At 69.6% G+C, this 112,043-nt stretch carries 99 protein-coding genes, 1 tRNA gene and 1 pseudogene (1 of these 101 running past the window's edge); 33 read left to right on the top strand and 68 right to left on the bottom strand.

Going from position 1 to position 112,043, the window contains the following annotated elements; all coding sequences use genetic code 11:
* A protein-coding gene (locus ACVBD7_RS00505) for a solute carrier family 23 protein (protein WP_458095565.1) crosses the window boundary here: on the bottom strand, positions 1–495 show its 5' end (the start). It extends 825 nt beyond the left edge of the window; only the first 495 of its 1,320 coding nucleotides appear in the window; its start codon is at positions 493–495; its stop codon lies beyond the left edge, outside the window.
* A gap of 136 nt (positions 496–631) precedes the next feature.
* The gene (locus ACVBD7_RS00500) at positions 632–1,543 is read right to left on the bottom strand and encodes a LysR family transcriptional regulator (protein ID WP_458095564.1); all 912 of its coding nucleotides are present in this window, start codon (positions 1,541–1,543) and stop codon (positions 632–634) included.
* Between the two features lie 138 nt (positions 1,544–1,681).
* Between ACVBD7_RS00500 and ACVBD7_RS00495 the strand changes: the two genes are divergently transcribed.
* The 3 genes from ACVBD7_RS00495 to ACVBD7_RS00485 all read left to right on the top strand — a co-directional run bounded on the left by ACVBD7_RS00495 (position 1,682) and on the right by ACVBD7_RS00485 (position 3,349).
* Positions 1,682–2,410, top strand: coding sequence for an SDR family oxidoreductase (locus ACVBD7_RS00495; protein ID WP_458095563.1), 729 nt, complete (start codon positions 1,682–1,684; stop codon positions 2,408–2,410).
* The gene (locus ACVBD7_RS00490; protein ID WP_458095562.1) at positions 2,410–2,751 is read left to right on the top strand and encodes an Atu4866 domain-containing protein; all 342 of its coding nucleotides are present in this window, start codon (positions 2,410–2,412) and stop codon (positions 2,749–2,751) included. Before ACVBD7_RS00495 ends, ACVBD7_RS00490 begins: the two co-directional genes overlap by 1 nt.
* 67 nt (positions 2,752–2,818) lie before the next feature.
* Positions 2,819–3,349 carry a nuclear transport factor 2 family protein gene (locus tag ACVBD7_RS00485; protein WP_458095561.1) on the top strand — a complete coding sequence of 177 codons (531 nt, stop codon included), beginning with the start codon at positions 2,819–2,821 and terminating at the stop codon, positions 3,347–3,349.
* A gap of 39 nt (positions 3,350–3,388) precedes the next feature.
* On the opposite strand, the gene ACVBD7_RS00480 is transcribed toward ACVBD7_RS00485, so the two are convergent.
* The 4 genes from ACVBD7_RS00480 to ACVBD7_RS00465 form a co-directional block, all read right to left on the bottom strand.
* Positions 3,389–4,303, bottom strand: coding sequence for a hydroxymethylglutaryl-CoA lyase (locus tag ACVBD7_RS00480; protein ID WP_458095560.1), 915 nt, complete (start codon positions 4,301–4,303; stop codon positions 3,389–3,391).
* A complete protein-coding gene (locus ACVBD7_RS00475; protein WP_458095559.1) occupies positions 4,300–5,517 on the bottom strand; it encodes a CaiB/BaiF CoA transferase family protein in 1,218 nt (405 codons plus the stop codon). Before ACVBD7_RS00475 ends, ACVBD7_RS00480 begins: the two co-directional genes overlap by 4 nt.
* Before the next feature lie 85 nt (positions 5,518–5,602).
* Positions 5,603–6,373 (bottom strand): class I SAM-dependent DNA methyltransferase, encoded by a 771-nt coding sequence (locus ACVBD7_RS00470; RefSeq protein WP_458095558.1) that lies wholly within the window; start codon positions 6,371–6,373, stop codon positions 5,603–5,605.
* 142 nt (positions 6,374–6,515) lie between these two features.
* Positions 6,516–7,316 (bottom strand): substrate-binding domain-containing protein, encoded by an 801-nt coding sequence (locus ACVBD7_RS00465; protein WP_458095557.1) that lies wholly within the window; start codon positions 7,314–7,316, stop codon positions 6,516–6,518.
* Positions 7,317–7,595: 279 nt separating this feature from the next.
* On the opposite strand from ACVBD7_RS00465, the gene dapA reads away from it, so the two are divergent.
* A complete protein-coding gene (gene dapA / locus ACVBD7_RS00460) occupies positions 7,596–8,537 on the top strand; it encodes a 4-hydroxy-tetrahydrodipicolinate synthase (protein WP_458095556.1) in 942 nt (313 codons plus the stop codon).
* A 36-nt stretch (positions 8,538–8,573) separates the two neighbouring features.
* Here dapA and ACVBD7_RS00455 read toward each other — a convergent pair whose 3' ends face one another.
* The 7 genes from ACVBD7_RS00455 to ACVBD7_RS00425 form a co-directional block, all read right to left on the bottom strand.
* On the bottom strand, positions 8,574–9,752 hold the full coding sequence (locus tag ACVBD7_RS00455) for a YbfB/YjiJ family MFS transporter (RefSeq protein WP_458095555.1): 1,179 nt from the start codon (positions 9,750–9,752) through the stop codon (positions 8,574–8,576).
* Between the two features lie 38 nt (positions 9,753–9,790).
* On the bottom strand, positions 9,791–11,320 hold the full coding sequence (locus ACVBD7_RS00450) for a sensor histidine kinase (RefSeq protein ID WP_458095554.1): 1,530 nt from the start codon (positions 11,318–11,320) through the stop codon (positions 9,791–9,793).
* Between the two features lie 39 nt (positions 11,321–11,359).
* Entirely contained in the window at positions 11,360–12,046 is a 687-nt protein-coding gene (locus tag ACVBD7_RS00445; protein WP_458095553.1) for a winged helix-turn-helix domain-containing protein, read from the bottom strand.
* An 89-nt stretch (positions 12,047–12,135) separates the two neighbouring features.
* Positions 12,136–12,453, bottom strand: a complete 318-nt coding sequence (locus ACVBD7_RS00440; protein ID WP_458095552.1) for a lysozyme inhibitor LprI family protein — start codon at positions 12,451–12,453, stop codon at positions 12,136–12,138.
* Entirely contained in the window at positions 12,450–13,562 is a 1,113-nt protein-coding gene (locus ACVBD7_RS00435) for a S1C family serine protease (RefSeq protein ID WP_458095551.1), read from the bottom strand. Before ACVBD7_RS00435 ends, ACVBD7_RS00440 begins: the two co-directional genes overlap by 4 nt.
* 82 nt (positions 13,563–13,644) lie before the next feature.
* Positions 13,645–16,089 (bottom strand): ATP-dependent helicase HrpB, encoded by a 2,445-nt coding sequence (gene hrpB, locus ACVBD7_RS00430; RefSeq protein ID WP_458095550.1) that lies wholly within the window; start codon positions 16,087–16,089, stop codon positions 13,645–13,647.
* Between the two features lie 78 nt (positions 16,090–16,167).
* Positions 16,168–17,406 carry an MFS transporter gene (locus tag ACVBD7_RS00425; RefSeq protein WP_458095549.1) on the bottom strand — a complete coding sequence of 413 codons (1,239 nt, stop codon included), beginning with the start codon at positions 17,404–17,406 and terminating at the stop codon, positions 16,168–16,170.
* A 171-nt stretch (positions 17,407–17,577) separates the two neighbouring features.
* Here ACVBD7_RS00425 and ACVBD7_RS00420 point away from each other — a divergent pair, with 171 nt between their 5' ends.
* From ACVBD7_RS00420 to ACVBD7_RS00405, 4 genes are all read left to right on the top strand, one after another.
* Positions 17,578–18,528, top strand: a complete 951-nt coding sequence (locus ACVBD7_RS00420; protein WP_458095548.1) for an aldo/keto reductase — start codon at positions 17,578–17,580, stop codon at positions 18,526–18,528.
* A 90-nt stretch (positions 18,529–18,618) separates the two neighbouring features.
* Entirely contained in the window at positions 18,619–20,694 is a 2,076-nt protein-coding gene (locus tag ACVBD7_RS00415; RefSeq protein ID WP_458095547.1) for a protein-disulfide reductase DsbD family protein, read from the top strand.
* A 53-nt stretch (positions 20,695–20,747) separates the two neighbouring features.
* A tRNA-Leu gene (locus ACVBD7_RS00410) sits at positions 20,748–20,832 on the top strand.
* Between the two features lie 106 nt (positions 20,833–20,938).
* Entirely contained in the window at positions 20,939–21,115 is a 177-nt protein-coding gene (locus ACVBD7_RS00405; RefSeq protein ID WP_458095546.1) for a hypothetical protein, read from the top strand.
* 488 nt (positions 21,116–21,603) lie between these two features.
* Here the strand turns inward: ACVBD7_RS00405 and ACVBD7_RS00400 are convergent, their stop codons facing one another.
* A complete protein-coding gene (locus ACVBD7_RS00400) occupies positions 21,604–22,398 on the bottom strand; it encodes an SH3 domain-containing protein (RefSeq protein ID WP_458095545.1) in 795 nt (264 codons plus the stop codon).
* A gap of 137 nt (positions 22,399–22,535) precedes the next feature.
* Here ACVBD7_RS00400 and ACVBD7_RS00395 point away from each other — a divergent pair, with 137 nt between their 5' ends.
* A complete protein-coding gene (locus ACVBD7_RS00395) occupies positions 22,536–23,180 on the top strand; it encodes a DsbA family oxidoreductase (protein ID WP_458095544.1) in 645 nt (214 codons plus the stop codon).
* Between the two features lie 248 nt (positions 23,181–23,428).
* On the opposite strand, the gene ACVBD7_RS00390 is transcribed toward ACVBD7_RS00395, so the two are convergent.
* The 16 genes from ACVBD7_RS00390 to ACVBD7_RS00315 form a co-directional block, all read right to left on the bottom strand.
* The gene (locus tag ACVBD7_RS00390) at positions 23,429–24,631 is read right to left on the bottom strand and encodes a hydroxysqualene dehydroxylase (RefSeq protein WP_458095543.1); all 1,203 of its coding nucleotides are present in this window, start codon (positions 24,629–24,631) and stop codon (positions 23,429–23,431) included.
* Positions 24,632–24,668: 37 nt separating this feature from the next.
* Complete coding sequence (locus tag ACVBD7_RS00385; RefSeq protein ID WP_458095542.1) at positions 24,669–25,808, bottom strand: THUMP domain-containing class I SAM-dependent RNA methyltransferase; 1,140 nt, start codon at positions 25,806–25,808, stop codon at positions 24,669–24,671.
* Positions 25,805–27,412 (bottom strand): squalene/phytoene synthase family protein, encoded by a 1,608-nt coding sequence (locus ACVBD7_RS00380; RefSeq protein ID WP_458095541.1) that lies wholly within the window; start codon positions 27,410–27,412, stop codon positions 25,805–25,807. The genes ACVBD7_RS00385 and ACVBD7_RS00380 overlap by 4 nt, the downstream gene beginning before the upstream one ends.
* A gap of 10 nt (positions 27,413–27,422) precedes the next feature.
* On the bottom strand, positions 27,423–28,538 hold the full coding sequence (locus tag ACVBD7_RS00375; RefSeq protein WP_458095540.1) for a glycosyltransferase: 1,116 nt from the start codon (positions 28,536–28,538) through the stop codon (positions 27,423–27,425).
* Between the two features lie 23 nt (positions 28,539–28,561).
* A complete protein-coding gene (locus ACVBD7_RS00370) occupies positions 28,562–29,353 on the bottom strand; it encodes a lysophospholipid acyltransferase family protein (RefSeq protein ID WP_458095539.1) in 792 nt (263 codons plus the stop codon).
* 6 nt (positions 29,354–29,359) lie between these two features.
* Complete coding sequence (locus ACVBD7_RS00365) at positions 29,360–30,958, bottom strand: phytoene desaturase family protein (RefSeq protein WP_458095538.1); 1,599 nt, start codon at positions 30,956–30,958, stop codon at positions 29,360–29,362.
* Between the two features lie 2 nt (positions 30,959–30,960).
* Positions 30,961–32,508, bottom strand: coding sequence for a phytoene desaturase family protein (gene crtI / locus ACVBD7_RS00360; protein WP_458095537.1), 1,548 nt, complete (start codon positions 32,506–32,508; stop codon positions 30,961–30,963).
* 113 nt (positions 32,509–32,621) lie between these two features.
* Complete coding sequence (locus ACVBD7_RS00355) at positions 32,622–34,217, bottom strand: acyl-CoA dehydrogenase family protein (RefSeq protein WP_458095536.1); 1,596 nt, start codon at positions 34,215–34,217, stop codon at positions 32,622–32,624.
* Positions 34,214–35,362, bottom strand: coding sequence for an FAD-dependent oxidoreductase (locus ACVBD7_RS00350; RefSeq protein ID WP_458095535.1), 1,149 nt, complete (start codon positions 35,360–35,362; stop codon positions 34,214–34,216). Before ACVBD7_RS00350 ends, ACVBD7_RS00355 begins: the two co-directional genes overlap by 4 nt.
* A gap of 47 nt (positions 35,363–35,409) precedes the next feature.
* Entirely contained in the window at positions 35,410–35,772 is a 363-nt protein-coding gene (locus tag ACVBD7_RS00345) for a DUF3140 domain-containing protein (RefSeq protein ID WP_458095534.1), read from the bottom strand.
* Positions 35,769–36,608, bottom strand: a complete 840-nt coding sequence (locus tag ACVBD7_RS00340) for a hypothetical protein (protein ID WP_458095533.1) — start codon at positions 36,606–36,608, stop codon at positions 35,769–35,771. Before ACVBD7_RS00340 ends, ACVBD7_RS00345 begins: the two co-directional genes overlap by 4 nt.
* Before the next feature lie 58 nt (positions 36,609–36,666).
* Positions 36,667–37,503: an aldose epimerase family protein gene (locus ACVBD7_RS00335; protein WP_458095532.1), complete on the bottom strand. Its 837-nt coding sequence runs from the start codon at positions 37,501–37,503 to the stop codon at positions 36,667–36,669.
* An 8-nt stretch (positions 37,504–37,511) separates the two neighbouring features.
* Entirely contained in the window at positions 37,512–38,354 is an 843-nt protein-coding gene (locus ACVBD7_RS00330; RefSeq protein WP_458095531.1) for an NAD-dependent epimerase/dehydratase family protein, read from the bottom strand.
* A 52-nt stretch (positions 38,355–38,406) separates the two neighbouring features.
* A complete protein-coding gene (locus ACVBD7_RS00325) occupies positions 38,407–39,687 on the bottom strand; it encodes a TRAP transporter large permease (RefSeq protein ID WP_458095530.1) in 1,281 nt (426 codons plus the stop codon).
* A 22-nt stretch (positions 39,688–39,709) separates the two neighbouring features.
* Positions 39,710–40,267 (bottom strand): TRAP transporter small permease, encoded by a 558-nt coding sequence (locus tag ACVBD7_RS00320; protein WP_458095529.1) that lies wholly within the window; start codon positions 40,265–40,267, stop codon positions 39,710–39,712.
* Positions 40,268–40,269: 2 nt separating this feature from the next.
* A complete protein-coding gene (locus tag ACVBD7_RS00315; protein WP_458095528.1) occupies positions 40,270–41,256 on the bottom strand; it encodes a TRAP transporter substrate-binding protein in 987 nt (328 codons plus the stop codon).
* Between the two features lie 145 nt (positions 41,257–41,401).
* Here ACVBD7_RS00315 and ACVBD7_RS00310 point away from each other — a divergent pair, with 145 nt between their 5' ends.
* Positions 41,402–42,751 (top strand): amidase, encoded by a 1,350-nt coding sequence (locus tag ACVBD7_RS00310; protein WP_458095527.1) that lies wholly within the window; start codon positions 41,402–41,404, stop codon positions 42,749–42,751.
* A 226-nt stretch (positions 42,752–42,977) separates the two neighbouring features.
* On the opposite strand, the gene ACVBD7_RS00305 is transcribed toward ACVBD7_RS00310, so the two are convergent.
* The 5 genes from ACVBD7_RS00305 to pnp form a co-directional block, all read right to left on the bottom strand.
* Complete coding sequence (locus ACVBD7_RS00305) at positions 42,978–43,349, bottom strand: c-type cytochrome (protein WP_458095526.1); 372 nt, start codon at positions 43,347–43,349, stop codon at positions 42,978–42,980.
* Positions 43,350–43,360: 11 nt separating this feature from the next.
* The gene (locus ACVBD7_RS00300) at positions 43,361–45,601 is read right to left on the bottom strand and encodes a molybdopterin cofactor-binding domain-containing protein (protein WP_458095525.1); all 2,241 of its coding nucleotides are present in this window, start codon (positions 45,599–45,601) and stop codon (positions 43,361–43,363) included.
* Between the two features lie 14 nt (positions 45,602–45,615).
* The gene (locus ACVBD7_RS00295) at positions 45,616–46,065 is read right to left on the bottom strand and encodes a (2Fe-2S)-binding protein (RefSeq protein ID WP_458095524.1); all 450 of its coding nucleotides are present in this window, start codon (positions 46,063–46,065) and stop codon (positions 45,616–45,618) included.
* A gap of 175 nt (positions 46,066–46,240) precedes the next feature.
* Positions 46,241–47,641, bottom strand: a complete 1,401-nt coding sequence (locus ACVBD7_RS00290; protein WP_458095523.1) for an NAD(P)H-dependent flavin oxidoreductase — start codon at positions 47,639–47,641, stop codon at positions 46,241–46,243.
* 172 nt (positions 47,642–47,813) lie between these two features.
* The gene (gene pnp / locus ACVBD7_RS00285) at positions 47,814–50,051 is read right to left on the bottom strand and encodes a polyribonucleotide nucleotidyltransferase (protein WP_458095522.1); all 2,238 of its coding nucleotides are present in this window, start codon (positions 50,049–50,051) and stop codon (positions 47,814–47,816) included.
* A gap of 525 nt (positions 50,052–50,576) precedes the next feature.
* Between pnp and ACVBD7_RS00280 the strand changes: the two genes are divergently transcribed.
* From ACVBD7_RS00280 to ACVBD7_RS00270, 3 genes are all read left to right on the top strand, one after another.
* The gene (locus tag ACVBD7_RS00280; RefSeq protein WP_458095521.1) at positions 50,577–50,783 is read left to right on the top strand and encodes a cold-shock protein; all 207 of its coding nucleotides are present in this window, start codon (positions 50,577–50,579) and stop codon (positions 50,781–50,783) included.
* Positions 50,784–51,525: 742 nt separating this feature from the next.
* Positions 51,526–51,657, top strand: a complete 132-nt coding sequence (locus ACVBD7_RS00275; RefSeq protein WP_458095520.1) for a hypothetical protein — start codon at positions 51,526–51,528, stop codon at positions 51,655–51,657.
* 121 nt (positions 51,658–51,778) lie between these two features.
* Entirely contained in the window at positions 51,779–52,648 is an 870-nt protein-coding gene (locus tag ACVBD7_RS00270; protein WP_458095519.1) for an aldose 1-epimerase family protein, read from the top strand.
* Positions 52,649–52,817: 169 nt separating this feature from the next.
* Here ACVBD7_RS00270 and ACVBD7_RS00265 read toward each other — a convergent pair whose 3' ends face one another.
* The 11 genes from ACVBD7_RS00265 to ACVBD7_RS00215 all read right to left on the bottom strand — a co-directional run bounded on the left by ACVBD7_RS00265 (position 52,818) and on the right by ACVBD7_RS00215 (position 63,259).
* Positions 52,818–53,198, bottom strand: a complete 381-nt coding sequence (locus ACVBD7_RS00265) for an H-NS histone family protein (protein ID WP_458095518.1) — start codon at positions 53,196–53,198, stop codon at positions 52,818–52,820.
* A gap of 183 nt (positions 53,199–53,381) precedes the next feature.
* Complete coding sequence (locus ACVBD7_RS00260) at positions 53,382–54,218, bottom strand: DUF2272 domain-containing protein (RefSeq protein WP_458095517.1); 837 nt, start codon at positions 54,216–54,218, stop codon at positions 53,382–53,384.
* Complete coding sequence (locus ACVBD7_RS00255) at positions 54,215–56,083, bottom strand: hypothetical protein (protein WP_458095516.1); 1,869 nt, start codon at positions 56,081–56,083, stop codon at positions 54,215–54,217. Before ACVBD7_RS00255 ends, ACVBD7_RS00260 begins: the two co-directional genes overlap by 4 nt.
* Positions 56,084–56,192: 109 nt before the next feature.
* Entirely contained in the window at positions 56,193–57,098 is a 906-nt protein-coding gene (locus ACVBD7_RS00250; RefSeq protein WP_458095515.1) for an SH3 domain-containing protein, read from the bottom strand.
* Positions 57,099–57,164: 66 nt separating this feature from the next.
* The gene (locus ACVBD7_RS00245; RefSeq protein ID WP_458095514.1) at positions 57,165–57,542 is read right to left on the bottom strand and encodes a DsrE/DsrF/DrsH-like family protein; all 378 of its coding nucleotides are present in this window, start codon (positions 57,540–57,542) and stop codon (positions 57,165–57,167) included.
* Positions 57,539–58,339: a HesA/MoeB/ThiF family protein gene (locus ACVBD7_RS00240; RefSeq protein ID WP_458095513.1), complete on the bottom strand. Its 801-nt coding sequence runs from the start codon at positions 58,337–58,339 to the stop codon at positions 57,539–57,541. The genes ACVBD7_RS00245 and ACVBD7_RS00240 overlap by 4 nt, the downstream gene beginning before the upstream one ends.
* An 80-nt stretch (positions 58,340–58,419) precedes the next feature.
* The gene (locus ACVBD7_RS00235; protein ID WP_458095512.1) at positions 58,420–58,995 is read right to left on the bottom strand and encodes a hypothetical protein; all 576 of its coding nucleotides are present in this window, start codon (positions 58,993–58,995) and stop codon (positions 58,420–58,422) included.
* Positions 58,996–59,058: 63 nt separating this feature from the next.
* Complete coding sequence (gene dut / locus ACVBD7_RS00230; RefSeq protein ID WP_458095511.1) at positions 59,059–59,520, bottom strand: dUTP diphosphatase; 462 nt, start codon at positions 59,518–59,520, stop codon at positions 59,059–59,061.
* A complete protein-coding gene (locus ACVBD7_RS00225) occupies positions 59,517–60,950 on the bottom strand; it encodes a bifunctional phosphopantothenoylcysteine decarboxylase/phosphopantothenate synthase (protein ID WP_458095510.1) in 1,434 nt (477 codons plus the stop codon). Before ACVBD7_RS00225 ends, dut begins: the two co-directional genes overlap by 4 nt.
* The gene (locus ACVBD7_RS00220; RefSeq protein ID WP_458095509.1) at positions 60,950–61,717 is read right to left on the bottom strand and encodes a class I SAM-dependent methyltransferase; all 768 of its coding nucleotides are present in this window, start codon (positions 61,715–61,717) and stop codon (positions 60,950–60,952) included. Before ACVBD7_RS00220 ends, ACVBD7_RS00225 begins: the two co-directional genes overlap by 1 nt.
* A gap of 60 nt (positions 61,718–61,777) precedes the next feature.
* Entirely contained in the window at positions 61,778–63,259 is a 1,482-nt protein-coding gene (locus ACVBD7_RS00215; RefSeq protein WP_458095508.1) for a hypothetical protein, read from the bottom strand.
* Between the two features lie 66 nt (positions 63,260–63,325).
* Between ACVBD7_RS00215 and mutM the strand changes: the two genes are divergently transcribed.
* The 5 genes from mutM to ACVBD7_RS00190 all read left to right on the top strand — a co-directional run bounded on the left by mutM (position 63,326) and on the right by ACVBD7_RS00190 (position 69,048).
* A complete protein-coding gene (gene mutM, locus ACVBD7_RS00210; protein WP_458095507.1) occupies positions 63,326–64,219 on the top strand; it encodes a bifunctional DNA-formamidopyrimidine glycosylase/DNA-(apurinic or apyrimidinic site) lyase in 894 nt (297 codons plus the stop codon).
* Between the two features lie 245 nt (positions 64,220–64,464).
* Complete coding sequence (locus tag ACVBD7_RS00205) at positions 64,465–64,905, top strand: MarR family winged helix-turn-helix transcriptional regulator (RefSeq protein ID WP_458095506.1); 441 nt, start codon at positions 64,465–64,467, stop codon at positions 64,903–64,905.
* The gene (mdlC, locus tag ACVBD7_RS00200; RefSeq protein WP_458095505.1) at positions 64,902–66,512 is read left to right on the top strand and encodes a benzoylformate decarboxylase; all 1,611 of its coding nucleotides are present in this window, start codon (positions 64,902–64,904) and stop codon (positions 66,510–66,512) included. Before ACVBD7_RS00205 ends, mdlC begins: the two co-directional genes overlap by 4 nt.
* A gap of 20 nt (positions 66,513–66,532) precedes the next feature.
* Complete coding sequence (locus ACVBD7_RS00195) at positions 66,533–68,029, top strand: aldehyde dehydrogenase (RefSeq protein WP_458095504.1); 1,497 nt, start codon at positions 66,533–66,535, stop codon at positions 68,027–68,029.
* Between the two features lie 35 nt (positions 68,030–68,064).
* Positions 68,065–69,048 carry a Bug family tripartite tricarboxylate transporter substrate binding protein gene (locus tag ACVBD7_RS00190; protein ID WP_458095503.1) on the top strand — a complete coding sequence of 328 codons (984 nt, stop codon included), beginning with the start codon at positions 68,065–68,067 and terminating at the stop codon, positions 69,046–69,048.
* A 6-nt stretch (positions 69,049–69,054) separates the two neighbouring features.
* Here the strand turns inward: ACVBD7_RS00190 and ACVBD7_RS00185 are convergent, their stop codons facing one another.
* From ACVBD7_RS00185 to ACVBD7_RS00165, 5 genes are all read right to left on the bottom strand, one after another.
* The gene (locus ACVBD7_RS00185; RefSeq protein ID WP_458095502.1) at positions 69,055–69,624 is read right to left on the bottom strand and encodes a histidine phosphatase family protein; all 570 of its coding nucleotides are present in this window, start codon (positions 69,622–69,624) and stop codon (positions 69,055–69,057) included.
* A 92-nt stretch (positions 69,625–69,716) separates the two neighbouring features.
* Entirely contained in the window at positions 69,717–70,343 is a 627-nt protein-coding gene (locus tag ACVBD7_RS00180) for a glutathione S-transferase family protein (protein ID WP_458095501.1), read from the bottom strand.
* Positions 70,344–70,473: 130 nt separating this feature from the next.
* Positions 70,474–71,151 carry a protein-L-isoaspartate(D-aspartate) O-methyltransferase gene (locus tag ACVBD7_RS00175; RefSeq protein ID WP_458095500.1) on the bottom strand — a complete coding sequence of 226 codons (678 nt, stop codon included), beginning with the start codon at positions 71,149–71,151 and terminating at the stop codon, positions 70,474–70,476.
* A 62-nt stretch (positions 71,152–71,213) separates the two neighbouring features.
* Positions 71,214–72,635, bottom strand: a complete 1,422-nt coding sequence (gene fumC, locus ACVBD7_RS00170) for a class II fumarate hydratase (RefSeq protein WP_458095499.1) — start codon at positions 72,633–72,635, stop codon at positions 71,214–71,216.
* Between the two features lie 146 nt (positions 72,636–72,781).
* Entirely contained in the window at positions 72,782–74,137 is a 1,356-nt protein-coding gene (locus tag ACVBD7_RS00165; protein WP_458095498.1) for a hypothetical protein, read from the bottom strand.
* Between the two features lie 304 nt (positions 74,138–74,441).
* Here ACVBD7_RS00165 and ACVBD7_RS00160 point away from each other — a divergent pair, with 304 nt between their 5' ends.
* Positions 74,442–75,212 (top strand): ion transporter, encoded by a 771-nt coding sequence (locus ACVBD7_RS00160; protein WP_458095497.1) that lies wholly within the window; start codon positions 74,442–74,444, stop codon positions 75,210–75,212.
* A gap of 42 nt (positions 75,213–75,254) precedes the next feature.
* On the opposite strand, the gene ACVBD7_RS00155 is transcribed toward ACVBD7_RS00160, so the two are convergent.
* Positions 75,255–77,330, bottom strand: a complete 2,076-nt coding sequence (locus ACVBD7_RS00155; RefSeq protein WP_458095496.1) for a molybdopterin oxidoreductase family protein — start codon at positions 77,328–77,330, stop codon at positions 75,255–75,257.
* A 239-nt stretch (positions 77,331–77,569) separates the two neighbouring features.
* On the opposite strand from ACVBD7_RS00155, the gene ACVBD7_RS00150 reads away from it, so the two are divergent.
* The 5 genes from ACVBD7_RS00150 to ACVBD7_RS00130 all read left to right on the top strand — a co-directional run bounded on the left by ACVBD7_RS00150 (position 77,570) and on the right by ACVBD7_RS00130 (position 83,224).
* Positions 77,570–79,159 carry an ABC transporter substrate-binding protein gene (locus ACVBD7_RS00150; RefSeq protein WP_458095495.1) on the top strand — a complete coding sequence of 530 codons (1,590 nt, stop codon included), beginning with the start codon at positions 77,570–77,572 and terminating at the stop codon, positions 79,157–79,159.
* A 9-nt stretch (positions 79,160–79,168) separates the two neighbouring features.
* Complete coding sequence (locus ACVBD7_RS00145) at positions 79,169–80,152, top strand: ABC transporter permease (protein ID WP_458095494.1); 984 nt, start codon at positions 79,169–79,171, stop codon at positions 80,150–80,152.
* A complete protein-coding gene (locus ACVBD7_RS00140; protein WP_458095493.1) occupies positions 80,152–80,988 on the top strand; it encodes an ABC transporter permease in 837 nt (278 codons plus the stop codon). The genes ACVBD7_RS00145 and ACVBD7_RS00140 overlap by 1 nt, the downstream gene beginning before the upstream one ends.
* A complete protein-coding gene (locus ACVBD7_RS00135) occupies positions 80,985–82,610 on the top strand; it encodes an ABC transporter ATP-binding protein (RefSeq protein WP_458095492.1) in 1,626 nt (541 codons plus the stop codon). The genes ACVBD7_RS00140 and ACVBD7_RS00135 overlap by 4 nt, the downstream gene beginning before the upstream one ends.
* A 74-nt stretch (positions 82,611–82,684) precedes the next feature.
* Positions 82,685–83,224 (top strand): MaoC family dehydratase, encoded by a 540-nt coding sequence (locus tag ACVBD7_RS00130; RefSeq protein ID WP_458095491.1) that lies wholly within the window; start codon positions 82,685–82,687, stop codon positions 83,222–83,224.
* A 61-nt stretch (positions 83,225–83,285) separates the two neighbouring features.
* On the opposite strand, the gene ACVBD7_RS00125 is transcribed toward ACVBD7_RS00130, so the two are convergent.
* Positions 83,286–83,705 carry a hypothetical protein gene (locus ACVBD7_RS00125; protein ID WP_458095490.1) on the bottom strand — a complete coding sequence of 140 codons (420 nt, stop codon included), beginning with the start codon at positions 83,703–83,705 and terminating at the stop codon, positions 83,286–83,288.
* Positions 83,706–83,839: 134 nt separating this feature from the next.
* Here ACVBD7_RS00125 and ACVBD7_RS00120 point away from each other — a divergent pair, with 134 nt between their 5' ends.
* Positions 83,840–84,208: a hypothetical protein gene (locus ACVBD7_RS00120; RefSeq protein ID WP_458095489.1), complete on the top strand. Its 369-nt coding sequence runs from the start codon at positions 83,840–83,842 to the stop codon at positions 84,206–84,208.
* Positions 84,209–84,266: 58 nt separating this feature from the next.
* Here ACVBD7_RS00120 and ACVBD7_RS00115 read toward each other — a convergent pair whose 3' ends face one another.
* A complete protein-coding gene (locus ACVBD7_RS00115) occupies positions 84,267–85,088 on the bottom strand; it encodes an SDR family NAD(P)-dependent oxidoreductase (RefSeq protein WP_458095488.1) in 822 nt (273 codons plus the stop codon).
* 324 nt (positions 85,089–85,412) lie between these two features.
* Here ACVBD7_RS00115 and ACVBD7_RS00110 point away from each other — a divergent pair, with 324 nt between their 5' ends.
* A complete protein-coding gene (locus ACVBD7_RS00110) occupies positions 85,413–85,805 on the top strand; it encodes an Rrf2 family transcriptional regulator (protein ID WP_458095487.1) in 393 nt (130 codons plus the stop codon).
* Positions 85,795–86,682: an NAD(P)/FAD-dependent oxidoreductase gene (locus tag ACVBD7_RS00105; protein ID WP_458095486.1), complete on the top strand. Its 888-nt coding sequence runs from the start codon at positions 85,795–85,797 to the stop codon at positions 86,680–86,682. The genes ACVBD7_RS00110 and ACVBD7_RS00105 overlap by 11 nt, the downstream gene beginning before the upstream one ends.
* 290 nt (positions 86,683–86,972) lie before the next feature.
* Here ACVBD7_RS00105 and ACVBD7_RS00100 read toward each other — a convergent pair whose 3' ends face one another.
* Genes ACVBD7_RS00100 through ACVBD7_RS00085 form a run of 4 tightly spaced genes read right to left on the bottom strand, consistent with a single transcriptional unit; the run spans position 86,973 to position 91,145 of the window.
* Positions 86,973–87,941, bottom strand: coding sequence for a Bug family tripartite tricarboxylate transporter substrate binding protein (locus ACVBD7_RS00100; RefSeq protein WP_458095485.1), 969 nt, complete (start codon positions 87,939–87,941; stop codon positions 86,973–86,975).
* Between the two features lie 12 nt (positions 87,942–87,953).
* A complete protein-coding gene (locus tag ACVBD7_RS00095; protein ID WP_458095484.1) occupies positions 87,954–89,150 on the bottom strand; it encodes a CaiB/BaiF CoA transferase family protein in 1,197 nt (398 codons plus the stop codon).
* Positions 89,147–90,124, bottom strand: a complete 978-nt coding sequence (locus tag ACVBD7_RS00090; protein WP_458095483.1) for a hydroxymethylglutaryl-CoA lyase — start codon at positions 90,122–90,124, stop codon at positions 89,147–89,149. Before ACVBD7_RS00090 ends, ACVBD7_RS00095 begins: the two co-directional genes overlap by 4 nt.
* 31 nt (positions 90,125–90,155) lie before the next feature.
* Positions 90,156–91,145 (bottom strand): Bug family tripartite tricarboxylate transporter substrate binding protein, encoded by a 990-nt coding sequence (locus ACVBD7_RS00085; protein ID WP_458095482.1) that lies wholly within the window; start codon positions 91,143–91,145, stop codon positions 90,156–90,158.
* A 161-nt stretch (positions 91,146–91,306) separates the two neighbouring features.
* Between ACVBD7_RS00085 and ACVBD7_RS00080 the strand changes: the two genes are divergently transcribed.
* From ACVBD7_RS00080 to ACVBD7_RS00070, 3 genes and pseudogenes are all read left to right on the top strand, one after another.
* Positions 91,307–92,071, top strand: a complete 765-nt coding sequence (locus tag ACVBD7_RS00080) for an IclR family transcriptional regulator (protein ID WP_458095481.1) — start codon at positions 91,307–91,309, stop codon at positions 92,069–92,071.
* Between the two features lie 35 nt (positions 92,072–92,106).
* The gene (locus ACVBD7_RS00075; RefSeq protein ID WP_458095480.1) at positions 92,107–93,006 is read left to right on the top strand and encodes an SMP-30/gluconolactonase/LRE family protein; all 900 of its coding nucleotides are present in this window, start codon (positions 92,107–92,109) and stop codon (positions 93,004–93,006) included.
* Between the two features lie 120 nt (positions 93,007–93,126).
* A pseudogene (locus ACVBD7_RS00070) lies at positions 93,127–93,201 on the top strand (hypothetical protein); the annotation flags it as partial.
* Positions 93,202–93,340: 139 nt separating this feature from the next.
* Here the strand turns inward: ACVBD7_RS00070 and ACVBD7_RS00065 are convergent.
* From ACVBD7_RS00065 to ACVBD7_RS00055, 3 genes are all read right to left on the bottom strand, one after another.
* Positions 93,341–94,489 (bottom strand): DUF2252 family protein, encoded by a 1,149-nt coding sequence (locus ACVBD7_RS00065; protein ID WP_458095479.1) that lies wholly within the window; start codon positions 94,487–94,489, stop codon positions 93,341–93,343.
* 686 nt (positions 94,490–95,175) lie between these two features.
* Positions 95,176–95,505 (bottom strand): hypothetical protein, encoded by a 330-nt coding sequence (locus ACVBD7_RS00060; RefSeq protein WP_458095478.1) that lies wholly within the window; start codon positions 95,503–95,505, stop codon positions 95,176–95,178.
* 223 nt (positions 95,506–95,728) lie between these two features.
* Positions 95,729–98,029, bottom strand: a complete 2,301-nt coding sequence (locus tag ACVBD7_RS00055) for a helix-turn-helix domain-containing protein (RefSeq protein WP_458095477.1) — start codon at positions 98,027–98,029, stop codon at positions 95,729–95,731.
* 259 nt (positions 98,030–98,288) lie between these two features.
* Here ACVBD7_RS00055 and ACVBD7_RS00050 point away from each other — a divergent pair, with 259 nt between their 5' ends.
* Together ACVBD7_RS00050 and ACVBD7_RS00045 are read left to right on the top strand one after the other, a co-directional pair.
* Positions 98,289–98,966: a response regulator gene (locus ACVBD7_RS00050; RefSeq protein ID WP_458095476.1), complete on the top strand. Its 678-nt coding sequence runs from the start codon at positions 98,289–98,291 to the stop codon at positions 98,964–98,966.
* Positions 98,963–100,324 (top strand): ATP-binding protein, encoded by a 1,362-nt coding sequence (locus ACVBD7_RS00045; RefSeq protein ID WP_458095475.1) that lies wholly within the window; start codon positions 98,963–98,965, stop codon positions 100,322–100,324. Before ACVBD7_RS00050 ends, ACVBD7_RS00045 begins: the two co-directional genes overlap by 4 nt.
* Before the next feature lie 136 nt (positions 100,325–100,460).
* Here ACVBD7_RS00045 and ACVBD7_RS00040 read toward each other — a convergent pair whose 3' ends face one another.
* Complete coding sequence (locus tag ACVBD7_RS00040) at positions 100,461–101,960, bottom strand: tripartite tricarboxylate transporter permease (protein ID WP_458095474.1); 1,500 nt, start codon at positions 101,958–101,960, stop codon at positions 100,461–100,463.
* Positions 101,961–101,992: 32 nt separating this feature from the next.
* On the bottom strand, positions 101,993–102,460 hold the full coding sequence (locus tag ACVBD7_RS00035; RefSeq protein WP_458095473.1) for a tripartite tricarboxylate transporter TctB family protein: 468 nt from the start codon (positions 102,458–102,460) through the stop codon (positions 101,993–101,995).
* Positions 102,461–103,029: 569 nt separating this feature from the next.
* Between ACVBD7_RS00035 and ACVBD7_RS00030 the strand changes: the two genes are divergently transcribed.
* Positions 103,030–104,442, top strand: coding sequence for a hemolysin family protein (locus ACVBD7_RS00030; protein WP_458095472.1), 1,413 nt, complete (start codon positions 103,030–103,032; stop codon positions 104,440–104,442).
* Between the two features lie 228 nt (positions 104,443–104,670).
* On the opposite strand, the gene gyrB is transcribed toward ACVBD7_RS00030, so the two are convergent.
* The 5 genes from gyrB to dnaA form a co-directional block, all read right to left on the bottom strand.
* Positions 104,671–107,127, bottom strand: a complete 2,457-nt coding sequence (gene gyrB, locus ACVBD7_RS00025; RefSeq protein ID WP_458095471.1) for a DNA topoisomerase (ATP-hydrolyzing) subunit B — start codon at positions 107,125–107,127, stop codon at positions 104,671–104,673.
* Positions 107,128–107,332: 205 nt separating this feature from the next.
* The gene (recF, locus tag ACVBD7_RS00020; protein ID WP_458095470.1) at positions 107,333–108,478 is read right to left on the bottom strand and encodes a DNA replication/repair protein RecF; all 1,146 of its coding nucleotides are present in this window, start codon (positions 108,476–108,478) and stop codon (positions 107,333–107,335) included.
* Between the two features lie 148 nt (positions 108,479–108,626).
* Positions 108,627–109,754, bottom strand: a complete 1,128-nt coding sequence (gene dnaN, locus ACVBD7_RS00015; RefSeq protein ID WP_458095469.1) for a DNA polymerase III subunit beta — start codon at positions 109,752–109,754, stop codon at positions 108,627–108,629.
* Between the two features lie 101 nt (positions 109,755–109,855).
* Positions 109,856–110,527 carry an SDR family NAD(P)-dependent oxidoreductase gene (locus tag ACVBD7_RS00010; RefSeq protein ID WP_458095468.1) on the bottom strand — a complete coding sequence of 224 codons (672 nt, stop codon included), beginning with the start codon at positions 110,525–110,527 and terminating at the stop codon, positions 109,856–109,858.
* A 16-nt stretch (positions 110,528–110,543) separates the two neighbouring features.
* The gene (gene dnaA, locus ACVBD7_RS00005) at positions 110,544–112,043 is read right to left on the bottom strand and encodes a chromosomal replication initiator protein DnaA (RefSeq protein ID WP_458095467.1); all 1,500 of its coding nucleotides are present in this window, start codon (positions 112,041–112,043) and stop codon (positions 110,544–110,546) included.

The following is a 112,043-nucleotide window of genomic DNA, read 5'->3' as shown; positions in this document are numbered from 1 at the left end:
CGGGCCGGTGCCCTCGATGCCCTTCACCGCCACGGGGGCCAGGTTGAGGCCGATGGCGGCGCCGACCGCGCCGGTGACGGCGGGGGGCATCAGCCGCTCGACCCAGTTGGAGCCGGTGAACATCACCAGCACGCCGATCGCGGCATAGAGGGCGCCGGCCGCGATGATGCCGCCGAGCGCGGGGCCGATATTCGGGTTGGGGCCCGATCCCGCATAGCCGGTCACGGCAATGACGACGGCGATGAAGGAGAAGGAGGAGCCCAGGTAGCTCGGCACTCGCCCGCCGACGAGCAGGAAGAAGATGAGCGTGCCGATGCCGGAGAAGAGGATGGCGAGGTTCGGGTCGAAGCCCATCAGCAGCGGGCCCAGGATGGTGGAACCGGACATGGCCACCAGGTGCTGGATACCGAGCAGGCCGGTGGTGCCCCAGGGCAGGCGCTCGTCGGGGGCGACGACCGGGCTGCGGGCGAGCGGCCAGCTGGGGAAGAGGGACATGGACTCGGGGCCTCGTGACGGATTGGTGACCCATGCTGTCGCATGCGGCGGCGCGGCCCAAGCGGTGCCGCGGATGTTCGGGAGTTCCGTCGCGGGGTGATGCGCCGGGGTGACGCTGGCCAAGGCCTCAAACGGGTTAGGACTGCGCCTTGCCCTTCCGGCGGTGTCGCTCGGCATGGTCGATCAGCGCGCGCAGCTTGGGGTCCACGCTCCGGCGGCTGGGATAGTAGAGGTAGAAGCCCGCGAAAGGGGCGCTGAAGTCCTGCAGCACGGGCACGAGCTCGCCGGTCTCGAGGAAGCGGCGGAAGGTGTCGGCCATGCCGAAGGTGATCCCGGCGCCGCTGAGGGCCATGCGGATCATCAAGCCCATGTCGTTGGTCGTCACCTCGGGCGCGACGTCGACGCTGAATTCCCGCCCGGCTTCCGCGAACTCCCAGCGATAGGGCGGGCGATGCGGCGCCGGGCGCCAGCCGATGCAGCGATGTGTGGCCAGGTCGCGCGGGTGCTCGGGCCGGCCGCGCTCGGCGAGATAGGCCGGCGAGCAGACGGCGAGCTGGTGCTGATCGTCCGAGACGGCGACGGCGATCATGTCCCGCTCGATCACCTCGCCCAGCCGCACGCCCGCGTCGAAGCCCATCGCGACGATGTCGCCCTCCTCATCGGTGACGAGAATGTCGAGCTGCACCTCCGGGAAGGTCCGGCAGAAACCGGCGAGGAGGGGGCCGGACAGGAAGCTCTCCGCGATGGAGGAGACTGCGATGCGGAGCTGGCCGCGCGGCGGGCCGGCCAGGCCGCGCACGCCTTCCATGGCGGCGTGCATCTCGGCGATGGCGGGGGCGATGGTGGCGCGCAGGTGTTCGCCGGCTTCGGTCAGCGCGACGCTCCGCGTGGTCCGGCGCAGCACGGCGGCGCCGAGGGATTCCTCCAGCCGGCGGATCGACTGGCTGACGGCCGAACGCGTGACGCCCAGCCGGTCCGCGGCGGCGCGGAAGCTGCGTGTCTCGGCAACGGTCGCGAAGACGGCGAGGGCGTTCAGATCCGGGCGCATTGTCCAGTTATACTAACCAAGGCGTTGCCGGGAAGGCGGATTATCCGGCCAGTCCCGGACCCCTAACTTCTCCCCACCGGCCGATGCCGTGTCCCTGCCGGGGCGCGGAGCGGGGCCGGGAGGATGGGAGAAGCCGCCATGGCTCTTGAGAAGGTTGTTCTTGTTACCGGCGCCTCCAGCGGCATCGGGCTCGGCATCAGTAGGGAACTCGCGGCGGCCGGGGCGACGCTGATGCTCGGCGCCCGCCGCACGGAGCGGCTGGAGGCGCTGGCCGAGGAACTTCGCAGCACCGGTGCCCACGTTGCGACGCGCCATCTCGACGTGACCGATCGCGCCAGCGTGGAAGCTTTCGCGCAGGCGGGGCGGGATGAGTTCGGCCGCGTGGACGCGATCGTCAACAACGCGGGGATCATGCCGCTCTCGCTCATGGCCTCGATGAAGGTCGAGGAGTGGGAGCGGATGGTCGATGTGAATATCAAGGGCGTCCTCTACGGCATCGCTGCCGTGCTGCCCGAGATGACGGCGCGCGGTTCGGGCCATGTCATCAACATCGCCTCTGTGGGCGCGCTCAGCGTGGTGCCCACGGCGGCGGTGTACTGCGCGACCAAGTTCGCGGTGCGTGCCATCTCGGACGGCCTGCGGCAGGAACGGCAGGACATTCGCGTCACGTGCATCCATCCCGGCGTGGTGGAGAGCGAGCTCGCCGGCACGATCACCGATCCCGCAGCGGCGGAGGCCATGAAGGGCTATCGCGCGATTGCGCTGCGGCCGGATGCCATCGGGCGCGCCGTGCGTTTCGCGCTGGAGCAGCCGGAGGATGTGGACGTCAACGAGATCGTGGTGCGCCCCACGCGGACGGTGCAGTGATGCGCCGGTTCAGCCTGGCCGCAACGGGGCTCGCCATGGCGCTCGCCAGCCCTGCCGCGGCAGAACAGGGCGCGGCGCGCCCGGCGCATCCCTATGTCGGCATGTGGGTCACCGATGACGGGCGTGTTCGGCACGAGTTGCTGCCGGACGGCCGCTACGACGAGGCGCGGGGCAGGCGCGAGAGCGCGTATCGCGGGCGCTACGAGGTGACCGGCAACCACATCGAGTACTGGGACGACACCGGCTTCACCGCCGATGGCGACTTCGTCGATGCCGATACCCTGCATCACGGCGGGATGGTGTTGCGCCGGCGGCCGGCCGGTGCATCGCCGCAGCCGTGACCCTGCGCCGCGCGAGGCGGATCGTGCCGCCACGCCTGCAAGTTCCAACAGCAAGAGGAATGATACCGTGTCCCTGACACCCTGGATGTCCTGGCGCATGATGGCGCGCCGCCGCCTGCCCGCGGCCTTGGCGCTCGCGCTCGCCGCGGCGCCCCTGGCGGCCAGCGCCGCGCCGGCCGAAGCGCCCATGCTGATGCGCAACGAGGAGATCGTCCGCCGCGCCTTCGACGGATGGGCAGCGGGGCGGAGCGCCTTTACTGAGTTGCTCTCGCCCGACGTGGTCTGGACGATCCACGGTTCCGGCCCTGTCGCGGGAACCTACCGGAGCCGTGCGGACTTCATCGAGCGCGCCTCGCGTCCCCTCATCAACCGTCTGGCGACACCGCTCGTCCCGAAGGTCCACCACATCTGGGCCACGGGCGACACGGTGATCATCCGCTTCGAGGCGTCGGCCACGACCAACTCTGGCGCCGCCTACACCAACCAGTTCGTGTGGATCTTCCGCATGAGGGACGGCTCGGTTGTCGAGGCCGAGGCGTTCCTCGACCTCGTCGCCTACCAGCGGGCCGTCGAGGGCAGCGAGCCGCGACGGCCGTAGGCAGGGCGGGGCCTCGATCCCCTCCCTGCCTTTCAGGGCCTAGGCCGCCTGCCGCACCGCGGGCACGCCACGCAGGCGTCCACCCGGCGTGCCGCCCGGCACCCTGGCGGCCAGATCTGCCGCCGCGAGCAGGCGGTCGAAGTCGATGCCGGTCTTCACGCCCATGCGGCGGAACAGCCAGGCCACGTCCTCGGTCGCGACATTGCCCGTCGCGCCCGGTGCGAAGGGGCAGCCACCGAGGCCGCCCGCGGCGGAATCGAAGACGCGCACGCCCGCTTCCCATGCCGCGGAGACATTGGCGACGCCCATGCCGTAGGTGTCGTGGCCGTGGAAGGCGAAGCGCTCGCCCCAGGAGGCATGGGCGCTCTCGAACAGGCGGCGAACCTGGTCGGGGGCGGCGTTGCCGGTGGTGTCGGCCAGCGCGATCTCGATGGAGGGGTCCACCGCGGTGACGCGCTCGATCCAGTCCAGCGCCTCGGTGGCCGGCACCACGCCCTCGAAGGGGCAGTGGAAGACGGTGGAGAGGTTCCAGCGCACCAGAAGGCCGGCGTCGCGGGCCTCTCGCGCAATCGCCGCGAGGTCGGTGAAGGACTGCTCGCGCGAGCGGTTGAGGTTCGCCTGGTTGTGGCTCTCGGTCACCGACATGAACAGGCCGAGGCGCTGGGCGCCCGAGGTGGCGGCAAGCTCGTAGCCGCGGCGGTTGGGCACGAGGACGGTGCATTCCAGCCCGGGCATCTGCAGGGCAGCGCGCAGCACCTCGGCCGTGTCCGCCATCTGCGGGATGGCCTTGGGCGAGACGAAGGAACCGATCTCCATGCGGCGGATGCCGGCATCGTAGATCGCGCGGGTGATGGCGATCTTGGTCTCGGTCGGCACAAAGGGGCCGATGGATTGCAGGCCGTCGCGCGGGGCGACGTCGCTGATGATCGCCGTGTCGGGCGGAATGTCGTTCATGGGGTGTCCTCCTTCAGCAGCGTGCCGAAGACGTGGTCGTTGTGCTGGCCGATAGCGGGGCCTGGCCAGCGGATCATGTCACGAGGGGGAACGCCCTCGAAGCGGAAGGGCGCGGCGGGGTGGGGCACCACGGTGCCGACCAGCGGGTCCGGCACCTCCAGCATCATGTCGCGGGCCTGGAAATGCGGGTCCTCCGCGCAGTCGCGCATGTCGTAGAGGCGCGAGCACGGGACCTGCACGGCTTCCAGGGCTTCCTGCGCATCCTTGGCGGAGAGGGTGCGGGTCCAGGCGGCAATGGCCTCGTCCAGCTCGCCCGCGTTGGCGCAGCGGCCGGAGTTGCTGGCCATGCGCGGGTCCGCTGCCAGGTCCTCGCGGCCGATGCGGGTCATCAGGCGGCGGTAGATGAGATCGGAGTTGCCGGCGACCGCCAGCCATTTGCCGTCGGCGCAGGGATAGGTGTTGGTCGGCGCGGCACTGGGGAGGGCGGCGCCCATCGGCTGGCGGATGCGGTCGAGCAACCCGTATTCCGGCAGCATCCCCTCCATTAGGGAGAAGACGGAGGAGACGAGGTCGAGGTCGATCGTCGTTCCCTTGCCGTCCGGGTTGCGGTCGCGGCCCCAGCAGGCGGAGACGAGCGCCAGCGCAGCATACATGCCGGCGAGGTCGTCGCTGATGGAAACGCCGCAGCGCGGGGGCGGCAGGTCGGCCTGGCCGGGATTGGCTGTGAGGTGACGGAGGCCGCCCATCGCCTCGCCGATGGCGCCGAAGGCGGGCTTGTCGCGATACGGGCCATCCTGGCCGTAGCCGGAGACGCGGGCAATCACGAGGCGAGGGTTCTCGGCGCGCAGGATATCCGGGCCGAGGCCGATGCGCTCGAGATAGCCAGGGCGGAAATTCTCCACCAGCGCGTCGGCGCGGGCGCAGAGGGCGCGCAGGCGCCGCTGACCCTCCTCCGACTTCAGGTCGAGCGTGACGGAGAGCTTGTTGCGGCCATGGACGGAGAACCACACGGCATGGTCGTTCACGCGGGCGCCCCAGTCGCGATGCGGGTCGCCCTCGGGCGGCTCCACCTTGATCACCTCGGCCCCGAGATCGGCCAGCAGGCGGGTGGCAAAGGGAGCAGCGATGTAGTGGCCGAGCTCCACGACGCGGAGCCCGGTGAGGGGAAGGCGGGGGTCCTCGGGCGGTGGATTGGGGCCCGTCGGGTCCGGCATGGGCGGTTCACTCCTGCGTTGGGGCGATGTTCCCCGGCCGGGCGGCGGTGGCAAGGGGGGATCGCCGCGCCCGGCCCCGCGCAGGCTATCCGGCGGCGCGAGCGAGGCAGATCTGGTTAAGGCTGCCCGGGCCGAGGGGATTGCGCGCGAAGTCCCCGTGGCGCGCCACCAGTTCCAGCCCCGCGGCGCGGAGTAGCAGGGGCAGCTCCCTCGGGAAGAACTGGCGCAGCACCAGCGGGGCCATGGCCTGCTCGGGCTGGCCGGCGCGGCGGATGCGCCAGCGGGAGGTGCGGAGCTGGGTGACGGGGTCATAGCTCGACACCTCCTCAGCCTCGATCGCGGAGGAGGGGTTCGGGCCGAGGTCGAGCCGCCGCGGCCCCTGCTCCGGCCGGGAGAGGGCGCCGAGATCGGGCTGCATCACGTCGAAGGCCAGGGTGCCGCCCGGGGCAAGGTGGCGGCATGTGGCGGAGAGACAGGCGAGGATGTCCTCCGGCTCGCTCAAATGGGCGAGCGAGTTGCAGGAGATGACGATGAGGGCAAAGCGGCGGCCGAGCTCGAAATTCCGCATGTCGCCCTGGAGGAAGCTGGCCCCGATCCCGCCTTCCCGGGCCTTGCGCCGGGCCGCTTCCAGCATGGGGCGGGAGGAATCCAGCCCGACCACCGCATGGCCGTCGCGCGCGAGCGGAAGGGTGAGGCGGCCCGTGCCGCAGGCGAGTTCCAGCACCGGCCCATCCGCGCCGCGGGCCTCCTCGCGGTAGAAGTTCTCGCAGGGTCCGGGCTGGACGATCGCGTCGTAAAGATCCGCAGCGGCGTAGAGCGAGGGCGCCTCGACGCCCGTGTACGTGAAAGCGTTCAACCGAAACCTCCGACCATGTGACCGGAGGCGCAGGAAACACCGATCCCGAGCTCACTGAACCGACATATCCGGGAGTAGCTCGGGATTCGGGGGCGCGTGCCCCCTGCCCCGCTCAGCCGGCCGCATCTCAGCCAGTCGTGTTTCAGCCAGGCGTGCGCGCGGTGGCCATCGGTTCCAGCCCCGTGCGGGCGAGGACCGGGGCGGCTTCGGCAGAGGCGAGGAACCGGATGAGCGCGCGCGCCGCCTCCGGGTCCCGCGCATTCGTCGCGATGCCCGCGCAGAAGATTGTGGGCTGCTGCACGGCCTCGGGGATGGTGCCGACGTAGTCGATACCCTCGATCGGCAGCAGCTCGCTCACCTGCTGGAAGCCGATCTCGGCATCGCCGCGCGCCACCACCGTGCCCACGCGCTCGCTGAGGATGCGGCGGCTCTTGGGCATGACCTGATCGTGGATGCCGAGGCGGCGGTACATCTCGGTCTCGATATAGACCCCGCTGGCGCTGGCCGAATAGGCGATAGACCCCGCGTTCAGAAGCACCTGGCGGAAGGCTTCCACCGAGGAGATGTCCGGCTTCGGCGCACCCTTGCGAACGGCCATGCCGATGAGGGAGCGCGCGATGTCCACGCGGCTGCCGGGCTGCGCTAGGCCGCGGGCGATCAGCGCCTCCAGCCCGTCGGCCGCGAGAAGGAGGACGTCGGCGGGCTCGTTGCGGGCGAGGCGCTGGGGGATGGCGTCAGGCGCCTGGCCCATGGAGGCGCCCTGGACGGTTTGCAGCGTGTGGCCGGTGGCGGACTGGAAGGCTGGGATGAGCAGCCGGTAGCCGGCGGTGAGGCCGCCGGAGGCCATCACCTGGATCTCCGCCGCGGCCGCGCGGCGCGCGAGCAGTGGCAGGGCGGCGGCGGCCAGGAGCAGGGCGCGGCGGCTGGTTCCGTGATGGGGCATGGCGTTGTTCCTCCGGTTGCTGGGGAGGGTAGCGGGCATTCCGGGGAATGGCCTAGGGGCGCGAGGGGATGGCCGCTTGACGTCCTCGATACCGGCAGGAAATGATGCCGGCGTGATCCATCGCTGCGCCAAGCCCGTTCCGTCGAAGAAGTGCCCCTCGCGGGGCGCCCTGGATCGTCGCGCGCGGTAAGCCACAGCGCCACAGGATCAGGTTGGACCCCGCCGGTTGGACGGGGTCACCTTCAGGTCCCGTCTCCGGCACAGGAGGAGACGGACAGCATGGAAACGAACCACCCGACACCCGGCGGCTTATGGCTGCCGCTCGTCACGCCGTTCCGCGATGGCGTGCTCGACGAGGCGTCGTCGCGGCGGCTCGTGCGGCATTATGCCGGCGAACCGATCGACGGGCTGATTCTTGCGGCCACGACGGGTGAGGGCCTGACCCTCGACGAGGAGGAGGTCGGGCGCCTTGTCCGGCTCACGGGCGAGGAGCTTGCGGTGGCCGGGCGGCGGATGCCGGTGTTCCTGGGGCTTTCCGGGAGCGACACGCGGAAGCTGGTTGCTGCATTGGGGCGCAGCGCGGCGTGGCCGATCGATGGCTACCTCATCACCTGCCCCTACTACACGCGGCCTTCGCAGGAGGGGATGGCCCGGCACTTCACCGTGCTCGCCGGGAGCACCGCGCGGCCGATCATGATCTACAACATCCCGTATCGGACGGGCGTGAATCTCGGCAACGCGGCGATGCTGGAGCTGGCCGCCTTGCCGAACGTCGTGGGCGTGAAGGACTGCTCGGCGGACGTGGCGCAGTCCTTCGAGCTGCTGCGCCGCAAGCCGGGCGACTTCGCGGTGCTGACGGGGGAGGATGCGCTGTTCCACCCGATGCTCAGCCAGGGCGCCGAGGGTGGCATCATTGCCTCCGCGCATGTAGAGACGCGCGCCTTCGCTTCCGTGCGCTCCTTACTGCGCGATGGCGACGCGGCGGGGGCGCTGGCGGCCTGGCGAGCGATCTGCGAGCTGCCGCGGCTGCTGTTCGCGGAGCCCAGCCCCGCGCCAATCAAGCACTGGCTCTGGCGCGCAGGGCTGATCGACAGCCCGGAGGTGCGGCTGCCAATGATCGCGGTAAGCGACGGGCTCGCTGCGCGGATCGGAATAGAGATGGAGCGGCGTTCGGTGACGGCCACCGCGCCCGAGGCGGTGAAGCGCGTCGTCGTGGTGTAGGGCCGGACCCGGTGTTGGGCGTCAGCCGCGCCGGTCTCAGCCGCGCCGGATCGCCACCGCGAGACCCAGCGCGCTGAGGACGAGGCCCGCCAGGAAGACCGGCGGATGCTGCTCCCCAACCGTCGCGAAGAGCCAGGCGAGAGCGTAGCCGGTCCCTGCCTGGGCCGCGGCATAGACGGCGGTGGCGCGGGCCCAAGCGCGGCCGGTGCCGGCGCCCGTGATGGCGCGCAACCGGCCGAGGGCAACAGCGGATATACCGACCCCGGAGAAGCCGGAGAGCAGGGCCGCGAGCGGGATGGCAGCGGGATGGGGCAGGAGCGCGACGGTGAGGGCCGCGACCTGGACGCCCATCCAGAGCGGCATGGCCCAGCGCCCCAGGCGGTCCACGGCGCGGCCGCCGCCGATAGTGCCGGCGACAGCCCCAACGCCGAACAGCGCCCAGACCAGGCCGCCGCCGGCCAGTCCCATACCGTGGCCGCGCACGGCGAGGTCCGCGAGATAGACCATGGGCGGCGTCATGCCGGCTGCGGAAAGGCCGTAGGCGAGAGTGACGGCGCGGACGGGGGTGGGCGCGGCAGTTCCGGCGACGGCCGGGGTGGCGGAGACGACCGGGCGGAGCGGGTTGGGCCAGCGAGGATAGGCGAAGGCCCAGAGGGCAGCGGAGGCGAGGCCGAGCCCGGCCCAGGCAAGGGCGGGGCCGCCGTGCAGCAGCGCGGGCAGGAGGAGGGCGGCGGCGATAACGCCGGCGCCGACGCCCGCAATGACGATTCCGCCCGCCTGGCCGCGCCGCCCCTCGGGCGTGACAGCCTGGACGGCGGGGCCGGCCAGCGAGATCGCGATGCCGCCGGCAACGCCCGCCACCCCGCGCCAGGGGGCCAGCCAAGCAAATCCGCTCCAGGGAAGCAGTTCCGTCACCGCGCAGGCGAGGAAGGCTAGTGTGGCCAGCGCCATGGCGAGGTCCAGCGCGCGGCGTATGCCAAGGCGGGCGCCGAGGATCGGGGCTGTGAGCGCGCCGACGAGGTGTCCAGCGAAGGTGGTGGCGCCGAGAGCCCCCGCCTCCCCTCCCCCTACCCAGCCGGCAGCAACGAGGGCGGGGAAGAGGGGAACGTAGCCGAAGCGGGCAAGGCCAATGGTTGTGCAGAGGGCAGCGGAGCCGGCGAGGGCAGCGGCGACCGGCGATGCCACCTTCGGGAGAGGCGGCGGGCCAGTACTCATGGCTGAGAGCGGGCCCTCCCCGGCGGTGCTGCGAGAGATCACGGGGTGGTCGGCCCGGGGCCGGGCAGGGCATCGGCGGCGGGAGCGGTGCGGGCAGGAATTGGGCCGGGCGGGGCCGGATGGGCGGGGGATGCGGCGCCCGGCACGGCATCGGGGAAGCCGGGGTCGAGGGTGATGGTAGCGGCGAGGCCGGGCGGAATTCGGCCGGGTCTGGCATCGGCAAGAACCAGTTCGCCACCATGCAGCCCGGCCACCGCGCGGACGAGGGACAGGCCGAGGCCGTAGCCGGGGGTATGGCGGGCGGCCTCCGCGCGGAAGAAGCGCTCGCCGGCGCGGGCGCGGTCGGCATCGGGCAGGCCGGGACCCTCATCCTCCACCGTGATGCGGACGGTACCGGATGCGGCCTCGGCAAGGAGGCGGATGCGGCCACCGGCGGGGGAGAACTTCACCGCATTGTCCAGCAGGTTCGCCACAGCCTGCAGGAGGAGGTCGCGGTCGCCTGTCAGCGGCATGGCGGGCGGCAGGGTGGTTTCCAGCGTGACGGCGCGGGATTCGGCGATGGCCTCGTAGAGCTCGGCGGCATCGGCGAGGAGCGCGGTGAGGTCCAGCGGCGCGAAGGCGGCGCGGCGGGCGCCCGCTTCCGCTTCGGTGATGCGGAGCACGGCGTGAAAGATGCGGATCATGCCGTCGAGGTCGGCGATGCCTTGCTCGACGGCGCGGTGCATGGCCTCGGGCTCCGCGTCCAGCGCCTCCTCCAGCCTTCCGCGGGCGCGGGCGACGGGGGTGCGGAGGTCGTGGGCGATGGCGTCCGACACGCCGCGGATGCCGGCCATGAGGGTGCCGATGCGGTCCAGCATGGCGTTCAGCGTGCGGCCCAGCCGATCGAACTCGTCCTCGCGGCCCGAGAGGGGGACGCGCTGGGTGAGGTCGCCGGCGGCAATGGCCGTGACGGTGTCCGATGCCGGGCGGAGCATGTTCTGCAGGGCGCGGCGCAGCAGCAGGGCACCGATAAGGGCGATGAGGCCGGAGGCGCTGGCGGCCCAGCCGATGCCGCGGGCCAGGAGCTCGCGCAGGTGCAGGCGCTCCTCCACGTCGCGGCCGACGAGCAGGCGGTCCCCGTTCGGCAGGTCAGCGCGGTAGAGGCGGGCCTCGGTGACGATGCCGTCGCGCACCAGGGGGGCGCGGAGCCAGCGGAGGGATTCACCCTCGGGCGGCGGGCCGTCCAACTCGTCCGGCGTGGTGTCGAGGTTGCCGGCGAGGAAGCGGCCGTCGCGGTCGGTGAAGCGGTAGAGGTCCTGGTCGTCGCCGTCCCGCGCCAGGCGGAATGCGATGGCTTCCAGCACCCCCGTGCGGCCGGTCTCGCGGTAGCGGGCGGTAAGGGCGGCGATATCGGCGCGGATAGCGTTGTCGGTCTGCCGGTCCAGCCCGCCCGCGGTGTTCCACCAGACGATGCCGGCGAAGGCGATGCCGCCGAGCAGGAACATGGTGGCGAAGAAGACGGCGAAGCGGAAGCCGGCGCTCTCCACCAGGCGCGGCACGGGGGCGCGGCGGAGTTCCTCGGTGGGCATCGCGGCTAAGGCGCGTTCTTTGTCAGCATGACCGGCGCCCTAGGCCGCCTCCTCCGCGCGGATCATGTAGCCGGCGTTGCGGACGGTATGGATCAGCGGTTTGTCGAAGCCGCGGTCCAGCTTTTGGCGAAGCCGGGAGACATGGACGTCGATGACGTTGGTCTGGGGGTCGAAATGGTAGTCCCACACCTTCTCCAGCAGCATCGTCCGCGTGACCACCTGGCCGGCATGGCGCATCAGATGCTCGAGCAGGCGGAACTCGCGGGGCTGGACGTCGATCTTCTTGCCCGCGCGGGTGACGGTGCGGGAGAGGAGGTCCAGCTCCAGATCCGCAACGCGGAGCTTCGTGGCGGGCACCTCGGCGGCGGGGCGGCGGCCGAGCGCTTCGACGCGGGCCAGGAGCTCGGCGAAGGCGAAGGGCTTGGTGAGGTAGTCGTCACCGCCCGCCTTCAGGCCGCGCACGCGCTCATCCACCGCGGTCAGCGCCGTGAGGAAGAGGACGGGGGTGCGATTCTCCTGGGCGCGGAGGGTCTCAACAAGGCGAAGGCCATCCACGCCGCCGGGCAGCATCCGGTCCAGCACGAGGAGGTCGAAGGGTTCGCCGGCGGCGGCAAAAAGGCCGTCCCGGCCATTGTCGCGGTGCTCGACGCTATGGCCGGCCTCGGTGAGGCCGCGGCGGACGAATCGGGCGACCTCGGGGTCGTCCTCGACGAGGAGGATTCGCACAATACTTCCCTGGTTCTCATCTGCGCGGCGCCCGCGGCGCCGCACCACTGCCCCATAGCGTCACGCAAGGGAGCAGGGCGCAAGATGCGCTATTTCTGGCCCATCGCCCGCAGATCCGCCAGACGCGCCGCGTAGCTGCGGGCAAGGCACCCCTCCTGCCCGGGGCCGGCCCGGCCGCAGCTGCGGTTCCGTTCGGCGAGCCAGGCGCGCTGGCCGGCGGCGACACCGGGGAGGCCACCGACGCGCAGATAGGCCGCGCCCAGGTCCCGATCGAGGGTGGAGAGCGCGTCCGACCCGCAGATCGTCTGCTCGACCGAGGTGGTGGCCGCCGCGCAGTCGAAGGAGGGCTGTGCGGCGGCGATGCCGGGCAGGAGCAGGGCGGCAATCAGGGGAAGGATGCGCCTCATTGCTGCGGCGTCGTCGAGGTTCCCGTCCCCGGCGGGCGGCGTCCGACCTGGACGTTGATGTCCTGGCTGCGGCCGTCCCGCGTCAGGGAGAGGCGCACGCTCTGCCCGGGAGTGACGCCTGCAATGGTGCGGATGAGGGCGCGAGACGTCTCGACGCGCTCTCCGTTCAGGGCAGTGACGAGGTCGCCCTGCCGCAGGCCCGCGCGGGCGGCGGGGGAGTTCCGCTCCACGCCCTGGATCTGCACGCCGCGGCGGCCGCGCGGCGCGTCGGCACCCGCATCCTGCACGGCGACGCCGAGCCAGCCACGCTCCACCCTTCCATCGCGCCGGAGCTGGTCGATCACGCTGCGGGCCAGATCGGAGGGCGTGGCGAAGCCGATGCCGGCGGAGGCGCCGGAGGGGGAGTAGATGGCGGTGTTGATGCCGATCACCTCGCCGGCCGTGTTGAACAGCGGGCCGCCGGAGTTGCCGGGGTTGATGGCGGCGTCGGTCTGGATGAAGTCGTCGAAGGGGCCGGCGCCGATCTCGCGGCCGCGGGCGGAGACGATGCCTGTCGTAACGGTGCCGCCGAGGCCGAAGGGGTTGCCGGCCGCCATCACCCATTGCCCGACACGGACGGGGTTGCTGCCCCAGGGCACGGCGGTGAGCGGCACGCGGGATTCGATGCGCAGCAGGGCGAGGTCCGTCAGCTCATCCGTGCCGACGACGCGGGCCGGGTGCTCGCTGCCGTCCTGGAGGGAGACGACGACGCGGGCGGCGGAGCCGACAACGTGGTTGTTGGTGACCACGAAGCCAGCGGAATCGATGATGAAGCCCGAACCCGCGCCCTGCACCTGCTGGCGGCCGCCATTGCCGCCGCGGGGGCCGCGAAAGTAGCGCTCGAAGGGGGTGCCGCGCAGCTCGGGGGGAATCTGCTGCTCGCCGGTCACCGCGATGTTCACGACGGCTGGCAGGACCGCTGCGGCGAGGTCCGCGAAGTCCGGCACCACGGTGAAGCGGGTGCCGGGGGCGGCGGTCTGGGCCTGGGCGTCGAGCGGGGTGCAGCCGGGCGCGGCGGCGAGGGCCGCGATGCCGAGCAGGGCGGCACGGCGTGGCATGGGCTGGCGCATGGGGGCGGGAGGTTCTCCGGCGATCGGGCGGGGCAGGCTTCTCCTCTCATAGAGAGGGAATGATGCGGGCCCGTTCAAGGCGTCATGCCGTCCGGGAAGGGTCTTCCGGCCAGTCGTGGCGCGGATACCGCCCCCGCATCTCCCGCCGGACCTCGGCCCAGCTGCCGCGCCAGAAGCCGGCAAGGTCCGAGGTGACGGCGATCGGCCGGCCGGCGGGGGAGAGGAGCGAGACCTGCAGGGGGATGCGGCCACCCATGAGGCTGGGCGGATTGGCCAGGCCGAACAGGTGCTGGGCGCGGGCTTCCAGCGCTGGAACCTCGCGATCGTAGTCGATGGCGGCGGAGCGACCGGCGGGCAGGTCCAGTCGCGCGGGCAGCTCGGCATCCAGGCGGCGTTGCAGGGCCCAGGGGGCGAGGCCGCGCAGGATGGCGGCGGCGTCCAGGGTCCGCAGCTCGGACAGCTTGGTCAGGCCGTGGAGATGGGGGGCGAGCCATTCCGCGGCGGTGGCGGCCAGGGCGGCGTCGGAGACGTCGGGCCAGGGGTCGCCCTCCGTCGCGTGGGCCCAGCGAAGGCGGGCGCGGGTCGCGGTCGCGCCCTTCGTCCAGTCGAGGTCGCGGAAGGCGCGGCTGGCGGCGGCACGGGCCAGGGCCTCCGCCACCTGGGCGGGGTCGGCATGGGGAAGGGTCGATTCCTCCAGCACCAGAGGGCCGAAGCGGAGGCGGCGGCGGGAGACGACGGCGTTGGTGCGGGTGTCGAACTCCGTCACCTCCTCGCGCACCAGGCGCTCGGGGAAGCGGGCCTCGAGGGTAGCGCGGTCCAGCGGAGCGGCCATGCGGATGCGGGCCTCGGTGCCGGCGAGCTCCATGGCGGCGACGGCCAGGAGGGGGGATTTGCGGAGGGGGTCGGTGGCAGAGAGCCGGGCGCCCTGGCCGGAGGCGAGGCGGTAGGCGCCCTCCATCGTGCCGCGGCGGGCGGCGATGCGGTCGGGGAAGCCGGCGGCAAGGAGGGCGCCGGGGTCGCCGTCCGGCTGAGTCCGCTCGGGGACGGAGAGGCGGCGGCGGTGGAGCTGGGCGGTGCGGCGGATGCGCTGAACGGCGGCGCGGTCGGCCTCCGGGTGGTCGCCGCCCTGGAGGAGATCGAGGCGCATCGTGAGGTCGCAGGGGGCCTCGCGGTTGCGGATGGGGTCGCGTTCCTCGAGCAGGGCGGCGAGATCGGCGGCGAGCGCCCCCTCCCCCGGCGTGCGGGTTTCGACCATCACGCGGGCCAGGCGGGGATGGGCGCCGAGGCGGGCCATGTGGCGTCCGGTGGCGGTGATGCGGCCTTCCCCATCCAGCGCGTCGAGGTCGTGGAGAAGGGTGCGGGCCGCGGCGAGGGCGCCTTCGGGCGGCGCATCCAGGAACGGAAGTGCGCGCGGGTCGGCGCCCCAAGCAGCGCAGTCGAGGGCGAGGCCGGAGAGCTCCGCCTCCAAGATTTCCGGGCGGTCGGCGAGCGGCAGGCCGCGATGCAGGGCCTCGGTCCAGAGGCGGATGGCAACGCCGGGCTCGGTGCGGCCGGCGCGGCCGGCGCGCTGCTCGGCAGCGGCGCGGGAGATGCGGACGGTGGCGAGGCGGGTGAGGCCGGTGGCGGCATCGAGCCGCGGGGCGCGGCGGTAGCCGCCGTCCACCACAATGCGGACGCCGGGGACGGTGAGGCTCGTCTCGGCGATAGAGGTGGCCAGCACCACTTTACGGCGGCCGGTGGGGTGGGGGTTGAGGGCGCGGTCCTGCTCGGCGGGCGGCATCTCGCCGTGGAGCGGCAGGATCTCGGCGTTGATGCCGGAGAGGCGGTCGGCGGTGCGGCGGATCTCGCCCCAGCCCGGCAGGAAGGCGAGCACGTCGCCGGGGTGTTCGCGCAGCGCGTCGCGGATCGCGGCTGCCATGGCCTCCGGGAGGTCGCGGGGTTCCTTGATGTCACGCGGGCGGTGGTGGACCGCGACGGGGTAGGCACGGCCGGCACTCTCGATCACCGGAGCGTCCAGCAGGGTGCCGAAGCCGGCGGCGTCGAGCGTCGCGGACATGGCCAGCAGGCGCAGCTCGGGGCGGAGGGCGCGCTGCATGTCCAGGCAGAGGGCGAGGCCGAGATCGGTGTCGAGATGGCGCTCATGCGCCTCGTCGAACAGCACGGCGGAGACGCCCTGCAGGTCCGGGTCGGATTGCAGGCGGCGGACGAGCAGGCCCTCGGTGATCACCTCGACGCGGGTGCGGTCGGAAACCGCGCGGTCGAGGCGGGTGGAGAGGCCGACGAGGCCGCCCGGGGCCCCCTCCCCCGCCAGATCGGCCATGCGGCGGGCGGCGGCGCGGGCGGCGACGCGGCGGGGTTCCAGCACCAGAATCTTGCCGGTGGCCCAGGGCTCGTCGAGCAGGGTGAGCGGGGCGATGGTGGTCTTGCCGGCGCCGGGAGGGGCGACGAGGACAGCGTTGGGGCCGTCCCGCAGGGACGCCAGGAGCGCGGGAAGGGCCTCGGAGACCGGAAGTACGGGGAGCTGCATCGCGGTGCCGGTCTCGGGGGCGGGGGGCGGCTTGTCAAACGGCGGTGTCCAGCCACCGCTGCCGCCGCGAGGCCCGGCTCAGGTCACGGCGGTCGGGACGATGCGGGCCGGCGCGGCCGTGCCGCGGGTTTCGGGCATGGCAGCCCAGAACAGCAGCCCGCCCAGGGCGGCGATGGAGGCCAGGGCGAAGAAGGCGGTGTCGTAGCCGTACCTCACGACGAGAAGGCCGGAGAGCACCATGCTGAGCACGCCGCCGATGCCGTGCACCGTGCCCACCACGCCCTGCGCGGCCGCAAAATGCCCGCTGCCGCGCGTGAGGTCCGCGACGATGACGGGGAACAGCGCGCCGATCAGCCCCGCGCCGACGCCATCGAGCAGCTGCACGGTGATGAGCCAGGGCGTGCTGTCGGACAGGGTGTAGAGCATGCCACGCAGCGCGAGGGCGACGAAGGCGGCGAGCAGCAGCGGCTTGCGCCCCCAGGCATCCGCCCGCGCGCCGGCAAGGGCGGCTACCGGCACCATCACCGATTGCGCCGCGATGGCCGAGGCCGCGGTGAGGGTGATGCCCTGGCCGAGATTCGCCAGCGCCAGCTTCTGCGAGACCAGGCCGAGCATGGAGGCGTTGGCCAGGTGGAACAGGGCGCCGCAGCCCGCGAAGATCATCAGGGGCCGAGATTCCAGCAGCACGCGCCAGGCGGAGGGGCGGACGCCATGCGCCGTGTCGCCGGGCAGCAGGCCGCGGGCGACGTCATGGTTGATCGAGCCGGCGGGGACGGCTGCGGCGGCGGCCAGGCTGGCCAGCAGGGTGAAACCCATGCTCCAGAACAGCACCTGGCTGCCGAAAAGCGGGGCGGTGAGCAGGATGACGAGGCTGATGGTGCCGTCCCCGAGATGGAACAGGGATTCGTTGCGCCCGGCCCGGCGCGCGAAGCGCTCGGGCCCGACCATGCCGAGGGCGATAGCGGAGAGGGTGGGGCCGATGGTGACCCCGGCCAGCGCGCCGATCAGCCCCGCCGCCGCGACCGGCCAGAACTGCGGAAAAAGGGGAATGGCAAGGCAGGTGGCTGTGACGATCGTGACCGCGATGGCGATCAGCGCGCGCTTGGCTCGCACCGCATCCACCAGCGCCCCCATCGGTGCCTGGGACACGAGGCCGGTGAGGCCGCCGAGGGAGAGAGCGGCGCCGATGCTCGCCGCGTCCCAGCCATGCTCGGTCATCAAGTAGACGCCGAGGAAGGCGCCCAGCCCGTAGCGGGCATCGGAGATGAAGAAGCTGAGCGCATCGAGGGCGCGCTCGGCGCGGGGCGCCTGCTGCATGGAAACGCTTCCATCCTGGGGCCCCGCCCTTGGATGTGGGGCCCGCGTTTGTAACAGGGCCTGCGGAATCGCGGTTCAGGAAATCGGGATGGCCACCCCCCGTCCGGCGCGCCCCCTGGGCAGGCCGTGTCCGGCTGCCCAATTGCGGCTCACACCTTTCAGGACCATCCCATGCAGAAGCGCGCACTCGGCCGATCCGGCCTGGAGATCGCTCCCCTTGTCTTCGGGGGCAATGTCTTTGGTTGGACGGTGGATGAGCGGACCAGCTTTTCGCTGCTGGATGGCTTCGTGGATGCCGGGCTGGGCGCGATCGACACGGCGGATGTCTATTCCCGCTGGGCGCCCGGGCATGTGGGCGGGGAATCCGAGACCATCATCGGCAACTGGCTGCGCACCAATCCTGGCAAGCGGGAGAAGGTGCTGATCCTCACCAAGGTGGGATCCGATATGGGCCAGGGGCATAAGGACCTGTCGGCCAAGTGGATCGAGCGCGCGGTGGAGGATTCCCTGCGCCGTCTGAACACCGATGTGATCGACCTGTACCAGTCGCATTGGCCGGACCCGAACACCCCCCATGAGGAGACGCTGCGGGCCTATGAGGCGTTGATCCGCGCGGGCAAGGTCCGGGCGATCGGGACCTCCAACTACGACGCCGCGCTGCTCTCGGATTCGCTTTCGGTGGCGAAGGAGAAGGGGCTGCCGCGCTACGAGAGCCTGCAGCCGAAATACAACCTGTATGACCGCGCGGAATTCGATGGCGCGCTGCAGGAGCTGGTGGTGCGCGAGGATATCGGAGTCATCAGCTATTACGGGCTGGCCTCGGGCTTCCTCTCCGGCAAGTACCGGTCAAAGGAGGATCTCTCGAAGAGCAAGCGTGGCGCGGGGATCGAGAAGTATCTCGATGCGCGCGGCATGCGGATCCTGGGCGCGCTGGACGAGGTTTCCGGCCGGCTCGGGGCGAAGCCGGCCGAGGTGGCGCTGGCCTGGGTGATGGCGCGTAAGGGCGTAACGGCGCCGATCGCCAGTGCGACGAGCCTGGAGCAGCTCGCCAGCCTCGTGCGGGCCGTGCATCTGACGCTGGGTGCGGAGGATGTGGCGGCGCTGGATGCCGCGAGCGCGTAAAGCCGGCCTGGGGGACGGGCGGGCGCCGCGCTTCCGCCTGCCCCTGGCCCTTCCTTGCCTTGCCCGAGGCCCCGGCCCTATGCCCCCCTCATGCGCGCCCTGATCCTCCTCCTCCTGGCGATCCTCCTCGCCCCTGCCCTGGCGCAGGCCGTGGAGAGCGATGCGGTGGAGACGCCGCGCGCGCGGGTGACCCTGGTGGCGGAGATGGCTGCGGTGGCACCGGGGCAGCCCTTCCGCCTAGCGTTGCGGCAGGTGCTGGCGCCGGGCTGGCACAGCTACTGGACCAATCCGGGCGATGCCGGAGAGCCACCGGCGCTGGATCTTTCCCTGCCGGATGGTGGCGAGGCGGGGACGATGACGTTTCCGGCGCCGCAGCGCATCCCTTTTGGGCCGCTGGTGAATTTCGGCTATCTCGGCGAGGCAGTGTTCCCGCTGGTTGTGACGCCGCCGAAGGATCCCGCGCCCGGGCGGCTATTCACCATCGAGGGCACCGGGCGCTGGCTGGTCTGCGCGGATGTCTGCATCCCCGAGGAGGGGAGCTTCCGGCTGGACCTGCCGGTGGAGGCGGCGCCGCGCCCTGACCCTGCCGCAGCCGGCCTGTTCCGCGCTGCCGAAGCCGCCCTGCCCCGCCCTTCTGCCTTCGCCGTCCGCGCGGGGTTCGAAGGGGCGAAAGGGGCGATCGAGCTGTCCGGGACAGGTATCGGGCCCGGGGCGGTGCGGGAAGCCTACTTCTTTCCCGAAAGCGCCGGGGTGGTCGAGAGCGCGGCGCCGCAGATGCTGTCCCTGCGGGACGGGGCGCTGGTGCTGACGCTGACGCGCGGGACGTCGCCGGTGCCGGAGGCACTCTCGGGGGTGGTGGCCATCACCGATGCGGCGGGGGTGCGAAGCGCCTATGCGGTTTCGGCCGTACCCGGGGCGGTGCCGGCGACGGCCGGCACGGGGGCGGGCTTTCTTGTTGTCGTGGGCTGGGCGCTGCTGGGCGGATTGGTGCTGAACCTGATGCCCTGCGTTTTCCCTGTGCTGGCGATGAAGGCCATGGGGCTGGCGCGCCTATCCGGCGCTTCGCGCGGGGCGGTGCGGGGGGAGGCGCTGGCCTATGTGGCCGGGGTGGTCGTCGCGTTCCTGGCGCTGGGCGGGGCGCTGGTGGCGGCGCGAGCGGCGGGGATGGCGGCGGGCTGGGGGGTGCAGTTCACCTCGCCCGTGCTGGTGGCCTGCATGGCCTGGCTGATGCTGGGAGTGGGGCTGAACCTGTCCGGCGTGTTCGCGGTGCATGGGCCGGCGCTGGGCGGCGGAACTCTCGGACGCGGGGCGCGCGGGGGCAGTTTCGGGACGGGGGTGCTGGCCGTCGCGGTGGCGACCCCCTGCACGGCGCCCTTCATGGCGGCGGCTCTCGGGGCAGCGATGGCCATGCCGGCGGGGCCAGCCCTGGCGGTGTTCGGCGCGATGGGGTTGGGCATGGCGCTGCCACATCTGGTGCTGGCAGTTGTTCCGTCCCTTGCCGGGCTGCTGCCGCGGCCGGGGGCCTGGATGGAGCGGCTGCGGCAGGCCTTGGCCTTCCCGATGTATGCGGCGGCGGCTTGGCTGGCCTGGGTGGTCTCTGTGCAAGCGGGGCCGGATGGGCTGGTGCCGGTGCTGGGCGGTGCAGTGCTGGTCGGGTTTGGGGCCTGGGCGCTGGGGGTGTCGCAAGCGACGCCGCGCCGGGGGTGGATCGGGCGCGGGCTCGCGGTCGTGTCGGTGCTGGGGGCGCTGGCGCTGCTGCCGCGGCTGTCGGACGCGGCGGGGCCAGGTGTGGTGGCGGAGACTTCCGGGGAGGCCTGGTCCTCGGCCCGGGTGGCGGCGCTGCGGGCGGAAGGGCGGCCCGTTTTCGTGAACCTGACCGCGGCGTGGTGCATCACCTGCCGGGTGAACGAGCGGATGGCGCTGGAGACTGAGGCGACGCGGGCCGCCTTCGCGAAAGCGGGGGTGGCGGTGCTGACGGGGGATTGGACGCGGGGCGACGCGGCAATCTCCGCCCTCCTCCGGGAGCAGGGGCGGGAGGGCGTGCCGCTCTACCTGCTGTACCCGGCCGGGGGCGGGGCGCCAGTGGTGCTGCCACAGATCCTGACGGAGCGGATGGTGATCGAGGCGGTGACGGCTGCGCGGGAGGCGATGCGCCCAGCAGCGTGAGGCCGGCGTGACGGGCGGCGGCGGGGCGCTATGCTACCACTGCCGGTTCGGAGCCCCCCTTGGCGGAACGGTAGACGCAGGCGACTTAAAATCGCTCACCCGTTGGGTGTGCCGGTTCGAATCCGGCAGGGGGGACCACCATCTGCATGCAGCCCTGTCTACGGGGCAGCCCGACCGGCAGCCCGACCGGCAACCCGCGTGCCGCGCCGGTGGTTAACGCCCCTCCCGAGCAAGGAATGCCAGCATGCCGGCCGCACGGATCGCGAAGGCCTTGATGCAAGGCGCACTGCGCCGCCTGCAGTACCGCGCGCTCGGTTCCATTGGGCTGCGGGGATGGAAGATGGACCTGTTCCGGGTGGTCCGGGACATGGTCGCGGCGCGAGGGCGGACCACGCGGCCGGGCCGGCGTGATCCGCTTTGAGGGGACGGATGGTATCTGCGGCCGTGGGGCGGGGCTTTGCGGTCCTGTTGCTCGGGGCGGGCCTGTACGCCTGCACTGCACCACAGGGCGAGGCTGTGGATGGTCTTCGCGCTGACGAGGGTCTCTATGAGGCCCAGGTCCGCGATCATGTGGAGGCTATGCAGGAGGGGATGGCACGCGCCCGCCTGGAGCTCGCGCGACGGGCTATCCGCAGGATGATGCAGGGGCCCGGCTAGGGCGCCTACGCTCCCTTGCGCAGGTTCTCCGGCCACGTCTCGACACTTCGCACCCTTTGCTACGGCCCGGTCCGGCTGCGGGGAGGCTCCGTCCGACGCGCATGGAAGAGATGTCGGGAGCAGATGAACCAAGACGCGGCGGAAAGCGAATACCCGCCTTCACACCCGTGGATGCGAGACCGCTGCCGGACTGTGCCTCGGCGGGCTTGCTGAGGCCCCGGCGTTGTCAGGCGCCGGGGCAGCTCTGCGAGGCTATTGCGCGGCCGAGGCGAGCGTGCCGGAGACCGGGGTTGTCGCAGCCGGTGTGCTGGACGCCATCGTGCCGGACTGGGGGCCGGCGACGCTCCGATGCACCCAACCCTCGGGCGCGGATTCGCCCACCTGGTACCAGCCGCCCGGGGCTGTGCCGTAGATATTCAGCACCGCGCCGCTGCGCGCGACGCGCAGCACCGAGCCGCCGCCATTTGGCGAGGAGCGAATGTTGCCGCTCTGGCGCATCGTCACTGTGCCGCTCGGGGTACCGGGTGCGGAGGCAGCAACGGCGGAGAGAAGGTCGGGCGTCTTCGGAGGCTCCGGCGTGGCCTGATCGAGGATGGGCAGGCCGTTGGGGAGCGGCGGCGTCTGCTGTGCCACCGGGGTGCCGCCGGCGCGGGAGACCGGCCCGCCACCATCGAAGCAACGACCGACGAGTTCGACATAGACCCGCGTCGCCTCAATGTTCGTGCGGGCAAGGTGCTGTTCCACCTCCATCGTGGAGGCGTTCACGACGGAGACGAAGGGCAAGAACACCGTGTCGTTGGTCAGCGTCGCTTGGCCGCAAACGGCATAGGTGTTGGCCATCGCCTGCCGGTGCGTCTCCACGGCGCGGAAGCGCAGCGCGCTGCCGTCCCGCGCGACGGTGCGCAGGCGTTCCTCCGCCGCGGCGCGCACACGGCTCGCCGTCTCTTCCGTGCGGCCGGCGCTGTTGTTAGCGGCTTGGCCCTTCGGGGCATCCTCGAAGCAGCCGCCCAGTGCCAGCAGCCCGGCGAGCAGAAATCCCTTGCGCATCATCCTGTTCCACCGGGTTGTTATGACCTCCCTCAAACGCAACCGGGGCCCAAGGTGCCGGTTCACGATGCCGTGGACTCGGCGGATACCTTCACCTGTGTTGATGTTCCTACCGCGATGGTGGGGTGGAGGGTTGCGTGACGGAGTTGCTGGTGGCGGTGGATACGGTCTGCCCGTGGTGCTGGGTCGGCAAGCGGCGGCTGGATGCGGCATTGGCGATGCTGGCGGAGGAGGACATCAATCTCTCGGTCCGGTGGCATCCGTTCCAGTTGAACCCTGACATGCCCGCCGGCGGGATGCCCCGCGCCGAGTATCGGGCGCGGAAGTTCGGCAGTGTGGAGCGCGGGCGGGAGCTGGATGCGCGGCTGGCGGCGGAAGGCGCGAAGGACGGGCTGCTTTTCGATTTCGATCGTATCGCGCGCACCCCCAACTCGCTCGACAGCCATCGGCTGATCCGGCTGGCGATGTTGGAGGGCGGGTCGGCGCTGGCGGATCGCGTGGCCGAGGGGGTGTTCTCCGCTTACTTCGCCGAGGGACGCGACATCGGGGACGCCGCGGTTCTTGCGGCGATCGGCGACGCGACCGGGCTACCACCAGGGCGAAGCGCGGCGATGCTTGCAGGCGAGGAAGGGCGGGCCGAGGTCGCGGAGGATGCCGCACAGGCCCAGGGGCTGGGCGGCGTGCCGGCGGTGATCCTGGGACGGCAGCTGGTCATCTCCGGGGCGCAGCCGGCGGCGGCGATGGTGGAGGCAATTCGGGCTGGGCTGCGGGCGCCGGCTTGAAGGGGTGTGCTGCTGGCCCGCAGGGGCTTGCCTCCTATCCCCACCGGGGACCTAGCGGCGGGCTGCCGCGGATCCGATGATTGCGGGTAGCGCCTCCTCGATGGGCTCCATTGGCGCTTGATGCTCTGTTGAGCGTCGAGATTCGTGGAGCCTCGACGACTCGTCTGCCGGGCATTCCGCGGCAGCCCCTCAGAAAGAAATGAGGGAGGTCCAGGAGGGAGAATTGCTTCTCCCTCCTGGGGCGGCCATCACCCCAGTGCCTTAGCGGCGCGGCGGCCGGAGCGGATCGCGGCGTCGATAGTGGCGGGCAGAGTAGGCTCCATCCAGTCGCCGGCCAGGGACAGGTTGGGCAGGATGAGGACGGGGGGCGGCTTCGGGTCGCCCGGGCGGTGGCGCGGGGTGGCGCGGCGTTCCTTCACGGCGCGGCAGGCGGGCGGGGTCTCGGGCCAGTTGCCGGGCAGGGAGAAAGCGCGGGCCAGGGCGCGGATCTCGGACCAGGCGCGGGGGGCGAGGTCGGTGGTGGCTTCGCGTGCCTCGGCGTCAGCGGCACTGACGGTGACGGCCACGGCGCCGGGGCGGACCAGAACCCATTGGCAGAGGCCGCCGAGCAGGCCGAGGAAGCGTACCGGGCCGGGCGTTTCATGGGCGAAGTGCAGGTTGAGGATCGGCGCGTGCTCCGCTGGCACGGGGATGCCGGGGAGTAGGCGGGCGGCTTCCCAGGGCGGAAGGGCGAGGATCACCTTGTCGAAGGGGCTCAGGACGAGGGTCTCGTCACCGAATTCGAGGGCGTCGACGCGTTCCTCCCCGTTGAGGCGGAGGGATTTCAGCCGGGCGTTGTGACGAATGGTGGCGCCACGGGCGCGGAGGGCGGCCAGAGCGGGTTCGACCAGGTCCGGGCCGAGGCCGCGGCGGGCGACGAGCAGGCGGGCGGCGCCCGGGGCGCCGACGCGGCGGAGCACGGCGGCGAGGCGGCGGGAGGAGGCCTCGGCGACTGGGGTGTTGAGGGCGGCGATCACCAGGGGTTCGACGAAGCCGCGCAGGAATTGCGGGTGGGCGGCGAGCGCGGGGCCGACGGCGCGGTCGCCGGGGCCCGCGAGGCGCGCGAGGGCCATGAGGGCGCGCGGCGTGAGGCCGTCCGGCCGGTTGGCGGCGCGGAGCCAGCCGAGAGGGGAGAGGGCGACGCGGCGGGCGGTGCCGTCGGCCATGTCCAGCACGGGGAGGCCTTCGGGCTCGGGTTCCACCCAGTGCTCGAGGGCGCCGAGGTCGCGAAGGAAGGCCAGGGCGGTGCGGTTGGCGCCGAGCAGGGCGTGGGTACCGTTGTCCGTGCCATCAGGCAGGGCGCGGGCGCGGCCGCCAGCGCCGGGCGCGGATTCATGCACCACCACGGGGCCGCGGGTCGCGAGCGCGGCGGCGAGGCCGGCGAGGCCGGCGCCGATGACGTGGGTGGTCATGGGGCCAAGCGTGTGGCCGGGTGCGCGCTGCGCCGCATCAGGGCAGCGGCCCCGTGCGGAACAGGGTGACGCGCAGGCCGCCATGGGGGACGGGCGGGCCGGGCGGCAGGAAGGGCAGCCGCGTCTCCTGCGCCAGGCGGGATTCGTTGGCGATGAGGCCGACGCGCCAGCCGCTGAAGCGCGTCGTCAGCACCTGGCCGAGGGCGCGGTAGAGGGGCGCCAGTTCCTTCTTGTCGCTGATGCGGGTGCCGTAGGGCGGGTTGATGATGACGAGGCCGGGCGGACCCGGGGGCGGCATCAGTTCGCTGATCGTGGCCTGACGGAATTCCGTGAGCTCGGCGAGGCCGGCGCGCTCGGCATTGGCACGGCTTATGCTGATGGCGCCGGCGTCGCGGTCGCTGCCGTGGTGGCGCAGCGTGGTCCCGCCCTGGCGCTTGACGGCGCGCATGCGCTGCCAGGCCTCCTCGTCGAAGCTGGCGAGCTGTTCGAAGGCGAAGTGGCGGTTGCGGCCGGGGTTGAGGCGGGCGGCGATCTCGGCCGCCTCGATGACGAAGGTGCCGGAGCCGCACATCGGGTCCACCACCGGCTCGGTGCCGGTGTAGCCGCATTCCTGCAGAAACAGGGACGCCATGGTTTCGCGCATCGGAGCCGCGTTCACGGCTTCCTTGTAGCCGCGCTTGTGCAGCGGCTCGCCCGAGGTATCGATGCTGATGGTGCAGAGGTCGTTCTCGATGCGGGCCATCACGACGATTTCGGCGTCCGGCGAATGCGGCGCGCGGAGGCTTTCGCGGATGGCGGTCTCGATCCGCTGGGCGGCAGCGCCGCTGTGGTAGATCTTCGACTTGGCGCAGCTCGCCTCGACGCGGAAGGGCACGTCCTTGCGGAGGATCTCGGCCCAGGGCACGCGGCGGGCGCGGTCGTCCAGCTGGGCAAGATGGGTGACGCGGAAGCTGTCGATGCGGGCCAGCACGCGCCCGGCGCCGCGGATCCAGAGATTGGCGCGCCAGACATCGGGCCAGCCGCCCGAGGTGACGACGCCGCCGGGAACGGTCTTCGGGTGCTTGAAGCCCTTGCCGCGCATCTCCGCCAGCAGGGCGGGTTCCAGGCCGGGCGGGGCAGCGAGGAAGATCTCGAAGGTGTCCGGCGCCGTCTCGCCGGTGGTGCGAGGAGAGGTCACCAGCCCAGCGCCATGGCGGCGAGGCGGGCCTTCTCCGCCGGGCTCAGCCGCGGGCGGATGCGCGGGGGCTGGAAGCCGCGGGCGGCGAGGCGGTTCAGGATGCGGTGATAGGCCCACATCATGACGCGGGCGGGGCGCAGGGCACGGGCATTGGCGCCTTTGGCGAGTTCGGCCTCGGCGGCGGCGAAGCCCTCCTCGGCGCGGGTGAGGAGGCGGTGGCAGGCCTCGTGCAGGTCGCGGCGCGAGAGGAGCTCCTCCGGGTCGGCATCGGGGCCGAGCCAGGAGAGGGGGATGTAGACGCGGTTGCGCACCGCATCCTCGTCGATGTCGCGGAGGATGTTGACGAGCTGCAGGGTGCGGCCGAGGGCGAGGCCGAAGGCCTCGGCTTCCGGCGCGCCGAAGATGCGGACCGACATGGCGCCGACGCTGCCGGCGACGCGGCGGCAGTAGAGGTCGAGCGCGGCTTCGTCTGGGATGCGGAGGCTTGCGGTGGAGTCCGTCTCCATCCCGGCGATCATGGCCTCGCATTCGGACTTGGGCAGGTCGAAGGCCTGACGGGCGCGGGCGAGTTCGCGGGAGACGGCGCAGTCGGGCGCGTCCAGCTTCATGCGCCACTCGGCGAGGAAGGCGCGCTTCTCGGTCTCCGGCGCAGCGCCGTCGGCGATGTCGTCCACGGCGCGGCAGAAGGCGTAGACGGCATAGAGGGCGCGGCGGCGCTCGCCGCGGAGGGACGCCATGCCCTTGGAGAAGGAGGAGCCGGCGCGGCTGACGCGGGCGCGGACGAGGGCGGCGTCATCCGGGCCGTTGGTGGGGGCCTCGAGCAGGGCGGCGATCACATCCGCCTTGGTCAGCGCCACGCGGCCGGCCATGGGATCGGCGTTGCGGAGGCGGGCGAGGAGGCGGCGGGCGCAGCCGATGGTGGTGGCGGACTGGAAGGCCAGGCGCCGGCTTTTCAACAGGCGCGGCAAGGCGGCGGCTTCGTCCAGCAGCGTGTCGGTGCGGTCCAGAAGCGCGTCGAGCACGGCGCGGCGGGGGGCGGGCTGGGTGAAGACGGCGTCCTCTCCGCCGACCTCGGCCGTCCAGGAGCGGGGGAGGTAGACGCGGCCGATGGTGTCGCGGTCCACGCCGATGTCCTGGAGGTGGTTCAGCACCTGGAGCGAGGTGCAGAGGGCGTCGGCGGCCGCGTAGGCCGCCGGATCGGTCTCGCCGTGGATGCGGAGGAGGTACCGGCCGACCGGGTCCGCGGAATGGGCGCAGTAATCGGCCAGCGCGTTCCAGTCGGCACAGGGCTCGTTGCGGGAGTCTCGGCGGAAGGCGGTGAGCATCAGCCGCGCCTCCTCGATGCCGGCGCCGCTCTCGCGCAGGGCGGTGGCTTCCGGCACGCCGGGGGCGCCTTCGAGCGCGGCCTCGATCAGGTCGAGGCGCCGGAGCTTCTCGGCGGGATCGAGATCGGGGCTGTCGGCGATGTCGTCGGCCATGCGGACGACGCGGTAGAAGGCGAGGACCTTCGCGCGCACGGCGGGCGCCAGCAGGCGGGAGGCGACGGGGAAGTTCTCGGAGTTCGGCCCGCGCGTGGCGGGGCCGGCGGCAATGCTTGCACTCATGACGGGTCGCTTATGCTCCATCCGCGGCCGAGTAGGCGCGTCCTTTCCAGCCGGCGGGGCGGCCGAGGGCGGAGCGGGCAAGAGCGGTCCACTGGATGGCGAGGGCGGTGACGACGGTCGCGGGGTGCAGGGGGATGGTCCAGCTGGGTTCGCCCGCGCGCCAGGTGATGGCGGCACGGGTGAGAAGGGTGAGGATCAGTGCGGCGGCGGCCAGCGGCGAGGGCAGCAGCAGCCAGGGCAGGAGATGGCCACCGGCGAGGAGGAGAGTCCAGATCGGCAGGGCGACGGGGGTGGCCATACCCTCGCGGGCGTTCTTGATGAAGCCGTTCCATGCCTCACGGAAGCCGCCATACATCCGGCACTCGGCGAGGGGGGCGCCGTTCACCACCTCGGTGCGATGGCCGGCGCGCCTGATGTTGCGGGACAGGTGCAGGCCGTCATGCAGCAGGTTGCGGAAGGCAGAGTGGCCACCGACGGCCTCATACGCGCCGCGCTCGACGAGGATGAGCTGGCCGCAGGCGGCGGCCATCTCCGGGCGCTCGGTGAAGGCGCGGCCGGCGGCGGGGAGGTAGGCGAGCATCAGCAGGTTGATGGCGGGGACGGTCAGGCCCTCGCCGATCGTGCCCATGCGCTGCCGGGGGACGCCGGTGACGAGGGCGATGTTCTGCGACTGGGCGTGGGCGGCCATTTTCGCGGCCGCATCGGGGGCGAGGCGGACATCGGCGTCGATGAACAGCAGATGCGTGCCGCGTCCGGCCTCGGCGAGGCGGGCGCAGGCATGGACCTTGCCGGTCCAACCGGGTGGCAGGGGCGGTGCCTGGAGGAGGCGGAGGCGCGGATCCTGCGCGGCGCGGGCGGCGACGATGGCGGGGGTGGCGTCGCGGGAGGCGTCGTCCATGACCAGCACCTCGATGGCGACGCCGGTGCTGGCCAGCGCGGCGTCGAGGCAGGCGGCGATGTTGGCGGCCTCGTCGCGGGCGGGGATGAGGATGGAGACGAGCGTTCCGGGGGCGGGCGCGCCCCCTGCCCTGCCGAGCAGGAACAGGTTGGCGGCCGCCATGCCGGCGGGGAAGGCGGCGAGGGCGAGGGCGAGCGCGTCCAGCATCATGCGCCGGTCCCCTGACATGTCCGGTTTGTCACCTGGGCAGTCTAGCCGGATTTGGTGCCGTGGGCATGGCGGGGGTCAAAGCGGGTGCCGCGGGCCAGGGCGGCGAGGCGGCGCCAGAGGTCGTAGATGCCGCCCATGCCCTCACGGCCCGTGGTGAGGGTGGTGAAACGGGCGGGGTCGCGGGTGATGGCGTCCTCGGCCAGGCGGTCCATGGTGGCGGTCAGCGCCTCGCGGATGCGGGTCTCACGGGCGTCGCGGTCCAGGGCCAGGAGGTCGGCGGCGGGGATGGGCGGGCCGAAGGCGGCGAGCATCTCGGGGCGGCGCTCGGTCCAGAGGACGTAGTCGAGGGCGAGCGGGATCACCACAGCGTCGGGCGCGATCTCGGGCAGGCGGGTGACGCCGGGGGCGATGATGACGGGGCGCTCGCGCACGTCCTGGAATTGGCCGGGGGCATTCATCCAGAGCATGGCGGGGGGCGCGGCGAGCACCTCCTTCGCGGTGCGGAGGAAGGCGACGGCGCCGCGCGGGCCGGGCTCGATCCCGAAGACGCCGAGGCGGCGCATGAAGCGGTACTTGGCCAGCGCCGCGGCTTCCATGGGGATGTAGACGTGGCGCCTGGGGAACAGGCGCGTGGGCAGCAGCATGAAGGCCACGCCGTCCCACCAGGACGGGTGGTTGGCGAGGACGATCAGCGGCCTGCCCTCCGGGTCCTGCGGCAGACCCCAGGGGGGAATACGAAGCGCGCCCATATGGCGGCGGAAGAAGCGCGCGAAGATGAAGTGGTAGAAGCGGAAGAGCGCCGCGTGGCGGAGTTTAAGCGGCGACTCTTCCATCGGTACTTATTCGGCGGCTTGCGGGAGCAGCGCGTCGCGGGTGCCGGCGAGGCGGGCGGCATCGTTCATGCCCTTGCCGCCCATGTCCTGGTCCATCGCGTCGGCAGCGATCCAGCCGGACATCATCACCATGGGCATGCCCGGGCCGGGATGTGCGGCGCCGCCGGCGAGGTAGAGGCCCTTCACCGCCTTGGAGCGGTTGCCGGGCTTGAAGGCGCCGGTCCAGGCGCCGTGGGAGGCGAGGCCGTAGATGGCGCCGTCCAGCACCTTGTAGCGGTCGTGGATGTCCTGGGGCGTGAGGGCCCGCTCGACCACGATGCGGCTCTCGATGTCCTCCATCCCCGCGGTGCGCTTCAGCTTGTCGAGGATGACCTGGCGATAGGCCGGGAACATCTTCGACCAGTCCTGGCCGGGGCGGAGATGCGGGGTGTGGACGAGGACGTAGAGGGCTTCGCCGCCGTCCGGGGCCACGCTCGGGTCGGTGGAGGACGGGGCGGCGAGATAGGCGGTGGGATCGGGGGCGGGGATGCCCTTCTTGTAGATGGCGTCGAACTCCTCCTCCGCATCGCGGGAGAAGACGAAGTCGTGGTGGGCGAGGTGGTCGTAGCGCTTATTCAGGCCGAGATAGAGCACGACGCCGGAGCAGGCGGGCTCGAAGCCCTTCTTCTCGTATTTGCGGCCGGTCTTGCCGCCCACCAGCTCCTTGTAGGTGCGGATGGCGTCCATGTTGGAGATGACGGCGTCGAAGGGGATGGTCTCGCCCTTGGCGACCACGCCGGCGACGCGGGTGCCGTTGTCGCGCAGGTCGAGGCCGGTAACCTCCGTGTTGGGGCGCAGGTCGGCGCCGAGGGATTCCGCGAGTTTCGCGAGGCCTTCAGCCACGGCGCGGGTGCCGCCGACCGGGTACCAGATACCCTCGCTCGCCTGCATGTCGCCGATGGAGCAGAGCACGGCCGGCGCGAGATAGGGCGAGGAGCCGACATACTGGCAGTAGTGGTCCAGCATCTGCGCGAGCCGCGCATCGGGCACATGGCCGCGGATGACCTTGGCGACGCGCTTGCCCATGCCGAGCGCCATCACGTCCTTCAACGTGTTGGCCTGCATGTTGGCGCGGAAGTCCATCGTGTCGGTGATGCCCTCCACGGACTTCCAGAAGAAGAAGCCCTCGGAGATGCGGTGCAGGTTCTCCGACATCTTCTGGAAGTCGCGGTAGCCGGCGCCGTTGCCGGGCGCGAACTCGTCCATGTCGCGCGCCATGGCGTCCACGTTCTCGCGCAGGTCGATCCGCGTGCCGTCGTCGAAGAAGCAGCGCCATTGCGGGTCGAGGCGGATGAGCGGCAGGTCGCGGGCCTGCTCGCGGCCGGCCTCGGCGAAGATGCGGCGCAGCACGCGGGGCACGGTGAGGATCGTCGGGCCCATGTCGAAGCGGAAGCTGCCGCCGTTGCGGCCGCCGGGCTCGTGCGGGGCGTCGAGGTTCAGCACGGCGGCCTTGCCGCCCAGCCACTCGTTCTTGTCGAACAGTGTGACCTCGTGCCCGCGCGCCTGGGCGACGCAGGCGGCGGCAAGGCCGCCGAGGCCGCCGCCGATGATCGCTACCTTCGCCATGCTCAGATCCTCGTGGAGACGGGTGCGCGGCCGAGATCGCGCAGCAGCAGGTTGGCGCTGATCCGCGCGCCCTCGTAGATCACCGGCAGGCCGGAACCGGGATGGGTGCCGCCGCCGACGAGATACAGGCCTTGCGTGTCGCCGAAGCGGTTACCGGGGCGGAACATGAGCATCTGGCGGAGATCATGCGCCAGGTTGAAGGTGGCGCCATAACCCACGGCGTAGTCGTCCCGCCAGTCGCGGGGGGTGACAACCTTCTCGTAGCGGATGCGGGATTCGATGTCGGGCACGCCCAGAGTCCGTAGGCGGTCGAGCGCCAGCTTGCGGTAGCGGGCGGTGTCGGCCTCGGTCCATTCCTGGCCGTGGGTCATGTTGGGCACGGGCACCAGCAGATAGAGGCTGGAATGGCCAGGGGGCGCCATCGTCGGGTCGGTGACGGCGGGATTGTGCAGGTAGAGCGAGGGGACCTCGGGCACGATGCCCTCCTCGATTTCCTGGATGTTCCGCTGGTATTCCTGGGACAGCAGGATCGAGTGATGGGCGAGGTCCGGAAAGGTGCCCTCCACGCCGAGATAGAGCATGAAGGTGGAGCAGGAATAGCGCGCCTTGCCGATGCGCTTGTCCGACCATTTGCGGCGGATGGCATCGGGGACCAGCCGCGGCATGGCATGGGCGAAATCGGCGTTCATCACCACCGCATCGGCCTCGATCCGCGCACCGGCCGCCTCGACCGCGGTCGCGCGGTTGCCGTCGAAATGGATCTTCTCGACCGGGGTATCGAAGCGGAACTCCACGCCGAGATCGGCCGCCACGCGCGCCATCGCGGTCGCGACGGAGCCGCAGCCGCCGCGCGGGTGGAACACGCCGTGCTCGTATTCGAGGAAGGAGAGGATGGTGAAGAGGCTGGGGCAGCGGAACGGGCTCATCCCCAGGTATTTCGACTGGAAGGAGAAGGCCAGGCGGGAGCGCGGGTCGCGGAAGTGGCGGCGCAGGTCGGAATCCACCGAGCGGCCGGGCTTCAGCATCGGCAGTGCGCGCAGCATGTCCGGCGCCATCAGGTCCGCCGCCTTGCTGAAGGCGCGTTCCAGCACGGGGCGGAAAGCGGCGAGCTTGCGCCGGTTCTCCTCCATGAAGGGACGCACGCCGGCGGCGTCGCGCGGGTCGATCTTGGCGACCTGCTCCTCCATCCGGGCAAGGTCCGGGGTGGCGTCGAGCGTAATGTGGCCCGCGGCATCCTCGAAGATCAGGCGGTACTGCGGGTCGAGGCGGATCAGCTCCACCTCCTCCTCCAGCACGGCGCCGCATTCCTTGAAGATTTCAGCGAGGATGCGGGGATAGAGGAAGAAGGTCGGGCCGAGGTCGAAGCGGTAGCCGCCCTCCCCTTCTACCGTGCGGCTTCGGCCGCCGATGACGCGGTCCTTCTCCAGCACAGTCACGCGCAATCCGCGGGCAGCGAGCAGCATGGCGGAGGCAAGACCGCCGGGACCGGCCCCGATCACCACGGCATGGGGCCGTTCGGGAGGTAAGGCGGGGCGGCTTAGGGCGTTCACTCGGGCTCCGGCGATCAAGGTGGGTCAGGATGTTTGGCGGGATGGCAAAGGCGCAAGGTGTTCCCGCGTGCAGACCATGCGGTCTTGCGAAGGCGTGAACCGCGGCCGGCGGGTCAGGTCGGTGCCAGGGCTTCGGCCAGCCTGGCCCCCGCGCGGGGCAGGAGGCGGTTGAGAAAGAAGGCGGCATCCCCGGCCAGGGCGGGCTCCACCACCGCAACGCGGGCGATCCAGGCGCCGCCGAGGACCCAGCCGGCGGCATCGAGGAAGGGAACGGCGGCGGCGCCCGCGGCCTCTGGCGAGGCGGTGGCGAGGTGTTCGGCGGCCTCGGCCAGCGCCTTTGCCGGGGCGTCCAGCGCGGGGTGGGCGGCGGCGGCTTCGCGCGTGAGGGCGAGGAAGGCGGGCAGGTCGCGCGGCAACTTGCGGGCGACAAGGTCCATGGCCTGGATACCGTTGGTGCCCTCGTAGATCGGGGCGATGCGGGCGTCGCGCCAGATCTGGGCGGCCCCGGTCTCCTCCACGAAGCCGGCGCCGCCATGGACCTGGATGCCGAGCGAGGCGATCTCCACCCCGCGATCGGTGCACCAGGCCTTGGCGATGGGGGTAAGGAGGGCGAGGCGGGTTTCTGCCTCCGGCTCCCCTGCCCTGCCCCGGTCGAGGGAGACGGCGCAATCCAGGGCGAGGAGGCGGGCAGCTGTCGTGGTGGCGCGCATCTCGGCCAGCATCCGGGCCACATCCGGATGCTCGGCGATGGGGCGGCCGCCCTGGACGCGATCGGCGGCATAGGCTTCGGCGAGCCGGGTGGCGCGGGCGCATTGGCCGACGCCCTCCACCCCCACCGCGAGGCGGGCGGCGTTCATCATGGCGAACATGGCGGGCAGGCCGCGATGAGGGGTGCCGATCAGCTCGGCCTCGGCCTCCTCGAACAGCATGGTGCAGGTGGGCGAGGCGTGGATGCCCGGCTTGCGCTCGATGCCGCCGCAGCGGACGCCGTTGCGGCGGCCATCCGGCAGGATCTTCGGGCAGGCGAGGAGGGAGATGCCGCGGGACCCCGCGGGGGCGTCCGGCAGGCGGGCGAGGACGAGGTGGAGGGTGTTCTCCGCCAGGTCGTTCTCGCCCCAGGTGATGTAGATTTTCTGGCCGGTGATGCGGTAGCCGCCCCTCTCATCCGGTGTGGCGCGGGTGCGGATGGCGGAAAGATCGCTGCCGGCCTGGGGCTCGGTCAGCGCCATGGTACCGTTCCACGCGGCCGAGATCAGGGGCGGCAGGTACCGCGAGGCCTGGTCCGGGGTGGCGTGATGGGCGAGCAGCTCGATCGCGCCGGCCGTCAGCATCGGCATCAGCGCGAAGGCCATGTCGGCGGAGGAGGCGAGTTCGAACACCGCAGCCCAGAGCGCGTGGGGCAGGTTCTGGCCGCCATGCTCGGCGGGGGCGGCGATGCCCTGCCAGCCGGCTTCCTGCCAATCCTTCAACAGAACGGCATAGGCGGGCGGGGTGCGGACGCGGCCGTTCTCGAGCGTGCAGCCGGCCCGGTCGGCCTCCAGCCGGCCCGGGGCGATGCGGGTTTCTGCGAAGCGGGCGGCTTCCTCAAGGATCGCGGTCACGTCCTGCTCGGCCAGAGGGGTTCCGAGACGGGTGGCAAGGGCAGGCAGGCCGTGCAGGCGGTTGAGGGCGAGGGCGAGGGTTTCGGCCGTGCTCGGGGCGGGGATCATGCGGCGACGTCCGTGCCCGCGGACTCGCCCGCGGCCCAGGCCGGGAGGGCGGCCATGCGGGTGGGATCCTCGAGCGCCTCGGCGACGGCGCGGCCGAGAACGGGGCCGAATTTGAAGCCGTGTCCGGAGAAGCCGCTCATCACCACGCAGCACTCCGACAGGGGTTCGACCACGAAGCGCTCCGCGGGCTCGACATCGTAGTAGCAGGCGCGGGCCTCGGTGACGCGATAGGATTCGGCGCCGGCAAGGCGCGGCAAGGCGAGGGCGAGGATGGCGTCGCGCTCCTCAGCACTGGCAGCACGGGGGTCGTCGGGGTCTCCGGCGAGGGAGAAACGGTGGTCGCCGATTTTCAAGCCGGTGCCGGCGACGGGAGGGACAGCGTAGAAACCGCCGCCTCCGGAGAGGTCCAGCACCATCGGGGCTTGCGCCCAGGCTTCCCGGTGCTCGGGCGGGGGGTCGAGATAGACAACGATCTGGCGGGAAGGAGTGACGCGGGCGGCAAGGCCAGGCAGCAGGCGGGGCGCCCAGGGACCGGCGGCGATGACGAGCTGGTCGCCCTCCATCACCCGGCCATCGGCGAGGGTGAGGCGGGCGCGGGCAGGGTCCACCGAGCTGGCGCGGCCCTGGAGAAAGTGGACGCCGCGGGTTTCGAGATGGCGGGCGAGGCCTGTGACGATCTGCCGGGCCATCAGCACGCCGCCCCGGGGGGCGAGGAAGGCGTCGGACAGGCCGTCGGGGCGGAGCCAGGGAAAGCGGCGCGCCAGATGGTCGGGGGAGAAGTCCTCGAGCGTGTGGGAATGGGCGCGAAGGCCGCGGCGGCTGGCGGCAAACCAGTCGGCGGCGTGGCCCCCCGAGGCGGAAACTGGCCCGCCGGCGAGGGCGAGGACCCCGGTCTCGGCATAGGGGCGCTCGCCGATTTCTTCGAACAGGAGGTCCCAGGAATCGTAGGCCGCGTCGACCATCCGCATGTAGCCGGCGGCGGCACCATAGGCGTGGCGGATCAGGCGGTGGTCGTCCACCGAGGAGCCGCGCGGGTTCGGAATCGGATCCGCCTCGATCACCGTGACCCCGTGGCCGGCGCGATCCAACGCCCAGGCGGTGGAGAGGCCCATGATCCCGGCCCCGAGGACGAGAACGTCTCCCATCCCCCTATTCTGCGCCAGGGCGGGGCCGGGTGGAACCCGGGGTGGGGTCAGTGGGCCTTCGCGGCCGCGTGGTCGGGCTTCAGGGGATCGTGGCCCCAGTTCATCAGGCTGTAGCGCCAGCGGGTGTGCTCGATGTCGCCATCTGGGCGCTGGGCCATGTGGCGGTGCACGTAGCCGACCACCTTGCGCATATGGGCGAGGTCCTCGGCGGAGGGGTGGGACAGGCCACCATCGAGCAGGCGGAGAATGTGGCGGCCGCTCTCATGACCGACGGCCTCCGTCTCGCCCTCATGGGTGATGCCGACCGAACGGCTCTCCTCGGTCTCCAGCCACTTGCGAAGAGCGGCGGGGGTCATGTTCACCGCCTCGCGGAAGTCGCGCAGGGTCTCCTTCGGATCGGGCTGGCTCACCGGGTGCTTCCCTTCTTTGGGGCCGGCTTGGCCGGGGTCCTCTTCGCGGCGGGCTTGGCCGTGCGCTTCGCCGCCGGGGTGGCGGCGGCAGCAGCGCGGGCGGGCGCCTTGCGAGGAGCGGCGGGCTTGCGGGAGGCGGTGGGTCGCTTGGCGGGCGCGGCGCGTTTCGCGGCTGCCGGAGTGCTGCGCTTCGGGGCGGTGCTCGCGGCGCGCTTCGGGGCGGCCTTGCTCTTCGGTGCCGCGGCTGTCGCCCGCTTGCTAGGGGCGCGCTTCGCGGCCGTCGCCGCGGTGCTGCGCTTCGGTGTCGTGCTCGCGCTGCGCTTCGGGCTCGCCGCGGCGGCGCGCTTCGGGGTTGCTGAAGCGGCGCGCTTCGGTGCGGCAGGCTTTTTCGTGGCTGTGACCGCACGCTTCGGGGCAGCCTTCTTCGGCGCGGCATGGCCGGTGTCGCGCGCCTTGGCGGTCTTGCGCGCCACGTCCCCCGGCTGGCGGGAGAACTGCTTGCCCTTCGCAGTGTCGCGGCGCTTGGCGGCGGTGGTGCGGGCGTATTCCCCATCACTCAGGGATTCGCGGGCCTTCTTCGGCAGGTAGCGCTCGCCGGTCTCGCCGCTTTCCTTACCGGACTTCGTGCCCCACTCCTCCTCCGTCCACTGGTGGAGGTGGTTATCCTCGGTCTTCTTGCCCTCGTAGCCACCGCCGGCCTTCTTGTATTCCTGCACGGCCATTTGCGCCTTGCGCGCCGACCATTCGCCGGCGTCCCCGCCCTTGCTGCCTTTGGTGACGCGGTTTTTCACCTTCTGCCAGAGCTTCTCGTCGGTGCGCTTCGCAGTGGCGGCCATGGGGCGCGGTTCCCGTTCTGATCCGTGGGCGAACGCGCGGGGATTCAGCGCGGTTGCGTCAGGACGGGAAGAGGATGACGCGACCGGTGAGCGAAGCGCCGTTCGCGAGAGCGCGCATGGGGCCGAGAGGGGCGAGGTCCGGGCGGTTGGCGGCGTCGGGGATGTGGCTGACAGGTTCGGCGCAGATGATGGTCGCACCGACTGGCGCGAAAACCTGAATGTTGCGGGACCAGGATTCCTCCCCGCGCAGGATGAAGGCCTGCTCGCCGAGGGCGAGGCGCGCGGTGCCGTCCCAGCCGGTGAAGTGGGTGTCGAGCCCGGAGAAGGCGTCCTCGCCGCCGTCGATGCCGGACGAGGCGACGGATTCGACGGGCAGGTTGCGCGCATCGCGCGTCAGCAGGCCGGCCGCGTGGAAGGCCAGGCGCGTGGCGGCGGGGCGGGTGAAGAAGGGGTGCCAGCCCGTGCCGAAGGGCGTGCCATCCGCGCCCGTGTTGGTGACGGTGAGAGTGAGGGCGAAGGAGTCCGTGAGCGCCAGCTCCATGCGCGCGTCGTAGCGGTAGGGGCCTTCCGCGCTGGATTGGGTAAGGACGGCGCGGTCGGCCGCGTGGTGCTCCACGGCCCAGGGATGTTCGCGGGAAAGGCCGTGCAGCGCGGTGCGCTCGGCCACGCGGTTGCAGGGGAAGTGGTGGACGCCGCCGGGATAGGGAAGACGGCCCGCATCCAACCGGTTGGTCCAGGGCAGCATGACGAAGGCGCCGGCCCAGCTGTCGTTGGGGTCGGCGCCGTCGGGCAGCGGATGCAGCACGTCCCGGCCGCCATGGGTGAGGCTGGCCAGGGCGCCACCGCGCGCGGGCAAGAGCGTGGCGCGCCAGGCGCCGCCCGCGATCTCGATCATCGGTGGTGTCAGTCGAGCGAGAACTGATCCTTCGGCGAGGGCTTGGCCCGCGTATAGTCCATCGCGGTGTAGCCGCCGCCCTGGTAGCGCTCGGTGACAGGATCGCCGGAGAGCTTGCCGCCGACCTTATCCTGGAAGACGTCGGCGCTGTCCTGCGGCTCCCAGCCGATGCGGTCGCGGTGGTCCTTGCCCCAGTAGGTCGCCTGGTTCTTGGACGCCCCCCAGACCACGGCATGGCCAATGCGCGGCGCCTGCAAGAACTTTTCCATGAGGCGGGAGAGATCGGCATAGGAGAGCCAGGTGGAGAGCATCCGCGCATCCGCCGGCTCGGGGAAGGAGGAGCCGATGCGAAGGTTGAGGTTCTCCACCCCGTGCTTGTCCCAATACATCCGGCCCATCAGCTCGCCATAGGCCTTGGACAGGCCGTAGAAGCTGTCGGGGCGGAAGGCGCAATCGGCGTCGAGCAGCTCGCCGTTCCCCGCCGGGCGCTCGTGGAAGCCGATGGCGTGGTTGCTGCTGGCAAAGAGGACGCGGATCTTCTCGCGGCGGGCGGCCTCGTAGATATGGTAGAGGCCGCGGATGTTCGGGCCGAGCACGACCTCAAAGGGGTGCTCCGTGCTGATGCCGCCGAAATGCAGGATGGCCTGGCAGCCCTCGGCGAGGCGGAGGATGGTGGGGCCGTCGTTCAGGTCGGCCTTGGTGAAGCTGGAACCCTGCGGAACCTCGTCCGGGAAGGGGGCGATATCGGTCAGGCGCAGGGTGTAGCCGGCCTTCGCCAGGGCGGAGGCCAGGGCGCGGCCGAGATTGCCGGACGCCCCGGTGAGCAGGACGGGGCGGGTCTTGTCGGTCATTCGGGCCTCGGAAGGGGTTCGCGGTGCGGGCCAACATCGCCCGCCCGCAAGGTCAGTGGAAGAGGGAGGGCAGCCAGAGCGAGACCGCGGGGATGTAGGTCACGATCATCAACACGATGAAGCTGGCGAGGTAGAAGGGCCCACTGGTCTTCGTCGCGTCCCACATCGAGACCTTGCCCACGGCGCAGGCCACGAAGAGCAGCGGGCCGACAGGCGGGGTGATGAGGCCGATGCCGAGATTGAGGATCAGCACGATGCCGAACTGCACGGGGTCCATCCCGGCCGCGATCGCAACGGGCAGGAAGACGGGCGTGCCGATCATGATCAGCGGCGCCATGTCCATGAAGGTGCCCAGCACCAGAAGCACGACGTTGATCAGCAGCAGCATCATCAGCGGATCCGACGTGATCTGCTTCATCATCGCGACGGCCGCGACCGGCACCTGCATCAGCGCCATCAGCCAGCCGAAGGCCGAGGCCGTGCCAATGATGAGCAGCACCATGCCGGTGGTGCGGCAGGCACCCAGCACGGCTTCCTTGAAGCCATCCAGGGTGAGGCTGCGGTAGACGAGGCCGATCACCAGCATCGCGTAGATCACGGCGACGACGGCGCTTTCCGTTGCGGTGAAAATGCCCGAGCGGACGCCGGCGAAGATGATGACGATAAGCATGAGGCCGGGAATGGCGCCGAAGGCCAGGCGCAGCAGCGCGCCCCAGCCCGGGAACTTCTCCCTGGGGTAGCCGCGGCGAACCGCGACGATCCAGGCGGCGAACATGATGGCCAGCATAAGCAGCAGGCCGGGGATGAGGCCGGCGGTGAAGAGATCCGCCACCGAGATCGCGCCGCCGGCGGCGATCACATAAAGAATCATGTTGTGGCTGGGCGGGATTAGCAGGTCGATCAGCGCCGCATTGGCGGTGACGTTCACCGCGTAATCCGGCGCGTAGCCGCGGGCGCGCATCTGCGGGATCATCACGCCGCCGACCGCGGAGGCATCGGCCACCGCCGAGCCGGAGACGCCGCCGAAGAGGGTGGCGGCGACGACGTTCACCTGCCCCAGCCCGCCGCGGAGATGCCCGACCATGGCGGAGGCGAGGGCGACGAGGCGGTCAGCGATTTGGCCGCGCATCATCAGGTCGCCGGCGAAGATGAAGAATGGGATCGCCAGCATGGAGAAGATGTTCATGCCGGAGGCGATCTGCTGGAAGACCACGATGGCCGGCAGGTCCATCCAGAGCACGGTGATGAAGGCGGCGATGCCGAGCGCGAACGCAACCGGCGTGCCGATCAGCAGCAGCAGCGTGAAGCTGCCGAGCAGGACCGCAATATCCATCGATAAGGCCTTTGGGGCGCGCTCAGGCGTCAGTGAGGATGGGAGTGGGGTGCAGGTCGGCCGGGGCCTGGCGGCCAGCGGCATGCGCGACCAGCCGTTCGATCCCGAAGAGGGCGATGAGCACGCCGCCCAGCATCAGCGGCATGTACTCGACCGCGCCGTTGAGGCCGAGCGTGGGCAGGGTGGTATCCGCCACCGCGATCGCCAGCTCGCCGGTGAACCAGGCCATGCCGAGGCCGAAGGCAGTGATGCAGAGGTCGGAGAGAAGGTCGAAGAAGCGGCCGACAGGTGCGGGCAGCACGGTTTTCAGCACGTCGAAGCCCATATGGAAGCCCTCGCGCACGCCGACGGCGGCGGCTCCCATGATGGTCCAGGCCATCAGCAGCATGGCCGCCGATTCGGCCCAGGCGGGCGTGTCGTTCAGGACGAAGCGCCCGAAGACCGCGTAGCTCACCACCCCCGTCATCGCGAGCAGGGCGAAGCCCGCGACGAAGAGGGCGACGCGGCAGATGGCGTCCAGCACGTTGGAAAAACCGCGCTGGGCCGTATGCAGACGGCCGCTCTCCGCGCCAGTGATCATGATCAGGTGGTTTCCCGGATGCGCGAGACGATGCCCTTCATGCGGGCATCGCGCACGAACTGGTCGTAAACCGGGCCCATCGCCTGCTCGAAGGGCGCCTTGTTCAGCGTGTTGATCTGCGAGCCGGCGGCGATGACGGCGGCCTTCGCCTCGTCGCTGCGGGCCTGCCACAGGCGGCGCATCTCGGGCACGCTGTCCTTGGCGGCCTGGCGCAGCAGATCCTGCAGTTCCTTGGGCAGGCGGTCATGGCTGCGCTTGGAGATGACGAGGATCTCGGGCGCCATCGAGTGCTCGGAGACGGAGTAGAACTTCGCCACCTCGAAGTGCCGGAAGGACTGGTAGGAGGGGTAGTTATTCTCCGCGCCGTCCACCACGCCGGTCTGCAGGGCCGAGTAGACCTCGCCGGTGGGCAGCGGCGTCGGGTTGGCGCCGAAGCCGCGCATCATCGCCACCCACATGTCGGAGGCCTGCACGCGGATCTTCTGGCCGCGCAGGTCGCCGGGCTCGTTGATGGGCTTGGTACGGGTGTAGAAGCTGCGCGCGCCGCTGTCGTAATAGGCGAGCGGGATGAGGTTGTGGCGCACGGCGCCCGAGACGATGTCGTCGCCGATCTGGCCGTCCAGCACCCGGTGCATGTGATCTTCGCTGCGGAACAGGAAGGGCAGGCCGGGAATCACCGTCTCCGGAATTAGGCTGTTCAGGCTGGCGGAGTTCACGCGGTTCAGATCGATGACGCCGAAGCGGGTCTGCTCGAGCGTGTCCTTCTCCTCGCCGAGCTGGCGGGAGCCGAAGACCTGTACGCGCAGGCGGCCGTTCGTCTTCTCCTCGAGCTGCTTGCCCATGAACCGCACGGCCTCGACCGTCGGGTAGCCGTCCGGATGGACGTCGGCGGAACGCAGCGTAATGGTCTGGGCGGAGGCGCGGCCGGCGAGGAACGGCGTGGCGAGCGCGCCGAGCAGCACGGCCCGGCGCGGGGCGTGAATGGTCATGGACTCTCTCCCGAGATTTGGGTTTTTCCTTGAGAGGCCCGACGCACGGTAACCCCTTGGTTATTCGCAAGTTGCTTTGTCGGCTGGCGGACTGTCAACTGCTATTGCATTGCCGGGTCGTCACCTTGGCCGCATCCTCCGACGCATGAGAACGCTCGACGATGCTGCCCAGGCTCTGGCCAGCGGCGCAACCACCTCCGTGCAGCTCGTGCAGGAGGCGTTATCCCGGATCGGGGATCCTACAGGGGAAGGCGCGCGCGCCTTCGTGGCGGTGCAGGCCGAGGCGGCACTCGCGGCAGCCGGGGCGATGGATGCGCTGCGCCGCGTCGGGCGGGCGCCCAGCCCTTATGCGGGCATCCCGATCAGCATCAAGGACCTGTTCGACCAGGCAGGGGTGGTGACAGCCGCCGGATCCCGCGCGCGGCACGACGCGGCGCCGGCCGCTGCGACGGCGCCGGCCATCGCGCGTCTGGAGCGGGCCGGATTCGTCGTGCTCGGGCGGACGAACATGGTGGAGTTCGCCTTCTCCGGCACAGGGCTGAACCCCCATTATGGCACGCCGCGCGCGCCCTTCGGGCGGGACACGGGGCACGCGCCGGGCGGCTCCTCCTCCGGCGCCGGCGTAGCGGTGGCGGACGGGATGGGGTTCGGCGCGATCGGGTCCGACACCGGCGGGTCCTGCCGCGTGCCGGCGGCGCTGTGCGGCATCACCGGTTACAAGCCGACCGCGCGGCGCGTGCCGCTGGCGGGCGCCTTCCCGCTCTCGACCTCGCTCGACAGCATCGGGCCTCTGGCGCCGAGCGTGGCCTGCTGCGCCGTGCTGGATGCGGTGATGGCCGGCGCGGAGGATGACGCTGCTCCCCCTGCCCTGCCGCTGGAAGGCCTGCGGCTCGGGCTGCCGAGCGCGACCTATCTGTTCGACGGGCTTGCCCCGGCCGTGATCGCGGCCTTCGACTTGGCGCTGCGGCGGCTGGAGGCGGCGGGTGCGCGGCTGATCGACGTGGCCTTGCCGGAGGTGGCGGAGATCCCGGCGGCGAATGCGACGGGCGGCTTCGCGGCGGCGGAAGCCTGGGCGCTGCACCGCGAGCTGATCGGGCGCGCGCGGGAGATGTACGATCCGCTGATCCTCGCCCGCATCGAGCGCGGCGCGACGATGACGGCGGCGGAGCTGATCCAGTTGATGGCGGAGCGGGCGCGGATCATCGCGGCGATCGCGCCGCGCACGGCGCCCTTCGATGCGATCATCGCGCCCACCTGCCCGCTGACGCCGCCGGCGATCTCAGACCTGGAGACGGCGGAGGCCTTCAACCGCATCAACATGCTGCTGCTGCGGAACACGGCGGTGGGGAACTTCCTCGACCGCTGTTCGATCAGCATCCCCTGTCACGGGGAGGGCGAGGCGCCGGTGGGGCTGATGCTGACCGGCGAGCATATGGGCGATGCGCGGTTGTTCGCGGTGGCGCGGGCGGTGGAGGGCGCGCTGCGGGCTGTGTGATCCCGATCTGTGGAACCAGGGAGAGGAAGAAGGAATTCTTCCTCTCCCCGACCCCCTCACCATCATCTTTTTCTATCGGTTGGGATCGATCAGCTGACGGTGCGCCTCGGGTCGCGGACCCAAGGCGACTGGCGGGGCAGGACCGCGGTAGCCAGATGGGGGTCCAGAAGCCTCAGGCTCCTGGCCGGTGAGGTCCGGAGAGGGCGGAGCCCTCTCCGGGGCCGGTTCAGCTACCGGGGTTCGCGAGGTAGCCGACGATGTCGCGCCGGTCGGCCTCGTTCGTCACGCGGATGGGCTGGCGCGTGCCGCGCACCTTGCCCTGCGGGTCGGACAGGAAGGAGTCCAGCTCCTCCACGCTCCAGGTCAGGCCGGAGGCCTTTAGCGCGGGGGAGTAGTTGAAACCTTCCGCGCTGGCGGCCGGGCGGCCAACCACGCCCTGCAGATACGGGCCGGTGCCGTTGCGGGCGGCGGCCACCTGGTGACAGACGCTGCATTGGCGCTGGAACAGCGTCCGGCCCCGGGCGGGGTCGGGCGCGCCCTGGGCCAGGGCGGGCACGGCAAGTGTGGCGAGCGCCAGGGCGGCGAAGACAACCTTCATCGACAAGACCTTCACGAGGAACCCAGCCGGGCCTTGGAGAGGGGCAGGCTGCGGATGCGCTGGCCGGTGAGAGCCGCCACCGCATTCGCCACCGCGGGCGGCACGCCGGGCACGCCCGGTTCGCCAACGCCACCCAGCGCCGCGCCGCTCTCTACGATCTTCACATGAATCCGTGGCATGCGGGACAGCGGCAGGATGGAATAGGCGTCGTAGTTGCGCTGCTGGGGCACGCCGGCCTCATAAGTGATCTCCTCCAGCAGGGAGGAGGAGAGACCGATGGCGGCGGCGGACTGCACCTGCGCCTCGATGATCGCGGGGTTCACGGCATGGCCGGGATCGATCGCGATCCACAGGTCGTGCACGCGGATCTCGCCCTCGGTGATCGAGACCTCGGCGATGGTCGCCACCTCGGAGCCGAAGGGAGAGGCCATGGCGACGCCGCGGGCGCGGCGGGTGCCCTCCACCTCGAACGGCCCGCGCTTCCAGCCGCCGGAGAGCTCGGCGACGGCGCGCAGCAGCGTCGCGTGGCGCGGCTTGTCGGCCAGCATGGCCAGCCGCATCTCGTACGGGTCCTTGTTCCCGGCGGCTGCCAACTCGTCGAGGAAGGACTCGTAGAAGAAGTCGTTCATCGAATGGCCGACGGAGCGCCAGAAGGAGATGATCGGCGGCTGGCGCAGCTTCACGCAGTCCACGCGCTTGGCGGCGATGTTGTAGGGCTTGCCGGCGATGCCCTCGACCATCGAGGAATCGACGGGCTGGTTCGGCGTGAAGTAGCGGCCAATCGGGCCTTCGCCGATGGCGGCGCCGTGCAGCGCGACGGGCATGCCGTCCGCGCCGACCGCACCCTTGAAGCGCACGAAGCCCATGGGGCGGAGGCCGTCGCGCAGGAACTCCTCCTCGCGCGTCCAGAGCACCTTCACGGGCCGGTTCACGGCCTTGGCGAGAGCGATGGCCTGCGGATACGGCGCGGCCGCGTCGTACAGGAAGTGCCGGCCGAAGAAGCCGCCGAGGATTGGAGAGTGGATGCGGATCTTGCCCGGCTCCATCCCCGCGATGCGGGCGGCGGTGGCCTGGAACATCTCGGGCGCCTGGTTCGGCACCCAGAGGTCGAGCGTGCCGTCCTCATTGAAGCGCGCGATGGCGGAGGGCGGCTCGATCTGCGCGTGGGCGAGATAGGGCGCGTCGTACTCCGCCTCGATGGTCTTGGCGGCACCGGCAAAGGCGGCGTCGAGGTTGCCGTTCTCCTCGGCGGGGCTGCCGGCACCGCGCTCGGCGCGCAGCGCCGCGAGCATGCCGGCGGAGGAGAAGTCGGCCGGCATCGCGCGGTCGTTCCTGCCGTCCTTCCAGGTGACGGTCAGCGCCTCGACGGCCTTCCGGGCGCGGTACCAGCTGTCAGCCAGCACGGCGACGGCACCGGGCAGGCGCTGGACGGAGTGGACGCCGGGCATGGCGCGCACCTCGGCCTCGTTGGCGAAGCTGTCGGGCTCCTGGCCAAGGCGCGGCGCATGGGCCACCGCGGCCTGCAGCATGTTCTCGACCTTGAGGTCAATCGCGTATTGCGCGCGGCCCGTGGACTTATCGCGGATGTCGATGCGCGGGACGGGCTTGCCGATGTAACGGAAGCTCGCAGGATCGCGCAGGGCCGCGACCTCGCTCGGCTGCAGCTTCCAGGCGGCCTCGACCAGCTCGGCATAAGTCGCGCGGCGGTTGGAGCCGCGGTGCAGGACGACGCCGTCCTCTGTGGTCAGCTCGGCCTCCGGCACGTCCAGGCGGGCGGCGGCGGCGCGGACCATCAGGTTGCGGGCGGTGGCACCGAGCTGGCGCATGGTGGCGTAGCTGGAGCGCACCGAGTAGCTGCCGCCGGTCAGGCGACGGCCGTTCACCACGAGGTAGTCGGCGCCGGGAGGGGCGCAATCCACGGTGAAGCGGGCCGGATTCACGTCCAGCTCCTCGCCGACGATCTGCGCCATGGCGGTGGCGATGCCCTGGCCGCCCTCAACGAACGGCGAGAGCAGACGAACGGTGCCGTCCGCGCGGATCTCGAGGAAGGCGGGCACCTGGGTGCCGGGGCGCGGGGCTGCGGCGGCCATGCCTTCGCCCTGGGCGCGGGCGGGGCGGCCCTTGATCATCGTGCCCAGCAGCAGCGCGCCGGTGGCGGCGCCGAGGATGCCGCGGCGGGAGAGATTGGCGACGCCCGTCTCAGGAATCACCACTTCGGCCGGGAGGGAGCCGGGGGGAAGCATGCCGTCCATGTGCGTGCTCCCGCTCAGGCCGTCGCGGCCTGCCGCACGGCGGCGGCGATCGCGTTGTAGGTGCCGCAGCGGCAGAGATTGGTCATCGCGGCCGCGATGTCCTCGTCCGTCGGCTTGGGGGTCTGCTGCAGCAGGGCCGTCGCGGCCATCACCTGGCCGGACTGGCAGTAGCCGCATTGCGCGACCTGCCGCTCCACCCAGGCCGCGACCACCTTTGCGCCCACCGGATCCCGCTCGACCGCCTCAATGGTGGTGACCTTGGCACCGACCACGCTCTCAGCGGGCGTGACGCAGGAGCGCGTCGCGTTGCCATCTACCAGCACCGTGCAGGCGCCGCATTGCGCGATGCCGCAGCCATACTTCGTGCCGGTCATGCCGAGCGTGTCGCGCAGCACCCAGAGCAGGGGGGTGTCACCCTCGGCATCCACCTGCCGGGTTTCGCCGTTGATCGAGAGTTCCAGCATTGTCGCCTCCGTCTCTGCCCGGAACGGGCGTTCCCCGGAGGCTAGTCCAAGGGTTGCCGGACTGTCACCCGCGACGGTTGCGGGGGAGCATCACGGAACGAAGACGGCCCGGCCCCTTGCGGAAGCCGGGCCGTTCGGGGCCGCATCGAATTCTAAGGCGCAAGTCAGCCGCTGGTTAGCGGCCGGTCATGATCCGCCCTACCAGCTCCTTTACCGTCGGGATGAACCCGTTGGAGTAGAAGGGATCCTGGCCGAAGCGGAAGGCGTTGTGGCCGGCGAACATGAGGTTGTGCTCGGGATCGCCGCCATGGCCGATTTCCTGCAGAGTCTTCTGGATGCAGAAGCTGCGCGGATCGGCCTTCTTGCCGTTCGAGTGGTCGTCCGTGTGCTGCGCCCAGTTCGAGAACCGGCACTGGGAGAGGCAGCCCATGCAGGCCACCTGGTCGGCCAAGATGTTGCGGCTGGTCTCCGGGGTCACGAAGATCAGCGTGTCGTCCGGCGTGCGCAGCGCCTCGGTGTGGCCCTCGGCCTCCCACTGGCGGACATGCTGCAGGTCGCCCGGCACGAGATAGACAGGGCGCTTGCGCGGCCCGACACCGTACATGGCCGAGTGCTCGCCGATCGGCTCGCTCGTATAAGCCACCTGGCGGTGACTGCGGCCCTCCAGCTCACGCAAGAAGTCATTGCGGACAGCGCTGCTGTAGAAGCCGGTGGGGGAGAAGTTCTGCAGCGACACGTCGCCGGGCTTCAGCGTCAGCAGGCGCTGCTTCCAGGCATCCGGGATCGGGCTCTCGCGCGTCACCAGCGGGCGGGTGCCGAACTGGAAAGCTATGGGGCCGAGCTCAGGATTGTCGATCCAATCCTCCCACTCCTCGAGCCACCAGACACCGCCGGCCATGATGATCGGCACGTCGCCAAGGCCGAACTCGCGCATCTGCTGGCGCAGCTTCAGCACGCGGGGGAACGGGTCCTCCGGCACGCGAGGGTTCTCGGAGTTGGAGAGGCCGTTATGGCCACCGGCCAGCCAGGGGTCCTCGTACACCACGCCGCCCAGCCACTCGGACGCCTTGGAATAGGCTCGCTTCCACAGCGCCGCGAAGGCGCGGGAGGAGGAGACGATGGGGTAGATGTGAACGCGGTATTCCCTGGCGATATCCGCCAGGCGGTAGGGCATGCCGGCGCCGCAGGTGATGCCGTGGATCAGGCCCTTGGCCCCTTCCAGCATCCCGCGCGCGACACGCTCCGCCCCGCCCATCTCCCACAGGATGTTGGCGTGGACGCGGCCCTGGCCGTTGGAGCGCTCATAGGCCTCGCGCGCCTGGGCGATGCCGCCAGCGATGCCGTAGGCGACCAGCTCCTCGTGGCGCTCGCGCCGGGTCTTGCCGAAGTATTCCTGGGGGATGATCCGCCCCTGGGCGTCGTAGCTATCCGCGTTCACGGCGGAGAAGGTGCCGACCGCGCCCTCTGCTGCCCAGTTTCCGCAGGAGGCTCCGTTGGAGGCGGACACGCCTTTGCCACCCTCGACGAGGGGCAGGACGTCGGCACCGCCCATGCGGATGGTGTTGATCGCCTTCAAGGCAGCTCTTCCCTGGAACGGGACGGTCACAGGACCGTCGCTAGGGCCGGATATGGTCCGGGGCGGTGGAATGGAACAGACCCCGCCCCGGCATAACTTTTGTTTCCAGCCATTTGCCTGCAGGCCGGGGGTCGGAAGGGGCCGCGACGGATCGCAGCCCCTTCCGGGTCGCTCAGTCGCGGCGGGGGCGAAAATCGCCGCGCTCGCCGCCACGCTCGCGGCGGGGGCCGCGGTCACGGTCGCCACGATCGCCGCGGGGCTCCTCGGCCTCACCCTCGGCCCGGGGGCGCTTGGCGCCCACCTGGTCGGTGATGTCGGCGCCCGTGGCCTGGTCGACCACGCGCATCGAGAGCTTCACCTTGCCGCGGTCGTCGAAGCCGATGACCTTCACCTTCACCTTGTCACCGACGGAGACGACGTCGGCGGTGCGGTTCACCCGCTCCTGGCCGAGCTCGCTGATATGCACCAGCCCGTCCTTGGCGCCGAGGAAGTTCACGAAGGCGCCGAAATCGGCGACCTTCACGACGGTGCCGTTGTAGATCGCGCCCACCTCGGCCTCGGCGGTGATGCCGCGGATGCGGTCGATGGCGGCCTGGGTCGCCTCAACGCTCGAGGACGCGATCTTGATCGTGCCGTCATCCTCGATGTCGATCTTCGTGCCGGTCTGCTCGACGATCTCGCGGATCACCTTGCCGCCCGTGCCGATGACTTCGCGGATCTTGTCCTTCGGAACCTGGATCACGGTGATGCGGGGGGCAGTGGCCGCCACCTCGCCACGGCTGCCGGACAGACCCTTGGCCATCTCGCCGAGGATGTGCATGCGGCCGTCCTTCGCCTGATCGAGCGCGATGCGCATGATCTCGAAGGTGATCGAGGTGATCTTGATGTCCATCTGCAGCGCGGTGATGCCCTGCTCGGACCCGGCCACCTTGAAGTCCATGTCGCCGAGATGGTCCTCGTCGCCCAGGATGTCGGAGAGGACCGCGAAGCCCTTGTCCTCCTTGATCAGGCCCATGGCGATGCCGGCGCAGGGGCGCTTCAGCGGCGCGCCCGCATCCATCAGCGCCAGCGAGGTGCCGCAGACGGTCGCCATCGAGGAGGAGCCGTTGGACTCCGTGATCTCGGAGACGACACGGATCGTGTAGGGGAACTTGTCCTTGTCCGGCAGCAGCGGGTGCATCGCGCGCCAGGCCAGCTTGCCGTGCCCGACCTCGCGGCGGCCCGGGGAGCCCATGCGGCCGGTCTCGCCCACCGAGTAGGGCGGGAAGTTGTAGTGCAGCATGAAGTCCTCGCGGTACTCGCCCGCGAGGGCGTCGATGATCTGCTCGTCCTGGCCGGTGCCCAGCGTCGCCACGCAGAAGGCCTGCGTCTCGCCACGGGTAAAGAGCGAGGAGCCGTGGGCACGCGGCAGGATGCCGACCTCGGCCACGATCGGGCGCACGGTCTTGGTATCGCGGCCGTCGATGCGGATGCCGGTGTCGAGGATGGTGTTGCGCACCACGTCGGCTTCCAGGCCCTTCATCAGGCCCTTGGCGGCGGCGGGGTCGAGGCCCTCGGCCTCCAGCTTCTCGACGATCGCCTTCTTCACCGCGCCGACCTTGGCGTAGCGAGCCTGCTTGACCGTCTCCTTATAGGCCTCGGTCATGTCGGCGGTGCCGAGCTCGGCGATGCGGGCCTTCAGCGCGCGCTCGGCGTCGGAAGCCTCGGTCAGCGGCCAGGGCTCCTTGGCGCAGCGCTCGGCTAGCTCGATGATGCCCTGGATGACCGGCTGGAAGGCCTTGTGGCCGAACTCCACGGCACCGAGCATCACGGCCTCGGACAGCTCCTTGGCCTCGGACTCCACCATCAGCACGCCTTCGGCGGTGCCGGCGACGAAGAGGTCGAGCTCGCTCGTCTTCACCTGCTCCATCGTCGGATTGAGGATGTACTCACCCGCCGCATAGCCGATGCGGGCGCCGGCGATGGGGCCGAAGAAGGGGATGCCCGAGATCGTCAGGGCGGCGGAGCAGCCGACCATGGCGACCACGTCCGGGTTGTTCTCGAGGTCATGCGACATGACCGTCGCGACGACCTGCACCTCATTCCGGAAACCCTCCGGGAACAGCGGGCGGATCGGGCGGTCGATGAGGCGGGAGACGAGCACCTCGTTCTCGGAGGGACGGCCCTCGCGCTTGAAGAAGCCGCCCGGGATCTTGCCGGCCGCGAAGGCCTTTTCCTGGTAGTTGACCGTGAGGGGGAAGAAGTCCTGGCCCGGCTTCACGTTGCGGGCACCCACCACGGTGCAGAGGACGATGGTGTCGCCCAGGCGGGCCATCACGGCGCCGTCGGCCTGACGGGCGATCTTACCGGTCTCGAGGGTGAGCGTCTTGCCGCCCCACTCGATATCCTTGCGGAAGTAGCTGTCGAACATGCGTGCGTCCTGTCGCCCCCGCCAGGCCGGATTGCCGGGCGGGGCGCCCCTTCGGGCAATGGTTGCGACACGGGTGGGATGAAGGGTCTCTGCGCCGGCCCCGCCCCCATGAAGATCATGGCTTCGGGCGAGGGGTGCCCGGCGTCTCGGGCTGCATGGGACCCGCGCGCGTTTCCGCGAAGCGGTCCGACGCGCTCTCACGCGACGGGGTCCATGTGGCCGGAAACGCCGCGCCGTGGCCGTTCCTGTCAGCCCACCGCGTGCGCGGAGGGCGGGCGGAACCCAAAGGTTTCGCCCGGTGGGCGGCCTTATGACGGCTTCGGCCTCCAAAGGCCAGGGAAAAGGCACCCCAGGGGCGGCTGGGTTGCAATCCCTTCATGCGACGCCCACATCTTGAAGGCCAGTGCTGGCCCAGACCGTCCGCCGATCCGACCAGGACGCCGGGCCGCCAGTTGCCGGTTCCCTGTCCCCTGTCGCGGCCCTCGTGCCCGGCAAGGGGCAACCCCTGCGAGAGATATGCGATCGATGCCGACCGGAACCGTGAAGTGGTTCAACACGACCAAGGGCTACGGCTTCATCCAGCCGGATGATGGCTCCAAGGACGTGTTCGTCCACATTTCCGATGTTACTCGTGCGGGCCTCCGCGGCCTGAACGAGGGCGACAAGCTGTCCTTTGAGGTCCAGAAGGATCCGAAGGGCAAGATGTCCGCCTCCAACCTGCAGATGGGCTGATCCGGCCATCTGCTGATCCGGGCGGGTTACCGCCGGAGGACTGGGGGAATTGGCGACCCGGTCCAATGAACAGGCGGGCGCCGTGGCCGGGATGGCCGCCGGCGCCCGTGTTATCTTGGTCCGTTGCTTTTGGATGTGGCGTTTGCGGCTCTGGCGGAGATGGTGGCTCAGTTGCGGCACACCCTCTCACCCGGCGTAGAGGCGCAGCAGGATTAAACGGAAGCCGCTTTGACCGGCCAGTCCGCCCAGCGCTGCCTGTGGTCACCGCAGGAAGAGCGGAAAGGCGAGCCTCCGAAGGCCGCGCATGTTCTCCAGGACGGCTTCGGTGCTGCCGCAGTGGCTCCCGAGCGTTCGGCGGCTGTTTCGGCCCTGGTCCGCATCTGGCCTGCATGGCTATCCCGTTTGCCTGTGCCCCAGGGCAAGGTGGAGCCGGCGCAGCTTCGCGAAGGTGGCGGGCGCTGCGGAAGTAGCTTCTCTAGCCAGACGTTGCCGCTCCCTGCGTCGGACAGGTTAAGGCGGCGGTAAAGGGCCTGCTAAGCTCCTGCTGCCACACTGGCAGGTGGAACATCACCGGATTGCCATGGATCCGTCCCGCCCCTGCCCTATCCAGGGCCAAGGCTGCAGCATTCCACGACCGCCACGCACGCGCGGCCGCGACCATCGAATACAGACCAGGAAGACCCGTGCAGAAGCATCTGCCCGGGCCCATTCGAAAAACGAAGACAAGGAAAGACTTCAAACCATGCAAACCACGCACATCGTTACCATGCACCGGCCTCAGCAGAGCCATCCGCTTCCCGGCACCGCTGCCGCGCCGTCCGGCACGCTGAGCGCGGCGGAGATCCGCGAGATCATCCGCGAGACCTTGGGCTGATCCCCGGGCGCTAAAATGGGAGCGCCGGAGCTGGCGCCCTTGATACCGGGACGAGGGGCGTGAACGGGGCCGTGATCGGCGCCGGCTTGCCGCAGACCCGCCCGGCCCCCATCCAGGGGTGATGACCGACACTCATCTTTTCGGCGATGGCGCGCTCCGCGCCACTGTCTCGGCTGCCGGCGCCGAGCTGCACGGGATCCAGGACGCGGCAGGGCGGGAATGGCTCTGGCAGGCTGGGGCGGCTTGGCCGCGGCGGGCACCGATCCTGTTCCCCATCGTCGGGCGGCTGCCGGGGGACGTGTTGCGCCATGCCGGTCGGGCGCATCGGATGACCCAGCACGGCTTTGCCCGCGACCGTGCCTTCGCCTGGCTGCGCCGAGATGCGGCTGGATGCGCCCTGCGCCTGACCGACGATGCGGCGACGCGGGAGGTCTATCCCTTCCCCTTCGCGCTGGATGTGGGATGGGCAATAGCGGGTGGGGTCCTGTCCTGCGCGATCACCGTCCGCAATCCCGGGCCGGGGTTACTTCCTTTCGGGCTTGGAGCGCATCCCGCCTTCGCTTGGCCGCTCCCCGGGGCAGCCTCCGCGGATGGGCATTCGGTGACCTTCCCAGGAGTGGAAGTGTTGGCCGCGCGGCGGCTGACGGACGGGCTGCTGGACGGCTCGGAGACCATTCCGCTGCGTGACGGAACGCTGGCGCTGCATCCCCAGCTGTTCGAGCAGGACGCGGTGGTGCTGCCGGACTTTCCCGGCCGGAGGCTGCGATTTGAGGCCCCAACGGGAGCGGCGCTGGAAATGGAATGGGAGGGCTTCGGCGATCTCGGGCTCTGGTCGAAGCCGGGAGCGCCCTTTCTATGCCTGGAACCCTGGTGCGGCACCGCCGCGCCGTCGGGATGGGATGGGGAATTCGCGGAGCGCCCGGGGATCACGCGGCTGGAGCCTGGCGCAATCCGCCGGTTCCTGTGGAAGATAAAGCCCGTCTCAGCTTAGGGATTTGATTTGGGAGTTCCCATCCGCGAAACAGCCGGGACAATAGTCGCCAGAACGGCCGGTATTCTCTTTGAAGACAATCCCGGCTTTTCCGGCATAGGCCGGCATTTATCTCGCCAGGATGTTCCTCGAGAGGTCCGGGGCGGCACCGCCGCCCGGGACAGGAAAATCAGATGCGAAACTCTTCGCGCTTGCGACCTTGGGCCTCCATTGCGGAAAGCCACTTCGGCATGCGGCCGCGGCCGCTCCAGGTCTCGCCATTCGGTCCGCGGAAGCGGGCAGCGACGGAGCCGCCAGCATCGCGGCGGGTGCGGCGCGCGGGCGGACCGGACGGGGCATTATGGCTGCCGGGAAGGAGGGCCTCCAACTCCAGGCCGAGCTCGGCGGCCTTGGAGCGGAATTCCTCGACCAGTGCATTACGCGCCTCGTCCTGCTTCTCGGCACGCTTTGCCTGCGCGGCCTCGATCAGCGAGTTTAGTTCCTGCGCGCTCATGGCATCGAGGTCGAAAGTGGGCTTGCGCTTACCGGAGGTTTCGGCGGTATCGGCCATGCTCGGTTGTCCCTTGATCAAGTCGAAATGGAAACGCCTTATCGTCCTATCACTCGGGAGCGAAGGATGGGTCGGCAGTTCCTGCAGCGGATATCGTGATCTGGGACATAGTGTCGAGAGAAGACAGACGTTTTTCATTCGGAATACCGCATTCCGAATGACGTAATCCTCGTCTCCGCCGGATTACCTGAGCGGAGTAACCGCGGCGATACGCGCGTTTCCAAAAGGCGGAAGACGGCCGAGGCGGTTTTCTATCACCGCGAAAATCGTCGGCTCACGCGGGCCGCGGGGCAGCAGATGACCAGCAGCGTCCACAGGATAGAGGGTGAGGGTCACGGCATCGGCAATGTTGCCACCCACGGCCTCGGCCGCGCCGGAAGTGGTGCGGATCACCAGGTCGCAATGCATCGGACGGAACTGGCCGGTCTCGGGCAGGCGGTCGCGCCAGGATATCAAGGGGCGGCGCGAGCGGTCGGCGCAGATAAGATCGCCGGGCTCCGGCGCACGCGCGGCGGCATCATGCGGGAGGAAAGGTGCCTGGGCCGGGAACTCGGCGGCGTCCCGCAGGATAGCATCCAGGTAGAAGGCATGGGCGGCGGAGGAGTGGAACTCCCGCTCGTCCACCCCCGCGCTTCGCATGACATAGGAGACGAAAGCGGCGGACCAGGCCGGATCGGACCAGACGCCGGGACCGGGCACCCCCGCCAGCCGGCCGGACCAGAGGGTGCGGTTGCGCGCGATGGTAGCGGTGGCCTCGGCCTCCGGCACGGCGCGCCAATAGGCGAGGACTCTGGGGAAGGAGTCGGTCGCGCCCTCGGCACCGGGCTGCGGGCGCGGCAGGCCGGGGCCGACGGTGATTCGGCCCCATTCCGCCCATTCCGTCTCGGCAATGCGCAGGATCCGGTCGCGGATGGAGGGTGGATAGGCGACCGGCGCCTCCCGTACAGGCGCGATCGTGGGCGGAGCGGTGGCGCAGCCGGCGAGAAGGGCGAGGAGGGCCGCCGCGGCGAGGCCCTTCAAGCGGCGACCCCGCCCATCGAGAGCGCGACCTCGTCCGGGGAAAGGACGGCAAGGAGAAGGGCGGCAGTGCCGGGGGCGTTGGGCTCCGCCGAGGCGCCGGAAAGCACTTCGAGCCGGTCGTCTCTTGCGCGCAGCCGGGCGGAGAGGAGACCGAGGCAGGCATCGCGCACCTCGGCCGAGCGGGCGAGGGTCTCGCCATCCAGGGACAGGCGGCCGGCGGCGGCCAGGTGCTCCGCAGCGCGGAGCCCGCGCAGCAGGGCGGCGAGGGACTCGGTCGAAGGTTCGCCTGTCCCGGCGGGGAAGCCGGCCAGGGTCGGTCCGCCAGGGTCAAGCGCCAGCACCGCGCGGCGCAGCGCGTCCGTCACCCAGGGCTCACTGATGAGGGTCGCGGCGCGGGCCAGGGCGAGGATCGCGGCGCCATGGGTGGCCAGGTTGCTGCCGATCGCGCCCTCCGGCGAGGCGGAGGCGGCGAGCTGGCCCAGAAGCTGGCGCAGGCGGCGGCGCTCCCGTGGCAGCCCGCCGGCGCGCCAGGCAGCATCCAGCGCAAGGGCAAGCAGGGCAAGTTCGGAAACCGAAAGGGCGGCCTCTTCCTCCTCCGGCAAGGCGGCGAGTTGACGATCAAGCGCCTCGCGCAGACGGGTCAGGCGCTCCCGTGGGAGAGGAGGATCGAAGGCGGGGGCGTTCAGCACGATGGAGGCCAGAGCGGCCAGGGGCGCGCCGATGCCGGCCTGGCCGGGGTCGCGGCCGGCCAGGGAGTCCGGGGCGCGTAACAGGCGCAGCGCAGCCTCGGCCGTACCAGGGGCGATGCCGCGGGCGAGCAACCGGTCCTCACGCAAGATGGCGGTGCCGCCGCGGGGCAGGTCGGGCAGGCTGTGGCGCAGGACGAGCCAGTGAGGGACTCCGGCGCGGGACTGGGCGCGGATGCTGTAGACCTGGTCCGGCGCGCGAGGGCGGATATGCAGCGCCAGCGCCTCCTCCTCCGGCCCGCCGGTCAGCAGGTGGAGGGCATCCACTGCGCCCTCGGCGAGCAGCTCATCGGCGGCAAAGGGGCCGGCGGGGCGGCGGGTCTGGGTACCTCCGCGGCCGACCAGCACATGGGCCGGGGTCGCCTTGCCCTCGGAGAGGGCGTCCAGCCCGGTGGTCAGGCGCAGGCCCGTCAGGCCGGCCCGGCTGCCGGCGCGGAGGGTGACGGTGAGGCGCAGCACCGGGTCGGTGGCCGAGGCGCGGTACTCGTAGCGGACGGTGCCGACGAGAAGGCGCAGTCCGGGAATGGGGCGGAGCGTGAGGGCGCTCTCATGCCACATCACCACGGCCGTGCCCTCAGTCTGCACGCCCTGGGCGGAGATCGCGTCCTCCACGTCCAGGGTGCGGGCGCGGAGGGAGAGGCGGCCGAGCAGGCCGGGTACGCCGCCCTGGAAGCGGAAGCGCACCATGTTGCCGGTGTGCAGGATCTCCCCGCTCTCCCCGTCCCCGCGCATGCGCTGGCGCAGCACGCCATGGGCGAGGTCGCCGGTGAATTCGTGCCAGGGGGTGAGGACGCGGAAATCGTGCGGATCGGCGCGCCGTATCTCGGCCCGCGGAGCAGCAGGAGGCAGGGCGCCGCGTGGCGGCGGACCGGCCTCCTCCGTCATGGCCAGCAGGAAGCCGAGCAGGGCATCGGCCAGGGCGGGCTCTGCGGTGCGGAGGGCGGGGATGGCCATCAGCTCGGCGGCCCGGGCGTTGTCCCGCGTCAGAATCGGGGCATCTGGGGCAGAGGAGTGGGCGAGGCCGGACAGGGGCTGGCCGTCCAGGTTCACCGGACGCAGCAGCCCTCGCAGGGAGGCGAGAAGGCGGTCACGTTCCTGGACGTGCAGCAGGTCGGGCATTCGGCTGCGGCCTCGGCTGGATCGGAGTCAGGACGGGCACTGTAAATCGGATCGGCGGCGGCTGAAATCGGCGGGCACGATGAAATCGTGCCGCTCGTCGTTTGCGGCGCTAGCGGATCTCCTCACCGGGCATGGCGCCGAAGAACTCCGTGCGGCGAAGATAGCCGCGGTGCTCGCCCACCTGCACCTCGCACCAGTCCTGTCCGGTCTCGCAGAGGCGGATACGGCCGAGGACGCCGGGCTTGAGCCGGGCGACGACATTGGCCGATTCCTCGGGCCGGCGACGCAGGACACGCTCCTCCCCCGTAATGGCGAAGCTGCGGCGGCCGGTGAGGTTGGACTGGTGGACCCAGCCCTCGGTGCCGTCCATGTCGCGAATGCGCCGCCACAGCTCGAATTCGCGGACGATCTCCACCGGCAAATCCCGGCGCTGGTAGGTCCATTCGATGGGGTATCGGGTGCCCGGCCCGGCGCGCATGTTCACCTCCTCCGCGCGGAGGGCGGCGAAGCGCGGCAGGGGAAGGCTGGTGACCGGGCCGATGGTCGGCTGCGGCTCCGGCGGCGGGGTCGGGGCGGGCTGCGGGGCAGGCGCTGCGGCAGCACCGGCGGCCGCCCCCGCGGCCGCTCCGGCCGCGGCGCCGGCGGCACGGCGCCGGTTGGACTGGCGGTTCGGCTGGTTGCCGGGCTGGTTACCCGACTGGGCCTGGGGCGACCCAGGGCGCGCTGCCCCGGGACGGGTGGCGGGGCGGGCCGGTTCACCCGTGGCGGGCGCCCGGGCGGCCGGGTTGGCCGTTGCATTGGCCGCGGGCGCCTGGCGCCGCCGGGCCTCGGGCGTGCCGGAGGATGCCGCGGCGGGCGGTGTCGCGGCGGCCGGGGGCTGGAGCGTCTGCGGCGCGGGCGCAGCGCCGCGCGGCACGGGCGGGGGCAGGCTGCCGGCGGCCTGCCCCCAGGCCGGGCTGGAGACCGGGGCGGCGGGCGCGAGAAGCAGGAGCGGGAGGAGGAGCAGTCGTCTCATCAGGGGCCGATCACGCGCGGAGGAGGCCCGCGGGGTCAAGGTGCCGCGCCTTCCCAGGAACGGCAATCATAGGGACAGCAATTGGCCGCCCGAGGCAGCCTCGAGGAAGGTGACGACACCGGCGATCTCGATACCATCCGCGAGGGCCGCGGGCGGGATGTCCTCGGCGTGGAGGCCGGCGTCGCAGGCGATCAGGCGAATGCCGAGCTCGCCCGCAGCCTCCCACAGGGTCTCGATCCCGGCGACGCCCCGCGCGGCAAGCTCCGCCTCGCGCGGGTCGGCCAAGAGGGGGGCTTCGCGGCGGAACAGGACCAGGCCGGCACTGGTGGCGAAAAGGGCGACGGGACGGCCGATCGCCGCCGCCGCTGTGGCCAGGACCAGGGCATAATGGGCGGGTTCGTGGCCGGCACCGCGGAGGAGGATGCCCAGGGGCGGCTTGGTCATGCCCCCTGCCCTGCCGCGCCACCGGTCCCGCACAGGGCGCAGGCAGGGTCGCGGCGCAGGCGAATGGTGCGGAAGCGGGTGTCCAGCGCGTCCCAGAGGAGAAGGCGGCCGGACATGCTCTCGCCGATGCCGAGAATCTCCTTCAACACCTCGGTCGCCTGCAGTGTGCCCATCACGCCCGTGACGGCGCCGAGCACGCCCGCCTCGCTGCAGGAGGGGACGAGGCCGTCGGGCGGCATCTCCGGGTGCAGGCAGCGGTGGCAGGGATGCGGGGCACCGAGATGCGACTTGAAGGTGGAGAGCTGGCCCTCAAAGCGCAGCACCGCCGCCGAGACCAAGGGGCGGGCGAGGTGGTGGCAGAGGTCGCCGAGGAGGAAGCGGGTGGGGAAGTTGTCGGTGCCGTCGCAGATGAGGTCGTAGCGGGGGATGAGGTCGCGGGCGGCGGTCTCGTCCAGGCGGCGGAGATGGGGCTCGACCGCCGTCAGCGGGTTCAGGGCGCGCAGCGCGGTCGCCATGCTCTCGACCTTGGGCTGGCCGACGCGGTCCGTCGTGTGGGCGACCTGGCGCTGGAGGTTGGAGAGCTCGAGCGTGTCGTGGTCGATCAGGCCGATGGTGCCGATGCCCGCAGCGGCCAGATAGAGGGCGAGCGGGGAGCCGAGCCCGCCGGCGCCGACCACCAGCACCCGGGCCTGGCGAAGGTGGGCCTGCCCGACCGCGCCCACCTCACCGAGGAGGATGTGGCGCGAGTAGCGGTGGAGTTCGTCCTCGGTGAAGTCGAGCGCGGGCAGGGCATCCATGGCGACCATGTTGTCGGCGGCGGCGTCGGCGGCAAGCGCCGGACCCCGCGCGCATGCCAGAGCGGCGGCCAGAGCGGCCGTTAGAGCGGCTTCAGGCGCTGTTCCTCGAGCTGGGCGAGGAAGCGGTCCCGGTTGGCCTCGGCATCGGTGACCTGGGACTCGCAGCCCGTCTCGCCGCATCCCCGGCGGATGGTGGCAACCCGCTCGTCGCTGGCCTGGCGAATCTTCGCGGCGCGGGTGGTGAAGTAGGCCGCCCTTGCCTCGGCGGTGGGGAAAGCGGCGGGAACGAGGGTGAGCTGCACGCTGTCAGGGTATTTCGACATCGCGCCGGTGCTGGCATCCACGACGAGGCCGACCACCCCGCCAAGGAGAATGTTGCCCAGCACCACCGGCTGGAACTCCGGCGAGAGCACGGCCTGGGCGGGCAAATGGCCCTCCCGCGTGCAGCTCACCGTCGTTTCGCGGGTGGACTTGCCGATGCGGGCGGTGCCGGGGGTGGGGTTCACAGTGGCGACGTGCCGTCCGTTCCGCTGGATGTCGCAGGTGGCGCCCGCCGGCTCGGTCAGGACGGAGAGGTTCTGGCTAGGGCTGGTGGTGATGGTGGCGCAGGCGGAAAGGAAGGCGAGGCCGATCAGGCCGAGGACGCGCAGCAGCACGGAAGTCGTTCCCTGTTCAATCTTACGGAACGGGAATAACGAAACCGTGAGCCAGCAGCAATCCTAGCCCGGATGTTTTACGCCGGTGCTGCCGAAGCCGCCCCCGCCGCGCGCGGTGTCCGGAAGTTCGTGCACCTCCTCGAACCCCGCGCGGGTCACGGGGGCGAGGACGGCCTGGGCGATGCGCATGCCGCGCTCGACCGTGAAGGGTTCGGTGCCGGCGTTAAGGAGGATGACGCCGACCTCGCCGCGATAGTCCTCGTCGATGGTCCCGGGGGAGTTGGGCAGGACGATGCCGTTCTTGAGCGCGAGGCCGGAGCGGGGGCGGATCTGCCACTCATGGCCGGGCGGCAGGGCGACGCGCAGGCCGGTGGGAATGAGGGCGCGGCCGTTGGGGGGGATGATGACGGGCGCGTCCACCGCGGCCAGCAGATCCATCGCAGCGGCGCCCTCGGTGGCGTAGCTCGGCAGGGGCAGGTCGGCGGCATGGGGCAGGCGGAGGACCTGGATGGTGGCGGCGGTCATCGGGTCAGGGCCTCGGCAATGCGGTCGGCGAGCCGGGCGGCGACTTCCGCCTTGGGCAGGCGAGGCCAGTCCTCGACGCCTGACGCGGTGACGAGGTGGACGGTGTTCTCGGCGCCGCCCATGGCATCGCCTGACACGTCGTTGGCGACGATCCAGTCGCAGCCCTTGCGGGCCAGCTTGGCCTGGGCGTGCTCGACCACCCGCTCGGTCTCGGCGGCGAAGCCGATGACGAGGCGCGGGCGGCTCGGGTGGCGAGAGAGGGTGGCGAGGATGTCGGGGTTGGGGATGAGGGCCAGCGGCGGGGCGGCGTCGTCGGCCGGCTTCTTCATCTTCTGCGTGGCGGCCTCGGCGGGGCGCCAGTCGGCGACGGCGGCGGCGAAGATGGCGGCATCGGCCGGCAGCGCGGCCTCGCAGGCCGCCAGCATCTCGCGGGCGGTCTCGATGTGCTTCACCTCGACGCCCGCCGGGTCCGGGATGGTGACGGGGCCGGAGACGAGGGTGACACGGGCGCCCAGCGCGGCGAGGGCTTGGGCGATGGCATGGCCCTGCTTCCCGGAGGAGCGGTTGGCGAGGTAGCGCACAGGGTCCAGCGGCTCATGCGTCGGGCCTGACGTGACAAGGACGTGGCGGCCGGTCAGTGGCAGGTCGCCGGGTTCGGTGCCGGCCACGGCGTGCGGCGCGGGGCCGGGGGTGGAGGCGCGGGAGGCGGAGAAGGTGGACGGGGCGCTCTCCACGGCGTCTGCTTGGTGGTCAATTTCCTGGGGCAGGCCGTCGGTGAAGCTGGAAGGGCTCGCGGTGCGGCGCGCGGGGGCCGGGTGGCCTTCCTGCGCGGCGATGGCGGCGTCGAGCGCGTCCTCCAACTCGGCATCGGGCGCGCCATGGGCTGGGTCGGACAGGATGGCGGCGATGGCGGCGAGAATGGCAGCAGGTTCAGAGAGGCGGCCGGTGCCGCTCTCGGCCTCGGCCATCGGGCCGTCCTCGGGGCCGATGAACGTCACGCCGCGGGCCATGAGAGTGGCGACATTCGCCCCCGTGGCGGGGTGGGACCACATGGTCGGGTTCATGGCCGGGGCCACCAGCACCGGGCCGTTCCAGGCGAGGAGAGCGGCGCCGGCGAGATCATCCGCCAGGCCCGTGGCCATGCGGGCAATGCGGTCGGCGGAGGCGGGGGCGACGACCACGAGGTCGGTCTCGCGCGCGAGGCGGATATGTCCGCGGGCGGACTCCTCGGCCAGCGACCAGAGGTCCTCGGCCAGGGGGCGGCCGGTGATGGCTTGCAGCGCGTGCGGGGTGACGAAGCGAGCACCGCCAGCGGTCAGCAGGCCGGTGACGGACGCGCCGGCCTTGCCGAGAAGGCGGGCGAGTTCCAGCACCTTGTAGGCAGCCACCGAGCCGGAAACGATGAGGAGGACGCGCTTCCCCGTCAGCATCACAGGCGCCAGCCCGAATGGATGGCGACGATGCCGCCCGAGAGGTTGCGGTGGGTCACGTTCTCCAGCCCCGCCGCGCGGAACATGGCGGAGAGCTGTTCCTGGTCCGGCATCATGCGGATGCTCTCGGCGAGGTAGCGGTAGGACTCGGAGTCCTGGGCCACGCGTTGGCCGATGGCTGGCAAGGCCTTGAAGCTCCAGGCGTCGTAGAGCGGGTCGAGCGCCGCGACCTGCAGGCGGGAGAATTCAAGGACGAGGAAGCGGCCGCCGGGGCGCAGGACGCGGCGGACCTCCCGCAGCACCGCATCCTTGTCTGTGCAGTTGCGGAGGCCGAAGGCCATGGAGACACGCTCCACCGAGCGGTCCGGGAAGGGCAGGCGCTCGGCGTCGCAGCAGACGAAATCGAGGCCGGAGGCGAGACCGCGGGTGAGCGCCCTGCCCTGCCCCACTTCCAGCATGGCGTGGTTGATATCGGCGAGGATGACGCGGCCGGCGCCGCGTTCGCGCGCCAGGAAGCCAACGTCGCCGGTGCCGGCGGCCAGATCCAGCAAGGTGTCGCGCGGGCCGGCGCCAATGGCATTGACGAAGATGCGCTTCCAGACCCGGTGCAGGCCGAGCGACATCAGGTCGTTCATCACGTCGTATTTCGGCGCCACGCTGTCGAAGACCTGGCGGACAAGGCCCGCTTTGCGGTCCCGGGGGACGGGGGTGAAGCCGAAATCGATGGTGTCGGGCCCGGGGCCGGGCTGGGGGTCGTTCTGGGCCATGGGAGGAAGATAGGCCCGGGCGGCGGCGGCGTCACGGCCGCGCCCGTCGGTCGGCGCGGTTCAGGTCGTGGCGGTCGTCTGAATGTTGCCGAAAGCGTCGTAGGTGATGCTGTAGGTAGTCCAGGGCTGGGTGTCGGCCAGGTCGTAGTCGGTGGCGATGGTGCGGCCGTCATTCAGGTGCTGGACGAGGTAGTCGATCCGACCGGTGGCCGCCTCGTAATCCACATCGCTGCGGTTGGCGAAGAAATCGCGGACCGTCGCGTAATCCAGCCGGCCCTGGGTGTCGTAGATAAGAGTGCGGGACTCCCCGGGCAGGGACAGCGGAGCGGGACCGTAATCCTGCTCGGTCACAACGCGGTGGCCGTCATCGTACTGGATGGTCATGTTGGGGATGGCCTCGGTCGGGCGGCGCGGATTGCCAGTCAACTTGTAGGAGACGGTGACGGATGACCAATCGAAGGCGCCGGTGAGGTCATAATCCGTGGCCACCACGCGGCCGCCCAGGCTGGAGTTCACGGCGTAGTCCAGCCTCCCGGTCGCGGCGTCCAGGTCTTCCGAAAGGGTCGAGCCGTCGGCATAGGTCGTCACGGCGTAGTCGAGCCGCCCCAGCGCATCGTAATCGCGCGCGACAATGCGGCCGTTGGTGTAGGAGGTGACGCCGTAATCGGCCAGTCCGGTCGCGGCGTTGTAGTCGACGCTCTCGCGGATCCCGTTCGTGAAACTGGTCGTCACATAGTCCAGCTTGCCCGTCTCCACGCTGTAGTCCTGCATGCGCAGGACGAAGAGGTCATTCAAGGACTGCCCGGGTTCCGGAAGGGGCGCGCCGTTTGCCTCGGTGATGTGATCGAGACGCCCCTGCGCGTCAGTGACAACGGTGCGCTGTCCCGTCGGCACGACGTACACAGAAGAAGAGGTCAGGTTTCCGAACAGGTTTGTCACGGTGACGGTGGAGCCGTCGTCCATGACTGCGATCGTGTCGGTGATGTAGTCGCTGTAGAGCGTGGCAGCGCGGTGGATGGTGTAGGAGTACCAGGGCGACGCGTTTGTCAGGTCGTAGTCCGTGGCGGCCGAGACATAGGTTCCGAACGAGACCGTCTCCGTGGTGAACTGGTAGTCGATACGGCCGTTCGCGGGGGCATAGTCCGTGGTTGTCGTCATGCCATCGAGATCCGAGACGATGTCCGTCAGAACGCGGCCCTGGGCATCGTAGAAGCGGGTCGATTCTCCGGTCGAAGGTTGGCCGGGACCGGGGGCAATCTGGGTCACCCCGGTTCGTCCGTCCTCGTAGGAGGTGGTGACGAGAAACGCGGTCCCGATGGGATTCGCGGGGTCACCTGTGAGGTTAAGCCTCGAGACCTGCGTGGTCCAAGGCCGCTGGTTGTCCTGGTCCAGGTCCGTTCTGACGACGTAGCCGTCCGCGACCTCCATCGTATAATCGAGGAGGTAGGAGGTCCCAACTTTACCCTCGCGCACGATGAAGTAGTTCTCCCGGTCACCCGGGCGGCCCAGATCCAGGGTTCCGTCGTATGATGTTCCGCTCATCGAAGTTCCCGTCCCATCGCCGCGTGCAATCTCGCCGGAGCCTACCCGGGCGCCTATATCGTTGCCATGCCTGAACTGCCCGAAGTCGAGACCGTGATGCGCGGCCTCTCCGCCGTGCTTACCGGCCGCACCATTGGCCGCGCCGAGACCCGCCGCGCCGGATTACGCTGGCCCTTCCCAGAGGGGCTGGCCTATCGACTATCCGGGCGTCGGGTGGAGGGGTTTCGGCGGCGGGGGAAGTACATGCTGATGCGGCTCTCCGAGGGGGAGTCGATGCTGATCCATCTCGGCATGTCCGGGCGGATGGTCGCGCGGCCGCCGGGAGCGGAACCGGTCCCGCGGGAGGGGCCGCAGGGCGCGTTCTCCGATGCACGCGGGGCCGGGGACGGGCTGGCGCATGAGCATCTGCTGCTGGAAACGGGGGATGGCTGGCGCGTGGGCTTCCAGGACCCGCGGCGCTTCGGCTGCGTCGATCTGATGCCGACCGATCAGGAGGACCGCCACAAGCTGCTGGCCGGGATGGGGCCGGAGCCGCTGGAGGCGGGGTTCACCCCGGCGGTACTGTCGCGGTCGCTGGCGGGAAAGGCCACACCGATCAAGGCGGCGCTGCTGGACCAGGGCGTGGTGGCCGGGCTGGGGAACATCTACGTGGCGGAAGCGCTGTTCCGGGCGGGGATCTCGCCGCGGCGCTTGGCGGGCACGGTGCCGGGCGCGCGGGCAGCGCGGCTGGTGCCGGCGATCAGGGCGGTGCTGACCGACGCCATCGAGGCCGGGGGATCGTCCCTGCGGGATTACGTGCGCAGCGATGGGGAGCTCGGGCGGTTCCAGGACCGGTTCGAGGTGTATGACCGGATGGGCCATCCTTGCCCCCGCTGCCCGGGGCCGCCGACTTGTGCGGGGGTGGCGCGGATCGTCCAGGCCGGGCGCAGCAGCTTCTTCTGCCCGCGGACGCAGCGCTGAACGCGGAGGGCACTCCGTGCTTGCAGCGGGATCGTTGGGTGCCCTACGGTTTCGCCCAGGCGCGCGTTTAATGACGCGCCAGGAGGAGGCATCGTCGCATGGCACAGCCATCGCGGACGAACCGATCAGACGGCGGCACGCCGGCCGGGGTTCCTGAACCGCCCGCGGCGCCGGCGAAAGCCGGAGGTTCGCCCGGTTCCCGTCGCGGGCCGTCGATACGCGCGTCGCCCGGGGACCCGGATGCCGTGCGGCTCGGGCTGCTGGACAACACGCTCGGCTTCCATCTGCGCCTGGCGCAGGAGGCCTCCTTCGCCGCCTTCGCGCGCCGCGCGGGCACCGAAGGGCTGAAGCCCGGGCATTTCGCCACACTGGTGGTCATCCATGAGAATGCCGGGTTGTCGCAAACGGCTTTGGGCGCAGCTGTCGGGCGCGACAAATCCACGCTCACGCCGCGGCTGGCGGAGCTGGAGGCGCGCGGGCTGATCCGGCGCGACCGGGCGGCCGCGGACCGTCGAAGCTACGCGCTCAGTCTCACCCCGGCCGGGGAGGACGCGCTGGCGGTGCTGACGGCCCATGCGGCCGCGCATGACCGCGTCCTGGACCGGTTGGTGGGCGTGGAGAACCGCGATGCCCTTTGCCAGGCGCTACGCCGGCTGACAGCCGGGTTGGAAACGGAGGAGACATGACGGACAGCGCCCACACGCGCATGACGGTGCGCGAGGCGACCTTCGCGCTGCTGCGCGATCTCGGCATGACGACGGTGTTCGGAAATCCCGGCTCGACGGAACTGCCCTTCCTCGACCGCTGGCCGTCGGATTTCCGCTACGTACTAGGGCTGCAGGAAGCGAGCGTGCTGGGCATGGCGGATGGCTATGCCCGCGCGAGCGGGCGCTGCGCCTTCGTGAATCTGCATTCGGCAGCGGGCGTGGGGCATGCGCTGGGCAACCTGTTCACGAGCTATCGCAACGCGACGCCCCTCGTGGTGACGGCGGGGCAGCAGACGCGGTCGCTGCTGCCGAACCTGCCCTTCCTGGGTGCCACTGACGCCGCGCAGTTCCCCAGGCCCTATGTGAAGTTCAGCATCGAGCCGGCGCGGGCCGAGGATGTGCCGGCGGCAATTGCACAAGCGCATCGAATCGCGATGCAACGGCCCTTTGGCCCGACCTTCGTCTCCATCCCTTCGGATGACTGGTCGGCGGCCTGCCAGCCCGTGCGGTCGCGCGCGTGGTTCCCCGATGCGGGACCCGATCCGGCGGCGCTGGAGGAGGCGGCGCGCGCCATCGGCGCGGCGCGCCGGCCCGTGCTGGTGGTGGGGCCGGAGGTGGATGCGGAGGGGGCGGGGCCGGCGCTGGTGGCCTTGGCGGAGCGGATCGGGACACCGGTCTGGACCAGCCCCTTCTCCTCGCGCCTTTCCTTCCCCGAGGATCACGCGCTGTTCGCGGGGCATCTGCCGGCGGCGCCGCAGGCGGTGTCGGACGCGCTGATCGCGCATGACCTGGTGCTGGTGGTGGGGGCGCCGGTCTTCACCTTCCATGTGCCGGGCGATTGCGCGCTGTTCCGCTCGGGCGTGCCGATCATCCAGATGACGACGGATGCGGAGGCGGCGTCCTCCGCGCCGGCGGGCATGTCGATCCTGGGCGCGCTGCGGCTCGGGCTTCCGGCACTGGCGGCGCTGTTGCCGGCGGATGCGCGCGCCCTGCCAGCGCCGCGGCCGCGGGCTGCGGTGCCGGAGGCGGGCACGCCTGTCAGTGCGGCCTATGCGCTGCACCGGCTGCACGCAGCCATGCCACGCAATGCCGTACTGGTGGAGGAGGCACCATCGCATCGCCCGGCGATGCAGGCGCAGATGCCGATCCGCAACTGGGGCGGCTTCTTCACCATGGCGAGCGGCGGGCTGGGTTACGGGCTGCCAGCGGCGGTGGGCGTTGCGCTGGCGCATCCCGGGCGGCGTGTGGTGTGCCTGATCGGGGACGGGTCGTTCATGTACTCGCCCCAGGCGCTGTGGACGGCGGTGCAGGAGCGCCTGCCGCTGGCGGTCATCGTGATGAACAATTCCGGCTATGGCGCGATGCGCTCCTTCTCCCGCGTGCTGCAGGTGCGCGACGCGCCAGGGATCGACCTGCCGGGGATCGACTTCGTTTCCATCGCGCGCGGCATGGGATGCCCGGCGCGCGCCGTGGACTCGCCGGAGGCGCTGGATGCCGCGCTGGCCGAGGCGATGGCGGCGGATGGGCCGATGCTGGTGGAAGTGGCGCTCGATAGCGCCGTGGCCTCGCTCTACGACAAGCACTGAGAAAGGGAGGGAACAGGATCATGCTCGACGTGCCCCTGATCATCGGCGAGGGCGAGCGCCCCGCGACCGGCGCCGCCACCTTCGAACGGCGCAACCCCGTGACCGGCGAGGTGGCGACACGTGCCGCCGCCGCGACGGTGGCCGATGCGGAAGCCGCCTGCGACGCGGCCGCCGCGGCCTTTCCCGCATGGTCCGCGATGGGGCCGAGCGCGCGGCGCGCCATCCTGCTGAAGGCGGCGGATGCGCTGGCCGCCAAGGCGCCCGATTTCATCCGACTGATGGCCGAGGAGATCGGCGCGACCGCCGGCTGGGCCGGGTTCAATGTGCATCTCGCGGCCGGCATGCTGCGCGAGGCGGCGGCGATGACGACGCAGACCACGGGCGAGGTGATCCCGTCCGACAAGCCGGGCTGCCTGGCCATGTCGATCCGCGCGCCCGTGGGCGTGGTGCTGGGCATGGCGCCGTGGAACGCGCCGGTGATCCTGGGCGTGCGCGCGCTGGCCCTGCCGCTGGCCTGCGGCAACACCGTGGTGCTGAAGGCAAGCGAAACCTGCCCGGGCACGCACAGCCTGATCGCGCAGGCGCTGCGTGAGGGGGGCGTGCCAGCGGGTGTGGTAAATGTGGTGACGCATTCGGCGGAGGATGCGCCCGCGGTGGTCGAGGCAATGATCGCGCACCGGGCGATCAGGCGGATCAACTTCACTGGGTCCACCAAGGTCGGGCGGATCGTCGCGATGCATGCCGCGCGGCACCTGAAGCCCGTGCTGCTGGAGCTGGGCGGCAAGGCGCCGATGATCGTGCTGGAGGATGCGGATCTGGAGGAGGCTGTGAAGGCCGCGGCCTTCGGCGCCTTCATGAACCAGGGGCAGATCTGCATGTCCACCGAGCGTCTGGTGGTGGTGGAGAGCGTGGCGGACGAGTTCGTGCGGAAGCTGGCCGATTTTGTCGGCACCCTGCCGGTGGGCGATCCGCGCGGGGGCAACGTGTTCCTGGGTTCGGTGGTGGATGAGGCCTCGGCGGTAAAGGTCGAGGGGCTCGTCGCAGATGCGGTGGGCAAGGGCGCCGTGCTGCATGGCGGCGCGGCGCGGACGGGCACGATCATGCCCGCGGCCATTGTGGACCGCGTAGTGCCGGGCATGGCGCTGTACGCGGAGGAGTCCTTCGGGCCGGTGGTGGCCATGATCCGCGTGGCGGATGCGGAGGAGGCGGTGCGCGTCGCCAATGATACGGAATACGGGCTGTCGGCAGCTATCTTCACGCGCGACGTCGCGCGCGGAATCGCGCTGGCGCAGCGGATCGAGAGCGGCATATGCCATGTGAACGGGCCGACCGTGCATGACGAGGCGCAGATGCCCTTCGGCGGCATGAAGGGCAGCGGCTACGGCCGCTTCGGCGGGCGCGCGGGCATTGCGGAGTTCACGGAGCTTCGCTGGATCACGGTGGAGACCCGGCCCGGGCAGTACCCCTTCCCGCCCTCGGCCAAGGCGCCGCCGCCGGCGACGCCCGGCGCGCATTAGGCGCGGCACGTCGGATTAGGAAGGGAACGCAAGACATGCGCATCACCATCACCCGCCGCGCGGCGCTGGCGGCCATTCCGGCGGTCCTGGTGGCGCCCGCGCTGCGCGCGCAGGGCACGGGATACCCTACCAAGCCCGTGCGCATCGTGGTTCCCTTCCCGCCGGGCGGGCTGGTGGACACGCTGGCGCGCTCGGTTTCCCAGTCGCTTGCCGCGAAATTCGGGCAGCCCTTCTTGGTGGACAACCGCACCGGGGCGGGCGGCAATATCGGCGCCGATCTCGTCGCCAAGGCGGCGCCGGATGGCTACACCCTGCTCGCCTCCTCCATGGGGCCGCTGGCGGTGAACCAGTTCATTTATCCGGCCATGCCCTACGACACCAACACGGCTTTCGCGCCCATCACCCTGTTGGCGACGACGCCGAAGGTGGTGTGCGTGGCGAATGCGCGGCCCTGGCGCAACCTGGGCGCGCTGGTGGCTGCGGCCAAGGACCGGCCGGGGCAACTCACCGCCGGTTCCGCGGGCGCGGGCAGCAGCCTCCACTTGGCGCTGGAGCTGTTCAAGGGCGCGACGGGGACGGAGATCCAGCACGTGCCGTATCGTGGTGCGGCGCCGGCGGTGACCGACCTCGTCTCGGGGAACATCGACCTGGTGATCGACAACGTGCCGAACATCCTCGGCCAGATCCGCGGCAATTCCGTGCGGCCGCTCGCTGTGGCCACGGAGAATCGCCTGCCGCAGTTGCCGGATGTGCCCACCACCGCCGAAGCCGGGGTGCCCGGCTTCGTCTTCGGCACCTCCTTCGGCATGGCGGCGCCGGCGGGGACGCCCGATCAGGTGATCGCGACGGTCGCGGAGGCGGTCGCGGCCGCGTTGCGCGACCCCGCGATCGGCGGGCGGCTGGCCGAGCAGGGCACGATCCTGGGCGGCCAGGGCCCGCAGGCCTTTGCGGCCCTGGTGGATGCCGAGAAGCGGACGCTGGAGCCAGTGATCCGGCGCGCCAACATCCGGGCGGATTAGCCGGCTCTACCCCCCGAGTTCGGCGGGTGTGAGGCGCCAGCCCGTCTCGCCGACGGGTGGCTCGACCAGCAGCGGCAGGGCGTTGGGGGTACGGATATTCGCCTCCAGCCCCGCCGCCCAGCGGAAGGCGCGCCAGAGGGCGCCATGGGCCACCACCAGCATCGGGCCGGGATGGGCGGTGGCGCGGTTGATGGCGCGCACGGCCCGCTCGCGCAGAACGGCGAAGGGCTCGGCACCCTCGGGGGTGGCGGTACCGTCGATCCAATCCTGGAACCAGCCGGACATCTCCTGCCCTTCCTGCACCCCGAAGGCGCATTCCTGCAGCTCGTCATCGAGAGTGATGGGAAGCTGCAGCCGGGCGGCCACGATCTCGGCGGTGACGCGGGCGCGGGTGAGCGTGCTGGCATGGATGGCGCGGATGCCCTTCCCCACCAGCGCATCCGCCGCGCGCGCGGCCTGGGCGAGGCCGACCTCGTTCAGCGGGATGTCCACCTGGCCCTGGGAGAGCATTCGGGCGTTCCAGTCCGTCTCGCCGTGACGAAGGAACCAGAAGGGGACGGGGTTGGGTTCGGTCATGGGCCGTTGAAAAGGCCGGGCCGGCCGGATGCTGGGCATCCGCCGGACCCGGCCCCTTTCCTATCTCGGGGTTAGGGACGCGCGCGGGTGGATCAGGCGGCCAGGCCTTCCTGCTCCAGCGTGCGCTTCACGGCCGGGCGCTCCAGCATCGCCTTGAAATGGCGGTCCAGCTTCGGCGGCAGGGTCTGGCCGACGCGGCGGACATGCCAGTACTCGACGAAGAACAGCGCGGTATCGGCGATGGAGAAGCCGTGCGGCAGGGCCCAGGTGTCGCCGGCCCAGTTCTGCTCCACGAGGCCGAAGAACTTTTCCGCATTGGCGCGGGCCTGCTCGACGGCCTTCGGATAGTCCTCCTCCCGCTGGGAGAAGTTGTAGGGACGGAACTGGCGCGTGAAGGCGTGCGGGTGGACGGTCCCGGTGATGTAGTCCACCGCCTCGAGCGCGCGGGCCTGGCCGATCGGATCCTTCGGGGCGAGATTCGCCTCGGGGAAGGCATTGGCGAGGTAGGTGGCGATGGCCGGGAACTCGGTGAGCACGGGGCCGCCATCGCCGAGATCCAGCGCCGGGACCTTCGACTTAGGGTTCACCGCCACGAATTCGGGCTTGCTCTGGGCGCCGTTCTTCAGGTCGACGAGGGACAGCTCGTAGGGCTTGCCGATCTCCTCGAGCAGGATGTGGATGCCGACGGAGCAGGCGGCGGGCGAGTAGTAGAGCTTCATGGCGGATTCCTCGGCCGTGCTGGGCAGATGGGGCGGGACAGGCGGGCGGAGGGTGGCCGGAAACGGGCCGGGGTTGAAGGGGTGGCGGGCGGTTATCTCAGGGTTCCGGCCAGGGGCAGGCGCGCTGGGCTCAGAGGACCGTCTCCAGGCTGCTGAAGCGGACAGGGATGATCTCACGGGCCTGGATCTCGCCGCCGGCATCCTTGTCGATCACCGTCAGCTTCTGTGCCTCTGCCGGGCCGACGGGCAGGACCATGCGACCGCCGGGCCGAAGCTGGTCCAGGAGGACGGAAGGCACGCGCTCCGGCGCGGCAGTCAGCATGATCCGGTCGTAGGGGGCGTGCTCGGCCCAGCCGCGGGATCCGTCACCCACTCGGAAACCGAGATTGGCGTAGCCGAGCTCGTTCAGCAGCGTCTCGGCCTGGGTGGAGAACTCCTCGACAATCTCCACGGTCCAGACCTCTTTAGAGAGTTCCGCCAGAAGCGCCGTCTGGTAGCCGAGGCCGGTGCCGATCTCGAGCACGACATCATCGTGGCCGGGGGCCAGGAGATCGGTCATCACGGCGCAGATGAAGGGCTGCGAGATCGTCTTGTCGAAACCGATGGGCAGGGGCGTGTCCTGATAGGCGACGGCCGCGAGCGCCGGGGGCACGAAGAGGTGGCGGGGCACGCGCTGCATGGCGGCCAGCACCCTGACATCGAGAGAGGGCTTGCCGATCTCCTCGTCCAGCACCTCGGCATGTACCGAGATCAGCTCCACCATGTGCCGGCGCAGCACGGCCAGGTGCCTGTCGGTCAGCGGCTTCATCGCGATGGCCTCCTCTGTTCGGTCCGCCCCGCTTGCGCGACGCAAGCGGGGCGGACCGGGGATCACGCCTTCGGGCCGGTCATCTCCTCGGCGCGCACCCACGCGTCGAACTGCTCGCCCGTGACATGGCCGAGCTTCAGTGCCGCCTCGCGCAGCGTCGTCTCGTCGCGATAGGCGGTCATCGCGATCTTGGCCGAATTCTCGTAGCCGATATGCGGGTTGAGGGCGGTAACGAGCATCAGCGAGTTCTCCAGATGCTCGCGGATGCGGCCCTCGTTCGGCTCGATGCCCCCGGCGCAGTGCTCGTCGAAGGCGCGGCAGGCATCGGCGATCAGCTCGGCCGATTCCAGCACGTTGTGCACCATGACGGGCTTGTAGACGTTGAGCTGGAAGTTGCCCTGGCTGCCGGCAAAGGCCACTGCGGCGTCGTTGCCGAAGACCTGCACGGCGACCATCGTCATCGCCTCGCTCTGCGTCGGGTTCACCTTGCCGGGCATGATGGAGGAGCCGGGCTCGTTCTCGGGGATGCGCAGCTCGGCGAAGCCGGCGCGCGGGCCGCAGGCGTACCAGCGCACGTCGTTGGCGATCTTCATGAGCGCGCCGGCGAGAGTGCGGAGCGAGGCGCTGGCGTTCACCAGATCATCATGCGCGGAGAGCGCCGCGAACTTGTTCGGCGCGGAGACGAAGGGACGGCCCGTCTCCCTTGCGATGTAGCCCGCCGCGGTGTCGCCGAAGGCGGGATGCGCGTTCAGCCCGGTGCCCACCGCGGTGCCGCCGATGGCCAGCTTGTACAGGCCGCTCAGCGCGTGCTCGACGGTTGCGATGCAGTCGTCCAGCTGCGCGACCCAGCCGCCGATCACCTGGCCCAGCGTCACCGGCGTCGCGTCCTGCAGATGGGTACGGCCGACCATCACCACATGGCCGAACCGGCGGGCCTTTGCGTCCAGCGTGTCGCGCAGCTGGCGCACGGCGGGCACCGTGACCTCAGCCATCACCTCCACCGCCGCGATGTGCATGGCGGTGGGAAAGGTGTCGTTCGAGGACTGGCTGTGGTTCACGTCATCGTTCGGATGCACCGGCTTCTTGGAGCCGAGCTGGCCGCCCGCGATCTGGATCGCGCGGTTCGCGATCACCTCGTTGGCGTTCATGTTGGTCTGAGTGCCGGAGCCGGTCTGGAAGACCACCAGGGGGAACTCGGCATCCCATTTGCCCTCGATCACCTCCTGCGCCGCGCGGACGATGAGGTCGGCCCGGTCCCGGGGCAGCTGGCCGAGCTCGGCATTCGCCTGGGCCGCGGCCTTTTTCAGGATGCCGAGCGCGCGGATCACCGGCCGGCCGAAGCGGAAGCGATCGACGCCGATGGGGAAGTTCACGCGGGAACGCTGGGTCTGGGCGCCCCAGAGGCGATCGGCGGGGACCTGGACCTCGCCCATGGAGTCCGTTTCGGTCCGGTACCCCGCCGCCGGGCTGTTCTCTTGCGCCATCCTGTCCTCCGCTGGGGGCCGGGAGCCCGATGGGGCGCCCGATCCTATCGGACGGATAGCTGGCCCGGCCCGGCCCGGCGCTCAACAGCCGGAGCGGTGATCGGGGATCACGACCCGATGATGCAGGCGGCCATGAGCCGTGAGGCCTAGCGGCCGGGGGCGTCTTTCACCACCCGCACGAGATTGCCGATCAGCCCCGGCATCTCCACGGCCTTGGCCGGCAGCCGATCCGCCTCCAGGGTCATGCCGTCCAGGAACCGTCCCCCCGCGGTGTAGAGCGACATTTCCAGCCCCTCGCCGATGATCTCCAGGCGGCAGACGACCTCCTCTTCCCCGGCCTCGCGCCGTGCCCTGGCCACGAGGTCCACGATGTCCTCGATCCCGCCGGTCTGCGCCCCGGCCTCGTCGAGGAATTCAGCGATCTCGGCCTCCACCTCGGTCGGGGGTACCAGGGCTAGGGGCACGCAGCCCCCGCTCGCCTCGAAAACCGCGCCCCGCCAGCCGTCGAAGAGCGCGGCGGCGCGCGCCTCCTCCGGCGTGTCGCCTTCATCGTCCTCGTCCGGGGCGGGAAGGCCGCCCTGCGCGGCGATCTCCTCCCAGACCGGAATGTCCCAGTCGATCTGCAGGCCGAGAAGCACACCGAAGCCGCGCCTTGCCAGTTCCTCGGCATCGCCCGGCGGCAGGTCGCGCGGCTCAGCGCCGGCGAGCATGTCCAGGAGCACGCGCCGGAAGGCACCGGGTGACAGGCCGGCAAGGGCTTCGGGGGAGCGCCAGCCGGCCAGGAACCGGACCTCGAGCGTCTCCTCGACCGCGCCGGACGCGACCAGGCCTTTCCCGATGGAGGCCGCGTCCGGCAGCTGCCCGGGCGGGAGGGCAACAGGAAGGGCGACCAGCTCGGCCCAGCCGGAGGGCCCTACAGCGCCCCCCGCCCCGATCGATGCCAGCGCCTCGGCGATCTCGTCCGCGTTCTGCTCCCCGTGCCGCTCGGCGGCCTTCCGGACCGCGAGGTCGAGAACGTCGTCCCGTCCTGCGGAGAGGAGGTCCTGGGCAAGCGCGTCGAGCTCGCCATCCTCGCCCGCGACAAATGCGGCGAGAAGCCTGTCCGCCGTGGGGCCGGGGGATGTGTCGAAGCGGGGGGCAGGGCGAGGCGAACCCGCCGGCCGGAGGCCGAGCAGCTTCAGGGCCGCCTCACCCCGGAGCAGGCGCTCGCGGTCGATCCAGGCGCGACGGTTCTCCGGCGTTTCCGCCCGTCCCTGCATCCAGCGCCGGAAGGCGCCCCTGTCGGCCCGCTGCACGAATACCTCGACACCCCCGTCGATCATCTCGGCCGCGACGGCCCTGTTCACGGCCAGGCTGGTGTCGATGTCGGTCTCGCCAGGTCGCAGCGTGTCGAGCGTCTCCGCATCGGCGAAATGGGTGAGGAGCACGGCGTCGAGATCCCCCGCGACATCCGCGGCCAGCTCCGCCGCCGTATCGACGATGGCGTCCATTTGGTCCGGCATGGCAGATGTCCCGAGATAAGCCAGGGGTTATGCCCCCCGCAGCGCCTGCCCTCAATCGCGCCGCGAGCTACGGGGCGGGCGCGCCTGCGTGAATGGCCGCGTATCCGGGCCCACTTCGCCACCCCCTCCCCCGGGCCAGAGGCCTCTTGCGCTCAGGCGCACGACCTGGGATTTCCCGCGTCCACATTAACTGCACGTAATCGAAGAGGACGCCTTGCAGGAAGCATTACTGGCGAAGGACGCCGCCCCTGATCTGCGTGCGCGCGTTGCCCGGATGGTCGTGTCGCCCAGGTTTCAGCGGACCGTGACGGCGCTCATCCTGCTCAATGCCGTCACCCTGGGGCTGGAGACCTCCGCCACCGCCATGGCATCCTTCGGGCCGGTGCTGGAATTCGTCGACAGCACCCTGCTCTGGCTGTTCTCGGCCGAGCTGGCTCTGCGGATCTTTGCCTTCCGCAGTCGCTTTTTCCGCGACCCATGGGGGCTCTTCGACCTGGCCATCATCGGCATCTCATGGGCACCTTCGGGCGGTGACCTGGCCGTTCTCCGGTCACTGCGCGTGCTGCGGGTGCTCCGCCTGCTCTCGGTCGTTCCGTCCTTGCGCAACGTCGTCGAGGCGATGCTGGCGGCGCTTCCGGGAATGGGCAGCATCGTGCTGCTTATGGGCCTGATGTTCTACGTCTCGGGCGTGATGACGACCAAGCTGTTCGGCGAGGTCATGCCGGAAAAATTCGGAACCCTCGGCGCCTCCGTCTTCACCCTGTTCCAGCTGATGACCCTGGAAGGCTGGGTCGAGGACATCGTGAAGCCCGCGATGGAGCATCACGCCCTGGCGCTGCTGTTCTTCATCCCCTTCATTGTCATCTCCACCTTCGTGGTGCTGAACCTGTTTCTCGGCGTCATCGTCGAGAGCATTCAGACGCTGCGGGAAACGCGCGAGAGCGCCGATGCCGAGGCGGCGCAGGCCGCCACGGACGCCGCCGCATCGGCCGCCCATGCCGACAGCCAGATGCTCATGTCCGAGCTGCGCGCGCTTCGGACGGAAATCGCGGCACTGCGGGCCGGGCGAGACTAGGGAGATCCCCGGCACGAGCGCCGGGGCCTCCTCCGCCCAGCGTCATTCGGCCGCGAGCGCCACCGTCTCCTCCGCCCGCATCCAGACGGCCGTGTCGTGGAAGACAGCACCGCCCGCGGGCAAGGCGGCATCGTCGCTGGTCAGCACGTTGATTCCGTGGCCCGCCCCACCGAAGGAGGCCGCGGGCCAGATGCTCTCGACCACCACCGTTCCGGGGGTTTGGCCGGGCACGTGACGGGCGTGCAGCACCACCTCGCCACGCGCGTTGCCGAGGCGCATGAGCGCACCGTCGGCGATGCCATAGCGGGCGGCGTCCTCGGGAGCGATCAACGCCTGCGGGCGTCCCTCCCGTTTGCGGGCGTTCGGCGTCTCGGTGAAGGTCGAGTTCAGGAACTGGCGCGCAGGGGCCGCGACGAGGCGCATGGGCCGCTCCTCCGTCGCCAGGTCCACCAGCGGCACCCAGTCCGGCAACCCGGGCAGCTTCCCCTCGATGTCGCCCAGCGCGCGCCAGTCCGCACGGAAGCGAAAGCGCCCGTCGGGATGGCCGAAGCCGTCGAGGAAATGCGCGCGCTCGAATGGGGGCTGCACGTCCAGCCAGCGGCGCTCCGTCATCTCCGCGGCGCCTGGATAGCCGGAGGCGCGCAGCGTCGCGTCGGCCAGCTCCAGCCCGGACATGCGAAAGCTGTGGTCGTCCAGCCCGAGGCGCTGCGCGAGGGCGCAGACGAGGTCGTGGTTGGAACGCGCCTCGCCCGGCGGCTCGATCACCTGCCGCCCGATCTGGACGTGGCTGTGCCCGCCGGCCTGGTAGATATCGTCATGCTCCAGGAAGGTGGTGGCGGGCAGCAGGATGTCGGCATAGCGGGCCGTCTCCGTCATGAACTGCTCGTGCACCACGGTGAACAGGTCCTCGCGCAGGAGCCCGTCGCGCACGCGGTTGCTGTCGGGGCAGACCGAGGCGGGATTGCCGCTCTGGACCAGCAGTGCGTGGACGGGCGGGCCGCCATGCAGCGCCTCCGGGTCGTTCGTGAGGATGCTGGCGATACGGCTCATATCCAGCTCGCGCACGGCGGTATCGCGCCAGCCCGAGCCCTCGATCAGGGACTTGTCCCAGGCAAAGATGCCGCGGTTGTTCCACAGTGCACCCCCGCCCTCGTGCTGCCACTTGCCGGTGACGGTCGGCATGCAGGTGACCGCGTGCATGGAGACGGCGCCGTTGCGCCCGCGGGTGAAGCCGAAGCCCGCGCGGATATAGGCCCGCGGCGTGCCGTTGTAGAGCGCGGCGAACTCCTCAATCGACTGCACCGTCAGCCCCGTGATTGGCGCGGCCCATTCCGGCCCTCGCGTGGCCAGATGAGCTTCCAGCGCCGCCGGGTCGTCCGCGAGGCGCGCCATGTAGTCGCGATCGGCGTACCCGTCGCGGAAGGCGCAGTGCATCACGGCGCAGGCGAGCGCCGCATCGGTGCCCGGCCGGAGTGCGAGGTGCATGTCGGCCGCGGCCGCGGAGCCTGTGCGGTAGGGGTCGATCACCACCAGCTTCGCCCCCCGCTCCTTCCGGGCACGGGTGACATGGGTCATGACGTTGACCTGGGTGGACACCGGATTGGTGCCCCAGAGGACGTTCAGGTCGGCCCGCGCCATCTCCCGCGGGTCCACGCCCGTCACCCGGCCGCACCCTGCCGTCCAGCCCGCGGCGGCAATGGTGGAGCAGATGGTGCCTTTGCGGCCGGACCATCGCATGGCGTGGCGCAGGCGGAAGATCCCATCCCGGTTCACCAGCCCCATGGTGCCTGCCGAGGAGTAGGGCCACACCGCCTGCGTGCCGTGGCGGGCCGCCACCTCGGTGACACTGGCGACGATGCGGTCCAGCGCCTCGTCCCAGGTGATGCGGCGGAACAGGCCGCTGCCCTTCGGGCCGTCCCGCAGCATGGGGTACAGCACGCGGTCGGGGTGATGCACGCGCTCGGCGTAGCGCATCACCTTGTTGCAGATGACGCCCGCCGTGTACGGGTTGTCCGCCCCGCGCACGGTGCCGATAGTGTGCCGATCCAGCACCTCCACCTCCAGGGCGCAGGTGCTCGGGCAGTCGTGCGGGCAGACGGATGCGCGGGTCTCAGGCATGCATCGCTCCCATGAGCTGGCTCATTCGCGTCGTCGGGTAACCAGCGTGGCGGTGGGCTGAACCATCCTCCTAGGCCGAGGAGCCAGTTGGATGCCAGTACAATCCCGCCCGCGCCGGAGGCACGTTGCCCAGCACGAATGCAAGCCGTGTGCCTTGAAGCCCAAATATTCTTGCGCGGCCCCTTCCTTGTGCACCGCATCGACGTCTAGCCTCGCACGAACCAGACGGAGTTGACGCGATGGGCCTGACGCGCCGCAATCTCCTTTCGGGAGCCGCTTCCGCCCCCGTTCTTCTCAGCGCATCCCAGGCGCTCGCCCAGGGCATCCAGCCCCGGCGGGGCGGCATCCTCAACGTCATCCTGAACCCCGAGCCGCCCGTCCTGCAGATCGGCGTCAACAATCAGACGCCAACCCTGATCCAGGGCACCAAGATCACGCAGGGCCTGCTGAAGTTCTCGCCGACCCTGGAGCCGATGCCCGAGCTGGCGAAGAGCTGGACGGTCAGCCCGGACGGGCTGGAATACGTGTTCCGGCTGCAGGAGAACGTGAAATGGCATGACGGTCGCCCCTTCACCGCCGCCGATGTCATCTACTCCGTCATGACCTTCAACCGGGAGGTTGCGCCCCGGCTGCGCGGCGTCCTCTCCGGCATCGCGGAGGCGACGGCGCCCGACGCGCATACGGTGCGCTTCGTCCTGAAGCAGCCCTTCCAGCCTTTTCTGCTGTGCTTCGACGCGACCGCCCTGCCGATCGTCGCAAAGCACGTCTATGACGGCAGCGACATCCGGGCGAACCCCGCCAATGCCAGGCCCATCGGCACCGGCCCGTTCCGCTTCGTCGAGTGGCAGCGCGGCAACTTCGTCCGGATGGAGCGGTACGAGGAGTACTGGAAGCCCGGCCAGCCCTATCTCGACGGCATTCTCTGGCGTGTGGTGCCGGACGGGCAGAGCCGCCGTGTCGCGCTGACGGGTGGGCAGGTGCAGATGTCGACCGCCACCGATATCGAGCCCTTCGACATCCCTGCCCTCCGCCAGGCATCGAACCTGGAGGTAACGACCAAGGGCTGGGAGTACTTCTCTCCCATGTTCTGGTACGAGCCGAACCATCGGGTGAAGCCCTTCGACGACAAGCGCGTGCGTCAGGCGATGAGCCTGGCGCTGGACCGCAACTTCATCGTCAACCGCCTCTGGTTCGGGCTGGGCAAGGCCGCCACCGGCCCCGTCTCCTCCACCACCCGCTTCTACGATGGCAGCGCCCGGGTCGGAGCCTTCGACCTGGCCACGGCCCGCGCCCTGCTGGACGAGGCCGGGCTGCGCCCCAACGCCCAGGGCATCCGCGGCTCCTTCAAACATGTCATCCCGCCCTATGGCGAGATCTGGAACCGCATGGGCGAGTACTTCCGCCAAGCCATGCGCCAGATCGGCTTCGAGGTGACGCTGGAATCCACCGATGCCGGAACCTGGGGTTCGCGCGTCGCGAACTGGGATTTCGAGACGACCTCCAACGTCCTCTATCAGTTCGGCGACCCGACGCTCGGGGTGGAGCGCAGCTACGTCACCTCCAACATCCAAAAGATCCTCTTCACCAACACCTCCGGCTACTCCAATCCTCGGGTGGACGAGCTCTTCCTCAAGGGCCGCACCTCCGGCACCGAAGAGGAACGGCGCGCCGCCTTCTCGGAGGCGCAGAAGCTGCTTGTCGAGGACATGCCGTTGCTCTGGGTGGTGGAGGTGAACTACCCGACCGTGACGGACCGGCGGCTGCGCAACGCCGTGCAGCTCGGCACCGGCAATCACGCCTCCTACGACGACGTCTTCCTCGCCTCCTGACGCCGGCCCATGGAATGGTCGCGCCTGCCCGGCTTCCTACTGCGCCGGGCACTGAAGTCGGTCGCGGTCATCCTCGCGATCGTGGTCTGCAACTTCCTCCTGATCCATGCGGCGCCGGGTGATCCGGCGACCGTCATGGCCGGGCAGTCCGGTGCGGCGGACCCGCAATACATGGAGCAGCTCCGCCGCCAGTTCGGCCTGGACCAGCCGCTGACGACGCAGCTCTGGATCTATCTCAAGGGCGTGCTGCAGCTCGACCTGGGCTTCAGCCACCGCCAGCAGACACCCGTTGCCGCCCTGATCGCGGATCGGCTTCCCGCGACGCTTATCCTCACCGGTGCCGCCTTCCTCGTCGCCATTGCGGGCGGCGTCGCCATGGGAGCGCTGGCCGCGCGGCGCGTCGGAACCTGGGCCGACAGCGTCATCACCGTCGTCGCGCTCGCCTTCTATGCCACTCCCCTCTTCTGGGTCGGGCTGATGCTCGTGCTGCTGTTCAGCGTCACGCTGAACTGGCTGCCGGGCTTCGGGATGAGTGACCCGGGGCTGAACGCCACCGGGCTCGCCCTCGCGCTCGATGTGGCGCGGCACCTTATCCTGCCCTCGCTGACGCTCGGCCTCTTCTATCTCGCGGTTTATGCCCGGCTGACGCGGGCGACGATGCTGGAGGTGGCGGACCAGGACTTCGTGAAAACCGCCCGCGCCAAGGGCGTGCCGGAGGGCCGCGTGCTACGCTCCCACATCCTCCGCAATGCCCTGCTGCCGGTTATTACCTTCGCGGGGATTCAGGCCGGGCAGCTCGTGGGCGGCTCTATCCTCGTCGAGACGGTCTTCGCCTGGCCCGGCATCGGGCGACTGGCCTTCGAGGCGCTGCTGGCCCGCGACTATCAGGTTCTCATGGGCGTCTTCTTCGTCACCTCCGTCGTCGTGGTGGCCTTCAACGTCCTGACTGACCTGCTCTACGCCATTGTCGATCCGCGCGTGGAGATGGCGTGATGAACCTCCTCCGTCGGTTCGCGCGCCACCCTGGCGCGGTGGTCGGCGCCGTGGTGCTGGCCGCCGTGATCGCGGTCGCGCTGCTCGCCCCCATTCTGTTTCCCGGCTCGCCCTGGGACATGGCGGGCGCGCCGTTCTCTCCACCCGGGGAGGACGGCATGCTGCTCGGTTCGGACAGCCTGGGACGCGATGTCGCGGCCGGGATCGCCTATGGCGCGCGGGTCTCGCTGCTGGTGGGCGTGGTGGCAACCGCCGTCTCCATCCTGTTCGGCGTCGCTCTCGGCGCGGCCGCCGGTTACCTGGGCGGCGTCGTGGACGACCTGGTGATGCGCTTCACCGAGTTCTTCCAGACCATCCCGTCCTTCGTGCTAGCCATCCTGCTTGTGGCCATCTTCACGCCCTCCATCACCTCCATCGTCGCGGCCATCGCCATCGTCTCCTGGCCGCCCGTGGCGCGGGTGGTAAGGGCGGAGTTCCTGTCCCTTCGCGGGCGGGAGTTCGTGCAGGCGGCGGAAGTGCTGGGCAAGGGGCCGCTCTCGATTGCGGTCACGGACATCCTGCCCAACGCCCTCTCGCCGATCATCGTGCTCGCCTCCCTCAACACGGCCAGCGCCATCCTGCTGGAGAGCTCGCTCTCCTTCCTCGGGCTGGGGGACCCCAACCTCATGTCCTGGGGCTTCCTCATCGGCTCGGGCCGCTCCGTGCTCCAGCTGGCCTGGTGGATGAGCGTCTTTCCGGGCATCGCCATCTTTCTCACCGTCCTCGCACTGAACCTGATCGGAGAGGGCCTGTCCGATGCAATGAACCCAAGGCTGCGGAAGCGGGGCACCCGATGAGTTCCCCTGGGAGCCTGCTCTCCGTCGAGGGCCTCACGATCGGCCTTCCTCCCGGCGGCGACCGCCCCCACGCCATCGAGGGCATCACCCTCGCCGTCGCGCCGGGCGAGATCCTCTGCGTGGTGGGGGAGAGCGGCTCGGGCAAGTCGATGACGGCCAACGCCGCCATGGGGCTGCTGCCACCGGGCCTGCCGGTGCAATCGGGGCGCATCCTGTTCGAGGGCCAGGACCTGCTGAAGGCCTCGCCCGAGGCAATGCGGCGCCTGCGCGGCTCGCGTGTTGCCATGATCTTCCAGGAGCCGATGACCGCGCTGAACCCTCTGATGCGGGTGGGAGACCAGATCGCGGAGGTGCTGCGCGTGCACGGCGCCGGCGCCGATGCGGCGCGGCGCGTGCCGGAGCTTCTGGCGGCCGTGAACCTGCCGGACCCCGCGCGCCTGGCGCGGTCCTACCCCTTCCGCCTCTCCGGCGGGCAGCGCCAGCGCGTGATGATCGCCATGGCGCTGGCGCTGGAGCCTGCCCTGCTGATCGCGGACGAGCCGACCACCGCGCTCGACGTGACAACGCAGATGCAGATCCTCCGCCTGATCCGCGAGGTGCAGACCCGTCGCGGCACGGGCGTGATGTTCATCACCCATGATTTCGGCGTGGTGGCGGAAATCGCCGATCGGGTGGCGGTGATGCAGCATGGCCGCATCGTCGAGAGCGGCACGGCCGACCAGGTGCTGAACGCGCCGCGGCACGACTACACCCGCTCGCTCATCGCCGCCGTGCCGAAGGGAACGGCGCCGGTGCGGAAGTTGGCGGAACCGGGCGCACCGATCCTGACGCTGAAGGGGGTCCGCAAGACCTATCACCGCGGCGGCGGCCTGTTCGGCAAGGGACAGTCCTTCCCCGCTGTGCAGGATGCCGACCTCGCCCTCCATCGCGGGGAGACGCTAGGGATCGTGGGCGAGAGCGGCTCGGGCAAGTCCACCCTGGCGCGCATGCTGGTCCGGCTGGTGCGGCCCGAGGAGGGCGAGATCCTCTTTCACGGCACCGATCTGCGCCCGCTGAGCCGCACGGGCTGGAAGCCCTTCCGCCACCGCATCCAGATGGTCTTTCAAGACCCGTACGCCTCGCTCAACCCGCGCCGTTCGGTCGGTGACGCGATCGCGGAAGGGCCCGTCACCCACGGCGTCTCGCGTGCCGTGGCGCTGGGGCGTGCGCGGGACCTGCTGCGCCTGGTGCAGCTCGATCCCGGCGTGATGGACCGGTACCCGCACGAGTTCTCGGGCGGGCAGCGGCAGCGCATCGGCCTGGCCCGTGCCCTGGCGATGGAGCCGGAGCTGCTGATCGCGGACGAGCCCGTCTCGGCACTGGACGTGTCCGTGCAGGCGCAGGTGCTGGAGCTTCTGGCCGACATCCGTAAGCGCCTTGGCCTGACAATGCTCTTCATCACGCACGACTTGCGCGTGGCGGCGGAGATCTGCGACCGGGTGGCCGTGATGCAGCGCGGCACGATCGTGGAGCAGGGACCAACCGGGCAGGTCTTTCAGGCGCCCGCCCACGCCTACACCCGGACCTTGCTGGACAGCATACCGGGGCGTGGCTGGATGCCGCGGGCAACCGGGCAGATATGACGTAGCCCGTCCCCTTGGCACGGTCCGCCCTGGCCCGGATCCTGGCGGGCGGGACGACAAGGAGGCGATGGTTGATGGAAGACAGAAGCGCCGACCCTCCGACCACGACGCGCTTTGACCCCCGCGCGCACCGGATGGTGGCGGAGCAGCGCTGGTTCGACGACTTCCGGCTCGGCGAGCGCTTCCCGTTGCCGAGCCGCACCATGACAGAGGCCATCTTCCTCGCCTTCCAGGCGGCCAGCGGCGACAACCATCCCATCCACTATGATCGCGCCTATTGCCGGGCCCACGGCCTGCCCGACATGCTGGCCCATGGCTATCAGGTGGCCATTCAGACCGCGGCGGGCGCGGGCTTGTTCCCGCATCTCGTGCAGGATTCGCTCAAGGCCTTCCTCGAGCAGTCCAGCCGCTTCCTGCGTCCCGTTTTCGTGGGGGACACGCTCTACCCGGCGCTGGAGGTCGACGAGATCACGCCGAACCGGACGACCGGCGTGCTCGGGCTACGCAGCACCGTCCACAATCAGGATGGCCTGCTGGTCCTGGATGGGCGGCACCGGTATCTCATCCGGCGGCACCCGGCGGCCATCGCTGCTCCCCCGGGCGAGCCGGACTGACCTCCTGGCGGGCTCCGCTCGCCGCGGCGCGGTCTCTGCAACGGCAGCGGCCGGCTTGGCCCTACCCGTCCCGGAAGCGGGCAGGATCCTCGATGCCGAGTTCGGCGGCCTTGGCATCGAAGGCCGCGTCGTAGATCTCCGTCAGGCGGGTCGTGGCTCCGCCATCGACGGTCCTTTCCTCCATCAGCTCGGACAGGGCTGGCAGGTCGGCCTCGACCGCGACGGCCATCAGATGCGACGCCTGGGCCGCAAGGCCGGCGGAGTGCATCGTCTCGACGGCAATCCTCGCTTCCGAAATGGCAAGCTGCCTCTCGAGCTCGGCGGCCTGCTGTTCCAGCGCCTCGGTCTGGCGGGACTGTGCGGCGAGAGCGGCCTTAAGATGCTCCACCTTCGCCGTGGCCTCGAGCACTGCGGCCTCCAGGCGGTCTCCCAGCCCCTGGAGGGCCGAGGGCTGCGTCGCTGCGCCTTGTTCGTGTCGCATCGGAACTCGCTGGATCGGAAGCGCGCCCCATAGGCCATTTCCGGCCGGGGAGGGAGAGGTCGAGGCGCCATGCACTCGCCCGCATCCCGGTGCCCCACTGTTCGTGCCGCGACACGGCGTGGCAAGCTGGCGTGATGACCGACCCCGCCCTGTCCCGCCTCGTCCGTGTCCGCTCCTACGGCGCGGAGATCCGCGATGCGGGCCGGACCTTCCGTCTGGCTGCGGATACGGATATCCGCGCCGCGCTCAAGCGGGCCGCCCTGGCCGCCGTTCCGAAGATCGAGGGGTGGACCCTGCGCGTGTTCACCGTGGATCGGACCGCCGAAGGTGAGCGGGTTGCCGCCGTGCTCGACCGCCTCGCGCGTCGCGAGATGGGCGGCCCCGACTTCGCGGCCGCCCTCGCGGCCACCCTCGATGACGCCAGTGCCGTCCTGGCCGTTGCGGCAAGGGATGCCCGGCGGGTGGAGCGGGTGCGTTCCGGCCTCGGTGGGGCACCCGCGTGACGAACACTCATCCTCCCCGGGATCGGCGGGCGACGGCCCGCGCTGAGAGGCGGCCCGGCTAGCTCGGCCCGGCGCGGTCCTGGCCATCGGGCCCGCGCATATAGGCCACGGCCGTCTGCCCCGGCAGCGCCGAGAGAAAACGGCTCAGCACCCGTGCTGGCAGCAGGCCAAGGACCCGGGCGCTCGCCGCCATCCAGAACGGGAAGCTCACGCGTCCCCTTCCCTGCCGGGCCGCGTGAAGGATGATGGCGGCGGCCTGCTCGGCCGTCATCAGCCCGGGCATGTTGAAGCTGTTGCGCTCCGTCATCCCGCTGCGGACATAGCCAGGGCAGCAGCTGGTCATGAGGATGCCGTGCCGCCGCGCGACTACGCCCGTCGCCTGGGTCCATGCGTCCACGGCCATCTTCGACGCCGCATAGGCCGGTGCGCCCGGGGTGGCGACATAGATGGCCATCGAGGCGACGACGGCGATGCGGCCGCGCACGCCTTCGGTATCGGGCGATTGGGCCAGCATTGCCGTCAGGGCGGGCTGCACCGTATTCAGCACACCGCCGAGATTGACGTCGAATACCTCGCGCGACTGATCGGCGGTCTCGAGCTCCCCGCCCGTGCCCGCCGTCACGCCCGCATTCGCCACGACCAGGTCGAGAGGCCCAACCCCTCGCACCCAGTCGGCCATGCCCGGGGCATCGCGCACGTCGAGCAGACGCGCATGCACCTCGGCTCCCCTGGCCCTTGCCTCTGCGGCGGCCGCGTTCAGTCGCCCCTCATTCCGACCGGACAGGTGCAGCACGACCCCCGGACCGGCGCAGGCGAGGGTGAGCGCCCGACCAATCCCGCCGGAGGCGCCGGTGATGAGGATGTTCCGGAAGGTCGTCATGTCTGTGCTCCGCCCATTCAGGCCGTGTCGGGCTTCCCAAGCATCGGGGCGGAGCTGGGTTGCCTGGAAACTGCGCTGACGGCTGCATGCCGGGGTCGAGCGTGAACGTCCCGGGAGAAGCCATGCCGCCAAGCCCGTTAAAGCCGGGGTCTTGGAATACCGCCAATGTCGCCGCTCACCTGAAGGAGGAGCGTTGAACCCTTGTGGAAAGCCAAATGCTTGACGTCGACAGCCTCATGTATCACTTGTTGATACATGAGCCGTGATAGTCGTCTTTCCGCCATTTTGCACGCCCTGCTCCACATGGCCGAGCAGGACGGTCCGATGACCTCCGAAGCTCTGGCCGTGTGCATGAATACCAACGCAGCCGTGGTCCGCCGCACGATGGCAGGGCTGCGTGAGATGGGGTTCGTCCGGTCCGAGAAGGGGCATGGCGGCGGCTGGCGACTGGCCCGCGACCTGCGCAACGTGACCCTGCGCGACATCTACGACGCCCTTGGATCCCCGCCGGTCTTCGCCATCGGCAACAAGACCGAGAACCCCGCCTGCCTGGTCGAGCAGGCCGTGAACGATGCCCTGCGGGATGCCATGCAGGCGGCCGAAGCACTTCTCGTTCAGCGGCTGGGCGACGTTACCTTGGCCGCGCTCTCGGCCGACTTCCACCATCGCCTCGCCTCCTGCGGGCACAAGCAGGGAGCATCGCACCATGCTGCATGATGTCGTGATCGTTGGTGGCAGCTACAGCGGCATGGCGGCCGCCCTCCAACTCGCGCGGGCACGCAAGGATGTCGTGGTGGTCGATGCGGGGCAGAGACGCAACCGCTTCGCCGAGGCATCCCACGGCTTTCTGTGCCAGGACGGACAGCCACCGGGCGCCATCGCCGACCAGGCTCGCGCCCAGCTCCTGGCCTATCCGACGGTGACCTGGGTTGAGGGAAAGGCAATGGCCGCGACGGCCGAGGACGGGAAGTTCCGCGTGACCATGGGATCCGGCGAGCAACACAGAGCGAGACGCCTGGTGCTCGCGACAGGCGTCGTCGACAACCTGCCGGACGTGCCTGGCCTACAGGAGCGCTGGGGACGCGGCGTCTATCAATGCCCGTACTGCGATGGCTACGAGCTGGACCAGGGTCACCTCGGCGTGCTGGCAACCAACGGCTTCTGGTTCCATCAGTCGATGCTGATCCCCGAATGGGGAAGGACGACGCTCTTCACCAACGGCATCGCCCCCCCCGACGCGGAGCAGCACGCGGCGCTCGCGGCCCGCGGGGTGACCATCGAGGAAACAGCGGTGACCGCCATCGGTGGCGAGAGGGTCACGGTGCATCTCCAGGATGGCCGCAACATCCCGCTGGCGGGACTGTTCCTGGTGCCCCGCACAGGCTTCGCAAGCTCTCTGGCGGAGCAGTTGGGATGTCCCCTGGAGGAGGGGCCGATGGGTCCATTCATCCGGACCGATGTCCGGAAGGAGACGAGCATCCCAGGCGTTTTCGCCTGCGGCGATGCGGCGCGGGCCGCCGGGTCCGTATCACTGGCGGTGGGTGATGGCGCCATGGCTGGCACGGGCGTCCATCAGTCCCTCATCTTCGGGTAAGCGGAGGCTGCCTGCCGCCGACCCGTTGCGAAGGTCCACTGTCACCGCACTACCGCCCAATGGAAGACGTCAGCGGACCTGCTGCCAATCGTCTCGACAGCGCGGACGACTGCCTATCGAGAATGATTGGGTATCCCCTCACCCGCACGGCGCGCTCGCCATGACATGCGTTGCATGCTGCGCCGTCCCGCCAAGGCGAGTACCCCGAGGTCGGCGAGAAGTATGTTGGTGACCTCGCCGGATTCTTCCGAGTGCCTTTGCTCGCCGAGGTGCCCGACGAGGTCGTTCCGTCAGTCCGCCTGCACACGGGCCTCGCGTACCACCCGGCCCCACTTCTCGATCTCCGCTGTCAGGAAGGTGCGGAACTGCTCCGGGGTGGAGGGGGTGGGTTCGCTGCCCTCGCCCGCCAGCCGCGCCACGACCTCCTCCTGCCGCAGGGCGCGCCCGACCGCCTCGTTCAGCTGCGTCACGACGGCTGTTGGCGTGCGCGCGGGAGCGACGAGGCCTGTCCAGTTCACCGCATCGAAACCGGGAAACCCGGCTTCTGCAACGGTGGGCACATCCGGGAGAGCTCGCATCCGCTGGACGGAGGTGACCGCGATCGCGCGCAACTCTCCAGAGTCCAGCATCCCCTTCACTGCAAGCGGGTTTGCGGAATAGAGGTCCAGGCGCCCGGCCAGCATGTCGGTGACGAGTTGGCCTGCCCCGCGATAGGGCACGATGGTCAGCTCCACGCGCGCGGCAAGCGCCACCATTTCCGTGCTCAGGTGGCCAACAGTGCCGTTGCCGGGATGCGCCGCCGTCAGCCGCCCTGGCTGAGCACGAGCCGCGGCGACGACGTCCTGCAGGGTGCGGAAGCGCGCGTTCCGCGCCACAACAAAGACGTTTGGCTGCGACGCGATCAGGGAGACAAGCGCGAGATCCCGCAGGGGCTGGTAGGGGATGTTGGCGGCGTAGAGCGTCGGATTCACCGCGAGGTTCGACGTCTGGCCCATCCCGATCGTGTGTCCGTCCGTTGCTTTGGCCACCAGGTCGATGCCAATGTTTCCACCCGCGCCTGGGCGGTTCTCCGTCACGATGGTCCAGCCGGTCAGCGCGCCGAGGCGGGCCGCCATCTCCCGCGAGATGACATCGGTTCCGCCGCCCGGCGGATATGGGATGATCAGCCGAATGGGGCGGCTGGGCCAGGGCTCCTGGGCCGCGGCGCCGCCGGCGGTGGCGATCCCCGTAGCAGCCAGCAGGACGGTGCGTCGGTTCATGGCGCTTCTCCCCTATTCCTGCGCCGGGGCGGTGGGCAGGCGTTCCTTCGTGGCTGGCGCTGCCCTTGGCATGTCGCCCCGCAGCGGCGCCAGCAGTTCGTCATCGTGCTGGCCCGGCCTGGGAAGGTCATGGCGCAGCGGCAGCCGGCCGGAACCGAAGACGATCGGCAGGGCTGGAACCGATGTCGGGCGTCCGTCCGGAAGCGTCAGCGGCAGCAGGGCGCCGCTCGCGATCAGGTGCGGGTCCTCGTAGAGGTCGCCGGGCTGATTGATGCGGGCAAAGGGCAGGCCCGCCTTCTCGCAAAGCATCTCCAGGTCTGCGGCCGGATGGCGGCCAAGGATGGTCTGCACCAGCGGGATCAACGTCTCACGCGCGGCGGAGCGCTCGTTGTTGGTGGCAAAGGCCGGGTCGAGCAACGCGGGCTCGCCCAGGGCCTCGGTGAAGATCTGCCACTGCCGCTCCGTCACCACGCCGACGAAGAGCTGCACGCCATCCGCGGAGGTGAACACGTCGTAGACGCCCCAGGCCCGCCGCCCGGCGGCCATGGAAGGTGGCGCCGCGCCCGTGATGGCCTGTTGCAGCATATGGGTGGAGACAAGGAACGCGGCATTCTCGAACAGCCCGGCCTGCACATGCTGGCCGCGACCCGTCGCCTCACGCTGGCGCAGGGCGGCCAGGATCGCGATGGCGCCGAACATCCCGCCCATCATGTCGTTGACGGGGGCGCCCGCACGCAGCGGACGACCGGGCGGCCCGGTCATGGCGGCCAGCCCCGACATCATCTGCACCACCTCGTCCAGGGCGGTGCGGTTCTCGTACGGTCCGGGCAGGAAACCCTTGAGCGAGCAGTAGACCAGCCGCGGGTTGCGGGCGGCGATCGCCTCGTAACCCAGGCCGCGCGCCTCCAGCCCGCCTGGGCGGAAGTTCTCGATCAGGACGTCAGCGCCATCCACCAGGCGGAGCAGCGTCTCGCGATCCGCCTCGTCCTCGGTGTCGAGCTGGACCGACTTCTTGTTGCGCGACAGGGCGGCGAAGAAGCCCGTGCCGCTGCTCGTCAGGTAGCGCGTGCGGTCGCCCTTGCCGTGCGGTTCCACCTTGATGACCTCGGCACCAAGGTCGGCCAGGACGAGGCCGCAGGTCGGGCCCATCACCATATGGGTCAGCTCGACGACGCGCACGCCCTCAAGCGGCAAGGGCGCCTCGCTCATGCCGCGCACTCCCGCGCGTCGGCGCTGCGCCCTGTACCCTCGGGCACGGGGCCCCGGGCCGCGTAGGAGAAGCCCTTCTCCGTGCCGACGTCGGGCAGGTGGCCGTAGAGCGCCTCCCCTGGCAGGCCCTCCGCCAGCGCCCGCCGGGCCTCTGCCAGCCTGCCCAGATCCACGCCGGTATCGTGGCCCATGGCCTCCAGCATCCAGACCAGGTCCTCGGTGACGATGTTGCCGGTCGCCCCCGGAGAGTAGGGGCAGCCGCCGATCCCGCCCTGGGAAGCGTCGAATGTTGTCACCCCGACCTCCAGAGCTGCGACCACGTTCGCCAGGCCTTGGCCGCGTGTGTTGTGCAGGTGCGCGCCGCCCGCCCTGTCGCCCAGCTCCGCAAGCAGCCGGGTGAACAAGCGCTTCACCTGCGCAGGGTTGGCGTAACCCACCCCGTCCGACAGCCCCACACTGTCCACCCCGAGTTGCGCGAGCCGAGAAGCAAGCTCGATCACCCAGTCCTCGCTCACAGGGCCCGCGATGGTGCAGCCGAAGGCAGTGGAGACGCCGATCTCGATGGCGGGACGGCCGTCGGCGGGAAGGCCGTTGCGATACTCGATCACCCGCGCCACCTCGGCCAGAACCTGCTCGTGGGTCATGCCGATGTTGGCGATGCTGTGCGGCTCCGACGCCGATACGGGCATGGTGATCTTGTGCGCCCCGGCCTCGGCCGCGGCCCGTACGCCGCGCAGGTTGGGCGCCAGCGCCAGCACCGTGAGACCCGGGATCTCCAGGGCGGCGCGGACCACATCCGCCGCATCCGCCATCTGGGGCAGCTTCTTGGGGTTCACGAAGGAACCGACCTCGATCTCCTGCAAGCCGGCGGCCGCGAGGGCGCGCACCCAGGAGATCTTCGCCGCAGTCGGCATGGTGCGATGGATGCTTTGCAGCCCATCTCGCGGGCCGACCTCGCTGACGAGAATGCTCATGGGGCGTGCTCCTGAATGATCTCTCGTGATCTCACTGCGGGCGAACGCCAGCCTCACGGAGCACGCGTTCCCAGCGCTCCATCTCGGCATCGACGTAGGTCCGTGCCTCGGCCGGCGTGCTTGCGATGATGCGCTCGGCACCGAGCTCGACGAGGCGCGTGCGGAGCGAGCCCTCCGCCAGCACCGCCGCAATCTCCGCCTGGAGACGATCGATGATGGGCTGCGGCGTGCCGGTCGGGGCCAGCAGCCCTTGCCAGACGGAGAAGGTCGCATCGGGGAAGCCCGCTTCTGCCACCGTCGGCACGTCGGGCATCACGGCACTGCGCTGGGCCGACGACACCGCGAGGGCGCGCGCCTGGCCGGCGGTGGCCAGCGGAAAGGCGGTGACCCCGGCGTCGTACAGCATCTCCAACCGCCCCGAGATGAGGTCCTGCGCGGCGGGTGCACTGCCGCGGTAGGGCACCTCCTCCATCCGGAGACCTGCCGCCTTGTTGATCAGGAGCGAGACGAGCTGGAGGGCGCCGCCGGTGCCGGTGCTGCCGTAGGAGTACTCACCGGGCTTCGCGCGGACGCGTGTGACAAATTCGGCGAGGGTCTCCGCGGGCGAGGAGTTTGGCACGAGCAGCACCATCGGGCTCTCGGCAACGATGGTGATGGGGGTCAGATCCTTTGCGGGATCGTAGTCCAGCCGGGTGTAGAGGGCCCGGTTCACCGCGTGTCCGGTGTTGGTGAAAAGAAAGGTCGTGCCGTCCGGCCGCGACTTGGCCACGGCGGAGGCGCCGATATTTCCGCCTGCACCCGTCCGGTTCTCCACCACGACCCGCTGGGGCAGCCGTTGCGACAGCGTGTCGCAGAGCAGGCGGGCGATGACATCAGTGGGGCCGCCAGGGGCGTATGGCAGCACCACCCGCACCGGCGCTGTTGGCCAGGCAGTCTGTGCACGGGCGGTCATGGGAGCGGCAAGGGCACCCGCGCCCGCGAGGAGGGTGCGTCGGGGAAGTTGGTACGGGGTCACGGGCATTCCCTCTCTTGCGGCCGGGGCAGGACCGAGCTCGAGCCGCCACCATCGCTATTTTCTATTTGACAGAAATATTTTCTGTCCTACGAAAGTAGCTAGCCAAGCGGCATTCGCTGCGTCAACAGCAAAATGCCGGTCTCGCCACCTAACTTCGGAGGCATCGCGTGAGCACCCCGGGAGATAACGCCCCGCCTCGCCGCCGCGGACGTCCTCGCTCGGCCGTGCGGCACACCGACGCCCCGCGAGAGGTAGAGGGGCCGCGGGTCGAGGCCGTGGAACGTGCGCTTTCCATTCTCGACGCTTTCTCGGACAGCACACCGCGCCAGACCCTTGCCGAGGTCGCCGCCCGGACGGGGCTCTACCCCAGCACCGTCCTGCGCCTTGCCGCATCGCTCGACCGCTTCGGCTACCTCCATCGCGGCGCCGACGGCCTGTTCCGACTTGGCCCGACGCCTCTGCGCCTCGGCCTGCTCTACCGCGACGCCTTCGACCTCGCCGACCATGTCCGGCCCGCTCTCTCACGCCTCGTCGAGCGCACGGGCGAGACGGCGGCCTTCTACGTCCGCGAGGGCGAACGACGGATCTGCCTGTACCGTCACCAATCTCCACGGCTCATCCGGCACCATCTAGAGGAAGGCGCCGCGTTGCCGCTGGACCGGGGCGCGGCCGGGCATGTCCTGACGGCCTACACGGGCGAGGCAGGTCCGATCCAGGACGCGGTGCGAACCCGTGGGTGGTCCCTGTCCCTCGGCGAGCGCGACCCCGAGACGGCAGCCGTCGCAGCCCCTGTCTTCGGGCGGGGAAGGCACCTGGTGGGAGCCCTCAGCATCACCGGGCCGAGGAGTCGCTTCGAAGCAGAGGATCATGAGGGATTAGCGGCCCTGATCACCGCGGAAGCTGCGCTCCTGTCGCGCAGCCTCGGCGGTTGAGGTTGCCACCGCATGCCTGAACCGGAGACCAACGGATGACCCCCTTCAGCCAGCCCCGCGAGATCGCCACCCGCATGCACTCCGAGATGCCCGCGGAGTTCCGCCGCCCTGTCGTCAGCGAGTGGTCGCGCGCCAACAAGCGCAGTCTGCCGGTGGACTGCTTTCTCGAGGGGCCCTGCTTCGACCGGGACGGCAATCTCCATGTCACCGACATCCCGCACGGCCGCATCTTTCGCATCTCCCCCGGCGGCCAGTGGACATGCCTCGCGCAGTATGACGGGGAGCCGAACGGGCTGGCCCTGCACCCGGACGGGGATCGCCTTCTCGTTGCCGACTACAAGCAAGGGATTCTCTCGCTTGACCTCGCGACGGGGCGGATTGAGCCGGTGCTGGCGCGGCGCAAGTCCGAGCGCTTCAAGGGCCCGAACGATCTCGTCTTCGCGCGGAACGGCGATCTCTACTTTACTGACCAAGGACAGAGCGGACTCCACGATCCGACGGGCCGCGTCTACCGCCTCCGGTCGGGCGGCCAGCTCGACTGCCTGCTGTCCAACGGGCCTAGTCCGAACGGGCTCGTCCTCTCCCGGGAAGAGGATGTCCTCTTCGTCGCCATGACGCGGGACAACGCGGTGTGGCGTCTGCCGCTACTCCCCGATGGGAGCACAGCCAAGGTCGGCCGCTTCGCGTCCTTCCACGGCACCAGCGGCCCGGACGGTATGGCGATGGACACTTCGGGCAACCTTCTTGTCGCGCACGCTTCGCTCGGGTCGGTCTTCATCCTGTCCGCACAGGGCGAGCCTCTGGCCCGGATGCGGTCCTGCAAGGGATCAACCACCACGAACCTAACGTTCAAGCCCGACGGCAGGACGGTCGTCATCACAGAGTCCGAGACAGGCTCCGTCCTGCAAGCCGAGTGGGACGAATCCCTCCACTGAGGGCAGGCGGTGTCCCGAGTAGGAGCAAACGCGACACTGGACCCTCCCTCCGCGATGACCTCTTAGAACTCCTCCAGCACGAACGCCGTGCCGTAGAGGTACAGCTTGAAGGAGAGGGTAGTGCAGGAGCACATCGCGGAGCAGCCCGTTTCCCACTGGTTGGAGGCACTGAAGGCTGCCGGAGTGCCCTGCGCTGCTATCCAGACCCTCGACCAGGCTCTGACCCATCCCCAGCTCGCTAGCCGAGGGCTGGAGGGCGGGTGGAACGGAGCTGGGTCGTTAACAGTCCAGCCGGGAAGACCGGTGAGTGGGCCGCCACTAGCCCCCTCCCCCGTCAAGCTGAGGCCGGCTGGAGGGCGTACCGACGGCAGTGATCGAGATATGCAGCCTCATGACTTGCCACGAGGTCCACAACCGCCCGCCACAGCCAGGACGGCGCATCGAGGGTCCGGGAGCGATTCCGCTGCAACTCGCCGAGCCACGCCTTGCGCTCCGTCGCGCTCATCTGCCGGGCATGTGCCCGCCCAACCATCGTGGCGAGGTAGCGGGCCATCTCGGCCGCCTCCTCCTGGTCGAGGCGGTCCACCTCAAGCTTGAGGTCCTGCGGCAACAGTTCTCGGACGAAGACGCCCTTGCCGAGCAGGCGCGTGGCGAGCATCCGGTGCCCCAGGTTGGGCGACAGGTGGCGCGCCCCCTCCACGACACGGACCGCGTTGTCGCGCGGCATGATCGCATCGGCGTAACGCGGTGCGGCGGCGGTGATCGCTTCCTTCACGTCCAGAAGGCTGTAGCGGAGCCTCTTCTCGCCGGGGCTACGGAGCGAGACGAGTACGGCCAATCGCAGGTTGCCGAGGGAGCTGCATCCTTTCCGCCAGAAGGCACTGTCGACCAGGGTCACCGCCTCTTCGTCACCTTCCGATCGTAGGGTCGCGACGAGGGAGCGCAGCTCCTCGGAGGCGACGAGGTGCTCGATCGCCTCGTGCTCGTCGTCGCGCAGCGGCCAGAACCGCGGCCCGAGTGGAATCACGGGATCAAGGCCTTCTATGCGCTCGTCCGCCAGGTGCTTCCATGAGCGCCGGGCCGCATCCCGCAGAAGGCGCCTCACTGGATCGGGTGGCCGGACCAGGACCGGTACCTCCAGGTCTGACGGCTCGAAGCTGGTCTCATATCCCGCGACCATGCTTTCCAGCATGCGGGCAGTGGTCACGCCCGGCAGATCGGATCCGCGGGCGGCCATGGCAAGGGACAGGCCGAGCCGAAGAAGGTCGTGCGCCGGGTTGCCGATGACAGTCTGGTCGAGGTCACGGATCTGGACTTCGAGAGCACCATCAGCCCCACCTATCGGCCCGAGGTTACCGACATGGCAGTCTCCACCGATCCAGACGCCCGGCCCTTCCGGAAGATTGGTTCGGCCAGCCTGCTCAAGCCAGTCGTAGAAGCGCGCGGTGCTGCCCCGCACATAGGCGTGCGCGGATTCCGCCATCTTGAGGTTTCGCCGAGCCGTCAGCGCGGCACTTCTTCCATCGGGTTCAACACCAGCGATTCGCTCACGCTTCATCGCTCAGAAATGACGTCTCGCTCTGTCCTGTCGAGGGTACGCAGCGATCGTGTGCCGTAGGATGACCGGGAATTAATGCCCGAGCCTCATGGGTCGGCTTCCCGGAACCACTTCGGCCAGCTCGCCTTTGACCTGGATGTCGACAGGGTTGGGCGGATGTTCGCGGGATACCCAATGCGTCATTCGGCGATCGGAGTTGCCCCTCGGGTGTTCCGAACGGACGCGACGAACGAATCTGCCGACAGGCCCCCGGAAAACCGCGGCAAGCAGTCGGGCCATGGCGTCCACTTAGGCCAGGTGAAGCCTCATCCCGCTCCAGCACGCATAGTGGCCAAACCGCGCTTGGAGTCCAAGGATGAGCCTGGCACCCCGAGGTTGCGAGATAAACACTGCTGTTCGTCAAATCGGGAAAAGGGTGGCCTCGGCTACCTCAGTCCCGGTTGAGCATATGTTGCTGCAAGCAGCCGTGTAGGCGCCCTACTACTCGGCCCTGGCGAGCCTCACAAAACTATCGAAGCTGTCGACCGCATAACGATCCCAACATCGTCCGCTTCCTCACGGCCTAGGAGGACGACTGCGGGATCGGCAATCCGGTCACGGAAGTCGAACGCTCAAAAGTTGCCGTGAGTGTCGTCGGTGAAGGGGAGCAGACCAGCCGGATAGTGATCCTGCATGGCTTTGAAGCAGTCCTCGACGCAATAGCAGGAGTACCCATCGCCCACGACATCTGGAGGCGAGGCGAGCAGCAGCATTCCGAAATCGATTCCGCTCTCGCGTAGCAGCTCGAACTCTCCGTTTTCCAGGACCCTTCCCTGATTCTCGCATACCACCTGCCAGTATCGATCCGGCAGGTACCCACCCAACAAGCCTTGGAGGCGAGCCCGATCAGCCTCTGTCGGGCGTGGAAGGGCAGTCCGCAGGAACGTCTCCCACTTGTTCATCTCACCTTCACGAAGCAGGGCCAGCGCAAGATCATCAGCAGCGACAACGGCCGATGAGGGCACTGCCTGCTGGCCGCAGCTCGGCCCCTGCCGCGGATCTCGTGGGGGCGCTCGGCTGCCTTACTCCATGACCGGGTGTCGGACCTGATCGTGTGCGAACCAGTCCACCTCTCCAAAACTGATCCTTGGTCCCGGCGACGCGGAAAACCGAACGATCGCTGGATCAACTCCGGGGACCAAATACCGAACTCCTGGGCAATGCATCGACATCGGTGAGGCCGCGACCACGGCCTAGCATCAGCCCCTTAGAGACGCCTTCGCGTCGGTTGCGCCATCGCCGCTCAGAGGATGCCACGCTGCTGTAGGCCGTTGCAGCTTCTGTCCCTGGCGCGGTGGCCGAGGACCTTGGTTGTGGCCGCTCGTCTCCGGACGGCGAAGATAGTCGATCGATGAGCACCTCTCTCCAGGCGCGTTGAATGAAAGCTTCGATCTCGTCGCTTATGGACTGATGGTCGACCATCCAGGACCGAAGCCTGCTAACATCCTGCTCCTTGAAGGGGACACCCGTCAGATCGAGATCTTCCAAGCCGGACCAGAAGCTCGAATCCGACCACAAATGGCGACGCCACGCCTCTCCTGCGTAACGCTCGACAGCGGCGAGGAAGTCTGCTTCCAGGTCAGTCACCTCGAGAAGCACAGCGCTGCTGGTATAGGTGAACGGGCCTATGCCCGTACTAGCCTCGGACCGAGCTTCCGAGCGCCCGTCCAGGAGCACTCCCAGCCGCGGAAGGCGACGAGCAATCTCCCGAACAGTGCTGGATCCGACATGGTGATAGATGTCCACGGCTCGAGAGACGCCTCGACCATGTATCACCGCGCGCACAGCCTGGGAGCTTAGTCCCTTAAGAGCGTCGACAATGGTCTCACCCACGTCCAGTAGGCCACCGCGGAGGACCTGATTGTGGCCGGTGAAGGTTTGAAGGCTTGAGAGCAAGGCTTCAGGTCGAGCCTGCGCGCCAGGAGAACCAAGCGCGCACCGAAGCTCCTCAACGGCGGCCAACACAGCAGTGGCATCGTCGAGATACTCCTTACGGAGCCTCGTGACTCTCTCCGCAAAGAATTGCTCCAAGTTCTCCCGGTTGCCTCGAGCTGCGTCGAACGCAAGGACACTGACATCCTCAATCCCGAGACGTGCAAGGGCTCCTTGTATGGATGTCTCCCGCTCGACGAGATCGAGCACGACTTGCTGCGGACCCGATCCACTCGGGCCCGGCAGCCCTGCAGCATCACCTTGACGTACCGTGACCAGGATCGCTGCGCGGGTCGCCAGGTTGGTTTCACGCCGGGTTTGCAGAACAGACCTCAGGAAGAGCGCGATGGCCTCGTCCGGAGCCGATCTGCAAGGTGAGCAGAACACCAAGATTGTCCTTGGATCACTCAGAACAGGAAGGAGCCTCGGCTCCAGAGAACCACCGCGGGTCCCAGGCGTGTCGGTGAAGCTCCACCGATAGGATAGATTGGAAAAATCGGCGGGAACGGTCACGATGATCTTTGCGGGAAGCGGGAAGTCGGGATGACGCCCGCTGCACACCGCAGCAAAGGTGTCCTGCAGCCAGGCACGACCAGCGTCGCAGTCGTCACCGTCGAACTCGGTAATTCTCCGCGTCCGTCGCCAGAGCGCGAGGCGCACCATGATGTCGGCGAGCAGTTCCTTCCCCGGGAGGCGCCGTGCAAGGCCTGCGATCGCTTCCTCCTTTCCCGCCGGATCCTTGGGCGCATCCTTCAGGAAGCCTGCCATCGAAAGCAGGGCTCTCTCGACTTCCTGGGGCGGTCCAACGGGGATTGCGATGGCATCGCTTGCAAGCCAATTGTTCCGCTCGGTGACGACCCGGCAGAGGTCTCGCACATGGCGCTGGACCTCCTCCGGATCCATCGGCTCTACCTCGATTGAGAAACCCCGGCCGGACCTGACCTCGACCTCGCAAATGGTCCTGGACCCGCCAGCCACCTCCAGGAGCGCGAGGCGGGTATCACCCTGGTCGCGAGGGTGAAGAAACAGTCCAGCCAAGCGGCACAGGGCCAGGGTCTTGCCGCTGCCCGCCTCGCCGACGAAGGCGATCCGGTGGTCCCGCCGAACCAGGAAGAGCCCTATTCTCCGCAGCCTTGCATAGAGAAGGGAGGCAAGGCTCATCATCCCTGGCGAGGCGGAAGACCGCTGCTGAATGTCGGCCAGCGTGCACAGGCCTTGCTCGATACCTGACAATGCATCGATATCGGGGTGTAGCAGCGAAGGAACAGGCAGGTGCCGCCAAGGCGCTTCGATCGAAGCGAGGAGCGTTATGGCCTCCCTGGTTCCGACCGCCCGCAGGTAGCGGCGCAGCAGCAACGGGTCGCAGCCCCGGCTTCCCTGCTCGAGCCGCGACAAAGAGGTTTGATGCACCGAAAGTCTCGCCGCCAGCTCCCGCTGCGTCAGCCCGGCGCCCTCCCGAACTCTGGCCAACGCCAGACCCAGGTCGGCCTTCATAGGACGCCCGAGGTCGGCTGGGAGGGGAGGTCCCTCCGTGAGCAGGCTATCAGCCACCGCAACCCGATCAGCCCGCCGGAGCCGGATGGTCTGGGGCAGAGTACAGTTGTGGAGGTGCTGGCATTCAGGAGAGGAAGGGCCATTCCCCCGGATAACCACGGGTGTTCTAGACCAGATGGGGGAGAGATTTACTTGCGTAAATGTTGGAGCCTTCGGCGAACCCTTGCACAGGGTGCGTGCCCGTGGGCACGGTACCGGCATGCAGATCCTGTTGATCGAAGACGACGAGCGGGTCGCTTCGTATGTTGCCAAGGGGCTCCGTGAGGCGAGCCACATCGTCGACCACCACGACGATGGGAAGCGCGCTCTGATCCAGGCTACCCTGGAGGATTATGACCTCATAATCCTGGACCGGATGTTACCGCGGCTCGGCGGAATCAGCCTTCTCCGAACGCTGCGCGGCGCGGGAAACGACACCCCTGTCCTGATGTTGACGGCACTCGGGGATGTCGAGGAGCGTGTCCATGGTCTCGAGAGCGGGGCGGATGATTACCTCACCAAACCTTTTGCGATGACGGAGCTCCTTGCCCGAGTTGCAGTCCTCGGCCGCAGGCAGCGGGCCAGCAACGAGGAGACGCGGCTCGTGGTCGCCGATCTCGAGATCAACTTGCTTGCAAGGACCGTCAAGCGATCGGGCAAGCTGATCGAACTCACCCCACGGGAATTCCGCCTTCTCGAGGTTCTCGCCCGTAGCGCCAACCGGGTCGTGACCCGGTCGATGCTGCTTGAAAGAGTATGGGAATACAGCTTCGAGCCGCAGACGAATATCGTCGATCAATTCATGAGCAAGCTCAGGCAGAAGGTCGACCGGGACTTCCCAAGGCATCTGATACACACGGTTCGGGGCGCAGGGTACATCCTGCGGGATGATCCGTGAGGGTCAGCAGCAGCCTCTCGTTCCGTTCGACGCTCCTCTACACCTTGGTGTTCGGGGCCTCGGTGGCGCTGATGTTCTTCATGTACTTCTTCCACAACGTCGTTCGACCCATTCAGGACATCAAAACGTCCGTCTATGTCGAGGCGAGAGATCTCGGCGCCGTATATCGCTCGGAAGGTACAGATGCACTCGTCTCCGCCCTCCTCGCCAGAGGGCCTGCGGAGGGCGGCAGGAAGCCGTATCACGTCGTGATGTCTGCATCTGGGCAGACTGTCGCGAGCAACCTGGAGCGGGTGCCGCCACGAGGTAGCGAAGCCTGGTTGCAGTTTGAAGCTGATACCAGGCTCAATGGAGAGGAAGACGACCATACCGCGCTCGTCTACGACTCTCGATTGTTCGATGGTGGACGCCTGCTCATCGGTTACGACATCGAGGATCTTGTTCAGCGCCGTGCGACGGTTACGAGCGCGGCAACCTGGATGGTATTGGGTTCCCTGCCGTTCGGCCTCCTGGGTGGTGCGGTGATGAGTTATGTCATCGGCCAGAGGATCGACGCCATTGGCATGACGGCACGGCGGATCATGTCGGGTCATCTCGAAGAGCGGATACCGATCCGGGAGAGTGGCGACGATTTCGACAAACTCGCCATGACCCTGAACCTCATGCTGGACCGGATTCAGCAGCTGCTCGACTCCTTTCGGAGTGCATCCGACACGATAGCCCATGAACTGCGGACGCCGCTTGCAAGGCTTCATGCCGACCTGAGCGACCTTAGGCGCACACTTCCCGGGACCGTTCCGCCACAAGCCGACGCCGCGGTCGAGGAAGCCCAGAAACTTGTCACGCTCTTTGACTCCGTCCTGCGGATCGCGCGTATCGAGAGCCGGGGCAGCTTGGCCACAAGACGAGCGATCGACCTCACGCAGGTTCTTTCCGATGTTGCCGAGGTGTTTGGACCGGCCTCCGAGGAGCGGGCTGTAGAGCTGAACGCCGATATCCAGCCTGACCTCGTGGTCGTTGGCGATCAGAACCTCGTCTTCCAGGCAGTCGGGAACCTCGTCGACAACGCCACCAAATATGCCCAGCCGGGTGGACGGGTGGATCTGAAGGCTTGCATCACTGACGTGGGCATTGAGGTTCAGGTGATCGACAATGGGCCCGGCATACCGGCCGAGCAGCGGGATGTTGTCTTCGAGCGTTTCATCCGCCTACCGCAGACGGCGGCGGTAGCGGGAGCGGGCCTTGGATTGAGTTTCGTTCGTGCAGTGGCTGTCGCACATGGATCCGAAATCACGCTGGGTGATGCTGCACCAGGTCTGGTCGTCACCTGGACCTTCCCGACCGACCACCACGAGTAGACCAAGTTGCCGGACATCATGGGTGAAGCCACCTGTTCACCGCCTCGGCCGGAAGTGGCGGCAATGTCAGCTCCTGAAAAGCGAAAGGGCGCCCCGGTTGTCCCGGGACGCCCAATTCGCATCGATGTGCTTGGCTCTATTCCGCCAGGGCCTTGTCCTTCCCCGAGCGGAGCGAGGGCAGGAGCATGGCGAGTAGAGTAAGGACTGCCAGAGCAATTAAGCAGGCACTGATCGGTCGCTCCAAGAAGATGGTGGGATCGCCGCGCGAGAGCAGCATTGCGCGGCGGAGGTGCTCCTCCATCATCGGGCCGAGCACGAAGCCGATGAGCAGCGGGGCCGCCTCCATCTTCAGCTTGGAGAAGATGTAGCCGAGGATGCCGAAGAACAGGGTCTGGTACACATCGAAGACCGAGTTGTTCAGCGAGTACACGCCGATCGCGCAGAACATGAGGATCGCCGGGTAGAGGTACTTGTAGGGCACCGCCAGCAGCTTCACCCACATGCCGATTAGCGGCAGGTTGATGACGAGCAGCATGAGGTTGCCAACCCACATCGAGCAGATCAGGCCCCAGAACAGGTCCGGCTGGGCCTCCACCATGCGGGGGCCTGGCTGGATGCCCTGGATGATCAGCGCGCCGACCATGAGCGCCATCACGGCGTTGGCCGGGATGCCGAGCGTGAGCAGCGGGATAAAGGAGGTCTGGGCCGCGGCGTTGTTCGCAGACTCCGGACCGGCCACGCCCTCGATCGCACCGCTGCCGAACTCGTGCCCGTACCTGGAGAGCTTTCTCTCCATCATGTAGGAGCCGAAAGCTGCAAGGGCCGCACCACCGCCCGGCAGGATGCCGAGCACGGAACCCACCACCGTGCCGCGCAGAACGGATGGGACGGAGCGCCGGAACTCCTCCCGGGTCAGCCACAGGCTGCCGACCTTGCCGGACATCACGCTGCGGGCCTCGGGGCGCTCGAGGTTCAGGATGATCTCGCCGATGCCGAAGATGCCCATGGCGATCGAGACGAAGCCGAGGCCGTCCGACAGCTCAGGCACACCGAAGGTGAAGCGTTGCTGGCCGGTCTGCACGTCCGTGCCGACCAGGCCGAGAGCGACGCCGAGCACCACCATGGCGATCGACTTCAGGATCGAGCCCTGGGCCAGCACCGCGGAGATGATCAGGCCGAGCAGCATGAGCGAGAAGTAGTCTGCCGGGCCGAAGGACAATGCGACCGAGGTCAGCGCAGGGCCGGACCAGGCAACGAGCAGCGTGGCGACCGAGCCGGCGAAGAAGGAGCCGCAGGCCGCGATGGTCAGGGCTGCCCCCGCGCGGCCCTTCCTCGCCATTTTGTACCCATCCAGGGCCGTCACCACCGATGACACCTCACCTGGAAGGTTAAGCAGGATGGCGGTGGTGGAGCCGCCGTACTGCGCGCCGTAATAGATGCCCGCCAGCATGATGATAGCAGTCGTCGCGGGTTGCCCGAACGTCACGGGCAGCAGCAGCGAAATGGTGGCCACGGGGCCGATGCCCGGCAGAACGCCGATGGCGGTCCCGATCAGCGCGCCGAGCAGCGCGAAGAGCAGGTTGTCCATCGTAAGCGCGACCGAGAAGCCGTGCGCCAGATTGGTTATCAGTTCCATGGATTGTCTTGGCCTTTCCTATTCCTGGCGGCTTAGAAAATGGTCGGCCACAGAGGGACACGCACATCGAGCTCGTAGATGAAGACGAACCAGCAGATGATGCAGAGGGACACGGTCATCGCGATCACGCTCACCGGGTTATGGTCACGATCCGCAAGCGCCGAGACGACGCACAGGCCAACCAGCGCGAGGATCAATCCGAGCGGCTCAAGGAAGAGGCCGAAAATCGCGAACGAGGCGAGCACAAGGCCGAGGGGGCGCCATGCAGGCGAGATGGCCAGGATCATTAGCGCAACGAAGCAAGCGGCTCCGACCTGGATATAGTTGTTGTTGTAACCCACGGCCTCCATCAGCCGCCAGATGATGACACCTGCGCTGACGCTGATAGCCAGTGTCGTGAGATCCAGCTTCGTCCAGCGTTCCATCGGATCCGGGCCGTTGGAGAAGGCGTTGAAGACGACCAGACAGCCGAGGCCGAGCTGCAGCCAGAACACGAGCATGGGCATGTATCCCGGGCCCATACGGCGCGCGGTGCCCAGCGGGTGTGCGTCCAACCCTAACCCGAACAGACCTCCGTTGATGAGGAGGCCTACGAGGGCGAGGAAGATAAGTATGCCTCCCGCCCATAGATCTTTGACGCCTATCTTCATGACCCTCCACCCTCAATCTCGCGATTTGGAGTGCGTACGGACGTCCTTGCGCAGGCCGCGACCAATGGTGTCCGGAACAAGAGCGCCCAAGGGATGCACGTCCCTCTTCCCAGGCACTTATGTTCGGACTGACCATCTGCGTGGTCACCTGCGCTCGAACGCGCCTCTCCCGAATGAGAGGCGCACCGTAGTGACGGGTTCTTTCTGTCACAAGTTTAGAACAGGAACTTTTATAGTATATGTATCAATACACACCAAAGCCGCTCAAATATTACGATTCCAAACAGCCTTCATGCATATATGCACGGCACATGTGTTTGTACGAAACATCATTGCCGAACAACTTTTACTTGGCACAGCTGTCCTTAGAGGACCCATTACTGTATGGTGGGATGCTCGCCTGATCGCTCTCGGCTGCGATGAGAGCACAACGTGCTGCGCGGCATGTTCTCCGGCGAGCAGTCCAGGGCACATCGTGCCCACATACTCCGGAGGTTGTTCTGTTAGAGATTGCCATCGTCCTCGTTCTTGTCGTCCTGAACGGGGTGTTTTCCCTCTCCGAGCTGGCGGTGGTCTCGGCCCGCCGTTCAAGGCTTCGGGCGATGGCGGAAGAGGGACGGCCAGGAGCAAGAACGGCGCTAGCCCTTGCCTCCGATCCCGGTCGTTTTCTGTCCACCGTACAGATCGGCATCACCCTGGTCGGCGTCCTAGCAGGAGCCTTCTCCGGGGCCGCTCTTGGCGGGCAGCTGACGGCCTGGCTGGTTGGCCTGGGTGTCCCTCAGTCGGTCGCTGACCCTGCCGGGTTCGGTGGCGTGGTCGCCGTGGTGACGTACCTCTCGATTGTGGTCGGTGAGCTGGTGCCCAAGCGCCTGGCCCTGAGCAACGCCGAGGGGCTCGCCTGCACCATGGCGCCCTTGATGAATACGATGTCCAAGGTCGCCGCTCCGCTGGTCTGGCTGTTGGACAACTCGGCGAGGCTGATCTTTCGCCTGCTTGGCCGGGGGGACGAGCCGGAGGAGAAGGTCACGCAGGATGACGTGCGCTCGCTCATCACCGAGGCGGAGCGGCACGGCTCGATCGAGTCCGCCGAGCGCCACATGATCGCAGGCGTGCTCCGGTTGGGCGATCGCCCCGTGAAGGGCGTGATGACGCCTCGCGGCGATGTGGACTGGATCGATGCCGCGGGAAGCCTGGGCGCCATGACGGACGTATTGATGCGGACGGCGCATTCGCGCCTCCCCGTCATCGACGGCTCCCCAGACGTCGTCATCGGTGTCGTTCAGTCGCGCGAACTCCTGGCTGCCATGCTCCGCGGAGAGACGCTCGATCCACGCGCCATGGCCCGGACCGCACCCGTCGTGCCAGACACTGCCGAGGCACTGGAGATCCTGTCGACGTTGCGAATGGCGGAGGTACCGATGGCGCTTGTCCACGACGAGTACGGCCACTTCGAAGGGCTGGTGACACCCACGGACCTGACGGAGGCTATCGTTGGCAGCTTCCGCTCTGATGAGGATCCTGGTGACGAGCAGGCTGCCGTCCGCCGGGAAGACGGCTCCTGGCTACTCGCTGGCTGGATGCCTGCTGACGAAATGGTGGATACGCTCAGCTTGTCGATACCCCCGGACCGCAGCTATCAGACCGTGGCGGGGTTCATGCTGGATGCCATGAAACGCCTGCCCAAAGTCGGCGACACGGTCGAGGTGGACAGCTGGCAGTTCGAAGTGGTCGACCTTGATGGACGGCGGATCGACAAAGTCCTGGCCCTTCCGGTGAACCAGGGCTTGATCCTGGCCACCCACCGGCCCGGAAGTGGTCCGCCGGTGCGGTAGCATTGCAGCGTCGGGCATATTCGAAGAACGGACGGTTGCCGTCACAGCCTGGATGCGGGCCAACGCTTCCGCAACCTCCGTTATCGCGCTTCTTGAGCCCTTCCCAGTTATCTGCATCGTGGTCCTATCCACGGCGCTGCTGTTGGGCAGAAAGCTCTCATCCTCTGCCAGCACATGAACAGAATGGCGGGTGCCAGGACACCCTACGGGTGTCACTGGCAACTCGGCTCAGACGTCGAGATTGGCGACCTTCAGCGCGTTGCCCACGATGAACTCGCGGCGCGGCTCCACCACGTCGCCCATCAGCGTGGAGAAGACCCGGCCGGCATCGTCAGCATCCTCAACCTCGACGCGCAGCAGCGTCCGCGCCTCCGGGTCCAGCGTGGTCTTCCAGAGCTGCTCCGGGTTCATCTCGCCGAGACCCTTGAAGCGCTGCACGGCTAGCCCCTTGCGGCCCTGGCCGAGGATGCGGTCGAGCGCCGCCATTGGGCCGCGTACCTCCTGCCGCTGCGCGTCGAAGTGCAGCGTTGCGGGGCCGGCGAAATCGGCGGCGAGACGGTCACGCCGCTCCTCCAGCCAGCGCCCCTCGATCGAGCGCAGCGCGATCGGATCGAGGTGATGGCTCTCGGTTACGCCGCGCACCTGGCGGAAGACGCGCAGGCCCCCGTCGTCCAACGTGGCCTTCCAGCTGCGCTCGGTCGGCGCCGCCAGCTCGTTCAGCCGGGCAACGAGGCGGGCCGCGGCATCCGGAGCGGGCTCCACGCCCAGGGCACCGGCGATGGCAGCCTGCTCCACGATCTCGGCCGGCACGCTGTTCGTCAGGCGACGGATCCGGCGGGAAGCATTGCGCAGGTCGTCCACCGCGACGCGCAGCTCATCGCCGTTCACCTCACGCCCGTCGGAATAGACCAGGCGCGCACCGCTCAACGCCTTCTCGAGCAGGTACTCCTCGAGCGCGCGGTCGTCCTTGAGGTAGCGCTCCTCATTGCCGCGCTTGGCGCGATAGAGGGGCGGCTGGGCGATGTAGAGATAGCCGCGCTCGATCAGCTCCGGCATCTGCCGAAAGAAGAAGGTGAGCAGCAACGTGCGGATGTGGGAGCCGTCCACATCGGCGTCCGTCATGATGACGATGCGGTGGTAGCGCAGCTTGTTCGGGTCGAAGAACGGCATGTTCGGCCGGTCCGGATCCCGCGCGCCGATGCCGGCGCCGAGCGCGGTGATCAGCGTGCCCACCTCGGCGGAGGAGAGCATCTTGTCCATCCGCGCGCGCTCCACATTCAGGATCTTGCCCTTGAGCGGCAGGATGGCCTGGTTGGCGCGGTTGCGGCCCTGCTTGGCGGAGCCGCCGGCGCTGTCACCCTCGACGAGGAACAGCTCGGACTTCGACGGGTCCTTCTCCTGGCAGTCGGCAAGCTTGCCCGGCAGCGTGGAGATATCGAGGGCGTTCTTCCGCCCCACCTTCTCGCGCGCCATCTGCGCCGCGCGGCGTGCGACGGCCGAGAGCACGACCTGGTCGAGGACGAGCTTGGCCTCCTTCGGATGCGTCTCGAACCAGTGGCTCAGCGCATCGGCGACGGCCATGTGGACGACGGGCTGCACCTCGGAGGAGACGAGCTTGTCCTTGGTCTGGCTGCTGAACTTCGGGTCCGGCACCTTCACGGAGAGGATGCAGGACAGGCCCTCGCGCATGTCCTCGCCCGAGAGCTCGACCTTCTCCTTCTTCGCCAACTCGGCGGCGTATTTCGTCACCACGCGGGTGAGTGCCTGGCGGAAGCCGGCCTGGTGGGTGCCGCCGTCGCGCTGCGGGATGTTGTTGGTGAAGCAGAGCGTGCGCTCGCGCGGCGAGCGGTTCCACCACATTGCCATTTCCACGCGGATTCCATCGGTCTCCTTGCTGGCGAAGGAGACGGGCGGCTTGAACAGCGGGTCCTCGGCGGCGTCCATCCACTCGACAAAGGCGACGAGACCGCCCTCGAAGTGGAAGTTGGCCTCCTGCACGGGCGTGTGACGCTCGTCGCGCAGATGGATCTTCAGGCCGGAGTTGAGGAAGGCCAGCTCGCGCAGGCGCTTCTCCAGAATGGCAAACTCGAACTCTACCTTGGTGAAGGTCTCGGCGGAGGGCTTGAAGGTGACCTGCGTGCCCGTGGGATGGTCGCTCGGCCCCACCACGATCAGCGGCTGCACCGTCTCGCCATACTCGAAGCGGATGAAGTGCTCCTGGCCACCGCGCCAGATGCGGACCTCCATCCATTCGGAAAGCGCGTTCACCACCGCCGCGCCCACGCCGTGCAGCCCGCCGGACACCTTGTAGGAGTTCTGGTTGAACTTGCCGCCGGCATGCAGGCGCGTCAGCACCACCTCCGCAGCGGAGACACCCTCTTCGGCATGGATGTCGGTCGGGATGCCGCGCCCGTCATCGGTCACTGTCACGCTGCCATCGCCGTTCAGCACGGCGGTGCAGACATTGGCGTAACCGGCCTGGGCCTCGTCCACCGCGTTGTCGATGATCTCGAAGGCCATGTGATGAAGGCCCGAACCATCGTCGGTGTCGCCGATATACATGCCCGGGCGCTTGCGGACGGCCTCCAGGCCGCGCAGCACGGTGATGGAGGCGCTGTCATAGGCGCCGTCGGCGCCGGCGGCGGCGACCTCGGCCTTATGGGCGGCGCGGGTGGACTCGGTCATGCGGGGTAGGAACCTCTCGGGCCGCGCCGCCCTCGGCGAGGAGGCGGGCGCGCGGCTGCAACGGAATCGTCTCTCGACAATATAAGGATTCCGCGCGCGTGAAGCCATGGTTAGCGCGGGTTAATCCTGGCGATTCCGCCCGTTTACCGGGGATTTCAGCCCCATCCGGGCAGTGCGCGCAGGCCGGGGCGACAAGGCGCCCCGCCTACTCCGCGATCACCCCATCTGCCCCGATCGAGAACCGCTCCGCTACCCTCTCCAAGGAGGCGAATACTTCCGGCTCCGTCCCGGTTAGGAAGCTCTGTGCCGGGAGGTTGGCCAGAGCCGCGAACAGGGCCTCCCGCCGTGTCGCGTCCAGATGCGCCGCGATCTCGTCCAGCAGCAGCAGGGGCGCGAAGCCGCGGGCGGCGGCGATCAGTGCGGAATGAGCCAGCACGGTGGAGATCAGCAGCGCCTTCTGCTCCCCGGTGGAGCACAGCTCGGCCGGGACGCCTTTTGGCAGGTGGGACAGGCGCAGGTCGCAGCGATGCGGGCCCGAGAGCGCCATACCCGCCGAGGCATCGCGCCCGCGGCGCGCAGCGAGGGACTGCCGGAGTTCGTCCTCCACCTCCAGCGCGGACCGGCTCTCCAGCGCGGCCGCCGTCTCGCATTCCAGGGCGCACAGGGCGGCCGGAAAGGCGCCCGCCACGCCGCCGGCCAGGGTGCCGTTCAGCTGGGCGATGAGCGACCGCCTGGCGGCCGTCAGCGCCACGCCGTGGCGCGCCATGGCGTCCTCCAGCCCCTCCAGCCAGCGCGGCTCCACGCGGGTGCCGTCGCGGCCATCGGCCAGCAGGCGGTTGCGCTGGGTCATGGCGTTCTCATAGGCCGAGACCTCGCGGGCATGGTTCGGGTCCAACGCCCAGACCAGCCGGTCGAGGAAGCGGCGGCGGCCGGAGGCGGCCTCCTGGAACAGCCGATCCATCTGCGGGGTGAGCCAGACAGCGGCGACCAACCGGCCAAGCTCCGCCTGGGTCTTCACGGTATCGCCGTTCAGGCGGAAGGCGCGCTTTTCGGCGGGGCCGTCATGGGCCGTGCCGGTGCCCAGGTCGAACTCGCCCTCCGGCCCCTCGAAGCGGCCGGAGATGGCCCAGGGCAGGGCTCCCTCCCCCACATGGCGGCCGAGTTCGGCGATCCTTGCATTGCGCAGCCCGCGGCCGGGGCCGAGCAGACTGATCGCCTCCAGCAGGTTGGTCTTGCCCGAGCCATTCTCCCCCGCGATCACCACGATCCCCGCCGAGAACCGCAGGGCGGTGCGCGCGTGGTTGCGGAAATCCTGCAGCTGCAGGCGGGTGAGGCGAAGGGAGGGGGTCACAGGGTGCCAGGAGGAGAAGCCGGGCCCGGAGAGGCGGCATGACGGGCCGAGCCGGCGATGAGAACACCGCCGACGCGCCAGGGAGACGCACCGGCGGGCCGGGATGTTTGAAGAGGCGCCCAAGAGCGCCTGATGGTGCGAGGCGGAGTCAGACCCGCATCGGCATGAGGACGTAGAGCGCCTCGGGCTTCGAGGCATCCTGCACGATGGTGGGGGCGGAGCCGTCGGCAAAGCGGAACTCCACCGTGCCGTCCACCTGGTCCGTGATGTCCTTCAGATAGCGGGCCTGGAAGCCAATCTCGAGCGGGGCGGAATCGTAGGTGACCGTGTCGCCCTCCAGCTCCTCCTGCGCCTGGCCCTGCTCGGGCGAGGCGGCGGTGAGGAGGAGGTGGTTCTTCTCGAGGGACAGCTTCACGGGGCGCGAGCGCTCGCTGCTGATGGCGGCCACGCGATCCACGGCGGCGGCGAAGGCGGCCTTGTTCACCGAGAGCAGGCGGTCGTTCCCCTTGGGGATCACCCGCTCGTAGTCGGGGAAAGTGCCGTCGATCAGCTTGCTGGTCAGCGTCACGGTGCCGATCCGGATCTGCAGCTTCGTGTCGGAAAGCCGCATCTCGATCTCCTCCATCGCCTCCTCCGCCAGCTTGCGCAGCTCGGCGATGGTCTTGCGGGGAACGATGACGCCCGGCATGCCTTCGGCGCCCTCGGGAAGCGGCTCCTCCACGCGGGCCAGGCGGTGGCCGTCGGTGGCGACGGCGCGCAGCACCTTCACCCCATCAACCTCGGTCGCGTGCAGGTAGATGCCGTTGAGGTAGTAGCGCGTCTCCTCGGTGGAGATGGCGAAGCGGGTGCGATCCACGAGATCCCGCAGCATGCCGGCCGTCACGTTGAACTTGTGGGGCAGCTTGCCCTCGGTCATGGAGGGAAAATCCTCCACCGGCAGGACCATCAGGCTGGTGTTGTAGCGGCCTGCGCGGAGCGCCAGCGGGGCGTCACCGCCCTTGTGGTCCAGTTCGACCTTCGCGCCCTCGGGCAGCTTGCGGACGATCTCGAACAGGGTCGCGGCGGGCGCGGTGCAGCGGCCTTCACGGCCCACCTCGACGCCGGCGACCTCCTCGACGATGGCGATCTCCATGTCGGTCGCGGTCAGGCGCAGGCCATCCTTGCCGGCATCCAGCAGCACATTGGCCAGGATGGGGATGGTGTTGCGCCGCTCCACCACGCTCTGGACATGGGCGAGGGCCTTCAGGAGCACCGCTCGGTCCACCGTGAACTTCATCGCAGCCACCCCCGCACCGCATCGAGGGCGAGAAGCCCCCGGATGAGCCTCGTATCATCTTGAAAACGGGGCGTGAAGCCTTGGCCGGAACGAGGACGCCGTCAGAACGGGATGGGCGCGCCCTCGATGTCCAACAGCAGGCCGCTCCGCTCGGGCGTCAGCGCGTCGATCACCGCGACGAGGCGTCGCGCCGCCTCGACCGGCGTTCGCACCTCCAGCCCCGTCTTCGCGAAAGGGGCCGAGAGGCCCGTGTCCACCGTTCCGGGGTGGAGCGCAACGAGGGTGGCCTGCCGGTGCGTGCGGGCCAGTTCGATGGCGGCGGTGCGGACGACCTGGTTCAGCGCCGCCTTTGCGGCACGGTAGCTGTGCCACCCGCCCAGCCGGTTGTCGGAGATGCTGCCCACCCGTGCCGAAAGGGTGGCGAAGACCGCCCGCTGGTCCCGCGCAAGACGCGGCAGGAAGTGCTTCATCAAAAGGGCTGGGCCGGTGGCGTTGATCGCGAAGCTTCGGGCCATGTGGCTGGGATCCACCTCGCGCAGGCTCTTTTCGGGCCGGTGGCTCACGTCATGGAGAAAGCCGGTGGCGTCGATCACCAGGGTAAGACCGGTGCCAGCCGCCTCGGCCGCGGCCGCAATGCTCGCCTCATCAAGCAGGTCGAGCGCAGGGTGGGTGCGGCGGCCCAGGCGCAGCACCGGCCGGTCCTCCTCCTCCAGCACCGCGCAGAGCGCGGCCCCAATACCGCCGGATGCGCCAACGACGACCGTCGCCGTCACCGAGCGTCTGCCAGGATCAGGTCTCGAGCATCCGCCGCAGCAGCTCGACATCCTCGGCGAAACCGGCATCGCCCTGCATCAGCTCCGCGACGCGGGAGACGGCGTGCATGACCGTGGTGTGGTCGCGGTTGCCGAAGCGGCGGCCGATCTCGGGTAGCGAGCGGGAGGTGAGCTGCTTGGAGAGATACATCGCCACCTGCCGTGGGCGGGCCACGTTGCGGGCGCGGCGGGCGGAGGACATGTCGCTGATGCGGATGTTGTAGTGCTCGGAGACCCGCTTCTGGATTTCCTCGATCGTCACGCGGCGATCATGGGCGCGCAGGATGTCGTGCAGCACCTCCTGGCAGGATTCCAGGGTGACGGGGCGGCCGAAGAGGTTGGCATGGGCGATCAGGCGGTTCAGGGCGCCTTCCAGCTCGCGCACGTTCGAGGTGATCTTGTGCGCAAGAAACTCCAGCACGCGGGCGGGCACATCCACCTGGGCGGTGTTGGCCTTGCTCTCCAGAATGGAGATGCGGAGCTCGTAGGTGGTGGCGTGGATGTCGGCGACCATGCCGCATCCCAGGCGGGTGCGGAGGCGATCCTCCAGCCCGGCCAGGTCGCTCGGCGGCTTGTCGGAGGAGACGACGATCTGCTTGCCCTGGTCCACCAGCGCATTGAAGGTGTGGAAGAACTCCTCCTGCGTGTTGTCCTTGCCGATCAGGAACTGCAGGTCGTCGATCATCAGAACGTCGACGGAGCGGAGGCTTTCCTTGAACTCCATCGTGGACTGCGAGCGCAGCGCGGCGATGAAGCGGTACATGAACTTCTCGGCGGACATATAGGCCACCGAGCGCACGGGCAGACCGGCCTGCGGCTCGCGGATCGCCCAGGCAATCGAGTGCATCAGATGCGTCTTGCCCAGCCCGACACCGCCATAGAGGAACAGCGGGTTGAAGCCGGGGGAGTTCGGCTTCTCGGCCACGCGCCGGGCGCAGGCATGGGCGAACTCGTTGGGCTTGCCGACGATGAAGGTGTCGAAGGTGAAGCGCGGGTCGAGCGGCGCGGCCCAGTCGCTGCGCGTCTCGGCGCTGCGGCCATCGGGCTTGGCTGCCTCGGCGCGCGCTTCGCCGGCGGGGCGGGTGGCGGAAAGAGGTTCGGCGAGCTCGGTGCCGTCGATCGCCGGGGCAGCGCCCAGCGCTGCCCCCTGGCCGACGTCACGGGCCGCGCCGGGGGTGGCGACGCGGATGTCCACGCGGCGCACGCCCACTGCCTCGGCCTGCCACAGGGCGCGCAGCCGGTCGCCGTACTGGCCGCGCAGCCAATCGCGCAGGAAACGGGTGGGAACATAGACGATGGCTTCCTCGCCCTCGACGCCGGCGAGGGTGAGCTGGCGCAGCCAGGTGCGGTACTCGGCCTCGCCGACCTCCTCGCGAAGGCGGCCGCGGATGCGCGCCCAGGCGGCATCCAGGCGTCCTTCCTCGGCGATACCGGAAGCGGGGACGGCGGACGCGGCATTGGCGTGCTGTTCCGGCAT

Source organism: Roseomonas sp. WA12 (assembly GCF_054165765.1).
This window is presented reverse-complemented; position numbering and strand designations above follow the sequence as displayed.

Excerpts from the sequence above, each read along its gene's own strand:
- ACVBD7_RS00500 (WP_458095564.1), bottom strand. The coding sequence starts at position 1,543 with ATGCGCCCGGATCTGAACGCCCTCGCCGTCTTCGCGACCGTTGCCGAG.
- ACVBD7_RS00495 (WP_458095563.1), top strand. The coding sequence starts at position 1,682 with ATGGCTCTTGAGAAGGTTGTTCTTGTTACCGGCGCCTCCAGCGGCATC.
- ACVBD7_RS00490 (WP_458095562.1), top strand. The coding sequence starts at position 2,410 with ATGCGCCGGTTCAGCCTGGCCGCAACGGGGCTCGCCATGGCGCTCGCC.
- ACVBD7_RS00480 (WP_458095560.1), bottom strand. The coding sequence starts at position 4,303 with ATGAACGACATTCCGCCCGACACGGCGATCATCAGCGACGTCGCCCCG.
- ACVBD7_RS00475 (WP_458095559.1), bottom strand. The coding sequence starts at position 5,517 with ATGCCGGACCCGACGGGCCCCAATCCACCGCCCGAGGACCCCCGCCTT.
- ACVBD7_RS00465 (WP_458095557.1), bottom strand. The coding sequence starts at position 7,316 with ATGCCCCATCACGGAACCAGCCGCCGCGCCCTGCTCCTGGCCGCCGCC.
- dapA (WP_458095556.1), top strand. The coding sequence starts at position 7,596 with ATGGAAACGAACCACCCGACACCCGGCGGCTTATGGCTGCCGCTCGTC.
- ACVBD7_RS00455 (WP_458095555.1), bottom strand. The coding sequence starts at position 9,752 with ATGAGTACTGGCCCGCCGCCTCTCCCGAAGGTGGCATCGCCGGTCGCC.
- ACVBD7_RS00450 (WP_458095554.1), bottom strand. The coding sequence starts at position 11,320 with ATGCCCACCGAGGAACTCCGCCGCGCCCCCGTGCCGCGCCTGGTGGAG.
- ACVBD7_RS00440 (WP_458095552.1), bottom strand. The coding sequence starts at position 12,453 with ATGAGGCGCATCCTTCCCCTGATTGCCGCCCTGCTCCTGCCCGGCATC.
- ACVBD7_RS00435 (WP_458095551.1), bottom strand. The coding sequence starts at position 13,562 with ATGCGCCAGCCCATGCCACGCCGTGCCGCCCTGCTCGGCATCGCGGCC.
- hrpB (WP_458095550.1), bottom strand. The coding sequence starts at position 16,089 with ATGCAGCTCCCCGTACTTCCGGTCTCCGAGGCCCTTCCCGCGCTCCTG.
- ACVBD7_RS00425 (WP_458095549.1), bottom strand. The coding sequence starts at position 17,406 with ATGCAGCAGGCGCCCCGCGCCGAGCGCGCCCTCGATGCGCTCAGCTTC.
- ACVBD7_RS00420 (WP_458095548.1), top strand. The coding sequence starts at position 17,578 with ATGCAGAAGCGCGCACTCGGCCGATCCGGCCTGGAGATCGCTCCCCTT.
- ACVBD7_RS00415 (WP_458095547.1), top strand. The coding sequence starts at position 18,619 with ATGCGCGCCCTGATCCTCCTCCTCCTGGCGATCCTCCTCGCCCCTGCC.
- ACVBD7_RS00405 (WP_458095546.1), top strand. The coding sequence starts at position 20,939 with ATGCCGGCCGCACGGATCGCGAAGGCCTTGATGCAAGGCGCACTGCGC.
- ACVBD7_RS00400 (WP_458095545.1), bottom strand. The coding sequence starts at position 22,398 with ATGCGCAAGGGATTTCTGCTCGCCGGGCTGCTGGCACTGGGCGGCTGC.
- ACVBD7_RS00390 (WP_458095543.1), bottom strand. The coding sequence starts at position 24,631 with ATGACCACCCACGTCATCGGCGCCGGCCTCGCCGGCCTCGCCGCCGCG.
- ACVBD7_RS00380 (WP_458095541.1), bottom strand. The coding sequence starts at position 27,412 with ATGAGTGCAAGCATTGCCGCCGGCCCCGCCACGCGCGGGCCGAACTCC.
- ACVBD7_RS00375 (WP_458095540.1), bottom strand. The coding sequence starts at position 28,538 with ATGTCAGGGGACCGGCGCATGATGCTGGACGCGCTCGCCCTCGCCCTC.
- ACVBD7_RS00370 (WP_458095539.1), bottom strand. The coding sequence starts at position 29,353 with ATGGAAGAGTCGCCGCTTAAACTCCGCCACGCGGCGCTCTTCCGCTTC.
- ACVBD7_RS00365 (WP_458095538.1), bottom strand. The coding sequence starts at position 30,958 with ATGGCGAAGGTAGCGATCATCGGCGGCGGCCTCGGCGGCCTTGCCGCC.
- ACVBD7_RS00355 (WP_458095536.1), bottom strand. The coding sequence starts at position 34,217 with ATGATCCCCGCCCCGAGCACGGCCGAAACCCTCGCCCTCGCCCTCAAC.
- ACVBD7_RS00350 (WP_458095535.1), bottom strand. The coding sequence starts at position 35,362 with ATGGGAGACGTTCTCGTCCTCGGGGCCGGGATCATGGGCCTCTCCACC.
- ACVBD7_RS00340 (WP_458095533.1), bottom strand. The coding sequence starts at position 36,608 with ATGGCCGCCACTGCGAAGCGCACCGACGAGAAGCTCTGGCAGAAGGTG.
- ACVBD7_RS00335 (WP_458095532.1), bottom strand. The coding sequence starts at position 37,503 with ATGATCGAGATCGCGGGCGGCGCCTGGCGCGCCACGCTCTTGCCCGCG.
- ACVBD7_RS00330 (WP_458095531.1), bottom strand. The coding sequence starts at position 38,354 with ATGACCGACAAGACCCGCCCCGTCCTGCTCACCGGGGCGTCCGGCAAT.
- ACVBD7_RS00325 (WP_458095530.1), bottom strand. The coding sequence starts at position 39,687 with ATGGATATTGCGGTCCTGCTCGGCAGCTTCACGCTGCTGCTGCTGATC.
- ACVBD7_RS00320 (WP_458095529.1), bottom strand. The coding sequence starts at position 40,267 with ATGATCACTGGCGCGGAGAGCGGCCGTCTGCATACGGCCCAGCGCGGT.
- ACVBD7_RS00315 (WP_458095528.1), bottom strand. The coding sequence starts at position 41,256 with ATGACCATTCACGCCCCGCGCCGGGCCGTGCTGCTCGGCGCGCTCGCC.
- ACVBD7_RS00310 (WP_458095527.1), top strand. The coding sequence starts at position 41,402 with ATGAGAACGCTCGACGATGCTGCCCAGGCTCTGGCCAGCGGCGCAACC.
- ACVBD7_RS00305 (WP_458095526.1), bottom strand. The coding sequence starts at position 43,349 with ATGAAGGTTGTCTTCGCCGCCCTGGCGCTCGCCACACTTGCCGTGCCC.
- ACVBD7_RS00300 (WP_458095525.1), bottom strand. The coding sequence starts at position 45,601 with ATGGACGGCATGCTTCCCCCCGGCTCCCTCCCGGCCGAAGTGGTGATT.
- ACVBD7_RS00295 (WP_458095524.1), bottom strand. The coding sequence starts at position 46,065 with ATGCTGGAACTCTCGATCAACGGCGAAACCCGGCAGGTGGATGCCGAG.
- pnp (WP_458095522.1), bottom strand. The coding sequence starts at position 50,051 with ATGTTCGACAGCTACTTCCGCAAGGATATCGAGTGGGGCGGCAAGACG.
- ACVBD7_RS00280 (WP_458095521.1), top strand. The coding sequence starts at position 50,577 with ATGCCGACCGGAACCGTGAAGTGGTTCAACACGACCAAGGGCTACGGC.
- ACVBD7_RS00275 (WP_458095520.1), top strand. The coding sequence starts at position 51,526 with ATGCAAACCACGCACATCGTTACCATGCACCGGCCTCAGCAGAGCCAT.
- ACVBD7_RS00270 (WP_458095519.1), top strand. The coding sequence starts at position 51,779 with ATGACCGACACTCATCTTTTCGGCGATGGCGCGCTCCGCGCCACTGTC.
- ACVBD7_RS00265 (WP_458095518.1), bottom strand. The coding sequence starts at position 53,198 with ATGGCCGATACCGCCGAAACCTCCGGTAAGCGCAAGCCCACTTTCGAC.
- ACVBD7_RS00255 (WP_458095516.1), bottom strand. The coding sequence starts at position 56,083 with ATGCCCGACCTGCTGCACGTCCAGGAACGTGACCGCCTTCTCGCCTCC.
- ACVBD7_RS00250 (WP_458095515.1), bottom strand. The coding sequence starts at position 57,098 with ATGAGACGACTGCTCCTCCTCCCGCTCCTGCTTCTCGCGCCCGCCGCC.
- ACVBD7_RS00245 (WP_458095514.1), bottom strand. The coding sequence starts at position 57,542 with ATGACCAAGCCGCCCCTGGGCATCCTCCTCCGCGGTGCCGGCCACGAA.
- ACVBD7_RS00240 (WP_458095513.1), bottom strand. The coding sequence starts at position 58,339 with ATGGATGCCCTGCCCGCGCTCGACTTCACCGAGGACGAACTCCACCGC.
- dut (WP_458095511.1), bottom strand. The coding sequence starts at position 59,520 with ATGACCGCCGCCACCATCCAGGTCCTCCGCCTGCCCCATGCCGCCGAC.
- ACVBD7_RS00225 (WP_458095510.1), bottom strand. The coding sequence starts at position 60,950 with ATGCTGACGGGGAAGCGCGTCCTCCTCATCGTTTCCGGCTCGGTGGCT.
- ACVBD7_RS00220 (WP_458095509.1), bottom strand. The coding sequence starts at position 61,717 with ATGGCCCAGAACGACCCCCAGCCCGGCCCCGGGCCCGACACCATCGAT.
- ACVBD7_RS00215 (WP_458095508.1), bottom strand. The coding sequence starts at position 63,259 with ATGAGCGGAACATCATACGACGGAACCCTGGATCTGGGCCGCCCGGGT.
- mutM (WP_458095507.1), top strand. The coding sequence starts at position 63,326 with ATGCCTGAACTGCCCGAAGTCGAGACCGTGATGCGCGGCCTCTCCGCC.
- mdlC (WP_458095505.1), top strand. The coding sequence starts at position 64,902 with ATGACGGACAGCGCCCACACGCGCATGACGGTGCGCGAGGCGACCTTC.
- ACVBD7_RS00195 (WP_458095504.1), top strand. The coding sequence starts at position 66,533 with ATGCTCGACGTGCCCCTGATCATCGGCGAGGGCGAGCGCCCCGCGACC.
- ACVBD7_RS00190 (WP_458095503.1), top strand. The coding sequence starts at position 68,065 with ATGCGCATCACCATCACCCGCCGCGCGGCGCTGGCGGCCATTCCGGCG.
- ACVBD7_RS00185 (WP_458095502.1), bottom strand. The coding sequence starts at position 69,624 with ATGACCGAACCCAACCCCGTCCCCTTCTGGTTCCTTCGTCACGGCGAG.
- ACVBD7_RS00180 (WP_458095501.1), bottom strand. The coding sequence starts at position 70,343 with ATGAAGCTCTACTACTCGCCCGCCGCCTGCTCCGTCGGCATCCACATC.
- ACVBD7_RS00175 (WP_458095500.1), bottom strand. The coding sequence starts at position 71,151 with ATGAAGCCGCTGACCGACAGGCACCTGGCCGTGCTGCGCCGGCACATG.
- fumC (WP_458095499.1), bottom strand. The coding sequence starts at position 72,635 with ATGGCGCAAGAGAACAGCCCGGCGGCGGGGTACCGGACCGAAACGGAC.
- ACVBD7_RS00165 (WP_458095498.1), bottom strand. The coding sequence starts at position 74,137 with ATGCCGGACCAAATGGACGCCATCGTCGATACGGCGGCGGAGCTGGCC.
- ACVBD7_RS00155 (WP_458095496.1), bottom strand. The coding sequence starts at position 77,330 with ATGCCTGAGACCCGCGCATCCGTCTGCCCGCACGACTGCCCGAGCACC.
- ACVBD7_RS00150 (WP_458095495.1), top strand. The coding sequence starts at position 77,570 with ATGGGCCTGACGCGCCGCAATCTCCTTTCGGGAGCCGCTTCCGCCCCC.
- ACVBD7_RS00145 (WP_458095494.1), top strand. The coding sequence starts at position 79,169 with ATGGAATGGTCGCGCCTGCCCGGCTTCCTACTGCGCCGGGCACTGAAG.
- ACVBD7_RS00140 (WP_458095493.1), top strand. The coding sequence starts at position 80,152 with ATGAACCTCCTCCGTCGGTTCGCGCGCCACCCTGGCGCGGTGGTCGGC.
- ACVBD7_RS00135 (WP_458095492.1), top strand. The coding sequence starts at position 80,985 with ATGAGTTCCCCTGGGAGCCTGCTCTCCGTCGAGGGCCTCACGATCGGC.
- ACVBD7_RS00130 (WP_458095491.1), top strand. The coding sequence starts at position 82,685 with ATGGAAGACAGAAGCGCCGACCCTCCGACCACGACGCGCTTTGACCCC.
- ACVBD7_RS00125 (WP_458095490.1), bottom strand. The coding sequence starts at position 83,705 with ATGCGACACGAACAAGGCGCAGCGACGCAGCCCTCGGCCCTCCAGGGG.
- ACVBD7_RS00120 (WP_458095489.1), top strand. The coding sequence starts at position 83,840 with ATGACCGACCCCGCCCTGTCCCGCCTCGTCCGTGTCCGCTCCTACGGC.
- ACVBD7_RS00115 (WP_458095488.1), bottom strand. The coding sequence starts at position 85,088 with ATGACGACCTTCCGGAACATCCTCATCACCGGCGCCTCCGGCGGGATT.
- ACVBD7_RS00110 (WP_458095487.1), top strand. The coding sequence starts at position 85,413 with ATGACCTCCGAAGCTCTGGCCGTGTGCATGAATACCAACGCAGCCGTG.
- ACVBD7_RS00105 (WP_458095486.1), top strand. The coding sequence starts at position 85,795 with ATGCTGCATGATGTCGTGATCGTTGGTGGCAGCTACAGCGGCATGGCG.
- ACVBD7_RS00100 (WP_458095485.1), bottom strand. The coding sequence starts at position 87,941 with ATGAACCGACGCACCGTCCTGCTGGCTGCTACGGGGATCGCCACCGCC.
- ACVBD7_RS00095 (WP_458095484.1), bottom strand. The coding sequence starts at position 89,150 with ATGAGCGAGGCGCCCTTGCCGCTTGAGGGCGTGCGCGTCGTCGAGCTG.
- ACVBD7_RS00090 (WP_458095483.1), bottom strand. The coding sequence starts at position 90,124 with ATGAGCATTCTCGTCAGCGAGGTCGGCCCGCGAGATGGGCTGCAAAGC.
- ACVBD7_RS00085 (WP_458095482.1), bottom strand. The coding sequence starts at position 91,145 with ATGCCCGTGACCCCGTACCAACTTCCCCGACGCACCCTCCTCGCGGGC.
- ACVBD7_RS00075 (WP_458095480.1), top strand. The coding sequence starts at position 92,107 with ATGACCCCCTTCAGCCAGCCCCGCGAGATCGCCACCCGCATGCACTCC.
- ACVBD7_RS00065 (WP_458095479.1), bottom strand. The coding sequence starts at position 94,489 with ATGGCGGAATCCGCGCACGCCTATGTGCGGGGCAGCACCGCGCGCTTC.
- ACVBD7_RS00060 (WP_458095478.1), bottom strand. The coding sequence starts at position 95,505 with ATGAACAAGTGGGAGACGTTCCTGCGGACTGCCCTTCCACGCCCGACA.
- ACVBD7_RS00055 (WP_458095477.1), bottom strand. The coding sequence starts at position 98,029 with ATGAAGGCCGACCTGGGTCTGGCGTTGGCCAGAGTTCGGGAGGGCGCC.
- ACVBD7_RS00050 (WP_458095476.1), top strand. The coding sequence starts at position 98,289 with ATGCAGATCCTGTTGATCGAAGACGACGAGCGGGTCGCTTCGTATGTT.
- ACVBD7_RS00040 (WP_458095474.1), bottom strand. The coding sequence starts at position 101,960 with ATGGAACTGATAACCAATCTGGCGCACGGCTTCTCGGTCGCGCTTACG.
- ACVBD7_RS00035 (WP_458095473.1), bottom strand. The coding sequence starts at position 102,460 with ATGCTCGTGTTCTGGCTGCAGCTCGGCCTCGGCTGTCTGGTCGTCTTC.
- ACVBD7_RS00030 (WP_458095472.1), top strand. The coding sequence starts at position 103,030 with ATGAGAGCACAACGTGCTGCGCGGCATGTTCTCCGGCGAGCAGTCCAG.
- gyrB (WP_458095471.1), bottom strand. The coding sequence starts at position 107,127 with ATGACCGAGTCCACCCGCGCCGCCCATAAGGCCGAGGTCGCCGCCGCC.
- dnaN (WP_458095469.1), bottom strand. The coding sequence starts at position 109,754 with ATGAAGTTCACGGTGGACCGAGCGGTGCTCCTGAAGGCCCTCGCCCAT.
- dnaA (WP_458095467.1), bottom strand. The coding sequence starts at position 112,043 with ATGCCGGAACAGCACGCCAATGCCGCGTCCGCCGTCCCCGCTTCCGGT.